The sequence below is a fragment of the Niastella vici genome (assembly GCF_002077945.1).
Classification (GTDB): domain Bacteria; phylum Bacteroidota; class Bacteroidia; order Chitinophagales; family Chitinophagaceae; genus Niastella; species Niastella vici.
Window position 1 is genome coordinate 1 of record NZ_LVYD01000048.1, and the last position, 115,343, is coordinate 115,343.

Annotated in this window: 77 protein-coding genes (1 of these 77 running past the window's edge); 33 read left to right on the forward strand and 44 right to left on the reverse strand. The window is 45.4% G+C overall.

Annotated features, from left to right (window positions below; all coding sequences use genetic code 11):
* Positions 1 to 281 precede the first annotated feature (281 nt).
* The 3 genes from A3860_RS17960 to A3860_RS17970 are packed head-to-tail and all read right to left on the reverse strand — an operon-like array spanning position 282 to position 2,607.
* Positions 282 to 1,028 (reverse strand): HNH endonuclease family protein, encoded by a 747-nt coding sequence (locus A3860_RS17960; RefSeq protein ID WP_081148125.1) that lies wholly within the window; start codon positions 1,026 to 1,028, stop codon positions 282 to 284.
* A complete protein-coding gene (locus A3860_RS17965; RefSeq protein ID WP_081148126.1) occupies positions 1,015 to 2,343 on the reverse strand; it encodes an AAA family ATPase in 1,329 nt (442 codons plus the stop codon). Before A3860_RS17965 ends, A3860_RS17960 begins: the two co-directional genes overlap by 14 nt.
* A gap of 21 nt (positions 2,344 to 2,364) precedes the next feature.
* Positions 2,365 to 2,607, reverse strand: a complete 243-nt coding sequence (locus tag A3860_RS17970) for a helix-turn-helix domain-containing protein (protein ID WP_081148127.1) — start codon at positions 2,605 to 2,607, stop codon at positions 2,365 to 2,367.
* Between the two features lie 272 nt (positions 2,608 to 2,879).
* Between A3860_RS17970 and A3860_RS17975 the strand changes: the two genes are divergently transcribed.
* Together A3860_RS17975 and A3860_RS17980 are read left to right on the forward strand one after the other, a co-directional pair.
* On the forward strand, positions 2,880 to 3,200 hold the full coding sequence (locus tag A3860_RS17975) for a hypothetical protein (RefSeq protein WP_081148128.1): 321 nt from the start codon (positions 2,880 to 2,882) through the stop codon (positions 3,198 to 3,200).
* An 18-nt stretch (positions 3,201 to 3,218) separates the two neighbouring features.
* Positions 3,219 to 3,959 carry a hypothetical protein gene (locus A3860_RS17980; protein ID WP_081148129.1) on the forward strand — a complete coding sequence of 247 codons (741 nt, stop codon included), beginning with the start codon at positions 3,219 to 3,221 and terminating at the stop codon, positions 3,957 to 3,959.
* A gap of 486 nt (positions 3,960 to 4,445) precedes the next feature.
* Here the strand turns inward: A3860_RS17980 and A3860_RS17985 are convergent, their stop codons facing one another.
* Both A3860_RS17985 and A3860_RS17990 read right to left on the reverse strand, forming a co-directional pair.
* Entirely contained in the window at positions 4,446 to 5,300 is an 855-nt protein-coding gene (locus A3860_RS17985) for a DUF488 domain-containing protein (protein WP_245843567.1), read from the reverse strand.
* 103 nt (positions 5,301 to 5,403) lie between these two features.
* Positions 5,404 to 6,918 carry a TolB family protein gene (locus A3860_RS17990; RefSeq protein WP_081148131.1) on the reverse strand — a complete coding sequence of 505 codons (1,515 nt, stop codon included), beginning with the start codon at positions 6,916 to 6,918 and terminating at the stop codon, positions 5,404 to 5,406.
* 627 nt (positions 6,919 to 7,545) lie between these two features.
* On the opposite strand from A3860_RS17990, the gene A3860_RS17995 reads away from it, so the two are divergent.
* From A3860_RS17995 to A3860_RS18020, 5 genes are all read left to right on the forward strand, one after another.
* A complete protein-coding gene (locus A3860_RS17995; RefSeq protein WP_081148132.1) occupies positions 7,546 to 9,528 on the forward strand; it encodes an AAA family ATPase in 1,983 nt (660 codons plus the stop codon).
* A gap of 138 nt (positions 9,529 to 9,666) precedes the next feature.
* A complete protein-coding gene (locus tag A3860_RS18000) occupies positions 9,667 to 10,224 on the forward strand; it encodes a hypothetical protein (protein ID WP_081148133.1) in 558 nt (185 codons plus the stop codon).
* A 1-nt stretch (position 10,225) separates the two neighbouring features.
* Complete coding sequence (locus tag A3860_RS18005) at positions 10,226 to 11,044, forward strand: hypothetical protein (RefSeq protein WP_081148134.1); 819 nt, start codon at positions 10,226 to 10,228, stop codon at positions 11,042 to 11,044.
* A 335-nt stretch (positions 11,045 to 11,379) separates the two neighbouring features.
* A complete protein-coding gene (locus A3860_RS18015; RefSeq protein WP_081148136.1) occupies positions 11,380 to 12,498 on the forward strand; it encodes a redoxin family protein in 1,119 nt (372 codons plus the stop codon).
* Between the two features lie 358 nt (positions 12,499 to 12,856).
* A complete protein-coding gene (locus tag A3860_RS18020; protein WP_081148137.1) occupies positions 12,857 to 14,404 on the forward strand; it encodes a HEPN domain-containing protein in 1,548 nt (515 codons plus the stop codon).
* A 103-nt stretch (positions 14,405 to 14,507) separates the two neighbouring features.
* Here the strand turns inward: A3860_RS18020 and A3860_RS18025 are convergent, their stop codons facing one another.
* A complete protein-coding gene (locus A3860_RS18025) occupies positions 14,508 to 15,188 on the reverse strand; it encodes a hypothetical protein (RefSeq protein WP_081148138.1) in 681 nt (226 codons plus the stop codon).
* Between the two features lie 346 nt (positions 15,189 to 15,534).
* Between A3860_RS18025 and A3860_RS18030 the strand changes: the two genes are divergently transcribed.
* The 4 genes from A3860_RS18030 (at position 15,535) to A3860_RS18050 (ending at position 18,821) form a co-directional block, all read left to right on the forward strand.
* On the forward strand, positions 15,535 to 16,608 hold the full coding sequence (locus A3860_RS18030) for a T9SS type A sorting domain-containing protein (protein WP_081148139.1): 1,074 nt from the start codon (positions 15,535 to 15,537) through the stop codon (positions 16,606 to 16,608).
* A gap of 510 nt (positions 16,609 to 17,118) precedes the next feature.
* Positions 17,119 to 17,553: a hypothetical protein gene (locus A3860_RS18040; protein WP_081148141.1), complete on the forward strand. Its 435-nt coding sequence runs from the start codon at positions 17,119 to 17,121 to the stop codon at positions 17,551 to 17,553.
* Between the two features lie 62 nt (positions 17,554 to 17,615).
* Positions 17,616 to 18,605 (forward strand): hypothetical protein, encoded by a 990-nt coding sequence (locus tag A3860_RS18045; RefSeq protein ID WP_081148142.1) that lies wholly within the window; start codon positions 17,616 to 17,618, stop codon positions 18,603 to 18,605.
* An 18-nt stretch (positions 18,606 to 18,623) separates the two neighbouring features.
* Positions 18,624 to 18,821: a T9SS type A sorting domain-containing protein gene (locus A3860_RS18050; protein WP_262497315.1), complete on the forward strand. Its 198-nt coding sequence runs from the start codon at positions 18,624 to 18,626 to the stop codon at positions 18,819 to 18,821.
* A gap of 129 nt (positions 18,822 to 18,950) precedes the next feature.
* Here A3860_RS18050 and A3860_RS18055 read toward each other — a convergent pair whose 3' ends face one another.
* The 8 genes from A3860_RS18055 to A3860_RS18090 form a co-directional block, all read right to left on the reverse strand.
* Positions 18,951 to 21,815, reverse strand: a complete 2,865-nt coding sequence (locus A3860_RS18055; protein ID WP_081148144.1) for a TonB-dependent receptor domain-containing protein — start codon at positions 21,813 to 21,815, stop codon at positions 18,951 to 18,953.
* 161 nt (positions 21,816 to 21,976) lie between these two features.
* Entirely contained in the window at positions 21,977 to 25,636 is a 3,660-nt protein-coding gene (locus tag A3860_RS18060) for a DUF4450 domain-containing protein (protein WP_081148145.1), read from the reverse strand.
* A 163-nt stretch (positions 25,637 to 25,799) separates the two neighbouring features.
* Positions 25,800 to 26,435: a hypothetical protein gene (locus A3860_RS41655; RefSeq protein ID WP_216823462.1), complete on the reverse strand. Its 636-nt coding sequence runs from the start codon at positions 26,433 to 26,435 to the stop codon at positions 25,800 to 25,802.
* An 11-nt stretch (positions 26,436 to 26,446) separates the two neighbouring features.
* The gene (locus A3860_RS18070; RefSeq protein WP_081148146.1) at positions 26,447 to 26,878 is read right to left on the reverse strand and encodes a nuclear transport factor 2 family protein; all 432 of its coding nucleotides are present in this window, start codon (positions 26,876 to 26,878) and stop codon (positions 26,447 to 26,449) included.
* 4 nt (positions 26,879 to 26,882) lie between these two features.
* Positions 26,883 to 29,783, reverse strand: a complete 2,901-nt coding sequence (locus A3860_RS18075; RefSeq protein WP_081148147.1) for a glycosyl hydrolase — start codon at positions 29,781 to 29,783, stop codon at positions 26,883 to 26,885.
* 117 nt (positions 29,784 to 29,900) lie between these two features.
* Positions 29,901 to 31,091: an oligogalacturonate lyase family protein gene (locus A3860_RS18080; protein WP_081148148.1), complete on the reverse strand. Its 1,191-nt coding sequence runs from the start codon at positions 31,089 to 31,091 to the stop codon at positions 29,901 to 29,903.
* A 101-nt stretch (positions 31,092 to 31,192) separates the two neighbouring features.
* Positions 31,193 to 32,698 carry a RagB/SusD family nutrient uptake outer membrane protein gene (locus A3860_RS18085; RefSeq protein ID WP_081148149.1) on the reverse strand — a complete coding sequence of 502 codons (1,506 nt, stop codon included), beginning with the start codon at positions 32,696 to 32,698 and terminating at the stop codon, positions 31,193 to 31,195.
* 19 nt (positions 32,699 to 32,717) lie between these two features.
* Positions 32,718 to 35,939 (reverse strand): SusC/RagA family TonB-linked outer membrane protein, encoded by a 3,222-nt coding sequence (locus A3860_RS18090; protein ID WP_081148150.1) that lies wholly within the window; start codon positions 35,937 to 35,939, stop codon positions 32,718 to 32,720.
* Between the two features lie 676 nt (positions 35,940 to 36,615).
* On the opposite strand from A3860_RS18090, the gene A3860_RS18095 reads away from it, so the two are divergent.
* The 7 genes from A3860_RS18095 (at position 36,616) to A3860_RS18125 (ending at position 51,952) form a co-directional block, all read left to right on the forward strand.
* Entirely contained in the window at positions 36,616 to 38,826 is a 2,211-nt protein-coding gene (locus A3860_RS18095) for a fasciclin domain-containing protein (protein ID WP_081148151.1), read from the forward strand.
* A 20-nt stretch (positions 38,827 to 38,846) separates the two neighbouring features.
* Positions 38,847 to 42,134 carry a SusC/RagA family TonB-linked outer membrane protein gene (locus A3860_RS18100; protein ID WP_081148152.1) on the forward strand — a complete coding sequence of 1,096 codons (3,288 nt, stop codon included), beginning with the start codon at positions 38,847 to 38,849 and terminating at the stop codon, positions 42,132 to 42,134.
* Positions 42,135 to 42,154: 20 nt separating this feature from the next.
* On the forward strand, positions 42,155 to 43,636 hold the full coding sequence (locus tag A3860_RS18105; protein ID WP_081148153.1) for a RagB/SusD family nutrient uptake outer membrane protein: 1,482 nt from the start codon (positions 42,155 to 42,157) through the stop codon (positions 43,634 to 43,636).
* Positions 43,637 to 43,658: 22 nt separating this feature from the next.
* Positions 43,659 to 45,335 (forward strand): fasciclin domain-containing protein, encoded by a 1,677-nt coding sequence (locus A3860_RS18110; RefSeq protein ID WP_081148154.1) that lies wholly within the window; start codon positions 43,659 to 43,661, stop codon positions 45,333 to 45,335.
* 97 nt (positions 45,336 to 45,432) lie between these two features.
* Entirely contained in the window at positions 45,433 to 46,890 is a 1,458-nt protein-coding gene (locus A3860_RS18115) for a fasciclin domain-containing protein (protein ID WP_158085299.1), read from the forward strand.
* Between the two features lie 9 nt (positions 46,891 to 46,899).
* Positions 46,900 to 50,145 (forward strand): SusC/RagA family TonB-linked outer membrane protein, encoded by a 3,246-nt coding sequence (locus A3860_RS18120; protein WP_081148156.1) that lies wholly within the window; start codon positions 46,900 to 46,902, stop codon positions 50,143 to 50,145.
* Between the two features lie 31 nt (positions 50,146 to 50,176).
* A complete protein-coding gene (locus tag A3860_RS18125) occupies positions 50,177 to 51,952 on the forward strand; it encodes a RagB/SusD family nutrient uptake outer membrane protein (protein WP_081148157.1) in 1,776 nt (591 codons plus the stop codon).
* A 180-nt stretch (positions 51,953 to 52,132) separates the two neighbouring features.
* Here the strand turns inward: A3860_RS18125 and A3860_RS18130 are convergent, their stop codons facing one another.
* The 11 genes from A3860_RS18130 to A3860_RS18180 all read right to left on the reverse strand — a co-directional run bounded on the left by A3860_RS18130 (position 52,133) and on the right by A3860_RS18180 (position 70,347).
* Positions 52,133 to 53,812, reverse strand: coding sequence for a family 43 glycosylhydrolase (locus A3860_RS18130; RefSeq protein WP_081148158.1), 1,680 nt, complete (start codon positions 53,810 to 53,812; stop codon positions 52,133 to 52,135).
* Between the two features lie 32 nt (positions 53,813 to 53,844).
* Positions 53,845 to 55,821 (reverse strand): alpha-L-arabinofuranosidase C-terminal domain-containing protein, encoded by a 1,977-nt coding sequence (locus A3860_RS18135; RefSeq protein ID WP_081148159.1) that lies wholly within the window; start codon positions 55,819 to 55,821, stop codon positions 53,845 to 53,847.
* A 23-nt stretch (positions 55,822 to 55,844) separates the two neighbouring features.
* Positions 55,845 to 57,332 (reverse strand): arabinan endo-1,5-alpha-L-arabinosidase, encoded by a 1,488-nt coding sequence (locus A3860_RS18140; RefSeq protein WP_081148365.1) that lies wholly within the window; start codon positions 57,330 to 57,332, stop codon positions 55,845 to 55,847.
* A gap of 112 nt (positions 57,333 to 57,444) precedes the next feature.
* Complete coding sequence (locus A3860_RS18145; RefSeq protein ID WP_081148160.1) at positions 57,445 to 58,977, reverse strand: RagB/SusD family nutrient uptake outer membrane protein; 1,533 nt, start codon at positions 58,975 to 58,977, stop codon at positions 57,445 to 57,447.
* 20 nt (positions 58,978 to 58,997) lie between these two features.
* Complete coding sequence (locus A3860_RS18150) at positions 58,998 to 62,435, reverse strand: SusC/RagA family TonB-linked outer membrane protein (RefSeq protein WP_081148161.1); 3,438 nt, start codon at positions 62,433 to 62,435, stop codon at positions 58,998 to 59,000.
* Positions 62,436 to 62,570: 135 nt separating this feature from the next.
* Positions 62,571 to 63,662, reverse strand: coding sequence for a FecR family protein (locus A3860_RS18155; RefSeq protein WP_081148162.1), 1,092 nt, complete (start codon positions 63,660 to 63,662; stop codon positions 62,571 to 62,573).
* Between the two features lie 64 nt (positions 63,663 to 63,726).
* The gene (locus A3860_RS18160) at positions 63,727 to 64,353 is read right to left on the reverse strand and encodes an RNA polymerase sigma factor (protein ID WP_081148163.1); all 627 of its coding nucleotides are present in this window, start codon (positions 64,351 to 64,353) and stop codon (positions 63,727 to 63,729) included.
* 316 nt (positions 64,354 to 64,669) lie between these two features.
* Complete coding sequence (gene kduI / locus A3860_RS18165; RefSeq protein ID WP_081148164.1) at positions 64,670 to 65,500, reverse strand: 5-dehydro-4-deoxy-D-glucuronate isomerase; 831 nt, start codon at positions 65,498 to 65,500, stop codon at positions 64,670 to 64,672.
* A 105-nt stretch (positions 65,501 to 65,605) separates the two neighbouring features.
* On the reverse strand, positions 65,606 to 66,376 hold the full coding sequence (locus A3860_RS18170) for an SDR family NAD(P)-dependent oxidoreductase (protein WP_081148165.1): 771 nt from the start codon (positions 66,374 to 66,376) through the stop codon (positions 65,606 to 65,608).
* 164 nt (positions 66,377 to 66,540) lie between these two features.
* Positions 66,541 to 68,082, reverse strand: coding sequence for a glycoside hydrolase family 28 protein (locus A3860_RS18175; RefSeq protein WP_081148166.1), 1,542 nt, complete (start codon positions 68,080 to 68,082; stop codon positions 66,541 to 66,543).
* A 21-nt stretch (positions 68,083 to 68,103) separates the two neighbouring features.
* Positions 68,104 to 70,347 carry a GH92 family glycosyl hydrolase gene (locus A3860_RS18180; protein WP_081148167.1) on the reverse strand — a complete coding sequence of 748 codons (2,244 nt, stop codon included), beginning with the start codon at positions 70,345 to 70,347 and terminating at the stop codon, positions 68,104 to 68,106.
* A 458-nt stretch (positions 70,348 to 70,805) separates the two neighbouring features.
* Between A3860_RS18180 and A3860_RS18185 the strand changes: the two genes are divergently transcribed.
* Entirely contained in the window at positions 70,806 to 71,915 is a 1,110-nt protein-coding gene (locus A3860_RS18185; protein ID WP_216823463.1) for an SDH family Clp fold serine proteinase, read from the forward strand.
* 7 nt (positions 71,916 to 71,922) lie between these two features.
* The gene (locus A3860_RS18190; protein ID WP_081148169.1) at positions 71,923 to 72,135 is read left to right on the forward strand and encodes a hypothetical protein; all 213 of its coding nucleotides are present in this window, start codon (positions 71,923 to 71,925) and stop codon (positions 72,133 to 72,135) included.
* Between the two features lie 87 nt (positions 72,136 to 72,222).
* Here A3860_RS18190 and A3860_RS18195 read toward each other — a convergent pair whose 3' ends face one another.
* From A3860_RS18195 to A3860_RS18220, 6 genes are all read right to left on the reverse strand, one after another.
* Positions 72,223 to 73,137, reverse strand: a complete 915-nt coding sequence (locus A3860_RS18195) for a glycerophosphodiester phosphodiesterase family protein (RefSeq protein ID WP_081148170.1) — start codon at positions 73,135 to 73,137, stop codon at positions 72,223 to 72,225.
* 9 nt (positions 73,138 to 73,146) lie between these two features.
* Positions 73,147 to 73,884, reverse strand: coding sequence for an MIP/aquaporin family protein (locus A3860_RS18200; RefSeq protein WP_081148171.1), 738 nt, complete (start codon positions 73,882 to 73,884; stop codon positions 73,147 to 73,149).
* 215 nt (positions 73,885 to 74,099) lie between these two features.
* Entirely contained in the window at positions 74,100 to 75,584 is a 1,485-nt protein-coding gene (gene glpK / locus A3860_RS18205) for a glycerol kinase GlpK (protein ID WP_081148172.1), read from the reverse strand.
* A gap of 30 nt (positions 75,585 to 75,614) precedes the next feature.
* On the reverse strand, positions 75,615 to 76,289 hold the full coding sequence (locus A3860_RS18210; RefSeq protein ID WP_081148174.1) for a GDSL-type esterase/lipase family protein: 675 nt from the start codon (positions 76,287 to 76,289) through the stop codon (positions 75,615 to 75,617).
* Between the two features lie 181 nt (positions 76,290 to 76,470).
* The gene (locus A3860_RS18215; RefSeq protein WP_081148176.1) at positions 76,471 to 77,889 is read right to left on the reverse strand and encodes a calcineurin-like phosphoesterase C-terminal domain-containing protein; all 1,419 of its coding nucleotides are present in this window, start codon (positions 77,887 to 77,889) and stop codon (positions 76,471 to 76,473) included.
* A 133-nt stretch (positions 77,890 to 78,022) separates the two neighbouring features.
* Positions 78,023 to 79,597: a glycerol-3-phosphate dehydrogenase/oxidase gene (locus A3860_RS18220; protein ID WP_081148178.1), complete on the reverse strand. Its 1,575-nt coding sequence runs from the start codon at positions 79,595 to 79,597 to the stop codon at positions 78,023 to 78,025.
* Between the two features lie 707 nt (positions 79,598 to 80,304).
* Between A3860_RS18220 and A3860_RS18225 the strand changes: the two genes are divergently transcribed.
* On the forward strand, positions 80,305 to 81,072 hold the full coding sequence (locus A3860_RS18225) for a DeoR/GlpR family DNA-binding transcription regulator (protein ID WP_081148180.1): 768 nt from the start codon (positions 80,305 to 80,307) through the stop codon (positions 81,070 to 81,072).
* A 109-nt stretch (positions 81,073 to 81,181) separates the two neighbouring features.
* On the opposite strand, the gene A3860_RS18230 is transcribed toward A3860_RS18225, so the two are convergent.
* On the reverse strand, positions 81,182 to 81,721 hold the full coding sequence (locus A3860_RS18230) for an RNA polymerase sigma-70 factor (protein WP_081148182.1): 540 nt from the start codon (positions 81,719 to 81,721) through the stop codon (positions 81,182 to 81,184).
* A 137-nt stretch (positions 81,722 to 81,858) separates the two neighbouring features.
* On the opposite strand from A3860_RS18230, the gene A3860_RS18235 reads away from it, so the two are divergent.
* From A3860_RS18235 to A3860_RS18245, 3 genes are all read left to right on the forward strand, one after another.
* Positions 81,859 to 82,740: an AraC family transcriptional regulator gene (locus A3860_RS18235; protein ID WP_081148184.1), complete on the forward strand. Its 882-nt coding sequence runs from the start codon at positions 81,859 to 81,861 to the stop codon at positions 82,738 to 82,740.
* Positions 82,741 to 83,088: 348 nt separating this feature from the next.
* On the forward strand, positions 83,089 to 84,156 hold the full coding sequence (locus A3860_RS18240; protein WP_245843568.1) for a glycosyltransferase family 4 protein: 1,068 nt from the start codon (positions 83,089 to 83,091) through the stop codon (positions 84,154 to 84,156).
* Between the two features lie 25 nt (positions 84,157 to 84,181).
* Entirely contained in the window at positions 84,182 to 86,362 is a 2,181-nt protein-coding gene (locus A3860_RS18245) for an amylo-alpha-1,6-glucosidase (protein ID WP_081148186.1), read from the forward strand.
* A gap of 117 nt (positions 86,363 to 86,479) precedes the next feature.
* Here A3860_RS18245 and A3860_RS18250 read toward each other — a convergent pair whose 3' ends face one another.
* Positions 86,480 to 87,910 carry an arabinose isomerase gene (locus A3860_RS18250; protein ID WP_081148188.1) on the reverse strand — a complete coding sequence of 477 codons (1,431 nt, stop codon included), beginning with the start codon at positions 87,908 to 87,910 and terminating at the stop codon, positions 86,480 to 86,482.
* 311 nt (positions 87,911 to 88,221) lie between these two features.
* Between A3860_RS18250 and A3860_RS18255 the strand changes: the two genes are divergently transcribed.
* From A3860_RS18255 to A3860_RS18265, 3 genes are all read left to right on the forward strand, one after another.
* Complete coding sequence (locus A3860_RS18255) at positions 88,222 to 91,359, forward strand: SusC/RagA family TonB-linked outer membrane protein (protein ID WP_081148190.1); 3,138 nt, start codon at positions 88,222 to 88,224, stop codon at positions 91,357 to 91,359.
* Between the two features lie 87 nt (positions 91,360 to 91,446).
* Positions 91,447 to 92,991, forward strand: a complete 1,545-nt coding sequence (locus A3860_RS18260) for a SusD/RagB family nutrient-binding outer membrane lipoprotein (protein WP_081148192.1) — start codon at positions 91,447 to 91,449, stop codon at positions 92,989 to 92,991.
* Between the two features lie 24 nt (positions 92,992 to 93,015).
* Positions 93,016 to 93,969 (forward strand): DUF1735 domain-containing protein, encoded by a 954-nt coding sequence (locus A3860_RS18265; RefSeq protein WP_081148194.1) that lies wholly within the window; start codon positions 93,016 to 93,018, stop codon positions 93,967 to 93,969.
* A 67-nt stretch (positions 93,970 to 94,036) separates the two neighbouring features.
* On the opposite strand, the gene A3860_RS18270 is transcribed toward A3860_RS18265, so the two are convergent.
* A complete protein-coding gene (locus A3860_RS18270; RefSeq protein WP_081148196.1) occupies positions 94,037 to 95,191 on the reverse strand; it encodes an aldose epimerase family protein in 1,155 nt (384 codons plus the stop codon).
* 78 nt (positions 95,192 to 95,269) lie between these two features.
* Positions 95,270 to 96,808, reverse strand: coding sequence for an alpha-N-arabinofuranosidase (locus A3860_RS18275; RefSeq protein WP_081148198.1), 1,539 nt, complete (start codon positions 96,806 to 96,808; stop codon positions 95,270 to 95,272).
* A gap of 387 nt (positions 96,809 to 97,195) precedes the next feature.
* Here A3860_RS18275 and fdhD point away from each other — a divergent pair, with 387 nt between their 5' ends.
* Together fdhD and A3860_RS18290 are read left to right on the forward strand one after the other, a co-directional pair.
* Positions 97,196 to 98,017 (forward strand): formate dehydrogenase accessory sulfurtransferase FdhD, encoded by an 822-nt coding sequence (fdhD, locus tag A3860_RS18285; protein WP_081148202.1) that lies wholly within the window; start codon positions 97,196 to 97,198, stop codon positions 98,015 to 98,017.
* 228 nt (positions 98,018 to 98,245) lie between these two features.
* Entirely contained in the window at positions 98,246 to 100,558 is a 2,313-nt protein-coding gene (locus tag A3860_RS18290) for an FdhF/YdeP family oxidoreductase (RefSeq protein ID WP_081148204.1), read from the forward strand.
* Positions 100,559 to 100,586: 28 nt separating this feature from the next.
* On the opposite strand, the gene A3860_RS18295 is transcribed toward A3860_RS18290, so the two are convergent.
* A complete protein-coding gene (locus A3860_RS18295; protein WP_081148206.1) occupies positions 100,587 to 101,075 on the reverse strand; it encodes a YbhB/YbcL family Raf kinase inhibitor-like protein in 489 nt (162 codons plus the stop codon).
* Between the two features lie 412 nt (positions 101,076 to 101,487).
* Between A3860_RS18295 and A3860_RS18300 the strand changes: the two genes are divergently transcribed.
* A complete protein-coding gene (locus tag A3860_RS18300) occupies positions 101,488 to 102,213 on the forward strand; it encodes a hypothetical protein (protein ID WP_081148208.1) in 726 nt (241 codons plus the stop codon).
* 43 nt (positions 102,214 to 102,256) lie between these two features.
* Here the strand turns inward: A3860_RS18300 and A3860_RS18305 are convergent, their stop codons facing one another.
* Entirely contained in the window at positions 102,257 to 102,667 is a 411-nt protein-coding gene (locus tag A3860_RS18305) for a hypothetical protein (RefSeq protein ID WP_081148210.1), read from the reverse strand.
* A 291-nt stretch (positions 102,668 to 102,958) separates the two neighbouring features.
* On the opposite strand from A3860_RS18305, the gene treS reads away from it, so the two are divergent.
* Positions 102,959 to 106,276: a maltose alpha-D-glucosyltransferase gene (gene treS, locus A3860_RS18310; RefSeq protein ID WP_081148213.1), complete on the forward strand. Its 3,318-nt coding sequence runs from the start codon at positions 102,959 to 102,961 to the stop codon at positions 106,274 to 106,276.
* A gap of 602 nt (positions 106,277 to 106,878) precedes the next feature.
* Positions 106,879 to 107,505 carry a hypothetical protein gene (locus A3860_RS18315; protein WP_081148216.1) on the forward strand — a complete coding sequence of 209 codons (627 nt, stop codon included), beginning with the start codon at positions 106,879 to 106,881 and terminating at the stop codon, positions 107,503 to 107,505.
* On the opposite strand, the gene A3860_RS18320 is transcribed toward A3860_RS18315, so the two are convergent.
* The 3 genes from A3860_RS18320 to A3860_RS18330 form a co-directional block, all read right to left on the reverse strand.
* Complete coding sequence (locus A3860_RS18320; RefSeq protein ID WP_081148218.1) at positions 107,491 to 108,999, reverse strand: glycoside hydrolase family 10 protein; 1,509 nt, start codon at positions 108,997 to 108,999, stop codon at positions 107,491 to 107,493. The two genes, A3860_RS18315 and A3860_RS18320, sit on opposite strands and share 15 nt — an antisense overlap.
* Before the next feature lie 120 nt (positions 109,000 to 109,119).
* Positions 109,120 to 109,767: a 3-keto-disaccharide hydrolase gene (locus tag A3860_RS18325; protein ID WP_081148220.1), complete on the reverse strand. Its 648-nt coding sequence runs from the start codon at positions 109,765 to 109,767 to the stop codon at positions 109,120 to 109,122.
* Positions 109,768 to 109,965: 198 nt separating this feature from the next.
* Positions 109,966 to 110,316, reverse strand: coding sequence for a hypothetical protein (locus A3860_RS18330; protein WP_081148222.1), 351 nt, complete (start codon positions 110,314 to 110,316; stop codon positions 109,966 to 109,968).
* A gap of 165 nt (positions 110,317 to 110,481) precedes the next feature.
* Between A3860_RS18330 and A3860_RS18335 the strand changes: the two genes are divergently transcribed.
* Positions 110,482 to 111,657: a DUF2252 domain-containing protein gene (locus tag A3860_RS18335; protein WP_081148224.1), complete on the forward strand. Its 1,176-nt coding sequence runs from the start codon at positions 110,482 to 110,484 to the stop codon at positions 111,655 to 111,657.
* Here the strand turns inward: A3860_RS18335 and A3860_RS18340 are convergent.
* From A3860_RS18340 to A3860_RS18355, 4 genes are all read right to left on the reverse strand, one after another.
* Positions 111,654 to 112,652 carry an aldo/keto reductase gene (locus A3860_RS18340; RefSeq protein ID WP_081148226.1) on the reverse strand — a complete coding sequence of 333 codons (999 nt, stop codon included), beginning with the start codon at positions 112,650 to 112,652 and terminating at the stop codon, positions 111,654 to 111,656. The two genes, A3860_RS18335 and A3860_RS18340, sit on opposite strands and share 4 nt — an antisense overlap.
* Before the next feature lie 111 nt (positions 112,653 to 112,763).
* A complete protein-coding gene (locus tag A3860_RS18345) occupies positions 112,764 to 113,333 on the reverse strand; it encodes a Crp/Fnr family transcriptional regulator (protein WP_081148228.1) in 570 nt (189 codons plus the stop codon).
* Positions 113,334 to 113,357: 24 nt separating this feature from the next.
* Complete coding sequence (locus A3860_RS18350) at positions 113,358 to 114,608, reverse strand: tetratricopeptide repeat protein (RefSeq protein ID WP_081148230.1); 1,251 nt, start codon at positions 114,606 to 114,608, stop codon at positions 113,358 to 113,360.
* Between the two features lies 1 nt (position 114,609).
* Positions 114,610 to 115,343: the 3' portion of an ATP-binding protein gene (locus A3860_RS18355; RefSeq protein ID WP_081148232.1), read on the reverse strand. Its footprint extends 577 nt past the window's final position; the window shows 734 of its 1,311 coding nt (coding positions 578-1,311); the start codon falls outside the window, past its right edge — the gene reads right to left on this strand; the stop codon is at positions 114,610 to 114,612.

Below are 115,343 nucleotides of genomic sequence, written 5' to 3' on the forward strand. Positions count from 1 at the left end.
AAACTCTGCATTGTTGCTTACCGACTACAGGCTGAAGTATGTACTTACCGTTATGCCTACCTTCCCGGCCAGCAGAATACAAGAACTGCTTCCTCAAAACTGGAAAGCCTCCATCATTGAACCATAATTACCGATTTTAAAAAAATATCAGATCCAGGGATGCCTATAGCCGGGTGACGCCTGGTTGGCTAACGCCTGTAGTTCCCCGTGCGTTTACCAAGGAAATCAAGAATATTACTTGCTCTAGTTTAGAACAAATAATAATGTTGTTGTGGGTACAATCAGTCTATTAAACTACAATATTCCAACTCATGATAAAATGCTTCTAATTCATCGTCTAATAGATCATTTTCGGCAAGTATGTTAAGTAATATATTATTATTATCATCACTTAAGATAATAGTAGAAATTGTTGCAGAATATTCTTCCTCACGTTTTGCCTCAGCTAACAAATTTTTATAGCTATTCAGCAACCGTTTTATTTGTAATTCATTTGAAAAAACATCTATACATAACGGTTCAAGGTTTAGACGTATTTCTTCAATAATTTCGATAACCTTCATACCAATTTTAAACCGTTTACCAACAAAATGCTTCCTGTCATTTAATGCAGTATAATCAATGGTTCTTCTTCCTATAATGCTTTTATGATAGAATCTAAAATTTTTTATATACAGATGATCTTTGGGACTGTCAACTAGTGGATTGACTATGGGATATAATTTAGTGTTTAATTCTCCTTTTGTTGTATTTGATTTTTTGCATGACGGGAGGAGGTTGCCCCATCGTACAACGTCTTTAGGGAAATGTATTTTGGGATGAAAATGATCCACCTCCATATATTTGCTTTCTGAATTGAGGCGACATTCTGTGTAGCAACATTTATTGTGCGAAAATGCCAATACAGCGTCTCTAATGAACTTTCTATTCCAAACGTCTGAATTATCACGTATGTATTGATTGGTTAGTTCTAAAGTTAGTTCGTCTGTCAATTCGATAGGTCTTGCTGGCAAATTAAGCTTTATCATTATCCTTTAATTGTGATAGCTGGAGTTTAAGAATTTTTCTATCAGAACTATTAGGATGTAAAATTTCATCCAATTTAATATATGCGTATAAGGCCTTTTTATAGTCATTTTCATCTAGGGCTTGGTCAAACAATTTTATCAGTGAGGTATGGGTCTCAGAATACGTACCTTCATCTAAATCCATAACATCTTCTAATATCTCCTCGACTGACCATCCTTTAAATGTTGTCTTTTTTGATTTATGTATTTCAATAGAATTTTCTTTTCTTACAAGAACAAATAGATTAATTTTCTCAATAGATTGTATTATTAATGGGCTGTGTGTAGTCACAATAAATTGTGTCGACGGGAACATATCCGAAAGAAATTTAACTATATTTTTTTGCCAGCTAGGGTGTAAGTGTAAATCAATTTCATCAATAAGTACAATTGCTGGTTCAGCTAATGGGTTTGCCGAATGTGGGTATCTTTCAAACATTTTCTTACAAAAATCGATTAACCAAGAAATGGTAGTTTGATATCCATATCCTAATTCATGTAATTTAAACCAACCTTCATTTACCTTAAAAAGAATATGATTTTTAAGCGTATCAGTCGAATTAAATTTAAAATCCGATATTTCAGGAAATAATCCAGATCTTATTAAGGATTTAATTTTTTTCAGACTAATTGTAGCATTTTTTTGATCATTTTTGCTTGCATAGTCAAGTTGTAGTAGCCAATCTTCTATATTTATTAGGCTTTTTTCGGGATAAAAAATTGTTTGAGCATTTAGGTTTTCTTCATTTTCAGATAACCCTTTTTGCGAAGATCTTCTTGTTACGCCATAACCGTATATTTGCATATTACTGAGAATATCAAAATCTCCACCCGTCCACATTGAGCGAGGAACAAATCCCCAGTTAGGCTGATGAGCGTTTTTGCTTTTCCTTGGCTCTTCATAAAGAGTAAAGTCGCCTTTCAAATAAGATTTTGATGGGGCTTTCTTCTTATAAATTATGTCGCAGCCAACAAAGATTTTGTCTTCATCCTTATCAAATATTTCTAACCCCATTTTATGACGTCTAAACAAATTCAAGGGTACGCATTTCTTCTCATTATTGTCCCTTCTTTTCCTAGTCAGTTCTAAAGGGCTGGGCTCGAGGTCGGCAAGAGCTTTTAAAATACTTGTTTTGCCAGTATTGTTGTTTCCTAAAATCACGGTCCATTGAACTAAATTGTTTTCTTTGTCTAATAGACTAAAGTCATTCTTGCCCTTGAAGCAATTATAGTTCTCTAAGTATATTCTGCTAACGTAAGTAACAAAACTATCCATAAGTCATATTTAATTAAATGTCTATATCGGCTTCTCCGGCCAAAAATCCCGTGGCGAACATCCAAACAGCTTTGCCAGTTCGTTTAAATGTAGGGTCTTATATTTTGCCCTAAAGTTCGGGCTTTCTACCTGGCCAATATATGCGGCAGATATGTTCAGATGTGCAGCCAAGTCTTCCTGGGACAATCCTTTCTTTGTTCGGATCTCCTTTACCTTATTTACAATGTACCAGTCGACGTGATTTTTCTCAATCTTATTTGCCATGGATACATGCAAATAAGGAAAAATATATTCCTGCCACACTAATACATGTATTAGGAAATTTCCTTAACTTTAATATCTCTTACGAGCCCAGCCAAACGAACCAGACAATTCGCGAAACCCAAGTGGTAAATAAGGTGTTCAGGCCATATAATTATTATAGGGCAAGGCTTACTTTGTCCCTTGTGTTTCGGTTACCTGTTTGGGCCCATTTTTAATCCGGCTTCCCTGCCCTACCAGGCTAATTTACCTTCTGTAACCTAAAACTTTTACCTATGGTACAACCATTAAACGATTCTGCTTCCAAAGTCAACTTCACTGGCAAAACTGTCAACAATCATCCCGAATTGCGTAACACGCCACTCCGATTAAACGAACAGGAAAGAAATAACCCGAATCTGGTTCTGCTGGAGTTTTTCCTGTGCTATCATTTGAACGATGTGCGGGAAATTATATATGGGTGGATGGTAACCGTTGTATCCAGCCCTGCCAGCATTTCGGCAGACCCGCACGAACGGAATAATCATATCTTCTTTTATGAGAAAATAGAACAGTTGGTTGAAGCCTGCTGGTTGCTTCAAACTAAAGATCAATGAACTATAAAACTACGTGTCATGAGCCATGAATTTGAAAGGGTAATTTGTAATAAATCGCCCCTTAATATTGAACTGGTAAAAACTGATCCCTTACAGGCAATTGCCAACGTTTTTGAAAGCATCGATTTCGATTGTCTGCGCACAAACCTTTGCCGGTGGTTTCATGCAGCCATTGTTAATGGCAATCATGTTTATGAGGAGGATTCCCACCGAACAGGTCTCCAGGTCTTTTTTGCTGAACTGGAATTGTTGCTTGAAGCGTTTTATGTAATAAATAGAACCCCCGTTTTATATACACGTGATCCTTACACTGACAATGAGACCGTAAAAAACCGGCAGCTATACCTGGATAAGGTATACCTGCTTTCGAGCGATCAGGCGGAAAATCCACATACTGTAATCAATGCGTTTTTCAGCAGATTTTCGATTGTTTATATCAGGCGGGAATTGAGAGATTGGCTGCAGGCTGGAATCGACCAGGAAGGTTGTGAGCAAATAAAATTAAATCCCATAAAAGTGCTGCTGGCTTATAACGATGTCGAATGTATTTTAGAGGCAGCTTATCATTATAATAAGAGAATATTAAAACAGGCCAAAGAACAAGGTGTAGCAGTCACACTTCGAAGGAATAATACCTCTAAAAGACGCAGCTATGTAGATAAACATTCAGATGTGATAGGGTATCTTTACGATACTGAACAATTGGAGATCAATGACATGATCGAAGCAGTAAAACGTTTAGGATGCAAAGAGAATTAACTCATAATAACTCCGACTTCTCTCATTTCAAACACTCCCAGGTTAAAGGCATAATGCCATAGTTTTATTGGAATGCAATCCTAAAATATTATGTTTTTTAAGGAATGCAATCCTAAAATATTATACTCCTGGCTCCCGGCAAGCGTCGCATTTTAAGGTATTAATTTTAATGTAGAGAGTATTAGGTTACACAGTTTTAAAAATTCGACACAAACGCAAGATACTACCATCAGGCGACCACGAAGGCACATTGATAGTTCCCTGTCCGCCATAGAGGTAAGCAATAATGCGTGGTGACCCGGGGCTGGTTAAAGGCATTAATCGCAACAGCACCCGTTTATAAAACGGGTGAATGGAACCGGATAAATGCGTATCATTTCACCAGTTTCCAGTATTCCAGCAGTACATACCAATTCGTCATGGCTTCGGGATGGAAGGGGTAGGTTGTAACAATGATAAAAACTTTTTTTCGTGGCATGAGCAAGGTTATATATGTATTATCTCAAATTGAAAACCTGGCAACGTACTTATAGAGTCAGCCAAATGGCTTCTATGGCATTGACAATGGTTTGCTTCAAAGCAAGTTAAAGCAATTCGTTTATTTTCGCGTAAAATTTCTAATATAGTATTTTGTGTCGCAACGGTATTGGGCAAGTTATTTATGCGATAGTCAGCAAATAATTTATCGTAATCAGCCTGAGTATTTAATGCCTGCCTTTTATCTGAGATGATTCCAACCTCAGGAAAGTGTATATATTGTATTCCTAAGCTTTCACAATAGCGTTTAAGCTGGCTTTTGCTAAAGCCAAATTTCATGCTGAGTGGATTGTTTCGAACGTCAACCAGTACTTTAACATTATTTTTCAGCAACCGGTTTAGATAGTTCTCTAAACTTCCACCTTCGTACCCGATTGTAAATAAAACTGTGCTGTCATTAACTGCGCGTTTTTTTTGAACGTTCTCTAATTCTTCTTTGTTCAAAATGGATTCGGCTTTGATACTATTGATTGCCCAATAAGGAAAATTCCGATAAGTATGTTTCATCAACGCATTACTATCCATACCGCCATAAAGAGCTTTAATGCTGCTCAATTTTACTAAATCGTCAGCTTTCAATGTCTTCGTATAACCCGCGTTATCAATCTTTTGAAAACACTTACTCGTTTCCTCTAAAAATCCTTTTGCAACCATCGTTGTGAGGTCCGCATTTGCGGAGTAAGAGTAGCAACCCAATTTATAAGGGATGAAATCGTAATCTGCTTTTTCCTGCTTTTGGCAAAAAAGAAATAAAAGCTTTTGCAGGCGATTTTTTTCCAGTTCACCATCGAAAAGCTCTAACAAAGCCAATATGATCTTGCGTCTATAATATATGGGATAAAGGTAGCTTATAGTTGTGACATTGTCTTGTGGCTCACACCTGGGTATATTAATCGGTTACCCAGTCCTAAAAATTCGACACAAACGCAAGATACCTCCCATCAGGCGACCACGAAGGCACATTAATGGTTCCCTGTCCGCCATAGCCGTAAGCAATAACCCGTGGTGATCCGGGGCTGGTTAAAGGCATCAATCGCAACAGCACCCGTTTATAAAACGGATGATCAGCCGGATCTATCTCCGGTGGAAAAGAAATAAAAACCATCCATTTGCCATCGGGTGAAATATGCGGAAACCAGTTATGGTACCCATCAAATGTTATTTGTTCCTTACCAGATCCATCTGGCTTCATTCGCCAGATCTGCATGGTTCCGGTTACATTGGCATTGTAATAAATATACTTACCATCGGGCGCATATTCAGGTCCGTCTACATGCCCCGTTCTATTATTCGTCAATGGTATTTCAGCGCCGCCATTGATATTCATTTTGTAAATATTATATACCCCGCTATCGCGTTGGGCCACATATAATACTTCTTTATTGTTGGGCGCCCAGCCATGCCAGTAGGAAGGTGTTTTAGGGGTTAGTAATGTTGGCGTTCCACCGGCCAGTGGCATTACATATACAGTAGATCCGCCACCTGGCAAACCTCTTCGGTGATGACTAACGGCCAGCATTTTTCCATCGAACGAAATTCCATGATCATTGTTCAATTCAGTGAGATCGCCCACCACAAACTTTTCGGGCGTTCCGCCTTCAACCGGAATGGTATACAAGGATCCTTCTGCATTGAACAACAGCTTTTTTCCGCCCGGCATAAAATTAGGCGCCTCAAAACGCCCCGGTGATTCATGAATGATCTTTCGTTGACCGCTCCATACATCCATAACCTCTAACCGGCTGCCAATAAATCCTCCGCGATAAGCATTGTAATTATCCCGCACAGGTTTAACGATGCGCACATTCCAGGCACGCATTTCTTCCACTACATTCGAATCATGTGAGCATATAAAGATGCCGGCCAGTGCCGAATCGGGCAGCTCGGGCAATTCTTTCTCGCCAACTGTTTGCAACGGTTCGCCGGGATTAGCCACCCGCATAATGAATTTCTTCCCGCTGCGTTCGAGTTGAATGATCTGCGGCCCGCGCTTGCTAAAAAATAACTCATCCTGCGGATCCCTCATAAACGCTCCGCGCAATGGCCGCCATTGCAATACGGTTAACCCATCGCCATGAACTACCGCACTCATATGACTGGCCTGCGCATCTGTAGATTCACGCACCATCCAACCGATCTTGCGATGCCCATTTGTTCCGGCACCGGTAAATTGAAAATTGGCGGTAAGAATAAAATCACCCTTTACCACATTATAGGCGTACCGGAACTCATCGCGGTTGAACCAGATGTTATAACCGCCCCCTTGTAACGTGTAGGTTTGTGTGGCTGCATCATAATGAGTTGAACCCGCTCTTTGGGGATTACCTATAGCTGTTTGATACCTGAAAATACCCGTTGGGTTGTCCTGCGCCAAAACCGCTGTTTGAAAAAAGAGGAGTAAAAGAAATGATAATACCTTCATATGATTGCAGTTAAAGTTTAGATCCTTTTACATTGCAAGAAGGTTTCCGGTTAAGAAAGTAGTACCACCGGTTAAAAAAGTGTACTATAAATGTAAGCGTCTCTTTTTATAAAATTGTAACTTTTCATAAATAATCTTTATGAAAGGCTTGTATTTCGTTTACCTGTTGTTGCCGGTATGAACCGGCGCACAAAGAGCTCGTGAAGAACCCTTCTGGTAAACCGGCTCATCAATATCTGGGCAACCTGGTGCGGTCCCTGTGTTACGGAATTTCCCGAATTCATTTCCATTAACAGGATGTATGGGTGTAGGATCCACACAGAAAAATTTTCAACCCATTTAAAGGAAGATTAACACAATTGCATAAGTTAAATTCACTGATTTTAAACAAGTTAGACAATAATACAAATCCCAGATCCCAATAAACAGACCGCTTTGGAGGTTTTTCTCCCGACAAGATTTCGTCGAATCACGGCGGTTTTCATTTGTTTAATTTTTATAGGCTGCAGCCGGAAACACCTCAGGCAATAAAATATTTCAGTACATGCAATTTGAAATTTTGTTATATTAGGAATTTATCATTCTGATTGAAAGTATAATAGATCACTTCCCTAAATCACTAATTTCATGATTAAACTTATAGAAGTTACAATTAATAAATACAAAAGTTTTCAGTCGTATCAAACCATTAAGATTGAGGATGACATAACAGTACTCGTAGGCATGAATGAAGCCGGCAAAACAGTATTACTGGAAGCGATGGCAAAACTTCAATACTTTAATCCCAAAGATATTAAGTTTAAGTTCGAACTAACACAAGACTATCCACGTAAAGAGTTAATACAATTCCAGAAAAGCAAAGATGATGCGGATATTATTCGAGCTAAATATTCCATAGGGCAAGAACACATTGATAATATCAATCAAGAATTGGGCGTTAACTGCTTTACACAAAATACTTTTGAAATTTACAGAAGATGGAAAAATAAACAACCGTATGTAAATGCTTTTACGCATAATTTTAAACCGTTCTTAGACCATTTAGTAGAAAAATATAAACATGAGATTGGTGAAGATGCATTACAATCCATTCAATCAACAAAAAATTTTGTTGAACTGACTGCAGTTCAACTGCCAGAAGGTGAGGGCCCTGAATTGACGAAATTTCTTACAGCCATAAAGAATGCATCCAAATGGACAGACCAGCTTAGTGGTTATATTTATAATACATACATCGAGCCACAGGTACCTAAGTTCTGGTACTTTGATGATTATTACCAGCTTGATGGTCGTATAAATTTTAATGATTACAAGGCTGGTAAATATGGCCCTGAGCGAGCAAAAATGGTTGAAGCATTGCTGGACATTGCCGGGATTAACATTGACGACCTATTGGGGGCCAACGATTTTGAAAATTTCACCGCTCAGTTAGAGGCAGCGTCCAACGAAATATCGGAACAAATGTTTAAATATTGGAAGGGGAATGAAAATTTAGAAATTGAATTAAAGATTGATAAAATTATTATAGAAACAAAAAAGGAGAATAAAGTATATCATCCGAATTATCCTGGTCAAGAAAATCATGCTCATAAAGAAACTTATATTGAAACTAAATCGGAAATTATTCTCGATATACGGATAAAGAATACAACTCACAAGATCACATTACCACTGGAAAGGCGCAGTAAGGGGTTTAACTGGTTTTTTTCATTTGTGGTTTGGTTCAATAAAGTAAAAAACGATCCAGATAATAATTACATTTTACTTTTTGATGAGCCAGGTCTAAATCTTCATGCGTTGGCTCAGAATAATTTACTGGTTTTTCTGGATGATCTAAGCCAAGAATACCAGGTAATATATAGCACACATTCACCTTTTATGATTGATAGCGGCCATCTGAACAGGGTACGTACCGTACTGGAGACTTCTGGTGGATCGGTTGCTTCTGAAACTATCCAAGAAAAAGATCCCAACACTTTGTTTCCTTTGCAGGCCGCACTTGGATATGATATAGCGCAGAATCTTTTTATTTCGAAAAATAATTTGCTGGTCGAGGGACCAGCGGATTTGTTGTATCTAACGTATTTTTCCACCTTACTTCAGTCAATGGGTAGAACTGGACTCAAGGAAGGCATAACGATTGTTCCGGTAGGTGGACTGGATAAAGTCGCTTCTTTTATCTCACTAATGCGAGGTAATAAATTGCATTTGGTTTGTCTGTTAGACACATTCACGGATTCAAAAGGAAAGTCAAGGCTGGATGATCTGATCAAAAGCAAGATCATCAAATCCCAGCATATTCTATTTTTCCATGAATTTGTTTCCGGTAGTACACAATCAGATATAGAAGACCTTTTTGAGAAGGAAGATTACCTGAAAATTTTCAATGAAGCATTAAATGGTAAATTTAAAAAACTCAACATGCTTGATCTGAATCCTTCGATTGGGCCAATTGTTATTCAAATTAACCAAGCTTTGTCCATTGATCGTTATAACCATTATAGCCCTGCTATTAAGCTCACTCAGATGGGGGTGACTGATAGCTATTTCAATTCACAAACACTGGCAAATTTTCAAAATCTGTTTGAAGAAATAAATAACCTTTTTTGACACCATTCCGCCGCTGCATGTAGTAATCACATGCAATTAAGCGCAGGGTAAAGGATAATCGAATCAGGAAGTGTGTTGCCGGAGATAACTTCGGCAACTGTGTTAAAAAATAATTCTTCAAGTGGCAATTATATTAACATGATAAATTTTATTTTCAGACTATTCTTAACTTTCAATGCCACTTCCCTGATTTTAGTGGTTTTTTTGGTTAAAGAGAAAAAGGTAATCAATAATATTTCACCCTATTTGTCAAATTTTCCACATTGGGTATCATATATTCTTTACTTTATCTTACCTGTTTTACTAACACTTCTAAGCCTCATAGTTTCGAAATTTTTGGCAGACGACAATATTGAAGCCGAGGAAGGCAAGTCTGTCATTAAAGAAGTAGAACAGGCAAATAATGCTTATTTACCGAGCTATTTAGGATATTTCTTTGTAGCGTTGAGTGTTCCCCAATATGAAACATTGATTTTTGTTTTTGCAATTTTATTCTTATTCACTTTTCTTTCTCAGACATTATATTTTAATCCCTTATTCCTGGTGTTTGGATATCATTTCTATTATTTGACAACAGAAACAAACATCAAAATATTTCTGATTACCAAAAAGAATTTGAAGGACCCAAGCAAACTAAATTTTCCAAAACTGAAAAGGGTAAACGATTTCACATTCATTGACAAAGAAAACAATTGACATGGACCATCTCTTAGCAAAAACAAAAGGTAGGAATGGAGATTTCTTCAAAGTAATTTCTAACAGGCTGATATTTGATATTCCCAATCTTGAAAATACAGTTAAGTATGACTCGGATTATAAGTTGGAAGATGATGAATGGTTTGCCATTACGGAATTTTCCGATAAAGAATACTGCATAGATATTTTAATAAGACGGTTCATTTCTACCGATTACAACCAAATGCCGAGAGACCATTTCGAAACCATTGATTACTTAGTCTCTTATCAAACGGGAAATTTTTGTTTTCAAAAACTTTCAGCAAGCCAAGTAATTAGAAAAAAATACTTCTCCATTTCTGATCAACCCGCCTTAGTCGAGAATGCTCCAATCATTGTATTAAATCAAACTCCAGACGCAATTTATGTTCGTAATGAAGACACGCTTTACTTTAAAAAATTAACGTCTATAACGACAATTTTTAAGGGCATCTATGAGCTTTACAAAGAGGCGACACAGGAAGAAACAGAACAGTTTTTGGAAAATAAGTTCATCAGTCTGATTGATGGCTTTTCAGCAGAAAAAGTAAAAAAAGCAAATAGAAAAAGAATTGCTATGGCAATGGAAACTTTGCAGTCCTTTAACCGAAGAGAGAAAAATCAAATCTTTAGTTATGTACGGGAATATTGCGATGGCCTAGAGTTTGATGAAAATGCTGAGAATTTCGCCATTTCAAATGAAGATGACTTGAAAAAGCTACTATACGGTATTGAACAACGTTATTACACGACGAGAATAGGCAATGAAAAAAGATTAGCTAATTCGGTAATAAAAATGTGAAATATTACGGACGAATGCCAAAACGCCTTATTAAGCACCTATGATTCTTTGAATGATTACGAAAACATAAAAAGGAAGCGGCTTTACCTGGATAAAGTTTATTCACTTTCAAGCGTTCAGATGGAAGATCCACATACTGTAATTAATGCGTTTTTCAGCAGGTTTTCGATAGTTTATATCAGGTGCGAATTGAGAGATTGGCTGCAGCCTGAAATAGACCTTGAAGGTTGTGATCAAATAAAATTAAATCCCATAACACTGTATCCTCTTAAATAAAGGCTGCTTGCAGCTGGATGGAATACCCAAAAAATCGTACCTTTTAAGAAACATCCTATATGAAAGGGATTTTCTTTATCCTGCTGTTGGCCGTAACTGCTTCCTATTCACAAAGCACCCCCAACAACCACAAAACCCTCTCCATAGGCTCCAAAGCGCCCGACTTCAAACTGCCGGGCGTTGATGGCAAAACCTATACCCTGGCTTCCTTTAAAAATGCCGCCGTGCTGGTTATCATCTTCACCTGTAACCACTGCCCTACCGCCCAGGCGTATGAAGACCGCATTATTCAACTCGCTAAATACTATAGCGCCAAAAACGTCGCCGTGGTGGCCATTAACCCCAATGATCCCAAATCGGTGCGGCTCGATGAACTGGGCTATACCGATATGAGTGATTCCTATGCCGAAATGAAACGCCGCGCCAAACAAAAACATTTCAACTTTCCTTATTTATACGATGGTGCTACGCAAGTTACCGCACGCGCGTATGGCCCTGTAGCCACCCCACATGTATTCATCTTCGATAAAGCCCGCATACTGCGTTACCAGGGCCGTATTGATAATGTTGAAAAACCCACCAAAACACCCACCGAATTAAACACCCGCGATGCCATTGAAGCCCTGCTACAAAACAAACCGGTGCCGGTTGAAACTACCAAGGTCTTTGGCTGCTCGGTTAAATGGGCCGAAAAAACCTCGCTGGTAAAACAGGGATTTGAGGAATGGGCGAAAGAACCGGTAACCGTAAATACCATCGATGAACCGGCGCTTAAAGAATTGGTGAAAAACCCGAGTGACAAACTGCGGCTCATCAACATTTGGGCTACCTGGTGCGGTCCCTGCGTTACAGAATTCCCCGAATTCATTTCCATTAACCGCATGTACCGCCGGCGCGATTTTGAATTTATCAGCGTAAGCGCCGACGACCCCACGAAAAAAGGCAAGGTGCTGAAATTCCTGCAGCAACAACAGGCGAGCAACACCAACTACCTGTTTGCCATAGATGATAAATACAAACTCATTGAAGCCATTGATGCCAACTGGCAGGGCGCCCTGCCCTATACCCTGCTGGTTGAACCGGGCGGCAAAATTGTGTACAGCAAACAGGGACCAATAAACCCGGATGAGATCAAACGATTGATTGTAGATAATCGATTAATAGGCAGGTTCTATTAGTAATAAGATTCTTTTGTGATTATAGGTTTAATAAGTAAGAAGTTTCCCTCTTTAGGTGCAATATTGTCCATCCATTTTTGTGGTTATCTGCAAAGTTTAGAAAGTTACAGCGCACACCGACTGCGCAGTACAATATTTATTAAATGTTTTATTTTTCATATGACCTATCGAGTAGAAAACCAATTAAAAAAGATATCGAAAATGGGTTAAGTTCGTTGTTATAAAAATATTAAAAAATTGTATAACTACGCAGATACCTTGCGCAGTATACGCTCAAATTTGCTTTCAATAACCCATACAACAAAACTATAACTGCATAACATTGAATTTGTGTTATGTCGGAGAAAAGCTAAAAAATATGGACCTCAATACATTTTTTAATATTCGTCGCCGGGTGGGTACTCTTTTCTTACAATATGTACTAAACTGCGATCGACAGATTACAGACGAATCCTCTTTAGAAGAGCTGGATTTTAGTAACCAGCAAATAGGGATTTTAAGTGAATTAAGGGGGCTTATTAAAAAAAGTGAAAGAACCTCGGCTTCAAGCCCCTTGTACGATGTTAGTACACTTTTTATCATCAACGGCTTGACAAAAGAAAGCAGATTCAATGAGTTAAGAAAAATGTGCGGAGGCGAAATATTAACAATTCATTCTACTGATGCCATCGAAAATTTCATTTTCGAATACGCGATAAAAATTTATCCAGTGCTATTGTTTATGCCAAACGAAGAGTACCATTTTCATCAATGGGTTCATACAAATCAGGTCATGCAAGAATCAATATCCTTTATTAAATTACTCAAAAAAGATCCTACGCTTTCAAAGTTGGTCGTAAGTGATGAGTCGTACAGCCGATTTATATATTTATTAGATAACGGAGCGCTGGTGTCTTCTACAGAACCTACAATAATAGTTGATTTTATTTACCGATGTTTTATCAATTGTTGCTATAGGATGGATTTCGCACCAGCACGCCTTATCCAGGAGATACGTTCGAATCTTGAAATACTGAAAAAAATTGCGCTTGGTGAGGAATTTGAATATTCATGTTTCCGCGGTTTATATGGTATGGGAATTAGAAAAATGGAATCATTCGAATGTTATCATAATGTAGTTATAAGGCCGATCTCTTCATTAGAAAACCCATTATTTTGTATCAGAAAAACAGCCAGTATTCTTGGGAATGATGGAGGCGTAATAGGCGCTATTCTTGAATTAAAACAAAAAACCAAGGGAATTTCAACTCCAAAAGGAAACATATCATCAACATTTACCAGCCCTGCATTAACTGAGATTATTTCCCTTTTAAAGTTTTCTATAGTGTTCTCAACTGGTATTGTGTCCGCTCCTTTCAATGAAACGTTTTATGATATTAGCTTGCCCTTACATTCTAGTTTGCTTAATTCCCGTGAAATGACACAGGGGACAACTACCATCATTGATTCAGAAAACTGCACAGAAATCATTTCATGGCTTGAACTCTTAAAGAAAAATGATTTAGGGCATTTAAAAGTGCCTTTAAAGCGATTACAGTATGCTATATTTGAACGGCTAGATCCGGAAGATTCATTATTAGATGCGTTTATTGCCTGGGAAGGAATTTTTAGTAGTAAATTCGAGACTACTTTTCAGGTAACGGGAGCAATTGCCAAGTTTTTAGAAGAAAATCCAGCAAAAAGACAAGCGTTTTTTAAAAGGTTACAGCATTTATATTCTCTCAGAAGCTTCATAGCACATGGAGAACCAAGAGAACATAAAGAAACAAAAGGCGAAAACATACATGATATACGAAATGAGGTCATAGCGATTGCTGTAAATTGTCTAAAAAAATTACTGCAAACACCTGAGTTATTAAAACTTAGGCCCAAGGAAAGGGTAAAAACCTTGCTTGTTTTTTCTTAATAAGTAGAAAGCATAAAAAAGCGGTCTAATTATTATATTAGAGAGTTTGGCTTGTTAAGAGTTTCCTACTCATTCGCCGAATACGGCAATAATGGTCACCCTATTATTCGTATGTTAACAGCGGAAATCCGGGGTCTATATCCGGATTATGAAAGTACCGGATGGTTGAACGGATAAAATTCTCCACAGTAACCAGGTAAGGCCAGGCGTTTTTTTCCGCAAATACCTCGATTGCCAGTCCGACATTGGGTGTATGATGCAGATTGAATTCTCTTTCCTCAATTGGTTCGCCCGGCATTTTAATCGTGGAAATTTTATAGGTGAGCCCTTTCAAAATCAGAGCTGGATCATAATGAGCGAAGCCATTCCTGAAAATATCTCTGTACTTATCTAATATTTTCCAGGTCTCTTTTGAAAGGAGTCCCTTGGACTTGCAGGCAGCCAGGGTTTGGGATAGATCTTTACTAAGGTAAACTGACAAATCGGGCGGCGGTGTTCCGTCTAGTTGAAAGTCGATTCGCATAAATGGTGGACCAAAATCGACCTGGATCAACAGCTCTTTGCAATAGCGTTCCAACAAATGGCTGGTCAGGGTGACACAAGCGGTGGTGGCACCGATTACATAACAGTTGCAGGCCTCCCTCCGAGGAATATCGATCTCAGGAACCATGAAAATTTCAGAGATGATTGGCCGCACCTGCTTCAACCGAGCTGCTGCCAAGGCAAATTTGTCCGTGAGTATCGCCGAGAGCAGTTTCTCTGGCGTAATTTCTGCTTCATTCATACTTGAAATTTACAAATACTTCCTGGCTTTGGAGAATCTGTCCCCGAACAAGTAAATATTGAGATTACAACCGGAATTTATTTTTCTTCGTATCTTATTTCCTCTAATCTGCTAAACTTTCAGCTACTTTTACCGCTCTTATTTCTTAATTCCTACGGCTTACTTCCCGCTATTTTTCCACCTTACACTTTTTCCTAACCTGTAAAACCGTTCACGGCACCCCCATTACAATATAACGGTTATTTACAACTGTTTTTAATCCCCAATGTGCCTTTTGCTATTGTCCAACTAATTGGAGAGATTTAATTTCGTTTGCATCTGTTACCTTTTTAAATACTCCGTTCCTATGAAATATATTCATGGCCTGTTACTGCTTGTAGCCGTTATTGCCTGCCGTACAACATCGGCACAATGCACCGGCGGTTGCCCTTCAGGCGCTATAGCAATGCCTGCCGGTAGCGCCACCCTTACAGCCGGTTCTACCTATTGTATTTCAACCTCCACCAACTTAAGCGGCAACGCCTATACCGTGAGCGGTACCCTCGTCATTCAGACCGGTACGGTTACCCTGGGCAATGTGACGCTCAATAAAACCGGGCTGATCCTGGTAAAGTTTGGCGCCAAACTGGTGATCACCGGCATATTGACCGGTGAAAATACAGTACCTGTTAGTACCATTGATAACCTCATCATTTGCAATGGCGGTTTCCTTGATATCACGGGTTCCTTTTCGCAGGGACAAACCAATATCGCGGTCAATGATTTTGGCGTTATGAAGGTTACCGGCGCCTGGACGGCCGGCTCCACCGCCTCCTATGTTAAAATAGGCAATGGGTCGCTGATCGAGTTGTGCTCTTCTTTTAACATGATTAAAGACGGGTTCTTTACCGAAACAGGCACGGCCGATAGTTACCTGGTGGTACATGCGCCTATGATCCAGAGCGCCACCAATGGCTGGTTAAGTAACCTCAAAAGCGCTTCGCATCTTAAATGGACCGCCGATGCCGGGGCCGCCTTTGTTAGTCACCCGGCTGCCTATACCTGTAGTGCCTGCGGCAATTATAACCTGGCCCCTACCGGAACAACTTCCAGTTGCGGCTCTGCTGCCAATGCGGCCATTTCAACGGTATTATCTGTACCCGATAAACAACCGGTAAAACACCCAACAGACGTTATTACGCGCGCTATCGCTTACCCCAACCCGGCTGCCAGCTATATTTACCTGCAATTACCTAAAGGCAGCTCGTATACCACGCTGTCGATCTTTAATGAGGCCGGGCAACTGGTGCATCGCACGCCGGTGAAAGCGGGTACCACGCCAACAAAGTATAACCTGCCGGCACAGTTAAAACCGGGATTGTATTTCATCCAGCTGGTAGGAAAAGAAGGATCGTTAATACTAAAATTGGCGAAGGAATAAACTAACAAACTCAATAACTTCTTCCAGTACGTTGTCTTTGCGTCTGCCCCGGGAACATGCCTTTTCCGAAGTTCTTGAAATTATACATAAAGCTAACGAGGAAGAACCGCGGGCAGCCCATTCATGTATGCATTACATAATTGTGTCGGTCGGAACAATAGATTCGGATTATTCAGTAAATAATGGATATACATGATGAAGCCTGAACCGAAAAAATTATATGTCATTTTTTAATAAAGGTTAAATCAGTATGCAAATAATCCAGAATTGAAATTGTTGTTTAAATACAGATAGATACTGAACTTAATTGAACCCTTTTTATTTTACCACATGCGTAAATTCCCTGACACAATTGGTAGCATATCCAGCTAACGGTATCCAGGTGGGCTATACAATATTATTTTCAACTTTTGTATCTTTAATCAGCTTTTGGTCCGGCAGTGTACATTTTCCCAATACCAGCCGAACATATAGCCCTAACGTCATAGGTAACCATAATAAGCAGTATTCATGATAGAAACAAATAATATACCTGGATTTACTGACAAGTTTGAAAACATGACAATCCAAGTAACAGAAATAATTGTAGAGCAATTTGTTGCGTTATTGAATAGTGATCTTCCAAAAGATACCGCCTACTCAAATATCTGGCAGGACATCAATTCGTCATTTTTAGGCGATGAATTAGATTTAAGAGGTAAAATACATTTGTTCTTAAAAAACCAAAGAGACAATGACATGGCAAGTTTGCTTTTTACTATTTCCTTTCGTGTAAAAGCAGAGCATGAGAAAGACACAGTAAACGTTTTTACCAAAACTGTTCAATATTTTTTTGGATGGATAAAAGAATACGTGAAAGAGCATAATATTTTGGGAAAAGACGGCAATACATTTATTGTTCCTGAATTTCCCTATTCAAAGTCTCATTTTGAAACAATATTTTAGGTGAGGTAACCTCTTACAACGGCTCGGTTAACTATTTTTACCTAAATCTAATTTATATCATAATGGATTTTTGTCCCATCACAGGTGTTCCAATAACTTTGTTTAACCTTACAGAAGGAGGAATACGGTACGTATACAAAACAGAAGTTCTTGGTTTAGTGGAATGGACAGACGTTGCTTACATGGAAGCCCCTTCCGTATTATCCTTAGAAGATACATATATTTTAGCGGGAGTATGTAGAAATAACCGGTTGAATGATGTACAACCCACTCGAATAAATTCTGCTTTTTTACGTACGTTAAAAAACCTTGATATACCTTACGATTTTGAATCCCGGGCCAAACTACTACTTCAACATCTCTATAATTCAGGAGGAAAAGAATATAAAAGTCTTTCGATTAGAACTGCAGGCGATGCATCGCTTACTTACTCATCGCCAGAAGAGTTTGAAAGGATAATGGCTTATATAAAGGATGAAGGTTGGATAAGATGGGAAAAAAGAAATCCTACAAAAATCACGATTATTTATCAAGCTGTTCGTATAACTAAGGAGGGAATAGCCATTTTGAATAATACAAGCAAACAGGCCAGTTCCGCCAGCATTGATATAGAAAATCGTAACCTGCTTATTGATAATCTGGAAACCAGGTTACGTAATACTATTGTAGAAACTCTTACGAAAGAGACTGGTAAAAATAATTGGGAAGATCTAATTACTGGAGATGCAAGGTCGGCACTTAAAGCTAGAATAAGACAGCATACTAACAATCATCCTGGCACTAATTCCCAAGACTTTGCTATGCTGAATAAGGCAATTCAGTTTTTTGATGTCGATCACCTTAAAAAAGTAATAATCAATGCTCACTGGGCGCACTTTGAATCCATATTTCAAGATAAAATGAGTGTGGAGCGATTCTTTGATGATTTCGCTAATCTACGTCATACAATAAAGCATAATAGGGAATTGACGGCGTTAGTATCTGCGTCAGGTAACGCAGCCATCATTTGGATAACTATGGCATTAGATAATTATGCTAAAAATAGTAATTGAAAGGGAAAATATATTTACCTGCAATTACCTAAAGGCAGTACATATACCACGCTGTCGATTGTGAACCAGGCCGGGCAACTGGTGCATCGCACGGCGGTGAAAGCCGGTACCACGCCAACAAAGTATAACCTACCGGCACAATTAGCACCGGGATTGTATTTCATTCAGCTGCTAGGAAAAGAAGGAGCGGTAACATTAAAACTGGAGAAGGAATAACACCGGTTACAGGTTGCAGGTTTCAGGTTACAGGGACCATACATGGGGCTTTCCTTGAAACCTGTAACCTGAAACTTGTAACAGGCCCAAAATCTCAATATCCCGAAATCCAGAAATCTCTAAATAAAATTAATACTGTCTCCCGGTACCCGACCTCCCCTCCCGCCCCGGAAACATGCCCTTGCCGAAGTTTTTGAAATTATACATAAAGCTAACGAGGAAGAACCGTTGCAGCACCCGGGTGTAGGTATCTTCAATATAGTTGTCGCCAACGCTGCGGTTGATGCTTTTATTCTGGTTCAACAGGTCGACCCCGCTGATGCGCAACTCGCCATTCTGCTTTTTAAACAGCAGGCAACTGATATATGCATTCCATAAAGGTATGGGCTGGTTAAAACCCTGGGCCCGGCCTGTATTGATATAATAATCAAAATCGTTGTTGATCATTATCCGTTTGACGAGGGTATAAGTTACATCCACCGAATAGTGATGATCGAAGTATTTATAGTTCAGGCTTTCCTGCACACTGTATTTGGCATCGTTGTAATTGAAGCTGGCATTCGCCTGCAGATCGAGCTTATCCTGAATAAAATAGTTGAACGAAATGCGTTGCCCCGCGCTGCGGGTATAGTTGAAATTGATGGCATCATACAGCTTGCTTACATCGCGGTTATAACGCAACGAAGATGTAAGGTTCAAATTTACCGGACTGCGGCGGCCGGTTGTCACTTTCTTCAACGGTATGCCAATAGTTCCTGAAAAGGTAAAGTTCTCTGCCCCATTCAGGTTCTCGGGCCTGGTTAACTGCACGCCTTCACTGAGCTTACTGATGCTGTTCACGATCTTGTTGCTCACAAAATTGGCGCCGGCATTCACATTGAAGAATAAGAAATTACTCAGGTTAAAACTGTTGTACGAAACATTTATGTTATGGGTAAATTCCTGTTTCAGATCAGGATTACCGGTACGAATATTCAATGGGTTACTTACATCGTACACATCCTGCAACTGGCTGATGCTGGGGGCACGGGTGCTGCCGCGATAATTAAAGCGCAGGTTCTTGCGGGGTTTTGGATTAAAGTTAAAAGAGGCGTTCGGGAAAATGTTGGTATAGGTTTGCCGCATGGTGCTGTCCTTCCCGGTAGAAGTGCGGTTGGTCAGGTTTTGCAGCGAAGCAAAATTCACGGCGCCGCCAAACTGGTAATCGTACTTCAGTTTCTTTACCCTGAAATTGGTACCCAGCCTGTTGGCGGTGAACAGGTTCTCAAAATAATTCGTAAGCGGTTTATTGATACTGTCATAGTCCTGCGTAACCGGGTTAAAATCGAACGTATGCCGGTCGCTGTTGCTGCGGTTAATGGTATAGGCATAGTTCATTTCCCACACCATAAACGAATCGATCATTTCGGTGACCGACGAACTAATGGTATTATTAAACGAACGGGTGCGTTGGTCGTTGCGCTGCTGGCGGTTATCGATGCGGCTGGGGTTCGTACTATCGGCGCTATAAAAAGAATAAGGCGAGGTGTTTAATCCATTGCCATCACTGCTGTTTGTGCCGGTTGTCCAACCAAGGGTGAAGGTACGGCCGGGTTTGCGGAACCGGTGGCGGTACAGGAAGTCATTGTTAAAAGTTGATCCATCGCGTGTATTGGTACGATGGCTTTCGCCTTCTATCGCTTTGTAATTTACTTTGGGGTTTGTGGCCTGTGTAACCAGCTGGTCGTCGCTCGATGATTTGCCTTGTTGGTAATTAAATGTGGGCGTTACCAGCAACGAGTTCATGCTGTCGATCAAATATTCCAACCTGAAACCAAACCGGTGATTGGTATTGGTATTACTGCTGTTTGAGGTGGAGTTGGTATAAGCCGCCGAGTCGTTGGCGAAAAAGTTTTGCCGGTAGCTGGTACTGTAGTTACTGGTAGTTGTTTGCGATACAAAATAACTGCCGGTGAAATCGATCTTTCGCCCCCATTCATCGTGGTAATTAATACCGGTGCTCCACGATTTGGTATTGCCATTGTTGCCGGCAGGCGCACTGCCACCGCTTCGGCCACCGCGGCCACCACCGCCGCGGCCGCCGCCTACACCACCCATACCACCCATTGAACTGATGAGGTCATTGCTGGTAAAACCCATGCGGTTAATATTATTGGCGCCACCCAGTATGGAGATCTGCCGTTGATTACTGAATGTATTGAACGAGGCGCTGCCTTCGTACCGGTCGCTGGTGCCAATGGAGGCATTGCTGCGCCCGAACATCCCTTTCTTGCGGTCTTTTTTCAGCTTGATATTGATCGTTTTCTTTCGGCTGCCATCATCGATCTTCGTGAACTTGGCCTGCTCGCTCATATCATCAAATACCTGCACCGCTTCTACCATATCTGAAGGCAGGTTCTTGGTGGCCAGCTTGGGATCGTTCAGAAAAAATGCTTTTCCATCAACATAGACCTTGGTGATCTCTTCGCCCTGTGCAGTAATATTGCCATCCTTATCTACTTCAACCCCCGGTAATTTCTTCAACAGTTCTTCAACTGTTGCATTGGGTTTTGTTTTGAACGAACTGGCCCTGAACTCAATAGTATCTTTCTTAATCGTGATCGGCGGCGCCTGCACCACTACGGTATTCATCATGGACGTATCGAGCGACAAAAAAACCGTATCGAGGTCCATCACAAATTGTGATTGCGTAATGTTCAACTCCTTTCTGTAAGCGCCGTAACCGGTATATGTTATACCAAGAATAAAATTGCCTTTACCCAGGTTCTTTATTTCGAACAAACCTGTTTTATCAACAACGGCAAAGCCTACGGCAGCAGAATCAATGGGGTTAATGATAGTAACGGTTGCATCGGGTAATGGCAGGCGGTTCATGGCATCAACCACCTTACCGCTTATTTTATTTTGAGCAGCAGCGGTGCTGGTTATACAAAGGAGCAGAACAATCAATGTAGCATTACGCATGCAATCTTTTTCTTTAGGGTTAACGCTCAATTTCTGATTTTGAGATTTATAGATTTTTAGATTTGCCTTAATTTGAGCTTTTCGACAAATCTCTAAATCCCGAAATCGCGAAATCTCAAAATCTCTTGCTGTGGGTTCAAGACGCTGGAAATTTAGAAAAAGTGGCACCTCATTAAAAAAATCTCAGCAACTTACCGTGTGAGGGTAACACTCATGAGCCCTATTACCACATCATTGGCGAAAGTATACAACCTTACCGACTCCAGTTCTTTATTTGGGTCAAGTGGCATATCGAGTATGGTAGCGGCGCCGCCATCGATGGCCATATTGGTAAAGCCTTTAATAGAAGTATAATCGATTGCAGTGGAATACACTTTTCCTGTTTTAAGCTGTACCCGCAACGGACGGGGTGCACCGGTGGTAAAGCCAACACCATCAATGAAATAGTCCTGCTCAATGGGCCACCAGTTCTGCGGGTTCACCAGGTTTAATGTGTCAATGGTACCATCTTTATAATGCACCTGCAGCGCGCCGTTCACCAGCCGGGTTTGCATGGGATTGGTAGAACCGGCCAGTAAATAATACACATGTTTGGCATGTCCATACAATGGTACAACAACAGAATCGGGGTAATTATCCCATTGTGACGTGAAAGCAATATTTTTTGCCAGCGAATCGGCCGGCGTGGCAAATGCTATCTTTTGTGGTAACACAAATGAATTTTGGACAGCCGCCTTACGTAAACCTGCATCATCAATAACCGGTTGCACCAACGGATAACACCAGTTGCCAATACCCTGCACCGGCAATTGTAAGGTAGTGGTTTGCGGCCGGGGCGACAAATACGACTGATTGAAAATATCCGGAAGCTTCGCATTAAAGTATTTCGACAGATCAATTTTTTCATACTGGCCCGCACCGGCGTTTATGGCCCAGTTCTGCAGCACCGTATCAATAGCCTGCCCCTGCCCCCATTCAACGCGGATGCGGTTACTGCCGGGCGCCAGGTAAATAGCCGGAATGCTGATGTCACCACTACTTGCGTTTGCAGGTAATTGTACGTCTTGCTGCCATATAGCTTCACCGGTATTCACTATTACTTTACCGGCTGTTGCTGCGCCCCTGTTCTTTATAATGAAACGTATAGCAGGCTCGCTGGCATCATTGGTTGCCATTATTTCAACCGGTTGTTTTACTTCAAAATACAACGGGAACCACCACACCATTTCGCCCTGCCGTAACTGAATAAACGCTGTTTTATTACCCGTACCGCCCTGTATGGTTGCCTGCACCTGGTTGCTGGTAAGCATAATGTTCTGCAGCACCTGCTGCGGATCGTAAATAGATTGAATAAACCCCGCAGGCGTTGCTGCTGTTATTTGTGCGCCTGTTGACAATACGCTGTCGTAATGCATGGGTTGAACCGGCGCACCCGCCCATTTAATAACGATGGTATATTGTTTGGCCTTACCGGTTGCGATCTCGATCACCGGTTCACCCACCGATTCAGTAATGCCATGCCAGGGCACAGGTTGCCCGTTCACCAGCACCGATTCAATCATATCTTTAAAGGCCCGCAATTGTAACCGCAGGTTCATGGCATGCGGATAAGCCGGCTTTAGCACATATTGATCGGCGGCAGGGGTTCGTTTAAAATCGATGCTGATATCCGGTGTTTGCAGCGCCGCCATATTCCAGGCAGCAGGCCAGCCGGGTTTTATTGTAAGCGTATCTTTCAACGCATCGGGCACAATACCAAACAATCCTTCTGTTAATGAGCGGGCGGCCATGCCAATGGGATCGGCAAAATCGCGGTACAGTTCACCGCGCATGGCATCGTAAAACGACAACTGCTCAAAACCACCCGGACTGGCCGACAGGTACATGCTTTCGACCAACGCGCTTTTCCATAACCGGTAGGCGGTTTCATTGCGGTTGCCCTGCCAGTAAGCCAGGGCCGTATGCAGGTTCTCGGCCAGCACCACGTTGTTCAATGACCAGGTATACGGCTGCCAGTTGGTAGTGCTGAGCAAATACAAACTGGTATCGCGCAATCCTTTTGCCTGAACCGGAATATGTGGAATAGATCTGTCGACATACCGCAATGCCTGGAACGATTTAAACCCATCGGGCAGCTTTTCATCGATGGCATGATACACCGTCCATAAACCTGCTGCGGGATGTAATAATTTTTCACCCAATGCATCTTTGTATTCGGCATACCAACCCAGCTCGGGGATCCACAGCTGGTTGTTCACCGCTTCAAATATTTTGTTCGCTTCGTTTTGATAAGGCGTGGGATCTTCCCCAACAATGGCAGCCAGTTGTGCGGCAACGGCATTGGCGCGGTAATTATAGGCCGAAGAATGGGTAACCCCGCCGCCACTGTATTGCAGGGCATCGCTGGCCCAAATGCAACAATACGCATCGTACAGGCCATCGTTATCGGCATCGAAATTCCTTTTCTCCCAGGCCAGGTGCCGTTGTATGGTGGGCCATTGTTGTTTTATATAGGCCGAATCGCCGGTATAATAAAAATGCGTCAACAACTGATCAATGAACACGAGGTTCATATCGTAATGGTGTGGCCGCAGATCGCCATTGGGGTTGCGGCAGATATACCCGCTGCTGAACATCGCCGTTCCCATTTTTTCCAGCTGCCGCGCCAGGTGCAGCGCCGTATCAAATACCACGGGCCCGGTTGCGGGTGTGGTAACCTGTGACAGCGCGTAGCTGCTGAAATGTGATTTGGCCCTGTCGTGCCAGCCCAGGGCATCGGCCACATAAGCGCCCCGCCAGGCGGGTAAGCGCATGCGCCAGGCCACGGCGCCATGTAAATACGTGGGCGATTCCCAAATGCCATCGGCAGCCACACTTAATGCGCCGCCCAGGGTATTGATGTAGCTATCGGGTGTTACCACCTTTATTCTACCCGCCAGCTTTTTACGCGCGGCCTCCGCATCATTGAATAGTTGCGGCAGCTTTGCGTAACTGGTTTGTATGGTATCAGCCGGTTGAATTAAAAAATACTGCACGCCATTTACCACCGGCATTTTACCGGCAATAGCGGGTGTGGCCGATGCATCGCTTTGATACAATGCAAGCAGATCATTCTGCTGGGCGGCATCGGTTATCTTTATCACTGATGCAGGTGGCATTACTGCGGCCAGCCGTTTTATATTGTTATTTGTTCCATACAGCAACTGGAAGCTGTTTTTGCTGACGGTGTACACATTGTCTTTACAATAATCGGGTTGCAGGTAGAACGATGATTCGGGATCGGCGCCGATATCGCCATCGCGGGAGAATTTTTTGCCGGTAGCGCCACCAAATACCCAGCATAATGCCGGTTTTGTCGTAACATTTACGAACTGTGTTTTGATGACCATACCTTCGGTATCGGCCAGCGCCAGTACGGTTATTTGCAGGGAACCGTTCCCCAACAGCGGATCCTTTACTTCATACAGCATGGAACCGGGCCGGTAGGTTGCTTTAACCGACTTCGCTTCTGTTACCCATTTACTGTTATTGCCCGAGATCAAGCCGAATCTAAAATTACCGCCCATGCCCGGCAGGTATAAGGCAAATTCAGGCAGGTCGCCGGCCTCTATCCTGAAGCCGGTATTGGTGCCATACAAGGCGCGGTTGAAACGCATTTTACCATTTACCGTAACAAAGTCGGTTCCCTGGGGGAGATAATGAACTTCGCGTTGTTTTAGCGCCCCGTGCGCACGCGGGATTGGGTCATTGACAACCGGCGCCTGCTTTTTGGCAAGCGCTAATTGCCCATTGACTATGGCAGGAATAATGAATGTAAGAAAAGCTACAAAGTATAAAGACTTATTAAACATTGACTGTGTACTGGTGCATCAGTATGTTTATATAGACAATCTTTGTTATTTATGTGCTGCGTAAGTGGGAATGGTGAATATAAAGTCGCTGTTACCGGTTACTGGGTTCCGGTTTCGGGGTAAAAAATTCGAAGACCCCGATTATAGGCGGAGTGACCGAAATTCAAGCCCTGCAACTGGTAACTGGTAACTGGTAACTGGTAACTGGTAACTGGTAACTGGTAACTGGTAACTGGTAACTGGTAACTGGTAACTGGTAACTGGTAACTGGTAACTGGTAACTGGTAACTGGTAACTGGTAACTGGTAACTGGTAACTGGTAACTGGTAACTGGTAACTGGTAACTGGTAACTGGTAACTGGTAACTGGTAACTGGTAACTGGTAACTGGTAACTGGTAACTGGTAACTGGTAACTGGTAACTGGTAACTGGTAACTGGTAACTGGTAACTGGTAACTGGTAACTGGTAACTGGTAACTGGTAACTGGTAACTGGTAACTGGTAACTGGTAACTGGTAACTGGTAACTGGTAACTGGTAACTGGTAACTGGTAACTGGTAACTGGTAACTGGTAACTGGTAACTGGTAACTGGTAACTGGTAACTGGTAACTGGTAACTGGTAACTGGTAACTGGTAACTGGTAACTGGTAACTGGTAACTGGTAACTGGTAACTGGTAACTGGTAACTGGTAACTGGTAACTGGTAACTGGTAACTGGTAACTGGTAACTGGTAACTGGTAACTGGTAACTGGTAACTGGTAACTGGTAACTGGTAACTGGTAACTGGTAACTGGCAACTGGTAACTTCCTACGGCACCTTAACCGCCTGCCTCGCCAGCAATTTCCATTGTCCTTTTTGTTTTTGAAAAACCAGTAAGATATTCAGCTTCACACTACCGGGATTGCCACTGTCGTTGGTGGTAGCCGATAACGTGTGCCTGACGATGGCCGCATCACCGGCTACTGTTATGGTTTGATTGGTAAGGTCAATAGTTACAAAATCTGATTTGCCGGTTACGATATTGTCAACAAACGTTGCCTTATCCTCTACGCGGCCGCTGCTGTGCCCATAGCTCAACTGATCGGCCGTAATATTTTGTAACCCTGCTTTGTCCCCATCTATCATGGCTTTGCGCAAATTCTCCACCGCTGCAGTTACAGCAGCTTCCTCTTTACTTTGCGCCATAGCCGTATTCATCATTATTGTTAATGCAATAAGGTAAATGAGTTTCCTGATCATATGATTATTTTAATGGTGTTATAGTTACTGGTCCTAACAGGCCCGATGTTTCGGGTTGCCATTTGGCAGCGGTAAATAAGCCATTGGCATCGCGGTTCTCGGGCAATCGCGCCGGGAAATTAACATTATAGAATTTCTTCCAGGAAACCCCTTCCTGCTCCAGCGCAATGATGCGGTTCGTCATGCCATTGGTCACGTTCACTTCCAGTACATTATCTGCTTTCAGTTGGCTGGCAGGTATGGTTACCCGGTATATGGGCCCTAATACGGTGGCGAGTGATTTTCCATTGAGCACCACTTCTGCGCTGTGGGCCACTTTGCCCAAATCGAGTGCATAAGCAGGGGCAGTGCCGGCCGGTTTGGCAAAATGAATGCTGTATTGTGCGGTGCCCGAAAATACTTTTCCTAATGGATCGGGTACCTCTGTCCAGGAAGCTAATTTGGTCATGGTGGCTGTTTTTGGCAGGTCGGGCCCACCCATCATGAACCGCAGGGTCCAGGTACCTTTTATTTCACTGGCGCTGCCGCCAATATTATAATATTTGTACGCATTACCTTTTAAGGTAGTGCCGGAAGTTTGCAGCACACAGCTTTCACCGGGCTGCAGCTGTACATACACTTCGGTAACCCCTTTCACAATGCGGGTACGGGCTATGCCGCTTTCCTGTTGCATGGGTTCAAATACAATGGCGCTGGTGGCTTTACGGCCCAGCGGCACCCATTTATTGACTGCTTCATTCGATGTATTGCTAATAAAATAATAATTACCGTCGATCAATTTGCGGCGTATACATTGCAGGCCCAGTTCATACATGGGCTCCGGCTTAACCTCGCCGGCTGTTAACAGCTGACCGATGTCGTCGCCTTTAATGAACATGCCTTTGCCTGTTATGGCTTTTTGCAGGGCGCCTTCGGCTGAAAACTTAAGGGCGGCAGTTATATCGGCAAATTGTTTTTGGCGGGTTTCCAACTGGCTATAACCGGGTACACCGCCGGGCAGGTTTTTGTAAACGATGATGCGGGCGCCATCTTTTGCCAGCGCCGCCAGCTTTTGCCAGGTAGTTAAGGGCAGGTATTTTGTATTGGCCAGCACAATGGTGCGGTAATTGCCGCCGGGTGCTTTCAATAACGCACCATTCATGGTTACCTGCTCCAGTTGTTTATCGGAAATAAAATCAAATGCATATCCTTTCTGCAATAGTTCTTCGGCCACTTTATTGAAGTCGGTATTCTCAAATCCTTTCATGCCATCGTAATGATGCAGCAGGTCGCGGCCCGGTTCCGAATTATGATCGCTGAATGGAAAATACAACAGTACATCATTATCGGGTTTGCCGCTTTGCAGGAACGACTGGCAACGGGTTACATAATTGTTCAGGGTGCCGAAGTGTTGCCAGAAAGGATGAATGGGTTGAAAATGCACTGCCGCATAGAATAACCAGCCCGGCCATTGATCATTCATGGGCGAATACGCCGTACCATGGTATACAATGTGATTTACCCCGCCTATAAAATATTTGTCGATCGCCGTTTTTACATCGCCGAGGCTTGTTTTGAAATGTTCGTTCAACCAGGTGGCCGCTTCGGCCGAAGCCAGCGGTTTACCGAGGATGTGCGCTGCCGATACGGCAAATTTGAACCGCAGCAATTCGGTGCCTTCGGTTTCGGGAATATCAACCACGCCATAACAGTCAAGGATATTGGCTGGTGAGCCGTGCGACTGGTTGCGCACTATTTTTCCTTTCGACTGTGCCCATTGGCGCCAGGGAATGGTGAATTTATCCAACAACAGGTCGGCAATGGTTTGCCGGTAATCGTATAAGATGCGTAAGCTAAGCTCATCGCGTTGCTTTGCCAGTAATTGTGGTAAAAACAATTTAAGGTCGTACCCGCGGCGGGCTTTGAACTCGGTAAAAAAACCGGGCGTGTAATTACTTTGTCCGCGGGCATCATCCACTTCATACGAGTCATTAAAAAAACCTCTTAACTGACTGAGGTCATTGCCCGCAAAAGCCGTATCAAAGCGGCTGAGGTATTTTTTAAGCGCGGCTTCCGAAAAATGGTCAATGGCATTGCCTTCGGCGCCGGGTGCGGCGCGTTCTACCATTTTACCATGCCAGCCCATGAACAGCGCGTATACCGTCCAGTTACCAGCCGGGGCTTTCCAGTTTAAATTGCCATTGGTACCTACGTTAGCAGTGATGTCAATGGCCTGGCCTTTATCGCCATAGGCCATAACCACCTGTACAGGCAGGTTCTTTTTATATTTCAGCTGGTCAATGGCCAGGGCCTGCAGGTTCTTATTGGCATACACCGGTTCGGCCAGCGTGCTTACATCCTTTACTTTTTCCGATGCCTTCAGCACTTTTACCACGGCTTCACCTTCTGCGTTCTTTGGGTAAACATTATTTACCTCGGTGAGGGTATTGCCAATAGCTTCTATGTATGGTTGTTGTTCAAATGTGATGGGCTCTTTTACTGTTTCGCCGGCTTTCAGCGTCCAGGTCTTGTATACAAAATTTTTACATGCTTCGGCATCACCGATCAGCGGACCGCCACCGAAGGGCCAGCCGCTACCGGTGGCCATATCTATCTGCATATTCAGCCGTTTGGCCTCGCTTAAAGTATGTGAGAATACCTGCATCCAATGCGGCGATAAATAATCAATGAACTTGCTTTCGTACCCCCCTACTCCATAAATGGGTGTTATTTCCAGTCCACCCAAACCAACAGCGGCATATTGCTCCATATTGGCGGTAAGGTCTTTTGGGTTCACCGCGCTTCCCATCCACCACCAGCGGGTCCAGGGTTTGGTTACGGCGTTTACCTCCGGCCATTTTATTTGCGCCTGTCCATGGATCAATACGGATAATAAGCTGGTAGTAAAGATTAATCTTTTTATCATCTGATTCAATTGGTTATTTTGGGGTCGGTACCTGATGGTTTACCCCGGCTTATGGGGCAGATGGTGAAAGATACATTCTGCCCGTGAAAACAGCAACATGTATTTTATTGTTGCTCATCAGATCTTCACCGCATAAGCTTGTTCCTGACCTTCAAAATTGGCCCTGAAAATGATCCATTTGCCATCGGGTGAGAAGTGTACATTGGGTTCCAGCTTATAATTATGGTGTTTCATATTCACCAGCTTCTCTGCTTTAAAGTGGTCGCCCTCCGGTGTGAATAAATAGATCCATTGTCCATCGGGCGCCTTGGCCACTTGTGAGGGATCGCCACCATCACCTGCAAACAATTTTTGATCGGGCGAAATGGTGAAGTGGATGCTCCATTCATTGCGTTGCAGGTTGTATTTTTTTTCTTCCAATGTTTTAACGTTCACACCCCCTACGTAAAAATTGCTGCCGCGGGGCAGTTGCCAATCGAACCAGATGGTTTTGCCATCGGGCGAGAACCACTCATGACCTGCAATTTCCATCTCCATGGTTCGCGTATGCATCAACCGCGCGTTGCTTTTATCGGCATGGCGTACATCGATGGTCCAAATACGGTCGACCTTGTGCCAGGGGCCTTCGTGGCAGAACATTAACAGGTTAGCATCGGTAGTTGAAAACTGTACATGGTTGAGCCAGGCGCTGTCGGTAAATAAACGGCGTAGTTGTTTGCTATTGATGTCAATAACAAACAGGGTACGGGGTAAACGGGCTTCGTAGATCTTCTCAAAAAAATCATGCTTCTCCGGATTATTTTTAAGGATCTCCTTTTCTGCATCGGTGCTGTAGGCGCCGGCCAGCAGGGTTTCATCGGCATTCACCGTGGTGATACCCGCTTTGAAACCGGCCGGGAAGACAAACACCCCTTTTGTTTGTTTCGTATCTATATTGGTTACAAAAACACTGTCTTTAATTTGGTAATAAACGTTGTGACCTTTGGCGCTTACTATTTCACCGGTCATGGGAGCGCTTTGGTGTGTAAGCTGTTCCATTTTGCGGGTAGTAAGATCAACTGTATACAGCTGTTTGCCATTGATGCTGTCGGTGCTGTAAAAAACCATTTTATTACCAACAAAGGGATTGTTGTGAAAATAGAAACTGGCATTGGCGCCTGGTTTGTTGGTAAGCCGTACAACGGTATGTTTGGTTGAAGCGTCGATCCAGGTTTCAGGCATTGGTTTTTGTGCGCCTGTTTCAAGCACCGGTTGTGCTGATGCGGTAAGGGAGATGATACTTAGAAAAGCAAACAATTGTTTTTTCATATCGTGCATTTAAAAAAATGTCCGGAAGACAAATACAACTGGTGTAAGGCGCTTCCGGACTTTTTATCACATGCTGCTGAAAAGAAATTATTTCAGTGGCATCAATAACCTAAATTCTGTTCATACAAGCCCGGCTTTACATCCAGTTCTGATTGCGGTATTGGATATAAGATGTAATTCTTTTGAAAAGGTTGCATTACTTTTTGTACATCTTCTGCGGCGATCCAGGAGGTCATGATAGATTCTATATTACCACTGCGCACCAGATCGTGCCAGCGGCTGCCTTCTGCTGCAAATTCCTTTCTTCTTTCTTCCATCAAACGCGCCAATGTTACGTTGGTGATGGCAGCCAGGCCGGCCCTTGCTCTTACCTGGTTCACAATTGCATCTACATCGGCGGGTGTTCCGGGAGCGCCGTGCAGTATACATTCAGCTTTCAATAGTAAGATATCAGTGTAGCGAAGCACGATGAAGTTGATCGGCCAGTCGAGCCGGTTAGTAGGCACCTTGGTAAGGTCTACATACTTTTTAAAGAATGAACGGGTTTCGGTAACCCCATTACTACTGGTAAAACCCGGCTGTATGGAAAAAGCCTTACGCGTATCAGCGGCTTCATACGAATTCAGCAGGTTGTTTGAAATTGGTCTTATGGTTAAACCACCCTGTACTGCTTTACCTACCGCCTGGAACCAGGCATCGGGCGCCAGCAACCAGGGGAAGGTGCCGCCAACTATCGGGTTTGAGCCGGTGCTGTATTGAACATCAAAGATCACTTCGGCATTATTCTCATTGGTATAGGAGAAAATATTCGGATAGCTTGCCAGGAATGAATATTTATTACTGGCAATAATTTCGTTAAGCAGCGTAAGCGCCTGCCCCCACTCGTTGAGGCCAAGGCCCGGCCCATTAATATCATAGGTTGGGCCCGAACGGGTCATGTATACCAATGCCAGTATGCCTTTGGCGGCATATTTGGTGGCCCTGCCTTTATCGGCGGCCGTTGAATAGGCATCAGGTAAATTGGCAGCGGCAAACTGCAGGTCGGAAATTATAAGACTGTACACATCACTTACCGCACTTCGGCCAATATTGAGTGCTTCAGTGGCAGTAACAGTTTGGTCAAGAACCGGCACCCTGCCAAACCAGCGCACCAGATCGAAATAATAGAAAGCGCGCAGGAATTTTGCTTCCGCTTCCAACCGCGTTCTTAAGGTGCCATCAGCAATAATGCTTTCTCCTTTCTCGCTTAATTTCTGCAGCAGCACATTGGCCCGGTTAATACCTGTGTAATTGCCCGACCAGGCTTCTGTTACATAGGGATTGCCGGCGATGGTGCGGTGAAAACTGTTAATACCTTCCCAGTCACGTACACCCCCATCCGATACGGCATATAAATTATCGGACCGGGTTTCAGATAAATTCAGCTGCCGGTCGGGGTAGGTCAACAACGAATTATACGTTGCATTCACTGCCTGAATAAAATCGCCCGGTTGTGTATAGAAATTCGCGGTTGTTTGATCAGAAATAGGAGTCTGATCCAGCTTCTTGTCACAGGCGCTCAGCATCCCCAGGATCACGATCGATGAAAAACCAATTATTTTTTTCATATAGACTCAATTATCAGTATTAAAAAGTAATGTTTACACCCAGGATCAATGATTTTGGTAATGGCAATCCGCCATAATCGCCCGGTTCAAGGTATTGCGTGCTGCCACTGAGGTCGGTGTTGTTGGCATCGGGGTTTAAACCGCCTTTATATTTGTCGTGGCCAAAGAAATTTTCAGCAGTAATATATATACGGGCTGCCTGCATCACTTTCTTCGCTTTTATTACCCGGTTCAAATCATATCCTAACGTGATCATGCGAACGCGGATGTAATCGGAAGAATACAACCAGTCGGTATTGGCGATCTGTCCGAAGGTAGAATAAGCCTTCCCTACCTTTCCGGCGCCGGGAACATCGGGTGAACGCCAGCGGTCACGGAAGAAGCCCAGCGCATTGTCAACCGTTCCCTGTCCGGTTCTTCCCAGGGCGCGGCCTAATAAAGAATAAATAGAACCACCGCGTTGTCCCTGTACCAGCACAGCAAGATCAAATCCTTTGTAGCGTACGGTATTGGTGATGCCATAAATATAATCGGGATTGGGATGGGCTACTATTTGCCGGTCATTCAGGTCAATGACGCCATCGCCACTGTAATCTTCATATTTGGGATCGCCTACCGTTTCCGAACCATATAAGGCAACGCCCTTATTAATGTCATCCTGTGTAAGGATGCCAATTTGTTTTACAACAAACACACTGTACATGGGCTCACCCACCCGCAAAATGGAGTGCTGCACATTGGTTCCATAGGCTGAAGGAATGATGGTTTGGTTTTGTCCCCCACTCAATGCCAGTACTTTATTGGTATTGTGGCTCAGGTTCAGGGAAGTTGTCCATTGTACCGGGCCTTTTACGAGGTTACGGCTGGTTATTTCCAGTTCCCAGCCTTTATTGCGGGTTTCCCCGGCATTAGCCAATAAGTTTGAGTAACCGGTTACCCACAGAATAGGCACATTTAATAACAGGCCAGTGTTGTGCTTGGTATAAATATCAAAAGAAGCACTGAGCCGGTTCTTTAAAACAGTGATATCAATGCCCGCATCAAACGTTTCTGATTTTTCCCAGGTAAGATCGGGATTCACGGGGCCGGCAGGGGCCTGCCCGATCACCGATACCGTATTTAAGGAATAGTTATAGTTTTTGAGTAATGGTATAGTGGCATAATCGCCTATTGCATAATTACCAGCTTTACCCCAACTGCCCCGTACTTTCAGGTCATTGATAAAGGGTACTGCCTTCAGGAATTCTTCTTCAGATACCCGCCAGCCAACCGAGGCGCTGGGGAAATATCCCCATTTGCTATTTTCACCAAACCGGCTCGATCCATCGCGGCGAATACTGGCACTCAACATGTATTTGCCATTATAGGAATACTGCACGCGGCCCAAATAAGAAAGCAGGAAATTTTTGGTTTCCCTGGTTTCGCCTGTGACTCCATTTGCTCCACTTAGTGTAATAACGCCATCCGTTTTAAAGCCCCCATTGGAAGACAGCGTTTGGTTATCGATCTTCTCCGAATTGTAAGTAAACCCAACTACAGCGGCAATGTCGTGCACCTCATTGATGGTCTTGTTATAAGAAAGCGTATTCTCATTTACAAAATTCATCTTCTTAAAGCTGCTGAACGAGCCGCTGGTTTGCAAAGTGGTTTGTGCCAGGCGGGTGCTCTTGCTACTGGCGATCCTGTACGGCCGGTAACTTTTACTATCGTTATCGGTATTATCGAGGTTGATCGTTGATTTAAACGATAATCCCGGAATGATCTGGTATTCACCAAACAGGGTAGTCAGTGTGCGGAACCGTTTTGTTTCGCCAATGACGTATTGCAATTTTGCAAACGGGCTGTTTGTCGAGGTGCTCCATGCATACTGATCGTTATTACCCACATTGGGATACAGGCCCATGGTATCTTCCTGAACCGGGCTCATACTTAAGATCTGGTGAAAGATGTTATCCTTTCCTTCAACACCGGGATCATTCGTTATAGAATAGGTAGGCGAGATATTTAAACCGAACCGGAGCTTTTTATTGGCATTCACTTCCACATTGGCGCGGGCCGAATAGCTGGTATAATCAGTATATTTCACCATGCCTTCCTGCCGGGCCATGTTGCCTGAAATATAGTAACGCACCACATCGGTACCGCCACTGGCCGAAACCTGGTGGTTTTGCATTAACCCTTTGCGGAAGGTTTCATCCTGCCAGTCAATAAAGCGTAATCCGGGATGGCCGGGTTGCGTCCAGCGTTCATCCGTCATATAGGCCGTATTGTAAGCACCGGGAGCAACGCCCAGTACCTGGCGGCGGCGGTCGTTATTGTCGTTGGCCGTTGCGCCCTTGTTGCCATATTCAGCCACATACCGGGCGTTCACCATCTCGGTAAACCGGTCGATCCATTCGTCCCCTTTCAGCATGTCGAGTTTTTTGCTGCGCTCAACAAACCCCACATAGCTATTGAAGCCAATTTTTGTTTTGCCGCTTTTACCCCGTTTGGTGGTAATGAGCACCACGCCATTGGCGGCCCGGGAACCATAGATGGCAGCAGCTGCTGCATCTTTTAATACCTGTACGTCCTCAATGTCGTTTGGGTTCAGGTTATCGAGCGGGTTGCCATTGGCGTAATTACCGGCAGCATTGGTACCGGTGGGGGTTAAAGGAAAACCATCCACTACATACAAAGGTTCATTGCTGGCGCTGATAGAACCGGTACCCCGCACCTGTATGCTGAACCCTTTACCCAATGCACCGCTGGTTTGTTTTACCGTTACGCCCGCCATTTGCCCCACCAGCGCCTGGTCAACCCGGGTTACCGGGCGCTCATCGAGCCGGCTGGCATCAAAAGATGCCTGGGCTGCCGTTACATTGCGTTTCTTTTGCGTACCATACCCGATGACCACCACATCTTCGAGCGTATTTTTTTCACCGGCGAGGCTTATATTAATAATGGTTAACCCATTAAGCGGTACTTCCTTGCGGGTAAATCCAACCGAAGTAATGACAAGGGTTTCCCTGCCGGTAGTTACGGGAATGGTAAATGTACCATCCTCTTTGGCGATGGTTCGCTTATCTGTTCCCTTTACCTGAATGGTAGCGCCGGGAATGCCCGTACCTGTTTCGTCGGTAATTTTTCCGGTAACAGTGCCGTTGCCGGTTGTGTTCTGTGAGTTGGCATGAAATGCTGTAAACAGTAGAAAGACCGGTAATAGCCAAACACCTTTTGGTAGAAGTTGTTGAACGCTCATATGCGCACTATTTTAATAGTTTACAATCGTCTGATGCTGCTAAAATTAGGATCACGCTATTCAACGTTCATCCTGTTCCATCCTGTCTAAATGGAATTAGCAACAGTAAATAACATAGCAGTACGCAATATTTAATCTGTCTTTAATTTTCAAAGAGAATAAGAAAGGACAGTAACAGCTCATTCATTTGTTACTGGTGCTTATGGTGGCAGAGATGTGGTATGCTACAAATTTTCAGTTCCGTGGAAGAATGTACCGGCAGGGTAAAAAGTTAGACAGGAAAATACAATCAACTGCTGCTCACCGCTTTTAAGAAATATTTTCACTAATTTAAACGTCAGAAAGACATTTCCGGGAACGATTGCGTAAATCCCGTATACCATACCGGGATGCTTCAGGACAGTTAAACACCCTGAAATTTTAATTTTATATCAAGTATCCTCTAAAGCTAAACAACCAAAACGAAACTGACTTGCCATGCTGCACTTTACTATTGCAGCTATTACGCTCCCCGTAATAGCTCCCTTATACAATTTTCCTTCATTTTCCATACTATTTCATTTTACAGCATTCCACCAGAAATTAAAACAATCGCTCTTTAACCCCTAGCGGGCATACTACGCTATTCGTTTGCATCTGGCTCCCTAATAAGAATAAGACTAAACAATCACTTGCCATGCGTACATCGTTACAAGCATTTTTTTTATTGGCTACTTCCTGTTTATTATTGGTCAATTGCCGTAAAAAGCAATGGGATGACTATTATGGCCGGCCTGCCGGGCTGGAGTCGCCCATTTACCAGGTATTACAAAGCAAAGGTGGTTTTACCTCCCTGCTCGCCTGTATTGACAAGGCTGGTTATAAAGATATCCTCAGCTCTGCAGGTTACTGGACCCTGTTTGCGCCTACTGATGAAGCTTTCAACCAGTATTTTAAAGACCACAACATCAGCAGTGTTGAATCGATAGACGTGGAAACAGCTACGAAGATCGTTCGTTATTGTCTGGTATACAATTCATTCAATACCGACCGCCTCGATGACTACCAGAGTACCACCGGCTGGCAGGCAGATCAGGCCTTCAAACGCAGGACCACGTATTATGATCTGTTCGACACAGCCATGATAAATGGGCAGGTGCTTCATACCATAGCCTCGAACCGGAATGGAAGCATTTATTCTACTTCGGATAATAACAATAAATATATTCCATACTTTACCAATCCCTTTTTTACTACAGCAAAGCTCACGGCCGCTGATTACAATTATTTTTATCCCGGCTCTTCTTTCACGGGCCTCAATATTCTCGATGCAAAGATCACGGAGTCGAACGTTGCTGCCGAAAACGGGAACATCCATATTATAGATAAAGTATTATCTCCCTTACAGAATATTGAGAAATACCTGGCCTCCAAACCTGAATACAGCCTGTTCAACAGTTTGTTCCAGCGTTTTATGGTGGCTTATATTGAGAACGTGGATGCCACCCACAAGTACCAGGTATTGAATAACAGCAGCGACAAGGTGTACGTGAAATTTTATAAAGACGGGCTTGCCTTTTCCCTGAACAATGAAAATTATCTGAAACTCCAGGACAATGACGGGCAAATGAATGGCTACACCCTGTTTGCGCCTACCAACGACGTACTGGAGCCTTATTTGAAAAACGTGGTGCTTGAACATTACAATAACGACCTCAACAACCTGAGCAAGCTGCCCCTTCAAACACTGTTCGACTTCCTGAACGCGCACATGTGGCAGTCGCCGGTATGGCCAACCAAATTTGCCACCACCGGTAATTACCTGGGCGAAGAGGCCCGCTTTAATGCGGCCACCGATATCGTAGATAAAAAGATCCTGAGCAATGGCTTTTTTTATGGGGCAAAAAAAGTGCAGGAATCGAACCTGTTCTTCACCGTATATGCCCGCCCCTACCTCGATCCGCAATATACCCTTATGACGCGGTTGCTGAACGCAGATCTAAAATCGGTGATCACCAACCCCAACTTTAACTACACCATCCTGATGATGAGTGATGACCAGATCCATGCATTGGGTTTCGATTGGGACGGCAACAGAAGCGCCTGGATAAATACCGATCCCAACGCCCTTGGCGCCGGCGATCCCAAGGGTACCACAGCCCGGTTGATCAATTTGAGCGTTATTTCAACGCCCAAAAACCAATTGAACAACCTGACGGGTGATGGCATCATTGAAACCATGGGTGGTGAAATGATCAAATGGTCGAATGGCAAATTTTATGCAGCCGGTAATATCGACAAAGGCAATGTAGTAAATGTAGTGGCTTCAAAAGCCATGAAAAACGGCATGGTGTATTATACAGATGGACTGTTGTTGTTTTCCCCCACTACCATTGGCAAACGGCTCGAAGCCCTGGCGCCTTCTTCTTCTTCCCCCTACTATAATTTCGTGCAGTACCTGATAAAATCAAAATTATATACCGCCGCTACCGGCGCCATCAGTGGTGTTCCGCTGGGCTTTTTTGGAACCATCCTGATCCCTGATAATGCGGCGATCGTGCAGGCGGTTAATGATGGTCTTTTGCCGGGTACAGGTACGGCGCCAAACAAAGTGCCCAATTTTGCGCCCACCGCCACGCAGGAAATTGAACAGGTAAGCAGCTTCATTCAGTTCCACATTATGAAGAAATCGGTTATCAACGACGAAAAAACAAAAGACGGTATTGAAACTAATTACAGGAACCTGAACGATCAGGTGGGCCTTATAACAGTGACCAACGACCCCGGTGTGCTAACCTTTACAGACCCATGGGGCCGTACAGCGGGCATTAATGCCGCCAGCAGTAATGTACTGGCCGACCGCATCGTCATTCATTCGATCAACAAATACCTGAAACCCAACTATTGATCATTTCGCAAAACTGACATATGAAAAAACTGTTTTCCCCTGGTTCACTGCTTATCCTGCTACTGGCGGCACTGGTGCCCTTCAGCAACCTGCAGGCCCAAACCCAGCCTACGATCGTTCGCGGTAAGATCATCAGCAGCCGCGACAAAAAGCCCATTCATGGCGCGTCAGTAACCGAAATCGATAACGACGAGCGTATTATCCGTGGGGTGAGTACCGATATAGATGGCAATTTCGCGTTGAAGATGTCGAACCCGAAGAACAAGATCTCGATCTCTTATATAGGCTTTAAATCCATTGTACAAAGCCCTGATGGTAAAACCAGCATCACTGTATCACTGGTTCCCGCCAATTCAGACATGGATGAGATCATTGTGGTGGCCGATAAAAAAAGCGACAATGGTATGATGCCCGTCTCTGAACGGGACCGCACATTCGCCGCTGCTACTATCAGTGCCAAAGAAATGGAAGAAATGCAGGCCACCTCTATTGACCAGGCCCTGCAGGGCCGGTTGCCAGGTCTTGATATCACCGCCAGCTCGGGCGACCCGGGTGCAGCCATGAGCATCAAGATCCGCGGTACCTCCTCTATCAACTCTTCAGACAACCCGCTGATCGTTGTAGACGGAATGCCTTATGAAACCGAGATCCCTTCCGATTTTAACTTTGGTACGGCCGATGAACAGGGCTATGCCGCCTTATTGAACATTTCCCCTTCCGATATAAAAGACATCACCGTGCTGAAAGACGCCGCTGCCACCGCAGTATGGGGCGCCCGCGCAGCCGGTGGCGTACTGATCATTACTACCAAACGGGGAAAGATGGGTAAGCCCGCATTAACCTATACGTTCAAGTCTTCCATTACCAAAGCCCCCGATGCCATCCCCATGCTCAACGGCGATCAGTATTCAATGCTGATCCCCGAGTTGGTGATGAACAAGAACGGACAGCCACTCAATACCCAGCTGTATAAAGAATTCCAGTACGATCCCAATGATCCTTACTATTATTACAACTATAGCAACAATACCGACTGGGTACGCGCCATCAGGCAAACAGGGTATATTCAGGACCACAACTTATCGATGAGCGGCGGTGGCAGGAAAGCCCGCTATTTCACCTCGCTCGATTACACAAAACAAATTGGTACTACCCTCGGCAACGATCTCAGCCGTATCAATACCCGTATCAACCTCGATTACACCGTATCGGCCCGCATCCGTTTCAGGACCGATCTCTCGTATTCGCACTCGCTCAACAACCGCAACTATGCCGATAACCTGCTGGAGGTAGCTTATAAAAAAATGCCTAACATGAGCATTTACGAATACGATGAGTACGGAAACAAAACACCCAACTTCTTTTCGCCGGCCCAAAACGTACAGGGACAATACGGCGGTATAAACAGCAGCAATAAACTCACCGGCACCGTTAACCCCGTTGCCATGGCAACAGCGGCCTACCGCCGGATACTCAGCGAACGGGTGATACCGCATTTTCAGTTGCAATATGATCTTAAACCCAGTGTGCTGCAAGCCATCTTCGATATTCAGTTCGATATCAACAATACCAAGAATAAATCCTTCCTGCCACAGATCGCTACCGGCCGGCCCTGGACCGAAACCGTCGTGAACCGCGTGTATGATGGCGATGCAGACGCCTTCAGCGTACAATCGAAAACCAGTTTGACCTATACGCCGCACCTGAAAGAAAATCATAAGCTGATCTTCTTCTCTACATTTCTCACCAGCGATTACAAATATGTATCGCACCAGGCGCAAACGTCGAATACGGCATCAACCGATCTGCAGGACCCCTCGGTTCCTTCCCGTACCGCCAATACCGACCTGAACCTGACCGCCACCCAGATACAGAGCCGCTCCATTGGTGCGCTGGTGAACGGCCAGTATGCATTTAAAGACAGGTACATTTTCAACGCCGCCTTGCGCATGGATGGCAACTCAAAATTCGGTCCCGCCCACCGGTATGGGTTCTTCCCGTCAGTATCGGCCCGCTGGCGCCTGTCGGATGAATGGTTTATGCGCCCCTTACAGAAATGGGTGAACGACCTCAGCATACGCGGTAGTTATGGCCACTCAGGACGGGAACCTAAAAATGACTACACCTTTTACAACACCTATAATACATTTGCTTATACCTACCTTGGTCAATCGGCTATTTACCCGGCCACCATGCAGTTGAACAACCTTACCTGGGAAGTAAATAAAGGAGCGAACCTGGGTTTCAACCTCATTATGCTGAACCGGCGCATCAACCTCGATGTTGACCTGTACCGCAACCGCATTGACAAAATGTTCTTCAGCGGTTTACAGATCTCTTCGTTTAGCGGTTTCGATAAAGTGGATATGAACGTGGGCACCATGGACAACCAGGGCTGGGAGGTGAATTTAAATACCGTGCTGGTAAGAAAGAAGGATTACTCAATTGAATTCAACTTCAATATTGCCCATAATGATAACATCATTCGCCAGATCTCGGAATATTATCCCCGTGAAAAAGGGAATATAGAAGCCAACGGCCAGTACAAATCCCTGTTACAGGTGAACAACCCCTTTGGTTCTTTCTATGGTTTCAGGTATAAAGGCGTATATGCCGACAAAAACGCCACCATGGCCCGGGATGCCAAAGGACAACCGATAGTAGGACCTAACGGACAGCAAATTTACATGCGCTTTAATTATCCCAATGTTGATTATATGTTCCAGCCGGGTGATGCCATTTATGAAGACATCAACCATGATGGCAACATCAACTATATGGATGTGGTTTACCTGGGAAATGGCAACCCCAAATTAACCGGTGGCTTTGGACCAACCCTCTCCTGGAAAAACCAGCTGCGGGTAACCGTCTTCTTTAACTACCGCCTGGGCCAGGACATTATCAACGGCACAAAAATGAGCACCACTGCCATGTACAACTTCGATAACCAAAGTACAGCGGTATTAAGAAGATGGCGGAAAGAAGGCGATATCACAGATATGCCAAGAGCCGTATATGGAACCGGTTATAACTGGCTGGGTAGCGACCGGTATGTGGAAGACGGATCGTTCATGCGGTTACGTTCGGCCACCATCAGGTACAACTTCACGCAGAAGGCGCTGAGCAGGTTCAAGCTGGGAACATTAAGCGCTTATATCACTGCCGAAAACCTATTGACCCTTACCCGATATACCGGCCAGGACCCCGAAGTGTCGGCAAGAGGCAGCGATCCTTTCCGGGTAGCCATGGACTATTCCATGACACCGCCTTCAAAAACATTTACCATCGGCTTAAGCACAACATTCTAAAATCAACGAACGCTACTATCATGTATAGGAAATTTTATATCGCCCTATTTTTAATGTTGCTGGCTACAGGCGCCGGCTCCTGTAAGAAATGGCTCAACCTGAAACCGGCAGACGGTATTGTAAGCGATGAATTCTGGAAAACGAAGGAGCAACTGGCTGCAGCGGTAAATGGCATTTATGCTTCCCTGCTAGGCAACCCCGCCGGCGTTAGCGACCGCACCATTGGCGAATACCTGTTCATGTGGGGCGAACTGCGGGCCGATATGGTAATACCCTCCAGTGGCGCAAGTAACAACGACATCGACATCTATAACGTCAATTTGCTGTCGACCAATACTATCGTGAACTGGCGCGCTGTATACCGTACAATTAACTATTGTAATACTGTGATCACGCTGGGGCCCGGTGTAATGAAACAGGATAACACCCTGAGTGAACAGCAGCTGAATGCCTATTTGGCCGAAGCCCGTACCATTCGCGCCCTGATGTATTTTTACCTGGTGCGCAGTTTTGGCGATGTGCCGCTCAAGCTTAGCGCCACCACCAGCGATGACCAGCTGGAACAATTACCCAAAAGCAAACAGGCAGAGGTGCTTGACCAGATCGTCAGCGACCTTAAAGAAGCGGAACCGGTAGCCGTTACCACCTATGGCAATAAAGATTTTGATAAAGGCCGCGTAACCAAATACACCGTTTATGCCCTCATGGCCGATGTGTATTTGTGGATGGACAAATACAATGACTGTATTACAGCCTGCGACAAAGTGATCAATTCAGGAAAATTCGGTTTGATCACCAGTAGAAGCTTTTTCTATCAGATATTCGGTGCAGGCAATTCAAATGAATCCATCTTCGAGTTCCAGTATAGCAAAGAAGCCCTGAACCCCTTCTACCCCCTATTCTTAACCAATAAAAGAAGGTACCAGGCAGCTGATGCGGTAATGGAAGACATTTATACGGTTGATTATTCGAATGCAGACAGCATCGATTACCGGGCAGATAATGCTTCGGTGCAAAGCAGCAATAACGCCATTATAAAATTTATCTGGGACGCATCGGCCGATAATTCCTATAACCACTGGATCGTTTACCGCTATGCCGATATCCTGCTGATGAAAGCAGAAGCGTTGAATCAAATTGGCCAGGGGCCCGAAGCAGTAAAGATCGTATACGCCATCAGGCAACGCGGTCATGCCCTGGCAGCAACAGACCACCAGCCCGACGCTAATAGCGTAGACCAGGTTACCGATTTTATTCTGGAAGAACGGGCGCGGGAATTTGCGTTTGAAGGTAAACGCTGGTACGACCTGTTGCGCAATGCCAAAAGGAATAATTATGAACGGCTCGATATTTTACTGCAGATGGTGACCACTGCCGCCCCGCCCGAACGGCAACAAAGTGCCCTGAACAAATACAAAGACTTTAACAGCCATTATTTCCCGATATATTACTATGAGCTGAATACCGACAAGAATCTTGAACAAAACCCATTTTATCAGTAAGCTCTTTTTAAATCTTGCTTATATGAAGAAATTTATTAAACCTGCTGCACTGCTTATCGTAATCACCCTGATAGTGGTTGGGTTATCGCAATGTAAAAAAATAAAGATTGCGACCCTCACCACCGACGATGCAAACCTGGTAGGTTACATGGAAAAATATCCTGAGACCTACTCAGATTTTTTAAAAGTGCTGGATAAATCGGGCACTTACGCCTACATGAATGCCTATGGCACTTATACCCTGTTTGCGCCTAATAACGATGCCATGAAAAGCTACCTGCAGGAAATAGGCAAATCATCTGTTGATGATTTAACGGCAGATGACTGTAAAACAATGGTACGTTATCATGTGCTGATAGATACTATTTCCACCCCTTCCTTTACAGATGGAAAACTGCCGGTGCCCACCATGTATGGCGAATACCTGGTTACCGGCATCAATAATGAGAACGGCGTATCGCGCTATATTGTTAACCGCCGCGCGATCATTGTTCAGCCAAACATTCATACCGGTAACGGCATCTTACATACAATAGATCACGTACTGGTGCCCAGCAAAAAAACATTGTACCAGGTAATATCTGAGAACAGCAATTACAGCATTTTTACCAAAGCACTGATAGAAACCGGATACGATGGCATACTCAAAACCCTGGCTTATAAAAACGATACCACGCCCATCTGGTACACCGTACTGGCGCAATCAGATGCCGTATATGCCAATAGCAAGATCTACAGCTATGACGACCTGAAAGCAAAATATAAAGGCGTAAATGTAAAAGACCCGAAAGACAGCCTGAACATGTATGTTGGTTATCATATTTTAACCAACCTGAAATTCCTCGCCGACCTTGTAGTGACACCAGCCCATGAGACCCTGGTTCCGCAGGAAGTAATTACCGTTGCATTAAAGGAACAGAATGTACTGCTGAATTATGAAACCGATAATGGGGTTACCGACAGCGCCCTGGTAAACCGGGTATACAGCGATATTGCCTGCACCAATGGCGTATTACACGACATAAATAATAACCTGTATATAAAAGTGCGCAACCCAACGCCTGTTTATTGGGATGTGGCTGAACAACCCGAGATCATGAAGCTGACCTCCATCTTCCGCAAAGGCGGTAAAGGACAAACATTCCAGGTAGGAGATCTTAAAGATATTACCTGGAACGCGGGCACCGTAGAGTATTACTGTAATACCCCCGGCGCCAAAGATCTGTTTTACTGGAATGACCGGTTAAACTTTCAATACCTGAAAACAACCAGCGGCAACATGAACTGGGTTGAATTAACCACCCCGCTCATCATTAAAGGCAGGTACAAAGTATGGGTTTGCTGGCGTGCGAATGGCGGCATTACCGGCCTTGGCATGCAAACCTGGATAGACGGCGTACTGATGCCGCGCCTGTGGTCGTTCGGCGATTATAACTATGGCAAATACTTAACAGAAGCAGAAGTGCAGGCAGCAGGATGGAAACGGTATTATGTAGGCGCCAGCACAGCCGATCACATGGCCTCAAAACTGGTAGGCACTGTAGAGATCACTACCACCGGCCGCCATAAAATAAAATTCGTTACTACAGAAGTTTCGCCCAAAACCCAGGGATGCTGGCTCGATATGATCCATTTCATTCCTGAGAACATGGACCAATACAAACCCAAGTTCGCTACAGATGGCTCTGTAGTTTATTAAAGTACTGTTGATTCATTTTACCTGACAAAGGCGGTCCCGGCTCAGACGGGGGCCGGACCGCCCGGGTAAATCAAATTCTATACGTGTTATGTTATCAATGAAAAAGAAATCAGTTGTATTAGCCCTGTGTTTATGGTGTACTGCACAGCTATCCTGTACCCGTAAATGGGACGACCATAATAAAGCAAACGATAATGATCTTACGCAGAACCTGTATGAAAAGATCGCCAATGACGCCTCCTTAAGTAAGTTTGCCGGCTACCTCGAAAAAACAGGTTATGCCGATACCATACAGTTGAACAAGACCTTTACGGTATGGGCCCCCACCAACGACGCCCTGCAATCGATAGACGCCACCATTGGCAATGATGCCACCAAACTGAAAGCCTTTGTCGCCCATCATATTGCCCGCCTCTCCTATTATACCACCCTGGTGCAGTCGCCGTATTCACGCCTGCCGCTGTTAGATGGGAAGTATGCTATTTTTAAACAGGCCGCATTTGAAGATGCAACCATCAACACCAGCGACCGGTTAGCCGCCAACGGGGTATTGCATACCATTACAGGCGCCGCCGCACCAGTTGGTAACTGCTGGAATTATATTGATTCGCTGAAAGGGCTCAATAACAATATGGCCACCTATATTAATGTTACGCTTACAAAAGCAAGGAGAGATACAACCAATGCCGTACAGATCGGTATTAATCCGCAAACCGGCGAACCTATTTATCAGAAAGGAACCGATACTGTTATCCACAACGATTTTATTGATGGGGTATATGACATTAGCAACGAAAGTAAAGAATATACAGTTTTCATACTCGACAACCCCACCTGGCTTAAAGAAAGGGGCAAACTGGATACCTTTTATAAAACAGGCGGCATAGACACAACACTCTCGCTTTCGCTCTGGAACGCTGCCAGGGATATGGTGGTACCCGGCTCCTATGCGCCTGATCAGTTACCCGATTCGGTTCAATCGAAATTCGGCACCTGGTTCCAGATCAACAGATCGGCCATTCAAACAGTATACCATACCAGCAATGGCTATGTATATGTAATGGGCGATATGGATGTAAAGCTGCGGCAGCGTATAAGACCCTACGTGGTGCAGGGTGAATCTTACTCCGGCACCAGCAACGGCTCTACCTCACCGATATACCTGCGCACGCTCATTAACCCCAATAACAACCAACCCTTTAGCGACCTGTTTGCCTACAGCCATGGCGTAAATAAATGGTATGTGCGCTACCGGATCTATAATGTGTTCACCACAAAATATAAGGTATACTGGACAACCTATAATAACCGGTTCAACAATACCCTGAACCAGCGGCTGGCCATTGGCACATCAACCAATACCACTTTCCCCTATCGCAATGTGGCTTACAATGTATATAACGAGGAATACCTGGGCGATTACACCGTTTCCACTTACGGGAACGGCTATCTTGATCTGTATCTCGTGAGCGCAGATATAGCGCCCAGCTCGAGCAATATGAACCAAAATGCCCTGTTCCTCGATTACATCAGACTGGAACCGGTTATTCAATAAAACTAACTTATGCGTTCTCCTATTCAACTCATGAAACTCTCTACAGCACTTACCAAAACGGCTTCCATTACAGCGCTGGCGACCCTGCTATGCAGTCAACTGGCAGCCCAGGACGTTAAAAGCGATACCACGCAACCGGCATCCAGTCAGGACACGATCATCATTATCAAAAAACCAGCCGTGGCCGATTCGCTGGCGTTGAAAGCTACCGGTACCATACTCGATGCTTCCACGCGCAAGCCATTACCGGGTATCAATATTTCCGTACCCAATTTTTCCGCCGCCATCTCTGATGAGAACGGCCAGTTTACGATAAAAGTTCCTTCCTATAGTACCACCCTGCAGGTATCGAGCCCGGGTTTTCAATCGAAAGATGTTCCTTTAAGAGGAAAAAGATCGGTATCGGTACAGCTGTTTGATGAGAACTTTGATTCCTACTACGACCCGGCAGTAACCCCTACAGGCGTTTTACCAAAGAACGAGATCACTTCGGCCATTGTTAGCACCAATACGCAGGGCGCGTGGAACCGCAACCTGGAAACACCCGATAATTATATGCAGGGCATTGCCAGCGGCGTAACCGTTGTTCGCCGCTCAGGTACACCAAATATGGGGAGCTCCCTGTTCATGCGCGGTATGTCATCGATGTATGCCACCAACCGGCCATTGATCGTGGTGGATGGCATGATCTATGAGAATTCCGATTTTGGCGGTTCCATCATCAACCATTTTTATTCAAATCCCCTGTCACTGATAGATATAAAAGACATAGATAATATTACGGTCATCAAAGACGGTTCTTCCTTATACGGCACCAAGGGCGCCAATGGCGTCATCATGATCACCACTGCCAAGGCAAAGGATGAGGCCACCCGCATTGACCTCGGTGTTTTCACCGGTGTGAACTTCACACCCAAAAAGATCCCGGTCATGACTGCGTCGCAGTACAGACCCTACCTTTCGGACATATTACAATCACAGGGCATGACAGATGAGCAAATAAAAGCGAAACCCTACATGACCGACGACCCCTCGAACCCTAATTATTACGCAACCCATTACAATACCGACTGGCAGGATGCTATTTTCAAGAACGGACTGTCACAAAATATTTATCTGCGGGTGACCGGTGGTGATAATATTGCCAAATATGCGTTATCGATGGGTTATTTAAAGAACCAGGGCGTTATTAAAAATACCGATCTCGCCCGCTATAATACCCGGTTGAATGCCGATCTGAATTTAAGCAAGCGGCTAACGGCCAACAGCAACCTGTCGTTTTCCTATGGAGAACAAAATACGCAGCACCTGGGTTTGAACAACAACCTCAATCCCATTTTTGTTGCACTGGCAAAAGCACCCTTTTTCCCCATTCAGGATGTTGATAAAGACGGGGTAGAGTCGCCCAACCTGGCCGATGTTGACACGCTGGGAAGAAGTAACCCGGTTACCCTGGTGAATAATGTGCTGGCCAAAAATAAAAGCTACCGGTTTTTTGGTTCGTTGAACTTCAACTATACCATCAACCGCTTTTTAACCGTAAGTTCTTTGTTCGGAATAACGCATGATAAAGTGCGCGAAAACTTCTTTATTCCGCGTAAGGGCATTACCAACGATACCCTGCAAACGGCAGTTGCCGACAGCCGCTCGGGCAGTCAGACCAAACGCCTGTTCGGGGTGTTCAATGATACCCGCATTCGCTATAAGAATACATTTAAGCTGATCCATGATGTAGAAGTGCTGGCCGGTGTACGCTACCAGCAACAAAGCCAGGAACAGGATGTGGGCTATGGATATAACTCAGCCACCGACGAACTGGTGAATGTTGGTTATAGTGTTCCCAGCCTGCGCAAAGTAGGCGGTGATATTGGCAAGAACCGCTGGATGAACACCTATCTCAATGTTAATTACGGGTACAACAATAAATTCTTCCTTACTGCAGCCGTTTCGGCTGATGGTTCATCGCGCTTTGGCAGAAGCATTCCAAACGCATTGACCGTTAACGGCAATAAATTTTCCCTGTTACCTTCCTTACACGCAGCCTGGCTGGTAACATCAGAAGCATTCATGAACAAAGTTCCGTTCATCAGTATGCTGAAACTGCGCGCCGGTTATGGCTTTACCGGTAACGACGATATTGGCAACTATACAGCCCGTCAGTATTATGTATCGCAGAACCTGCTGGGTATGGAAGGACTGGTTCGCGGCAGTATCGCCAATCCGCAGTTACAATGGGAAGTGAACAAAAAAGCCAGCCTGGGATTTGATCTCGGCCTCATGCACGACCGCTTACGCCTCAGTGCAGATGTTTATCAGAACCGCACCGACAAGATGGTGGTGATCGAAAAAGCGCCTACGGCCACCGGCTTTGACTACATCACTTCTAACAGCGGCGGCATGAAGACCGAAGGTATTGAACTGAATATAAGCGGCCGCATCATCAACCGTCCCCTGTTGAAATGGGATGTGAGCGCCGGTATTGCCGCTTATAAGAACAGGATCACCAAACTGCCCGATGACCGCATCATTACGCAATTTGCCGATGGTTATATCCTCAGCGAAACAGGCAAGGCAGCCAATCTGTTCTATGGTTACAAAACACACGGCGTGTATAGCATTGATGCAGCCGCTGCCGCCGACGGTTTTCAAACCCAAACACCTGCCGGCCCCATGGCTTCCTTTAAAGGCGGCGATATGATCTTTGAAGATGTGGACGGCAATAAGCGCATCGACAAAGGGGATATGCAGGTGATCGGCAATCCCAATCCCGATTTTACCGGTATGTTCAGCAGCAGCCTTACCTGGCGGCGTTTTTCATTTGATGCGCTGTTCACTTTCAGCGTGGGCAATGATGTATACAATTACATGCGCGCGCAACTGGAAGCTGGTTCCAGCTACGATAACCAGTTACCTGTTATGGCCAACCGCTGGCGTACACAGGGACAGGTCACCAACATCCCTAAAGCCGTTTATGGCGATCCCATGGGCAACAGCCGCTTCAGTGACCGCTGGATCGAAGATGGTTCTTACCTGCGTTTGAGAACAATATCGATCAGCTACAATGTGCCAATAAGACCTGCATTCCTGAAGTATATTACAGTATATGCATCGGGCAACAACCTGGTGACCTTTACAAAATACCTGGGTTATGATCCTGAGTTCAGTGCCACCGAAGGCGTGCTGGGCCAGGGCGTTGATATTGGCCTGGAACCGCAATTCAGATCGGTACAAACAGGCGTGCGGATTGGTTTATAAAATTTAATTGTAACGGAGTAATAATATGATTATGTCAGCCATAAAAAAAATAGTTTCCCTTTTAACCCTCCTGTTCTTTACAACCCTGTTCAGTGGTTGTAAAAAACTCTTTGATGTGCAGCCCGAACAAGCGCTCGATAAAGAGGAGGTATACCAGAACGTATATGATGCCGATGCGGCCGTGCTTGGTTTATATGGCAAGTTCCTGCAACTGGCTAAACAATACGTTGTATTGAATGAATTGCGGGCCGACCTTATGGACGCCACGCTGAATGCCGATGAAGACCTGAAACAGGTTAATGAACATACCGTAACGGAAGATAATCCGTATGCCGATCCCCGGCCATTTTATGAGGTCATTTTGAATTGCAATGATATCCTGAAGAATTTTGATATCATGCGAGATGGCAAAAAGTTCAAGGAAGATGAATACCGCCAGCGTTATTCAGATGTGGCTGCCCTGCGCGCCTGGGTGTATTTGCAGGCCGGCATCCAGTTTGGTAAAATTCCCTATATAACCGAGCCGTTTGAAACGGTGAACGATGTAAAAAATGAAGCCAAATATCCGCGGCTCGATCTTAAAACACTCATTGACTCACTGGTTAATTCAACCGAAAGGATCCCTTATAAAGAATTATACCCCACAGGCGCCAGTCTTATCACCAACGTGGATGGCTATAACACGGCAAAATTCTTTATCAACAAGAAATGCCTGCTCGGCGATCTGTACCTGTGGCGTTCGGCTTTTACCGGTTCAACTGCTGATTCAAGAAAGGCTGCCGAAAATTATAAGGATGTAATGGAAACCTACGGCACCAATGTCGACAACTACCGGGTACGTTTTTCTGATGTAACAAAGAATGTTGATATCGCCATTAACTATTGGGGCGATGCGCGTATCAATCAATATGATGAAAGAAGACTGGTTGATGTAAACACCAGTGGCTGGCGTTCAATTTTTGCCCGCGGCCAGGATGATCTGTATAACCAGGAATGGATCTGGATGTTGTATTTCGACAAAGGCTTTAAACCCGAGAATCCATTTATCGACCTGTTCTCGAACCGGGGTGGCCGTTACCAGTTAAAACCCAGTCAGGCAGCCATAGACTTCTGGAACAGCCAGGTGCAATCGGAAAATAATTTCCCTTACGATGCCCGGGGCAGGCTCACTTACAAAACGCTGGGTTCGCAACCGGTGATCACGAAATACCTGTATAACTATCTTACAGAAGATACCTATGTACCCGTTAGCGTACTGGAGAAACCAGGCAAATGGTTCTTATACCGGGCAGCGCAATTGCACCTGCGTTATTCAGAAGCAGCCAACCGCGATGGCCGCAGCCGCATTGCGTATGCTTTAGTGCACAATGGTATTGCCTACAATTTCGACAGTAACCCCGGCGCCGGCACCAGCCGTGATGTTACCAATACCCAGCAAACCTTTGATATATACCCGTATAATTTTGATGCCCGTATGGGCGATTATCCCAGCTACCGGGCGCCCTGGCACCGCAATGTGGGTGTGCGCGGAAGAGCGCATCTTACATCTGCCCCCATTCCGTCAGGCGCCGACAGTGTGTTGACCATTGAAGACAGGATCATCACCGAAAGCGCGCTGGAGCTGGCCTATGAAGGCACCCGCTGGCAAGACCTGATGCGGGTGGCCATCAGAAGAAATGATGCCGGTTTTCTGGCAACCCGCGTAGCGGCTAAATTTGAAAAAGCAGGCAACGCCGGTTTGGCGAGCAGCATCAAAGCCAAATTAATGAACCAGAACAACTGGTACCTGCCGTTTAAATGGAAATAACAGGGAGCAATAAGTTATAACTTATGGCTTTTCTTTATAAACGCTGTTTCAGTCAGTTTCTTTAATCCGTACCCGTCTTTTATTTGAAGTAGGAAGTAGGAGGTAAGAAGTAAGAAGTTCGCGAATTTCGTACTTCCTACTTCTTACTTCATAACCTATGACCACTTTAGCTACAATTAATTACTCAACTATCAACTTTTTAGAAATCACGCCCTCCTCGCTCATCACCCGCAAATGATACACGCCCGCCCCTTTCGGCGCCGGCACCTGTATAACGGTTGAAGACAATTGCCGGTTAGTATACACCAGTTTACCATCGTTCGAGAAAATATTGGTCGTAATATATTTTCCGGGTGGACCAATGCTAACGGTCAGCAACGCTCCTTTATACACCGGGTTGGGATAAATACCCTGCAATTGCCCGGTCAATACCGCCTCGGGCGGATTCACTGCCTCCCGGGCTGTTGGCGTAGCGATCAGCCATTTCTGACAATTGCAATCTGAATAATCCTGTAACGACAATCGCGTGCCGGCCGTAGTGGAAGACCCCGCCACACTTACGATGCGGGAACCGGATAATGGCGTAACAATATGCGAGCCATCGCCCAGCCTTTCCACTTTGTATTTCTGACAGTTGTTATTCAACCAGGCATACAATTGCAGCAACGTACCTGCCGCGGTTCCGCAATTGATTACATCGGCCGAAAGCCCGCCCAGGGCATTGGTGAGCTGGTAGCAACCATCACCAACAGGTGTAAAATTCCATTTCTGACAGGTTAAGCTGGCCCAGGTGCCTTGTGCTATCCCCTGCCCCGAAGCGCCGGTACAACCCCAGGCGTCCCATACCAGGCCGCTGTTCTTGTTGGTGATACGGTATTGTCCCGAAGCGATCCAGTCGCGGGTAATAAATGGCCAGCCCCCACTGAAACCCATATTCGCAATATCGAGCTTTGCATTTCCATTATCGTTGCCATCATAGTAATGCATCGAAACAAAGTTGGATCCATTCTCGCGCAGCAGGCCTACATGACCGGGCCCAATGTATTTTCCCGAAGTGCTTAAGGCCACCGTTCCGCCTCCACTCTTCATATCGGTACCGTTCTTGTCAACATATGGTCCTGTAATGCTGGTTGAGCGGCCCATTACAATGTAATAGGTGCTGCTGGTGCCATTACAACAGTTTCCCCGGTTGGCAAACAGGTAATAATAACTACCGTCCTTTACAATATACGGCGCTTCCCAGTCGGCCCCATTGCCGCCTGCAATGCGGGTAACAGTAGCGCCGCTTTTTACCTTGCCGGTTGAAGCATCCAGTTCTATAATGCCAATACCGCCATGCCACGAACCATAGGTGAGGTATAATTTACCATCTGAGTTTTTGAACACCGCCGGGTCAATGGCATTGATATCACCCGAAGCAGAAGAGGAAACCACCTTGCCCTGATCGGTCCATACATAGGAGCTTGAACTCTGGTCAAGCGTAGGCGAGGTGGCCACGCCAATGGCTGATACGGAAGAACCGAATGTTGAACAGGAATAATACAGGTAATATTTCCCGTTCATGTAAATACAATCCGGCGCCCAGAACGTACCACTGAACCCCGGCACCGCAGTATTGATCCACGATGGCCAGGTTCCAATGGGAAATACGGTTTTGGGGCCGGATGTCCAGTAATATAAATTGGTTGAATACGCTGCATAAATGCCGTTGCCGGTGGTGAACATCCAGTATTTGCTTCCATCTTTTATCAGCGTCGACGGATCATGCGACTGGTACGAACCACCCAATGCAAATGCATGCCGGGGTTGTGTGAATAGTAATATTCCCAGCAAAAAGAGATAAGGTATTTCCTTTTTCATAAATGGCAAGTTTTAGAATGATTAATAGCTCGTCATTCCAACTTTACCCGCAGTACACTGAATGAATAGGGAGTTGTATTGAGTTCTATCTTTTTTCCTTTTACGGCAATTGTTGATTCAACAGGTACTACGTTGGTTGGACTGTCGAATGAATTCACATCAGTAAGCGCTGCCTGCATTACAGTCAGTTTGCCTTTGGCGGCGAGCTTTTTTACACCGTCGAATAGCAACGTATTGTTCTGCGGTTTGTCAGACGCGTTTACCAATTTAATGATCAGTTCATTGGTAGCAGCATCGATACAGGCCGAAGCATAGAGGCTGTCCTGCCCGGCTACTACATCATTGTTCAATGTAATGGGTACTACTTTGGAACCTTTGTTGAGGGAGAATAATTTTTGTACATAGTAATCGGGTGTTCCGTACGATTGCAGGTTGTTCACCCAAATGAGGTCGGGCGCCCATTGCCAACCCTCGGCATGCGCAAACAGCGGTGCATACGAAGCCATTTGCACTACATCGGCATTGCGTTCGAGGCTGGTCATAAACGCAGCTTCTGACAAAGCCGCCAGCCAGGTGTTGCGGGTAATGCCAACCGTTTTATCAACATGCGAGGCATATTCGCCACCGAACACTTTTGAACCGGTGCGCGGATAATTGTCGTACCGGCGGGCATTCTGCAGGAACCACTGCGGGCTGCGGTAATAATGCTCATCTATAAAATCTGCATTCAGCTTGCGGAGTTCGCCATTCAGGTAATCGAACCGGTCGCCATTGGGATCAGTGCCGGAACTGCAGATGAGTTTGAAGTTGGGATATTTTGCCTTGATGGCTGCCTGAAAAACTTTCAACCGCTCAATGTATTGCGGGCCCCAGTTCTCATTGCCTACACCCATCATCTTCAGGTTAAATGGAGCGGGATGGCCCATATTGGCCCGCACCTTGCCCCATTTGGTGCTTACGTCGCCATTGGCAAATTCAATGAGATCGAGCGCATCCTGTACATATGGATCAATCGCCTGCATAGGCACCACTTCGGCTGAATTGAACTGGCAGGCCATGCCGCAGTTCAGGATAGGCAGCGCTTCGGCCCCAATATCTTCAGCGAGTTGGAAGTATTCAAAAAAACCAAGACCAAAGGTTTGGAAATAATCGGGCGCATTGCGGTAAGGAAATTCAATATTCCACCGGTTTATCATCAATTGTCTTTCTTCAATGGGACCAACGGTATTCTTCCAGCGATAGCGGTTCGTAAGGTCGAATCCTTCTACAATACAACCACCGGGAAAACGAATGAACCCGGGTTTCATCTCGGCCAGCCATTGTACCATATCGGCGCGCATACCCCCGGGGCGGTTCTTCCAGGTATCGCCGGGAAACAGGGAGATCATATCCACATCAACCGTTCCATTTCCTTCGAACCAGATATTCAATTTACCTTTCAATACGGTTTCCCTTGCGTGAAAGCTAACGGCCGCCTTGTGCCAGCTGTCGCCAGCTTCGGTGAGCGACAGCACGGTATCGCCAACAACCTGTTTTGTTGTATCTATTAATTCAAGATGCAATTTCGTATGTGCGTCGGGTTGGCGGTACATGATGGAGAAATCATACCGTAACCCTTTTTTGATGCCCATGCCACGGAACCCTTCATTGGTAAGGCCCAGATCGCCTTTTGCTGCATTGTTCATGGTAACGCGCAGGAACCGGGGATTGCGGGTATCTTCATTTCCCCGGTTGATCACCAGCATTTCGCCTTCTACAAACTTTTTCCGGTTCACAGCCCAGCCCATCATGGGTTTGAAGAATTCAAACGAGCGGTTCTTCACCAGCTCGGCATAAATACCGCCATCTGCCCCCAGGTTGATATCTTCAAAGAAAATACCCCACATGGTAGGCTGAATGGCCACTGTTGGTTGTGCGGCTTTCACCAGCAGCGTGTGGTTTTGCTGCGAAAATGCTGGCATGTTCAACATCGCCATCACAAATAACAAAAGCGCAAATCGTTGTTTCATTCTATTTGATTCTTAGTTTTAAGTTACTTCTTCTTGCCCCAAACCGCGGTGCCCGCATTATTCAAACCTGTAAACACCAATGTAGTACTTTTCTTATTCTCCCAGTCACGTTCGCGGGAAACATACACTTTGTCGGTGAATGCCCCGTTGTTCCATTTTAACTCCAGCCAGGGTGCGGCGTATGTCCAGCTATTGGCGGCGCTGCCGTTGATTGTTCCATCTGCATTCAAAGTAATGGTGGTGGCCACCTGCAAATTGGCATCGGTTTGTTCGGCAGCGTAACCCGGCACCACTTTATAGCCCAGCACGATCTGTTCCCAGTCGCCGCTTAGCTCGCTTTGCGCAACAGTGGTTTGAGTTGTTTTGGCATACCGCTCGGGCGATACCACTGGCCAGCCATCGGCTGTCCAGAAGATCTTACGCACATGAAGGTCCATAAAATATTTATCAACCGAAGGCCTGCCCTGGTGCGCCATATAATACTGCCCGCTGCCATCGTCAAAGACGGCGCAATGCGCAGTGCCCTGCCAGCCGCCATGTCCCTGGAACTGGTAGGGCGCTATGATCATAGGGATATTGTCTTCTTCGAGGTTCAGGTCCTTTCCATTGAAATCGAGGAAGGGGCCCTGCGGTGAGGCAGACCGCCCTACCCGTACGTTGTATTTTGTTTCGAGCCAGTCATAGGCCATAAACAGGTAATACCGGCTCTGTGCGCTGTTGTAAATGATCTCGGGCCCTTCAATATTTCCATTGACGGTGCCATTGGTAAATCCGCGCTGGGCAATGCGTTTTCCTTTATCGCCGCTGGTGGCGGCCAAACCGGTGGTGGCATTCAGCTTCAATACATAAATGCCGTCAAATGCCGATCCGTAATACAACCAGTGCTCGCCATTTGGGGTAACCACTACCGTTGGGTCAATGGCATTGGTTTGCACAACCGGAAAATCATTGCGCGAGGTTACCACCAGTCCCTGCTCGGTCCACGGGCCTTCCGGCGCCGATGCAGTTGCCAGCCCAATGGCACTCAGGCGAAGGGTGGAACAGGACAGCGAATAATACAACCGGTACTGGTTATTCACTTTCATGATGTAGGGCGCCCATAACGACTGAAAGGGAGTGCCGCCGGCTTGTGTAATATAATTGGCGCCCATGGCCGGCAGGCCATTGAATGCCCAGCCTACGAATTGCCATTGCACCAGGTCCTTTGATTTTCTTATCTGAATACCGGGCCTAACCGACGTGCCATAGGCGGCATCGGTACTGTAACAGAAATAATAATCACCGGCTTTTACAATAGAAGGGTCGTGCACATTGTACGAACCCCATTGGGCATAGTAAGTAAAGGGTGCTATGGAGGCGTAGGTATCTGCAATGGTATTTACATCGAAGGTATCGGTAGCCGGTGGCGTAACCGGGTCAACCGGGCCGGTAGCTGACTTTTTTGAGCAGCCGGCAGCCACCATGAGCAGCACGGCCATCAGCAATCGTATGTTGGGTGTGAAAATATGCATGGAACCAATCGGATTAATGACAATCAGGTTGTGCCACGTAAATGTCATTGGCACAATTATAATTATTTATTGGGGAATGAACAAATCCCGCCGAAGCGGGATTTTGTGACACTCAATACCCTGAATTCTGTTTCAGGTTCTTGTTCACATCTATTTCAGCCTGGGGAATGGAGAAAAACTCCCGGCCGGCTACATAACTGTTGAACTCGGGGTCATGGGTTTTGAGTTCGGCCAGTTTAGTGGGGTTCTGTAACCAGCCCCAGCGTCGAATGTCATCGAACCGGTGCCCTTCGAGGGCAAATTCCAATGCGCGCTCATGGGAGATGCGCTCGCGCATATTCTCTTTTGATAAAGCGGCAAACTCCGCTTCGCGGTCGGGCAGGTTTGCCCGGTTGCGCACGCGTTGAATATATTTGGCGCATTCGGCCCTGTTATCGAGCTCATTCTGGCATTCGGCGTACATCAGCAATACATCTGAATAGCGCATCAACCGTTCATTGATGCCGGAACGCCAGTCTTTTTCATCAGGAACGGAACCATCGCCATTGCCGTATTTTTTTACCCCGATCTTATTCAGATCGGCGGCGTATACGGTTTGAAAGGATTGTCCGTATAATTTACAACCGGGATAATTGTAATAGATACTGGCGCGCAGGCGGGGATCATCTTCCCCTGTTTTTGTTTTTTCTTTTTTATACTCATCAACGATCCATTGGGTAGGCGCCGCATCGCCCCAGCCAAATGGCGCCGGCGCAAAGGTGATGGCGCGGGCAGTTGTTTTGCTCCAGTCGGCGGCAGGCGAGCTTACCCAACCCAGGGTAATGCCACCTACCTCACGGCTGAACTGGATCTCAAAGATGGATTCCTTGTTGTTTTCCTGGGCTTCGGTGAAGTTATCGCCATAATTTGCCATAAGATCGTAACCGCCCAGGTTCATCACTTCTTTGAACTTAGCCGAAGCCAGGTCATATTTCTGGTTGAACAGATAGCTTTTTCCAAGGAACGCCAGGGCTGCGCCTTTGGTGGCCCTTCCCAGATCGGCACCGCTGTAAGAAACCGGTAACAGTTTTGAGGCTTCATCAAAATCCTGGTATATCTGGTTCCACACATCCTGGGTGGCAGCCTGTGATGGGAAATACTCCGAGGAATTATCATAGAACTTTGTCACCAGCGGAATATTATTGAAGAAGGTAACGAGGTAATAATAATTCAACCCGCGCAGGAACAGCGCCTCGCCTTTCAGGCGGTTGGCCAGGTTCTGATCTTTGAACGGCACCTTGTGTAAATTATCCAGCACAAAATTCGACCGGGTAACACCGCCATAAAAAGCGATCCATAACCATTGCTGCATGATCATATTGTTGAACAGCTTAAAGGAGCCGGTGTTCGACAACACATCCCAGGGGCTGGGGCTCATCATATCGTCGCCCCTGAAATCGAGCGCACATTGGGCAAAGCGTAAAAAAGTGCCATCGTAGTATAACGACTGATAAATGGCGTTCACCGCCATCAACGCATCGTTGTCGTTCTTCCAGAACGTGGCGGTTGTCTGCTGGTTGGGATTGGCCAGCTCCAGGTATTTTTTACCACACGACATGCTTGATACAGCTACTGCGGTGGTCAATAATATTTTCTTAATGTTCATTGCAATTCAGTTTTGTTGTTCTATAATCCAAGCTGCACACCAAACAGGAACGAGCGGGGATTGGGCAATCCGCCTGCTTCATTGGCTGTAAATGCCCGGTTGGGGTACGACCCATTATCAATGGCCCGGTCGAACAGGCCATTGTTGTTGGCAAAATCAGGATCGAAACCCGTGTATTTTGTAAAGGTCACCAGGTTTTGTGCGGTGATGTACAGCCTTGCATTGGCAAGGTGCGCCCTTTGCAACAGCTGTTGCGGTAAGGTATACCCCACCTGCAGTGTGGTGATGCGTAAGAAGCTGCCATTCTCGATCCAGCGGGCCGAAGCGCGGCCGTTCTTATTGGGATCGAACATCACTACCCGGGGCACATCGGTATTGGTATGGGTGGGCGTCCAGCGGTCGAGCAATTTGGTGGCATAATTATCCCAACCGGCGCCGTTCTCAATACCGGCACGAATGGCGTTGTATATTTTATTGCCCGATACGCCTGAGGCAACCACCGACAGGTCGAATTGTTTATACGATACCGCCGCATTGAAACCATAATATAATTTGGGAATAGCGCTGCCAAGGTACGTGCGGTCATCATCATCGATCTTACCATCAGGCGCACCTGTTAATTTGCCATCTTTATCACGTCCATTGATGTCTTTAAACCGGTAATCGCCGGGACGGGTCAGTACTTCCTGGTACCTGTTGATCGGTGATTTGGCGTTCAGGGCATCAATTTCGGCCTGTGACTGAAAAATACCGTCGATCTGCCAGCCATACAACTCCCCTACTTCGCGGCCCACTTCTGTTTTGGTTAAATTACCATAACCATAAATGGGGTTGTTGCCATAACCCAGCGATAACACTTTATTTTTAAGCGTTGAAACGTTGGCATTGATGTTATAGGTGAAGCTGCCTTTTTTATCGTTATATCCCAGTTGAAATTCAAAACCGGAGTTCTGGATAGAAGCGCCGTTCATGAGGGGCGATTCCCAGGGATATACACCGGTTGAACCAGGTATTTGCACCACAAGCAGAATGTCTTTTCCGGTGTTGTGGAAGTATTCGGCAGAGAGGTTGAGCTTTTTGAACAACTGCAGATCGAGGCCGATGTTGCGGCTGATGTTGGTTTCCCATCTTATATCAGGCGTCGCAAATTGCGTTTGCGTGGCGCCCAATGCCAGTTGATTGCCAAACACCGCGTGGGCATACGAGTTAATATATGCCTGGTAGCCATAATTGGTTATTTCCTGGTTACCCAGTTCGCCATAGGAAGCGCGCAGTTTTATCTGGTTCACAAAAGAGGGAAGAACTGTTTGCAGGAATTGTTCATTATGCAATTTCCAGGCTACTGCTACAGAAGGGAAATTACCCCAGCGGTATTGGGGAGCAAACCGCGAGGAACCATCGCGGCGGATGGTGGCCGTAAATAAATATTTGTCGTTGTAGATATAATTCACCCGGCCGAAATAAGAAGAAAGCCGGTTCCTGTTCTCATCACCGGTTGCAGTAATACCCGATGTACCATTGCTTAAAATGGGGAAATAAGGTTGGGTGAACCCTTCTGCATGCGCAAAGGTGCGCGACATATTGCCTTCGAGTACCGACTGCCCCACCAACACATTCAGGCTATGCCGGCCAATTACTTTATCGAATGTGAGGGTATTTTCAATGGTGCTCGTATTGCCCGAACCACGCCAGTCGTTCATTTTGGCAATGTTGTTCACATAAAACCAGCCCAGGTCATGGATGGGTTCAAAATAGAAATCGCGCCAGTCGGTTCTTTCATAACCGAGGCTTAATTTATATTTCAACCATTTGGCAATTTCCAGTTCACCATAGGCATTCCCGATAAACCGGAAGCGTTCTGTTCTGCTATCAAGTACGTTATTGAAGCCAATGGCATTGGCGGTATATGAACCATGGATGGTTTGGCTGGCGCTGCTGTACCCGTCTCTGGTGCTTGAATCAAACACCGGCAAGGTGGGAATGGCGTTCACTATGTATCCCAGAATATTACCGGTATGCAGGAAGGTCATAAACCGCTGATCAATTTTGGCATAGCTGAATGATTCGCCAAATTTGAAACGGCCCTGTTTGAAATCGGTATTTACACGGAATGAATAGCGTTTGTAGGAAGGGCCCTTCCCCGCTACCGTTCCCAGATGATCGAAATAGTTCATCGATACATAGTATTTGGCGTTTTCGCTTCCGCCCGAAATACCAACAGTATGCTCCTGTATTTTACCGGTCTTGAAAGCTTCGGCCTGCCAATCGGTATTTACATTCTTTACATATAATGCCGAGGTAGGATCGTTGGCCGGTTTTACCAGTTGGGCCGGTTCGGCATTGGCGCTGGCTTCATTCACCAGTAGCTGATACTGCTGGGCATTGGCCACGTCGTATCTTTTTACAATATTCTGAACACCGTAATAGCCATTATAATCCAGTTTGAATTTGCCCGTTTTGCCACGTTTGGTGGTAATGATGATGACCCCGTTGGCAGCGCGTGATCCATAAATTGCGGCGGCCGATCCATCTTTCAACACCTGTATCGATTCTACATCGGCGATCACCAGGTCATTCACCGGCGCCTGCACCCCGTCAATAATGAATAGCGGAGCGTTATTGGAGAAATTATTTACCCCGCGGATCCTGATCGCCGGCGCGGCGCCTGGTTGTCCGCCACTGGTAACACTTACCCCGGCCACCTGCCCCTGCAGGGCTTTCACCACATCGTTGGTTGCTACCTTATTCAGCACCTTGGGGTCAACGCTGCTGATAGAACCGGTAAGATCTTTCTTCTTTTGTGTGCCGTAACCAATGATCACCACTTCTTCCTGTTCGATAATATTTTTTTTCATCACTACGTTGATCTCTGCCCGGCCGGCAATGCCCACTTCGGTGGTTTGCATGTCAACCGAGGAGAACACCAGCGTGTTTGCATCCTGCGGCACTTCCAGTTTAAAAAACCCTTTTTCATTGGTGACGGTGCCTACCTGGCTCGATCCTTTCACATAGACCGATACGCCCGCCAGTGGCGCGCCTCCTTCATTGGTGACGAGGCCGCTTACGACGGCATTGAGCTTTCCATTGATGTCTTTTGAGATAATGATCACCTCATTATCGACCAGGTTAAAGTTCAAACCTGTTTCAGACAGGGCCGTCTTCAATACCGAAGAAACAGGTGTTTCCTTTACGGTAATGGTTACAAAGAAGTCGTGCGGCAAAATATCGTTGCTGTAAGCAAACCGGTAATCGGTGAGCTTTTCAATACTTTTAAACAATTGCGGGATGGATGCGTTTTTCAACGACAGGGTAACTTTCTCTTCCTGTGAAAGTCCTTTCGCTGATACATGCAGGCAACCAATGATTAGTAAAGCAGTCGTTAGTTTCATAATCCTTACAGCTTTGGCATATGCCGTGTAAAGAAATGGCTCCGCCTCTGGCGGAATGAATTTTTTCATACCTTTAGAAAGTTTAAAGATGAATAATGGAAACAGGGCAAACCAATCACGTTAACCTGTTTCGGCTTTAAGCAGGGGAATGTTGCCGCATTCCCCTATTTATTTATTTTACATACGGTCCTTGCTTGCGGGTGGTTACTTATATATGACGATGTGCTGTGCTCCTTCAAACCGGTAATTGAACTTTTTTGAGGCTTTCAGGATCTCCAGCACCTGTTCAATTTTTTCCTTTTTAAAGGTGGCGGTAAAATGATATTGTTTTACGTCGCTTGTTTCAAATTGAATATCTACATTATACCAACGGTTAAGCTGATACGCTATTTCTTCAAACGCTTCGTCTTCAAAGGCCAGGTTATTCTGTACCCAGGCCAGTTCCTTTACGTTGCCATTATCTAGTTTTTTGACAGGTTTTATAACGCCCTGTTCGGGGTTGGTCTTTATGGTTGATGCGGGTGTTGCTTCGTTGGCCCGGGCTTCGGTCCATAATACTTTTTCATCGGGATGCAGGTACAATTTGCGGTTATTGTCTTTTTTCAGCGTTACTTCAACCAGGCCGCGTATGAGTACGGCTTCGGTCCTGTTTTCGTTATTATATGATTTTACATTAAAGGCCGTGCCCACCGCTTTTACATCCATGCTGGAAGTATGTACAATAAATGGAACCGCTGCATTGTGCTGCACTTCAAAAAAAGCTTCGCCTTTCAGGTATACTTCACGGGTGTTTTTGGCATAATGCTCATTCAGGGATATTTCACTGCCGGCATTGAGGATCACCTGCGTGCCATCGGGCATTTGAAAACTTTTGCGCTCACCGGGTTTGCATGCATACTGAATGACACTGATTTGGGATGGTATACGTTGTACCATGCGATACAGGTACCCTCCTATGATCATCACTGCCAGTGCGGCTACGGCAACGTAGCTGAAACGCCGGTAAAAGGATGTATGCGACGGGGCAGCCCGCTTTAATTCAACGACCGGTGCATCTTCGCCGTTCGCCATCTTCTTCTTAAGGTTATTCAGCTGGTCTTCCAGATCAGCATGGGCCAGGGCAGAAAACAACAACCGGTACTCCTGCACCGCTTCTTCTACCAGCCCTTTCCTGTCGGGATGTTCCACCACATACTGCTCCCAGAAATGAACGTCCTGTTCATTTTTCCGGAGACAATAATTAATGAAAGATTCATCCTTTAACAGGTCTTCAACTGTCCGGTACTTATGTTGCATGTCCGCGCTTTTATAAGCAGAGTACCCGGACCATCGTTTTTACCCTTCTTTTTAAAAATATTTTTCAGAAAAGAAATGAGGAGGCTATAATGAGGAGAATAAGTGATTGAATGCCAGATACGACAGCCGGCTGTACCAGCCCCTGTTTTATTTTATAGAGCGCTTCATGAATTTTGTTATACACCGTACGATGCGTGAGCCCTGTTCTTTGCGTGATATCGTCATAGCTTAAACCTTCGTAATATTTAAGCAGAATGAGTTCGCGCTGGCGCGCAGGCAGTGCATTGATGACGGTCATCAGGTTTTTGCTGATCGCTTCGTTATCGTCCCTCCCGATCAGGGTTTCTTCCCAGGAGGTTTCAAACCCCTCTTCTTCTTTTTTACTATACGCCACTTCGAGGTTAACCGTGCGGCGGGCTTTCAACCAATCGCTTGTTAAGCGGCGTAAAAAAGATATAATGATATAACTGCGTACATTTTTGGCTTCCATCAACGTGTGGCGCTTTTCCCACAAATACAGGAATTGCTGTTGAATTACATCCTTCACGAGATCGCTGTCGTGAATTTGCCTGAGACCAATAAATAGTAAGGTATGATAGTATCGGGTATAGAGCTCGTACAGGGCTTCCTTGTCGCCTTGCAGCAGACGCTCCCAACATATGTTGTCGGTATTACAAGCAGTTTTGATCATTATTGGCAGTCAATCGTTCCTCATAAATTTAAAATGTATTCGCCACATTTAAAAAATATTTTTCTAAATGGTTCACTACGAGCAGGTAAAATAATTTTAAGTGCAGAGTTTTTCAGTTTTAAGTGCAGGGCAGCATATTGGGTTGCAGGTTGGCAAAAAAAAACGACTTCCCTGTTTACAGAAAAGCCGTGGTTCATTTTAGGAGGTATGAGGTAAGAAGTAGGATGTAAGAAGTTCCCGATATTTGAGATTCAAAACAAATAGCGAGGCTGGGCACTCAAACTCTTCTTACTTCTTACCTCTTACTTCCTGCATCTTATCTCAGTGCATTGATGGTACAATGGTCCATATCACCATAATCGAGGTTTTCACCAGCCATACCCCAAATGAAGGTATAGTTAGAGGTGCCGGCGCCGGAGTGAATGCTCCAGTTGGGTGATATCACCGCCTGTTCATTCTGCATCCAGATATGGCGGGTTTCCTGCGGCTCACCCATGAAATGACAAACGCTTTGATTTTCCGGTACCTCAAAGTAAAAATATACTTCCATGCGGCGGTCATGGGTGTGCGCAGGCATGGTGTTCCATACGCTGCCGCTTTTCAGTTCCGTCATACCCATTTGCAACTGGCAAACTTCCAGCACGCTGGCAACGATCAGTTTGTTGATGACGCGGTGATTGGCTGTGGCCGGGCTGCCCAGCTCTACCACTTCGGCATTGGCGCGGGCGATCTTTTTTGTTGGGTAGGTATGATGCGCGGGCGCTGCATTGATGTAGAATTTGGCGGGCTTGCTGCTATCGGCCGAAGCAAATTGCACCTGCTGTGTTCCCTTGCCAATATATAATGCTTCTTTATAATCCAGCTCATAGGTTTGTCCGTCGGCAGTGATGGTGCCCTTACCACCCACGTTGATGATGCCCATTTCCCTTCTTTCGAGGAAGTATTGCGCTTTCAGCTTTTCGGGGTTGGGCAGCGCCACTGCTTTTGTTACCGGCATAATGCCGCCGGCAATATAGCGGTCGTAATGCGACAGGGTAAAAAGCGCCTGGTCTGCTTCAAATATTTTATCTATTAAAAAAGCCTTCCGCAAAGCAGCCGTATCCATTTGCTTTGCTTCATTGGGGCTTATAGCTAATCGGTTATCCATTTTTTTAGTTTCTTAGTTTTTTAGTTCTTAGTTCTAAGTTAACTCCTAACGACATTGCCTACTGCCTTCCATTATCACATTATTACATTCAATTAGCACATTCTGCTATCTTCCCATCCAGCCGCCATCAACAGTGATAATAGTTCCGGTAACATAATCAGAGGCAGGAGAAGCGAGGTATACGGCAGCGCCTTTCATGTCTTCGCCTTCGCCCCAGCGGCCGGCTGGGATACGCGACAGGATCGATTTGGCACGATCGGGATCATTGCGCAATGCTTCAGTATTGTCGGTAGAAATATAACCGGGTGCAATGGCATTCACCTGCACGCCTTTGGATGCCCATTCGTTCGACAGGGCCATCGTTAAACGGGCAATAGCGCCTTTGCTGGCTGCATAACCCGGAACGGTAATACCACCCTGGAAGCTCAATAAGGAGGCGGTGAAAATGATCTTACCGCTTTCCCGCTGTATCATATCCTTCCCGAATTCGCGGGCTAATATGAACTGGGCGTTCAGGTTCACATTGATCACTTCGTCCCAGTATTCATCAGGATGTTCGGCGGCGGGTTTACGCATGATGGTTCCCGCGTTACAGAATAAAATATCAACCGGCGCGCATTCACCTTTTACTTTGTCGATAAAGGAGTAAATAGCTTTGCGATCGTTAAAATCGGCCTGGTAGGCTTTAAAAGAACGGCCGGTAGCTTCCACTTCCTGCTGTACTTTGCTGCCTGTTAATTCCAGCGTGGCCGATACGCCAATGATGTTGGCGCCTGCTTCGGCCAGTGCAACAGCAATTGATTGACCAATGCCTCTTTTGCAACCAGTAACCAGTGCGGTTTTGCCTGCCAATGAAAATTTTGAAAGAATGCTCATAATGATTTTAGTTAACTAGATACAATGGTAGTAAAGGTGAGTTCCCCCTTCCGGAACAGCTGCGCTGCCCGATAAACAGGGCTGCAATTTCCTGCATGAGGGGTAGACTACCAAATTTAATGGATGAGCAAGTCTATCTATTTGCTGTTCATTGGTTTACAGGGTCATTTCAACACTTTTACGGCTTTACTGTTATCGAACGGGAGTTTCATGGAAGAGAGTGCGGGCGATGGTACATCTTTCAATACGATCACCGGGGCCGACTGGGCTGAAGGGACCAGCAGGGACTGCACCTGTAATTGTTGTACGTCATCAAAAACAGCGGCAGGCCTGAAATCGGCTTTCTTATAGGCCAGCTTTATATTTTTCAATGTTATACCGCTGGCATGCCGTACATACAATCCCCAGCAGGGCAGCTCGCCAAACATGGAGAATTCAGGGTAATCAGGCGCTTGTTCGGGTATATTTTGCAGGGAGTCGAGCCCCACATATGCTACTTTTTTATCGGCGCCGCCACCATAGGTAATTGAGATATTTTCGAGCGTAACATTTTCAACAGGATGGCCGGGTAAACCGGTAATGGAAGCGGGAAACAAATTATGCGGAACCCTCACTACCGGCCCTTCCATTTCGTAGCCCCTGTCGGGTTTGCCGGAAGGAACTTCTACTGTTACATTTGAAATTTTGATATTCCGCACCTTGCCAATAGGCGCCTGGGTTTTACGATGCCCGAGGCGAATAAAAATGGCGTTGCCGGTATTTGTTGCTTTTACGTTTTCGATGGTCACATCTTCGAGCGTTCCGCCATCAACCGATTCAAGCGCAATGGCCGAACGAAAAGTATTGAAGATGTTTAAATTTTTAACTTTAATATGTTTGAACCCGCCGTGCGAAGCCGTACCAAATTTCAGGGCGCTGGCGCTGGAACGGATGGTGCAATCGCTGATCTCGATGCTATCGCAAAATGCATTGGGGTTGTGTGATTTCAAACAAATGCCATCATCGTCGGCATCGACATTGCAGCCGGTAACTTTTACGTTGCGGCAATCAGCGATATCGATGCCATCATTGTTATAGTAAGCTGTGCTTTTTACCCTTATATTTTTGATGGTGAGGTTGGTGCATTCGCTGTAGGTTTGCACCCAGCAGGCCGCATCCTTAAATAACACCCCTTCAATAGTTACATGGTCGCAATTCATGAAGGTGAGCAGGTGGGGCCGGTTAGATTCATCAGATCTTTTCTGCCCCCAGGGATTAACGGTTTGCCAGGAGGGATCTTGTAAGGTTCCTTCTTTTAACATGCGGTCAACATCGGCCACCACTTCACGGCCACGGCCATCGATGGTGCCGCCGCCACGAATAGCAATATGATGCTGGTTGTTGGCAATGATGAGGGCCGATGCACGACGCGACTGGCCATAATCGCTTCTTTTGGTGCTGCCCAATAACATCGCAGTTGGCGATACAAATAACTCAACACCCGAACGCAGGGTTATTACACCGGTTACAAATTTCCCTTTCGGAACCAATATCTTCCCGCCACCGGCTGCTGATGCGTCGTCGATCGCTTTTTGAATAACCGCCGTATTATCGGTTACACCATCGCCTTTGGCGCCCAGGGTGGTGATATCATAGGTCTTTGCAGTTTGTGCAACTACGCTTGTGGAAACAATTACGAGCAGAAGAAATAGTCCGGTTCCTTTCATATGGTTTTTGTTTTGCGAAGGTCAATTCCCTGGCCTGTTCTCCTGAAGTTTGCCGAATGCAACATTCGGTTTGCTTCCCATCACAATCGTCATATTGCCGCCCTGCATGATCTGCTGGTGCGTAATATAGGTATTGGGCCAGGGTTTACCATTCATGATTACGCGTTGAATATAGATATTCTTTGGACTGTTCTGTTGTACTATTAACGAAAACGTTTTCTTGTTTGGCAGTTGTAGGGTAGCTTTATCGAACAAAGGACTGCCCAATACGTAGGTACCGCTGGCGGGGTAAACGGGATAAAATCCCAATGAAGAGAAGATATACCAGGCCGACATTTGCCCGCAATCTTCATTACCACTGATGCCATCGGTGCTGTCGAGGTACTGTTCTTTCAATATATACCGCACTTTTTCCGCCGTTTTCCATTGCTGGCCGGCATAAGTATATAAGTACGTGGTGTGATGCCCCGGTTCATTGCCATGCGCATACTGACCTATCATACCTGAAATATCGGGCGGCGATTGCGGATCGAATTCAATTTTCAATTTAAAGAACGAATCGAGGCGGTTTACAAACGCCGCATCGCCACCAAGCAGTTGAATGAGCCCTTTTACATCCTGCGGTACCAGCCAGGTATATTGCCAGGCATTGCCTTCGCAATAATCGTCGATGTAGGGATGGCTGGTGCGGCCCGGACCAAAGGTCTGGTTCCAGTTGCCCTGTGCATTTTTACCGCGGAAGAAACGGGTGGTGCTGTCGAAATAATGCCGGTAATAAAGAGAACGCTTTACAAAAAGTGCTGCGTCTTCTTTCCGGCCCATTTTGGTTGCCATTAATGCAATGCTGCCATCGCTGATGCAATATTCCATGGCCTTTGCCACCGATTCCTGCATTTTATCATTGGGAATGTATTCAAGCGATTTTACATAATCGAGACCGAACTCATTGCGCAGCGAAGTATTTTTCACTGCTTCATAGGCGAGCACCGTATCGAAACCGCGATAGCCTTTCAGGTATGCCTCAGCCACAATTTGCACGCCGCTCATGCCCGGCATCAGGTTGGTTTCATTACCGGCCAGGTGCCAGATGGGTAATTTTCCCTGCTGCTGATAAATAGCCAGCATGGTATTGATGAAATCATTTACCCGTTCGGGCTGCGTGATGGTATATAAAGGATTCAGGGCACGATAGGTATCCCACAGGGAAAAGATGGTATAGTTTTGAAAAGAGGCTTTGTGCACGTTCTTATCGGGCCCACGGTATTCACCATTCACATCGTTGAACAAAGCGGGATCGATCATGGTGTGAAACAAAGCGGTGTAGAATATTTTTTTGGCTGTAGCATTGGAAGTTTCAATGCGTACCTTGCCCAATTCTTTGTTCCATTTGGCATCAGCATCCTGCACAACTTTATTAAAATTCCAGTGCGGGATCTCCGCATTTATATTGGCGAGGGCATTTTCTGCACTTACCGGTGAAATGCCTACTTTAAATTGTAAGGTGTTCGCCTTATTAAAGTGGCAAACAGCTTTTACCGCATTGCCTTTTACAGCCGTTCCTTCCCCTTTTGTGCTATTATCAAAAACTTCGAATTGCGCTATAGGTTGAGATAGCCTGATCGCAAAATACAGGCGCTGATCGGAGGCCCAGCCTTTTGAATAGCGGTAACCATAAATGGTGGAATCATTTATTTTTTCGATATAGGCATCGGTGGTTTTATCGCCAATGCCTTCCTGCAGATCGATCAGGATGCGGGCGGGGTTACCGGCCGGGAACTGATATTGATGGAACCCTACACGCGCTGTAGCGGTTAATTGCACGTTGATGTTATAATCGTCTAATGTGACCGCATAATAACCCGGCCGTACTTTTTCATTTTTGTGTGAGAAGTGGGAAGAAGGGCCCGCAGTGGGTGCTTCCGCAGTTACCTTTCCGGTTTTTATGGTACCGGTAAAAGGCATGATGAGCACATCGCCGAGGTCGGGCATGCCGGTACCGCTTAAATGGGTGTGAGAAAAACCCTTTATGATGCTGTCGGTATAATTATAACCCGAGCACCAGTCCCACCCTCTGAATACATTATCGGGCCCCAGTTGTACGGCGCCGAAGGGCACACTGGCACCGAGGAACACATGCGCATGCCCCGCCGTGCCAATATAGGGGTTTACATAATCAGTAAAGCGCTGTGAAAACGCCCCCTCATGGAACAATACAAAACCAGCAACGAGAACGAAACTTTTTACCCTGCTCAAACTACCTTTCATGCCAATGAATTTACATTATTTTACAAAATCCGGTCGCAATATAGCACGCTTAATGCAATCAGCATAAAGCGAGCAGTCGTCATATAGTGCGCCCTGCAGCATAAATGTAATAGGTGGAAAAGGAAAAAATGACGTTAAAAATGAGGGCTGATTGTTTGAAACGCCTATTGATAATAAACAGGTGGCTACAATTTTTTACTTACTAAAGTACAGTTTTGTACTCCACCACTTGACGATAATCAATTTATAAAATCATTTCGAATGCCCACTAACATACAGGAATATATATCCGTATATTTACTTACATGTTTATGAAATAAGACACTAACTGTATTACACATCTCATAATTATGGGCAGTATACTACACGAATATATCTCAAGGCGGCCAGGACTGTTAGACCTACAAAATGAGCTGCAAGGATTGATTAAGTTATATAACAATCATACAGGCCGGTACATGTTTGTTTACGCAGCAGATATAAACAAAGGGAGAAACAGAGGTATCGATATCAGTCTTGTACAGGATGATTTTTATAATATTCAGGATATTCTTCGTGAATCCCCTCAAACCAAAATTGATTTCTATATAGAAACACCTGGCGGTAGCGGTGAGGCTGCTGAAGAAATTGCAAAATTCTTAAGAAAGAAATTTGATGAAGTAAATTTTGTCATAGCAGGTGAAGCCAAAAGCGCCGGAACAATTCTTGTTTTATCGGGAGACAATATTTATATGACCGATACTGGAAGTTTAGGTCCAATTGATGCACAGGTGAGAATTGGCAGATCTGTAGTTTCGGCCCATGATTATAAAGAATGGGTAGAATTGAGAAGAGATGAAGCCGCTCAAACCGGGAAATTGAATGCTTTTGATGCTGAAATGATTGCCCAAATTTCCCCAGGCGAACTGTATGGGGTTATTAATTCCTTGGAATTTGCAAAAGATCTGGTTAAGTGTTGGCTGGAACAATATAAGTTTAAGAACTGGACTGAAACTAACACCAATAAACAACCAGTTACACCTGAATTAAGGAAACAACGGGCACATGAGGTAGCAGAAATGTTATGCGACCATACTACCTGGCGAACACATGGCCGGTCCTTGAAAATTGAAGACCTAATAGAAGATTTATTCATAGAACGAATAGATGACGATAAAGATCTTGCAGATATTGTATATAGAATTAAAACAGTTATTCGCTTACTTTTTGACTCATCAAATATTTACAAGATGTTCTTTATTGATGATCTTAAATTATCAAAAACATTTACAGTTAATCCGGGTAATAATTTGCCTGTATCTATACCCCTTGAAAAAGGTAATGGTCAACATAAAAAAATTGATGACATTGAATTAGATATAACCTGTCCAAAATGCGGAAAAGAACACCAGGTAAATGGCTATATAGACATTGATAATGAGTTAATTAAGCGCCAAAACTTAAAACCTAACCCCAATATAAAAGACCAAGACAAACTTGTTTGCGATAATTGTAATTTTGCTATGGATCTAAAACCAATAATTAATCAACTTGAATTACAAACAAGAAAAAAAGTAACCATTAAATAAACATTATATGGCAGAACCATTAAAAATAAAAGTTGATTTTAGCAGTGAAGGGAAAGCCCTATTGCATTTTATTACCGAAACCCAGGAAGGGAAATATACCGCAATAAAACCTGATCTAACCCAGATCAAATACAAGCGGCTCAAAATTCAGGAGCGGGAAAATAGCGATTCTTTTGACAATGAAAATGAGGGGAATCTGCTTTTGGGACTTTCTTTTTAATTTGTAATCAAAATGTCTTTAAATATACCTATTAAATTAAATAGGCCCGGGGATATACCCGGGCTTGTTTAATTTAAAAAAGATTATCTACTTCCCTATCTCCGCAAAATAATTAGGATAATCAGTGATGATGCCATCAACACCATCGGCTATGAGGTTTTTCATTTTCTCTTTGTCGTTCACCGTCCACGGAACCAGCTTCATATTTCTGCTGTGGCAATAATCGGCCATGGCTTTATTCACCAGGCTGTACTCCGGACTGTAAATATGTGGCATAAAACCCAGCTGTTTGAGATTACTGTCGAGGTTTTTACCTGCTGTTAAAAAACCAACAACAATTTCCGGATGTTCCCTGTGCACCACCTGCAATGGGCGCACATCAAATGACTGAATGTAAAAACGGTTCCCGATGTTGCGGGGCGTTACATCGGCCAGCACGGCTTTTACCACTTCGGCCGGCCCAGAATTATATTGCAGGCTATCGTATTTGGCAGAGGTCTTTAATTCGATATTATAAATGGGTTTGGGCAGGTTGTTGGCGCTTACATATGCTTCCACCGAATCGATGAGCTCGCCCAGCAATGGCATGCTGACCTTTTTCTTTTGTTGTTGCGGAAAAGCCGCATATGGTTTTGAACCTACATCAAACTTCCGGATGTCTTCATAGTTCATCTGATGCCAGCTATATTTTTTGGCGTCGCCTTTCGCAATTTCACTGCCATCTTGGTACAACGAATGGTTCACGTTCACAAACGGATCATGCGCAATGAGCACTTTGCCATCCTTGGTAAGATATACATCCACTTCAATGCAGTTGGCGCCTACTTCAACGCCTTTCTTCATGGCTGGGATGGTATTCTCGGGCATTAACCCACGCGTACCCCGGTGGCCTTCTTTATAAAACGACGGATAGTTTTGCGGAACCGTTATTTGCTTCGATGCCGTGCAGGCGGCCACACTGCCTGCGATCGCAGCCAGTACCCAAATGCATTTTGAGTTCATGCTATATATTTATTTTATTTGTTCTAACCCTAAAAATAACAGGGCGGCAATGGCCGCGCCAATGATGGGACCAATAATGGGTATCCACGCATATTTCCAGTTGCTGCCGCCTTTTTGCTTTATGGGCAACAGTGCATGTACTATACGCGGCCCCAGATCGCGGGCGGGGTTAATGGCATAACCGGTTGTTCCACCCAATGACAAACCAATGGCCCATACCAGGAAGGCCACCGGAAGCGCGCCCAATGAGCCAAGCCCGATCTTTGTTTTGGGCGTTTCCATCTCTGCTCCGGTGAAATAGAACACCACAAACAGGAGCACGAAAGTACCAATGATCTCACTCAACAGGTTAAACGTAGTATTTTTTATGGCAGGTCCGGTACTGAACACGGCTAACTGCGTACCGGGATCGTTGGTTGCATCAAAATGGTCTCTGTATATCACCCAGGTCAGAAAAGCGCCCAACATGGCGCCCAGCAGCTGCGCCAGAATGTACATAGGAACGTTGGCCCACTCGAATTTTCCGGCAATGGCCAACCCTATTGATACGGCAGGGTTCAGGTGCGCGCCGCTGTACGGACCGGCAACGGTAACACCTACAAATACGGCCAGCGCCCAACCGGTGGTGATCACCATCCAGCCGCCACTATAGCCCTTTGTTCCTTTTAAAATTACATTCGCCACAACACCTGCTCCCAATAAGATCAAAAACATAGTGCCGATGAGTTCGGCGATAAATGGAGACATACAATCGTAGTTTACCCCCCGCCCTCCTAAAGGGAAAGGGTTTGTTATTGAAGTTTGTGGTTTATAGTTTATGGCTGGTGGTAATTTCCAGTTAAAGCCCTGATTTTATTCGAACTTCACGATTTTTCACCATTAGCCAATGACCGTTGACGTTTCACATTTTCTTACATCCCTTTCTTATTTTTCTGTTTCTCATTTTTCATTCTTCATTTCCCCTACTCTTCCCCCCACGCTCTCGCAGCCCTGATGGCTTTCTGCCATCCTTTGGTAAGCTCTCCGGCATTGCTGCCATCGGGTGTAAAACTCTTATTAAGCTTCCATTGCTTTTTGATCTCATCAATATTCTTCCAGAAGCCAACTGCCAAACCAGCCAGGTAGGCTGCACCAATGGCTGTTGTTTCGGTAATGTCGGGGCGTATCACCGTTGCCTGTAATACATTCGCCTGAATTTGCAGCAGCAGATCATTGGCCGTAGCACCGCCATCAACGCGCAATTCTTTAATGGGCGATCCGGCATCGGCCTGCATGGCAGTCAATACATCCATGGTTTGCAGGGCAATGCTTTCAAGCGCCGCGCGGGCAATATGGGCCGATGTAGAACCTCGGGTCAACCCCACAATGGTACCGCGGGCGTGTTGATCCCAGTAAGGGGCGCCCAGGCCGGCAAAGGCAGGCACCAGGTATACGCCCCCGTTATCAGTTACTTCTTTTGCCAGCGCTTCTACTTCAGCCGAATGTTTTATGATGCCTAATCCATCACGTAACCATTGCACCACGGCGCCACCGATAAAGATGCTGCCTTCGAGGGCGTATTGCACTTTACCATCAATTTGCCAGGCAATGGTTGTAACCAGGTTATTTTTTGAAAGAATAGGTTTGTCGCCAATGTTCATCAACATAAAGCAACCGGTCCCATACGTATTTTTTACCATGCCGGGCTCGGTGCACATTTGTCCGAACAGGGCAGCCTGCTGATCACCGGCAATACCGGCAATGGGTATTTGCGCGGCAAGGATCTGCGCATCTGTTTGCCCGAACACTTCGCTCGATGAACGCACCTGCGGTAACATAGCGGCTGGCACTTCCAGTATTTTCAACAGTTCCTCATCCCAGCTGCAGGTATGAATATTGAACAGCATGGTGCGGGAAGCATTGGTGATATCGGTAGCATGTACTTTACCGCCGGTGAGCTTCCATACCAGCCAGGTATCAATGGTGCCAAAGGCCAGTTTTCCTTCTTCTGCTTTTTTACGCGCACCGGCTACATTATCGAGTATCCAGCGGATCTTGGTGGCAGAGAAATAAGCGTCTACAATAAGCCCGGTTTTTTCCTGGATCAGCTTGCCGCTCTTTACCTTCAGCTGGTCGCAAAAAGTAGCCGTGCGGCGGTCCTGCCAAACGATCGCATTATGTACCGGCAGGCCGGTTTCTTTATCCCAAACAACGGTAGTTTCGCGCTGGTTGGTAATGCCGATGGCGGCTATATCGGTTGCTTTCAACCCGGCCTTGCTCACGGCTTCTACCGCCACAGCCAGTTGGGTAGCCCAAATTTCACTGGCATCATGCTCAACCCAACCTGGTTGCGGATACAGTTGGGTAAATTCTTTTTGTGCTATGGAAATAATGCTGCCGGCATGATCGAATATAATGGCACGCGAACTGGTAGTACCCTGGTCGAAAGAGAGTATGTATTGTGGCATTCCTTTTTTATTAATCGTTAGATATTAAACTTACAGATACTGTTTCAAAATTCCCGCCCACACTTTATATCCTTCTGCATTCAAATGCAACCCATCCTGTGTGTACTTTTTATCCAGCTTATTAGCTGCATCCAGAAAATGCGGATGCAGATCGATCAATGTGATGTTTTCTTCTGCTGCAATCTTTTTTAACTCCGTATTGACAAATAAAATATGTTCGTCTTTGTTATAATGCTTTTTAAACTGCGTGAACTCGTTATTCACGGGTAACAGGGTATGAAAATAAATTTTCGTTCTGGGCGATTCTGCTTTTATCTGTCTGATGATACGGCGATAATTATTTACGATCAGGCTGTCGGGAATATTATGCTCAATATCGTTAATTCCGATCAATACAAAAACTTTTGCCGGTTGGCCTTCTGTTACTTCGCTCAGCCGTTCCAGTACGCCATAGGTAATATCGCCCGAGATGCCGCGGTTGCGTGCATGTTTATTCTGTAATAATTCAGCCCAGTCTACCCCCTGTGTAATACTGTTGCCAAGAAATATGATATCTTTTTTTGAATTGGGATAACTTTTAAACAACCCCAACCGCAAACTGTAACTGGCGGGGCGTACGGTACTGTCGACTGTTGGTTGTTGCGCGAGTACGTTTAAGGATATCGTTAGCAAACTGGCAACAATGCCAGGGACAATTTTTTTCATATGTAGCTGTAAGTATGTTATTAAGAATATATTTTATTTAAAATGGCTCCTCATAATGTTAAGTTACCGAAGTAAGAGGTAAGAAGTATGAAAACCCGTAATTCGAGCTTCCCGATTGGATAAATATGTTCAGCAACTCCAGAAATCGGACTCTTCTTTCTTCCTATTTCCTACTTCATAATCATGCATTATACTCTGAAGTATATTTCTTACCAAATCGATCAATGGCAACTATCTTAACGTTCTTTGCAGACGCCGGTATAACTGCATTGAACAAATGATCTGTTTTCTTTGGTTCTGCAAAACCACGCACTTTGGGCAGTTGCGGGCCTTCATATAATGATACCGCCAGCACATCGAACCCATGTTCCTGTTTTAAAGCCTCGTGTTTTGCGCCATCTACATAGCATTCTACCTTCCAGGCCGGATCATAATTCCAAACATTCACCTGCAGTTTTTTGCTGCCGGCATCCTGGTCCTCTACGTTCAAACTTACCTGGTGACTGGCTTCTTTGCCGGTGCTCTGATAATACCAGCTTAACTCCGTTCCTTTTACGGTATACACGCCGTAGCCCGAAGGCGTTCCATCGCCACAGATGGGGCCCGTCCACCACGCGCCGCAAACGGTGCCATGATTATGTTCAAATATATCGTTCTTTATTACATTTTTATGGTAATGTGTATGGCCCGACATGATATGCACATTACGGCCTTTCAGCACCGCATACAAGGCTTCATTATTCTTTACTTCATTGTGCACCGGAATGTGCAGGCATACAATAACCAGGTGATCGTTTGGTACAAACGACAGGTCTTTCTGCAACCAGCTCAGTTGTTCTTCTGAAACATAGCCATCGTATTCGCGGTCTTTGCCCAGGTAACGCACATCATCGAGCACCACATAGTGCACTTTACCGCGGTTGAATGAATACCAGGTTGGCCCGTAATGTTGTTGAAAGGTATCGTCACTTGTGTCATCGCCCCCCTTGTTATAATCCATATCGTGGTTGCCGATGCATTGAAAGAAAGGAATGCCCATTTTTTCCACGGCTTCGTTATAGTTCGGGAACAGGGCGTGGTTATCCCACACAATATCGCCTACAGTAATGCCATGCAGTAAAGCGCCATTGGCGGCCTGTACAAATTTTTGTACATCGGGTACCGATTCGGCCATCATTCTTTGCACATCTTTTTCGGTCTTCACCTGCGGATCGGCCCAAATAATGAACTGGTGATCGGTATCGTCGACAGTGAGGGGTTCCAGCTCAAAATCGTTGCCTTTGCGTTTGCTGATATCCTGTACCATGCGGTAATGGCGGGAAAGTCCTTTTTCATGATTGAACGCATAGCCGGCAGGGGTAGAAACAAAAACGGCCACGGCATTGGGATGTATCTCCAGTTCATATTTGCCCGAACCATCGGTGGTCACTACAGAAAAGCCATCACTTACCACTACATCTTTGAGCCCTTTTCCTTTTGCCAGCACGGCGCCTTTAATTTTTTTTCCTGTGCCTGCGAATGCTTTTGCAGGTGATAATGGAGCCAATGCCCAACCGGCAGTAAGTATACCAAGGGAGGCAATGAATTTGCGTCTTTTCATTTATACAGATTAGTTTGTTCGTGAATGGTCAATGGTAAATGGTCAATAGATCAACCTCAATATTTTTTGCCTCCTGAGACGTTCGTAGCAAGTCCTGCGTTGCAGGAATTGAAACTTTAATGAAACAATTGCCCTATTTCAACAAATACCCCTCAGCCAGTTTTGTATACGCCGCCACCTGTTCCTTCACCCAGTTGGCATCTTTTTTCAACAGGGTCGCCATAATGTTGGCAACCGCTTCTGCCATGCGAATGCTTTCCTTTGCATCGAGCAACAGCGCCCGCGTTCTGCGCGATAGTACATCTTCTACGGTTCTTGCCATCTCATGTTTAACAGCCCAAATTACCTGCGCTTCGTGTATCTGTAAACTTGTGCTCAACCATTGATTGGCATGGCCATTCATCAATGCTTTCACCTGCGGGGCATCGCTGCCATAGAAATATAAAGGATCACTCTGATTCACATTGGCAATGGCGCCATGAATGGCCAAATGCCGGGTCGCCGTTTTTTGATGCAGCCATTGCAATTCCTTTTCTACCCGGTCAACCATATCCTCACCCATTTTGCGGAAGGTGGTCCATTTACCACCCAAAATGGTGAAGAGTCTTGAAGGGGTGACCATGATCTTATGACTGCGCGAGATCTCTTTTGTTTTTGCATTCTCTTTTTGCGGCGCTGCGAGCGGACGTAACCCCGCAAACACACTCAGCACATCGCTGCGTTTTGGCTGCTGCACAAAATAGCGCGATGCATTTTCGAGTATGAAAGTTATTTCCCTTTCCAGGGCCTGCGGTTCCAGCGAAGCCTGGCTCACCGGTGTATCGGTGGTGCCCACTACAACTTTGCCATGCCAGGGCACAGCAAACAGCACCCGTCCATCACTGGTAGCCGGTATCATCAACGCATCTTCTGAGGGATAGAATTTTTTATCGAGCACCAGGTGCACGCCCTGGCTGGCAGTAATGCTTTTAGCGCCGGCCGGATTGTCCATATGCAGGATGGCATCAACAAACACGCCGGTGGCGTTGATCACTGCTTTGGCTTTGCAGGCAAATGACCGCCCGGTTTCCACATCGGTGAGGGTAACACCCGAAATGTGCTGCCCATCACCCTTGAGTAAACCGGTTACCTTCATATAGTTCAATGCCACCCCACCCTGCTCAATGATGGTTTGCACCAGGTTAATGGCCAGGCGCGAATCGTCGAACTGTCCATCGTGATATTGAACTCCGCCTACCAATCCATCGGCTTTAATGTTGGGTAGTTTCTGCAGGGCCTTTGCACGTGGAATAAAAACAGAAGAACCAAGGCTCAGGCGGCCCGCTATCCAGTCGTATAATTTAAGGCCGATGGTATATTTCAACCGGTCGAACCAGGTATAAACAGGAATAATAAAGGTTTGGTTCTTAACGAGGTGCGGTGCATTGCGCCACAACAGGCCCCGTTCTATGCTGGCTTCCCTAACCAGTTGAATATCACCTTGTGCCAGGTATCTTACGCCGCCATGCACCAGTTTGGTACTGCGGCTGGATGTGCCTTTGGCAAAATCGGCCTGTTCGGTCAACAGCACGGAATATCCCCTGCTAACTGCTTCTAAAGCAATGCCTAAACCGGTGGCGCCGCCGCCAATTACGATCAGGTCCCATTCGGTTTGGGTTGACAGTCTGCTTACCAGGGTATTACGATCCTGTACGGTTTCGACTTCCATTTTATATCAGAAACTTTCGTTTTATTTCACTTTGTTTCAGAAGCAATAATAATGAAACAATTTGAAACCATAAATAAAATATTTCGAAAGCGTTTTCGCCGCGCCTTTCTATATAACAAGCACTTTCTTAATCCGTATTATGGACGCTTTCAGGGATGGGGAGGTACTAGAGGCGGGCAAGATTTCAGGCAGTTCATGGTATGAAGCAGCGCATCAATCGATATTTTATTGGGTATTTCAGGGACCTCACAGGGGCATAACAGGGACCTCACAGGGACCTTAAAAGGATCTTTTCCCTTTGAGGTCCAGGTTAGCTCCTTATCATTTCCTTATTTTTTGATATTGAATTCCCCCAAATACCATACATAAGGCCAGCAAACGCCCAACCCATACTCATTATTAATTAAGGTAAAGGCCCAGGCTAACTCCCCTAAAAGGGTTGAATAAGGGATCTTCCCTGCACTAACCCTACCATCGTAGTTGCACTGAATTCAAGGGCTGCAGTGCAACCCCAGTGCAACTCCAGTGCAACCCATACCGCTTACCAGGCATTCTATTACCGCACCGGATAGTAGCAGAAGACCATTAGAGCCGTGGATTTTCGCTTCCACCGCATTTTTAACCCATGATAATCAACAAATTTCTTCAGCCGGCAAACGCCCCCCATGCCGCCAATTTGCCAATTTTGCTTTAATTTGTTGAACCATATGATCACACAAACCGAACGCCATCAATTCATTCTGACCAAACTAAGCAAGGAAAGCTTTGTAAATGTGCTGGACCTTTGCAAGGAACTGGATGTTTCTTCTGTTACCATTCGTAAGGACCTGAAACTGCTGGAAGATAAAAACCTGCTTTTCCGCACACATGGCGGCGCCACGCTCAACAATCCGTATACGATTGACCGGCCAGTGAATGAAAAGGAGAAATTGCAATCGGGCGAGAAAATGAAGATCGGCGCAATGGCTGCGCAATTGATTGCTGAGAACGATTCTATCATTATTGCCTCGGGCACCACTGTGCTGGCGCTGGCTAAAAATATTCCCCCCAAATTAAATGCAACGGTGATCACTGCTTCGCTGCAGGTAGCGCAGGAATTAAATAAACATCCCGATATAGAGGTAATGATGCTGGGTGGTATACTGCGTAAGAGCTCTTCTTCGGTAACCGGCCCATACGCGCAAAAGATACTCACCGATTTTTTCTGCAGTAAACTATTTCTTGGCGTTGATGGTATTGATCTCGAATTCGGCCTTACCACTACCAGTGTAATGGAAGCGCATTTGAACCGCCAAATGATAGATGTATCGCAAAAAGTGATCGTGCTTTCCGACTCAACCAAATTTGGCAAACGGGGCTTTGGCCGCATTTGCGGACTGGAAGAGATTGACCAGGTGATCACCGACAGCGGTATCTCGGACCATTATGTGAATCAGTTGGAGAGCAGAGGTATTGAGGTTACGATAGTCAATTAGCTAATTAGCTAATATGATAATGAAATACACGTGAACTCCGGTTTAATAGCAACTGCCGACCTTGAAGCATTATCAAATTATCGAATTATCACATTATCACATTGATCTTTCACGCTTGCATATGACTCTTCAGCAACCGCAACGCAGCCACCATATGATTCTCCACGGTGTTTTTTGATAATTGTAATCTATTGGCAATTTCTTTATAGGAGCTGCCCTCATCACGGCTCATGGTAAAGATGCGTTTCTTTTGCGGCGGCAGCCGGTTAAGCGAAGACCTGTATAAATGTTCCAGCTCTTTATGCAGTAAACGGCTATCGGTAATAAATGAAGAAGGTGGTTCTACAGTGGTTTGATCGAGCGAAACCGTGGGTATATTTTGTTTCCGCAAATGATCGATCAACCGGTTCCTGACCGACCGGTATAAATACGCAGATAACGACAGGCTGGTATTCAGCCTATCACGCTTTTGCCAAACGGCCAGCATAACGTCCATCACTATCTCCTCAGAGATCCTTTTATCGGGCACCAGTTTCGACGTATAATTATACAGCTTGTAAAAATACCGGTCGAATAATGCACGATACGCTTTTTCATTGCCCGTACGCCAAAGCTCTATCAAATGGCTATCAGTTAAGTTGCCGTTCATATCAAATGGTTTACAATCGTTTTATTGCTTGTGCGTGTTGACCTGTACCAGGGAATTGTGCTCAGTAAAATTATCGTTATAATTGTGGTAGCTAATTATCTGATTTGATATTTGCGTTGTACTTTTTGATATAAATAATGATCAATTACTATAAATACCTGCCAGTTAGTGAAACAGATGAAAACTGGGGACTGAGCGTGTTAAATACCGGCTGCACGCATATTGTGGCCGGTTCGCCGTACCCGTATGCAACGCACCCGGCCCATCATTATTTCGATTGGGAAAAAGGAAGGGTATTACATGAATTCCAGGTTATTTACATCACCAATGGCGGCGGCATTTTTGATTCAAAAAGCAGCGGTAAACAAACTATTGAAGCAGGTTCCATCATTATACTATTTCCCGGTGAACGCCACCGGTATAAACCCGATAAGAAAACAGGCTGGGATGAATACTGGGTAGGTTTTGATGGCCGCATTATAAAAAATTTGCTCAGTAATAAATTCTTTACACCGGCCAACCCGGTAATACCGGTTGGCTATCATGAACCATTGCTGCATTTATTTGAGGAGATCATTGACCGAACAAAAGAGGAGAAAGCAGGTTATCAGCCGCTGATCGCCGGTACGGTGTTGCATATGCTGGGTTATATTTATTCATTGTCGCAACAGGAGAAATTCAGCGGACAGAACATCGATGATATCGTAAATAAAGCGCGCCTGCTTTTCAGATCGAATATCGACAAACATTTTTCACCCGAGGATGTTGCACAGGAATTGCAGATCAGTTATTCGCGGTTCAGAAAAATATTTAAAGAATATACCGGCCTGGCGCCCGGCCAGTTTCAGATACAGTTAAAAATACACAAAGCAAAGGAACTGCTCACGAACACTTCAAAATCGGTAAAAGAAATTGCCTTCGAGCTCAACTTCGAATCGAATTTTTATTTCTCCAAATTGTTCAAAGAAAAAACCGGGGTAACACCGAAAGAGTTTAGAAGTAAGCATTTGAAATCATAAGATGCCTTGTTTTAAAGGTATCAACTTCTACCTATGCAACAGAAGTAAGAGGTAAGAAGTTCCCGATATCTGAGACTCAAAACAAATAGCGGGGCTGGGCATCCAAACTCTTCTTACTTCTTACCTCCTGCTTCCTACTTCAAATTCCCCTGGCACTTTTATTGCGTAATCTGTGTAGATATATTACATAAGCTGTTCATTCAGATACTAAACCCGGATCGTAATTATGACCAGTTTCATACGCTATAAACCACCTGACGCAAATTTTCCCCAACCCGAACAGCCTGCCCTTGTACCAACCAACAACATTAAATTTTAAAATGAATCAATAAACAGAAAAGTTTGATTATGTTGAGAATTGCACAGATAGCCCCGTTGATAGAATCGGTTCCGCCCAAATTTTATGGCGGTACAGAGCGGGTGGTAGCCTATCTCACCAACGCATTAGTGAAATTAGGACATGAGGTAACGTTATTTGCATCGGGCGACTCTATAACAAAAGCACGCCTGATATCAGTAACCCCCACCGCCTTGCGATTAAGTAATTGCATTGATCATATGGCCGGTAATGTACTGCAATTGCAGGAAGTAATGGACCGGGCCCATGAATTTGATCTTCTGCATTTTCATACCGATTATTTGCACTTCCCGGTCACGCGCTTAAGTCATAAAAAAACGCTGACCACCCTGCACGGCCGGTTAGATATTCCGGAGTTGAAACCATTGTATAAAAAATTCACCGATATACCGGTAATTTCTATTTCGAACTCGCAACGGCGGCCATTGCCTATGGCCAATTGGGTTGGAACCGTTTATCATGGCCTGCCCGAAGACCTTTACCAGCCGGGAAATGGGGAGGGCGATTATGTGGTTTTCCTGGGGCGGTTCTCGCCTGAAAAACGGGCCGACCGCGCCATTGAGATCGCGCGCCAGGCTGGCATTAAAATAAAGATCGCCGCAAAAGTTGATAAGGCCGATGAACGGTATTTTGAAACGGAGATCCGTCATCTGCTCGATCTGCCGCATGTTGAATACCTGCACGAAATTGGCGAGGCAGAAAAAGGGCCCCTGCTGGCGAATGCAAAAGCTTTATTATTTCCTATCGACTGGCCCGAACCATTTGGTATGGTGCTTATAGAAGCCCTGGCCTGTGGCACACCGGTGATTGCGTATAACCACGGTTCGGTACCTGAGCTCATTGAACCCGGAAAAACCGGGTTTATAGTAGACAGTATCGACAAGGCCGCAGCCGCCCTGCAAAATATACATTTAATAAGCCGCAAAGCATGCCGTGAAACTTTCGAAAGAAAGTATAGTGATATCGTGATGGCTAAAAATTATGTTCAACTATACGAAAAGTCTGTACGAAAACAGCCAGAAAGAAAATTTTACTTAACACAAGCGTATAGAAAATAAGCATCCGGTACATAAAATCAATGTTATGAAAAAACATGACACCCTGGTCAAGCTGCATGATGACAAGTATTACATCCTGGCTTCTTCCTCGTATGCTGATGATCGTGTGCTCACTTTAAATTACGGTGATACGTTTGGTATTTTCGACCGGTGGGGCGATATCAAGCAATTCGGCACCTGTGTACAGGGCATTTATCACCAGGGCACCCGCTTTCTCAGCGATATGGAACTGGAGATAAACCATTACCGCCCCATGCTGCTCAGTTCCAATATCAAGAACGAAAATGAAATGCTGTCGGTAGATCTTACCAATCCCGATATCAGCAATGAACGCGACGTAGTGATACCCAAGGGCACTTTACATATTTCACGCAGTAAATTCCTGCAGGATGGGGCCTGCCATGAACTGATCATGCTGTTCAATTATGGCTCCATGTCGTATGAAATGGAACTGGAGATCACCTTCGACGCCGACTTCAGGGATATTTTTGAAGTGCGGGGTATGGATAGAAAACAACGCGGCAAACAGCAGATCCCGGTAGTATCTTCCAGCAATCATGTGCTGCTATCTTATAAGGGCCTTGATGGCATAGAACGGCATACCAACCTGCATTTTGATCCGGCACCGGCTACCATAAAAGAAAACCGGGTTTTCTATAAGATCAGAATTGCGCCCAAGGAAGCCTTCAGCCTCAACTGCACTACCATTTGTTCGGTTCATGCCACGCCGGTACAATTTGAGTCTTATACTGAAGCGTTCACCAAGATCAGAAGCGGTATGGAAAAGACCCGGGGAACCATTGCCGAGATCTTTACCGATAATGAGCAATTCAATAACTGGATCAACCGCTCGAAAAACGATCTGCTGTCGTTACTGGTGCAAACCCCTTATGGCAGCTATCCATATGCCGGCGTGCCCTGGTACAATACGGTATTTGGCCGCGATGGCACCTTCACCGCGCTGGAAACTTTGTGGGTGGCGCCCAGTATTGCCAAAGGCGTTTTACTGTACCAGGCCAACAGGCAGGCTACCGAGCTCAAACCGTTGCAGGATGCTGAACCGGGAAAGATATTGCATGAGATCCGTTCGGGAGAAATGGCCGAGACCGGTGAAATTCCCTTTAAACTGTATTATGGCAGCATTGATACCACGCCCCTGTTCATTGTGCTGGCGGGGCATTACCTCAAACGCACCGATGACCTGGCCACCATTAAAGACATTTGGGAAAATATTTTACAGGCGCTGAACTGGATCAAAAAGTATGGCGATATGGATGCGGATGGTTTTGTTGAATACCAGCGCAAAGCCGAAAGCGGACTGGCCAACCAGGGTTGGAAAGATTCGCATGATTCCATTTCGCATCAGAACGGCGAGCTGGCCAGCTTTCCCATTGCACTGTGCGAAGTGCAGGGGTATGTGTATGATGCCAAAAAACAGGCTGCCTATATGGCCCAGCGCCTGGGATTTACCGATATGGCCGAACAATTGAAACAAGAAGCGGAAGACCTGAAGCAACGCTTTAACGAAGTATTCTGGGACGATGAGCTGGGCACGTATATACTGGCGCTGGATGGCGATAAAAAGCCCTGCCGCGTAGTTTCATCGAATGTAGGGCATTTGTTATTCTCTGGCATTGCCACCCCTGAAAGAGCGGCTAAAACGGCTACCATGCTTATGGATGACGATATGTTCAGCGGCTGGGGTGTTCGTACGCTTTCGACCCGGGCGGCGCGGTATAACCCGATGTCGTACCATAACGGTTCGGTATGGCCGCATGATACGGCTATTATCGCCTACGGTTTTGCCCGGTACGGGCTCATGCCACAGGCGTTGCGGTTGATGCAGGGATTGTTCGATGCCTCCCTGTTCATTGAGCTGCAGCGCTTACCTGAATTATTTTGCGGGTTCCCGTTCCGCCGGGGCGAATCGCCCACAGCTTACCCGGTTGCCTGTTCGCCACAAGCCTGGTCGGTGGCTGCGGTATTCCTGCTGATACAGAGCTGCCTGCGTATTACCTTCGACGCCTACAACAAGAAACTGACATTATACAAACCCATGTTGCCTGATTATATAAAACAGATCAGGATCTCGAACCTGCGGTTCGGCAATGAAAATTTTGAAATTGACCTGGTAAAGTATGAACATGACCTGGGGATACATCTGATAACGAAGCCTGTTGGATGGGAGATTGTGACGATAAAATAATTACCGAAGTAAGAAGTATGAGGTAGGAAGTAAGAAGAGTCTTAATTTATTAGCTCATACTTTTTTCTTCGTCCTACTTCTTACGTCTTACTTCCTACTTCGTTCACCAATAACCTGCTAACACACTTGCACCACCTCCATATTCAACAGGGCACCCAATTTTTTAACCTTCGACACAATATTCCCTACCCCAACGGCACAATGATGCGCGGGGCCATGGCTGTTCCAGTCGTTTACAAAACGGCGGGCGCCTATAGAGAATTTATAGCGGCTATTGGTATTGCCTATTTCCAGTATGGGGCCAGGGACCGATTCGGCGGCTGCCGTCAGTAACATCAGTTTACCATTTCCCTGTTGCACAACCGATAATAAAGTTACCGGTCCGTTCTTTACCGACATTTCAACCGACAAACCGCGGCCTACTTTTCCATGATACACATACAGCGGCCTTACTTTGGTTTTTCCTTCTGCAATGGCAATATGGCCCGGCCCATCGTGCCCCATCAATACCACATCTTCTTTAAAATCCATGGCATAATATTCCGTGAACGACCCGCCGGCGCCAAAGCTGTCCATGATCTTCATGGCCTGTGCATTCTTGATCTCGTATTCACCGGCAACGGGAATACCGCGGGCGGTCAATAGGGAATTACCAAGTATGATGGAGCTGATGGTGTCTTCATTATCATCATTACCGGTGCCTTTGTAATAATAGGCCATGGAACCCAACTGGTATTGATCGGTAAGGCGGTCGAGCGCTACCGAGGTACGGGCGGCACGTTGCAGCTCGGCCATTTCGCAATCGGCCTGAATATCAAAAGTGGTTTTGAATAATTGTACACGGTCTTCGATCTCCTTTTCCGTTACGGTGCGGCGCAAGGCGGCGAGCTCATCCACTTCTATCAGTTCAATATGTCCGCCAAAGAAGCGGTATTGTTGGGTGAGGTCTGAATAAATATCGAGCATGCCGCTGTAGTAATGGCCCATACAACCCAGGCGGTTAAATGCCATGGTATGCGCTACTTTGGCTGCTTCCACCCATTCCAGTATTTCTTTCCAGCATTCGGGGTCATTATACAGCATGCCGGTAACCTGGTAAAACTGCACGCCGGTGCGAAGGAATACATTGGCAATTTCAGGCACCGGACAGGCCGGGCAATAAGCCAGCCATTCTCCTGTCATACGGGTACGGTCGTTCATTTTATTAAATGCAGCATAGTCAATAGCCGCTTCGGGCGACAGGTTCAACACGATCACCGGTACTTTTGCCTGTTGCACCATCGGCAATACGGTCGATGATAATGCATAAGTAGTAACATACAGGAAAATAATGTTTACGCCTTCGGTCCTGAACCGGTGTCCCGCGGCAAAAGCTTTATCGGCTGTATCAACAAGGCCGGCATTTACAATATCAGGATGCAGGGCAGCGATGCGTTTATGTACTTCGCCCAGGTAACCTTCGAGGCGCGCTTTCAACCCGTCAAATTGGGGCCAGTAGGTATTGAGTCCAATGCCAAAAAGACCAATTTTAAATGATGGCGTATTCATGATTAACAATACGCAAAACAGCCATGCTACCACCAGTTGGGCTTAAAAACAAAACCTGCGGCGAGTGGCAGAAAGCATTTTCAATTGATCATACTCCGCTTTCGGGAAGGCATACGCACAGATGATCATATTATACTTTTAACACATGGGTTAAAATATGTATCTAAAAGGATAATTAATGTTTATAATTTTTTTGATGATATTTAAGCTTATCTTGATAATTTGCTATCATAATTGGTTGCTGCCAGAACATGTTTTAATCAGGGATCTTTTACCTGTTTAAATATATCACAAACCAAAATATCAGTCACATGAGAAAATTCCTACCACTGCTCGCAGTGCTGTTGGGCTGTACGCTATTGGCAGCTGCCCAAACAAAAGAAATATCCGGCAGGATCGTTGACAAAGCCGGCGCCCCCATTCCCAATGCTTCAGTTATTATCAAAGGCACAAATAAAGCCACTGTAGCCGATTTTGATGGTAACTTTTCAATCAAAACAAGCCCGGGAACGTCTCTTACCATTACAGCCGTTGGCTACAAAACAGTTTCCATCAAAACCCAGAATCAAACAGCTTTGACCATCGCACTTGAAAGTGCCGACAAACTGATGGATGAAGTAATTGTTACAGCCGGCGGTATTAAAGCAAAAAGAAAAGAGCTGGGATCTGTTAACACAGTAATAAAATCCGATGCGCTTACTGCCGGAAAGGCCGTTGATATCGCAAACGGTTTACAGGGTAAAGTAGCCGGATTTATGATCAGCGGAACCGGTGGCGGCGTAAACCCTTCGTACAGGTTAATATTACGCGGACAACGGTCTTTAACAGGTAATAACCAGGCGCTGGTTGTATTGGACAACGTAGTAGTGCCCAATACTTTTTTAAGTGGCCTGAATCCTGAAGATATTGATGAAGTTACGGTATTGAATGGAGCAGGTGCAGCCGCGTTGTATGGTTCAATGGCTTCAAACGGCGCCCTCATCATCACCACTAAAAAGGGTAAAAAAGGAACAACCAGTGTAGCAGTTTCCAATACGCTGACTGTTGAATCGGTTGGCTTCTATCCTAAAATTCAAAAGAAATTCGGCGCCGGTGGTAGCGCATATGGTTTGGATGCTAATGGTAAACCTCTTTTTAATTACCTGGAAAACCAATCGTACGGGCCTGCCTTTGATGGTGTAAAAAGACCTTTAGGTGCACCATTGGAAGGTGGTGGACAGGACTCTGCTGTTTATGCATACAACGCGGGGCATTTTAAATTCTGGGAAAAAGGCATAACCAACCAAACCGATCTTTCATTACAAACCGGTGATGACAGATCGACCTTTTATCTTTCGGGGCAGTATGTAAAAGCCACTGGAACTACACCGGGCGATAAAATGAACCGTACAACAGTTAGAATAAACGGTACCCGTAAAGTGGGTGAAAAAGTAAATGTTACCTATTCTTCCTCCTATTCACAAAAACGGTTAGACATAACTACCCAAACCGGAAGCATGTATGCCAATATGCTGAACATGCCTTCCAATGTGGATATTACAAAATATAAGAACTGGAGAACAGATTCATTTGCCAATCCTAATGGATATTATAACCCCTGGTATGCAAATCCGTACTTTACTGCAGATAATAACAGGGCTAATTATCGCGACGATTATCTTACTGCAAGCGTTGAATTAAAGTTCACTCCTGTAAAGGGGCTCGACCTTATTGCCCGCCAGGGTATTTCAACGCATAACTATTCCGGCAAGAATACAGTAGGCGCTTTTACCTATACAGATTATGCCAAACATACCGATCAAAGTTCGAAATCTGATATCTCAGCTTCGGTTAATGACTATGGCAGCTATAATACCAATCTTATAACCGACCTGTTCTTACAATATAATAAAACAGTAAGCGATTTTTCTTTTAATTTAACATCCGGGGCTCAGTTTACACAGAACCAGGCCAAGTATGTGGCCGTTTCGGCAAACGGATTGGTTATTCCCAACCTGTTCAATGTTAGCAATGGCGTTGGTACACCCGGCGCCAGTGAAGGTAACTTTAAAGCCCGCCAGGTGGGTGTATACGGAGACCTGAGAATAGGTTATAAAAACTACCTGTTCCTGCATGCTACCAGCCGTAACGACTGGGTTTCTATTTTGAATCCCGAAAACCGTTCTTTCTTTTACCCATCGGCAGAAGTTTCGTTCATAGCCAGTGAGGTTATTGACGCGCTTAAACAAACCCCCATCAGCTATCTTAAATTAAGGGCTAACTGGTCGAAAGTAGGGCAGGTAAACCTTGGTACAAGCAGCGATTTCGGCGCCTACTATCTGAATCCTATTTATAGCCCAACCAACGGTTTCCCCTATGGCAGCCTTGCCGGTTATTCTGTTGGTAATGGCCTGGTTTCCAAAAACCTCACCCCTGAATTTACAAAAGGCTATGAGTTTGGTTTTGACTTAAATGCCTGGCAAGACAGGATCACTACCAACTTCACCTACTTTGATACAAAAACAACTAATCAAACCGTAACAACTAATATTTCCAATGCAACTGGTTTTACCGGCCTGTTAACCAATGCCGGTCAAACCGAAACAAAAGGGGTAGAAGCTACAGCCAGTGTTGTTGCTTTTCAAAATAAAGACTGGCTGGTAAACGTTGGCGGTAACTATACCTACGAAGACAACTCAGTAATTTATATAACAACCGACTTACCAAAATTGAGTTTGGCGAGCAGTGGCTCAGGTTCTTCTTACGCAGTAGCCGGAAGGACTTTCCCTGTGATTATGGGGTATGATTATGTGAGAGACCCCCAGGGTCATGTAATTGTAGACCGTACTACCGGGTTACCTACCAAAACTGCAGACATTGTTGTATTGGGTAATGCCACTCCCCGCCATCGTTTGGGTTTAAATGGTTCTGTTGAATACAAAGGCATTCGTTTATCATTTGTGTTAGAGCATCGCGGTGATTATAAAATATTCAACTCAATGGGTCCTGAAATGGATTGGTCGGGTACCGGTTACCGTACTGCCGTGTATAACCGCGAAAGCTTTGTTTATCCCAACTCGGTGTACGAAGATCCCAGCAAACCAGGCACCTATATTAAAAATACCAGCGTAGCTATTGCCAATGGCAATGGTAATAATGGTTTTTGGACAGACGGTATAAACAGGGATGTTACTTCGAACTATGTTACTTCTGCTGCCTTCTGGAAATTGAGAGAAGTTACCCTTTCGTATACTTTACCTGCAAGTGTTTTAGGTAAAGTTTCATTTATTAAACAGGCCACGTTCAGTATTCAGGGACGTAACCTGCTTATGTGGATGGCGAAAGATAACTTATATACCGACCCAGAATACAGCACTTCGGGTAACGAGAACAATGGAGTAGGTCTTACAGGTTTGAACTCAGCTCCGCCGTCACGCTTTTACGGCGCCAGCATTTCCCTGAAATTTTAACCGGTAAAATCCAGAACAGAAAACATTCAAAGCAGATAAACACAGAACAAGTTCTTTGCGCTTATCGCTTTACTAAAATAATTAAATATGAGACATGTAATCACTGGTATTGTTATAGGAATGGTGGTTGTAAGCACTTCCTGTAAAAAATACCTCGACATAAATACCAATCCCAATTCGGCTACTACAGCCACACCCGAATTAATATTGCCGCAGGCCCTTGTAAATACAGCCAGTGCCATTAATGCCTATAATACATATGGTTCACAAACAGGATTGTACGCGGCAAATGCCGGCGGCTATGGCGGTTTTGGCGAGTCCATTACTTATAATTATACCACTTCATTTACCGGCCTTTGGGGAACCACTTATGACAACCTGGAAGATTATCAGGCGATCCTTGATAAAACAGATGGAACGGTGAAATATAACTACTTCAATGCTGTTGCCAGGATCATGAAAGCATATGACTTTCAGTTGCTGACAGATGCATTTAACGATATTCCTTTTGAAGATGCGTTAAAAGGGGCCTCAAAATTAGCGCCAGCCTATACCGATGGAAAAACAATTTATAAAAGCCTGGCCGATGAACTGGATAAAGCCATTGCAACGATCAATCAAACATCAACGGGGGTAACTCCATTAGGAAGTTCAGATGTGCTCTTTGCCGGCGATGTAAAAAAATGGAAGCAATTTGCCAACACTATAAAATTAAGGTTACTGATCCGTGGAAAAGGTAAAGTTACTTTTTCAAATTCCACTTTCAGCAGCGATGGCTTTCTTACCAGTGATGCGCTTATAAATCCGGGTTATGTACGCGATAACGGAAAACAAAATCCAGCCTGGAATACCTGGGCTTACGGCTATACCGGATCTGATGGAAATAAAGCATGGATGCCTGCCACCTTTATTTTTAGCTTTTACGATGGTCATATACTGAATGATGCAGGCCGTGGAGCGGCTATTTATTATAAATTTCCGGGCACAGGAACTAACCGCCTTGGCATTGAAAATTATAATGTGGTGGCAAGTCCATCGGGCAGCTTCTGGTTTTCGGGTACCAACCGGGATGGAAAATCAAATGGCAGCCAGGTTGGGGTTTTAAAAGGGCCTAATGCCGGTTTACCCGCTATGCTGGCAGCTGAAAGTTATTTTCTGCAGGCCGAAGCCGTGTTGAGAGGTATAATAACCGGGTCGGACGAAACATTATTTTATAATGGAATAACAGCTTCGTTTAAATACCTGTACACCCTGCCCGATGGTTCTACAACCGCAAGTGCTGCTGATAGTGTTGCGGCTTACAAGGCGAACAATCTATCAAGCGCCCTGGTGACTTATAGTCTTAATACAAGTACTGAGCAAAAAGTTCAGGCAATTATTACGCAGAAATTTATTGCATTGAATTTTATTCATGGGCATGAGGCCTGGAATGAATATCGCCGCACCCATTATCCTGCCATTGTATCTGGAGGAAATGCTTATCAAACGTTTGCTTCCAGTGTATCGGAAAGCCCGCGTACCGATAAACTGCCCACCAGGATCTTATATCCTACTTCTGAAGGGTCGTATAATTCTGAAAATGTGCCTAAAAGCATCAGTCCATTTACCTCATTAATATTCTGGGCCCAATAATCAACAATTAAACTCATTCAATATATGAATCATTTAAGAGTAAGCATATACATTACGTTTATAGCCCTGCTGGGCTTAACATCCTGCTTAAAGAAGGATGGCATGAACATTGATCCCGATAATACCACCAGTAATATCGTTGAACTGCAATTTATTGAAGGCGGTAGCGGAACTACCATCAATTCGGGTATGCAATATTTTACTGGCGGGGCGCTTGTATATCCGCCGAGCGATTTAATGGATACAGCTAATTACAATATAAGTTTTGCCGGCAAAGGCACTTTAAGTAAAGACCTGACTGTATCAATAGCTGTGGACCCTACCAAGGTGCTTGATAACCTGGCAAACGATTCCATTAAATATGTTTTAATGCCCGACTCGTTGTATAAAATAGTTTCTACTACTGCTACCATAAAAGCGGGAGGAAAGATCGCTCATATGCAAATAGTATTTTTCCCTTCAAAAGTTAATCCTGCTATTAGCTATATGTTACCTATTGTAATTAAAGATGCGCAGGACCAAACTATCAGCTCAAATTTTTCAACTATTTACTTCCATTTTATAGGAAATCCATTAGCCGGCAGTTATACGGCTACCGGATATTTTTATCATCCTTCCTCTCCAAGATCCCTTAGCAGGTCAAGGACCTTACCTGCGGCAAACGCCACCACTTTAATTACAGAATTAGGCGACCTGGGCGGAAGCGGGTACTTTGTTGAAATATCTGTTCCCAATCCTTTTAACACTACCACCGTTCAAAATGTCACTATTGCGGTGCATTCAGGCAGCAGCCCCGACCCTGTTCTTATATGGTCAGGCGGTTTGCCTGCCGACAATCCGGGGTATACGGCGGCATGGAGTGGTTCTGCCATGTGTAATAATACATACGATCCCGCCACCCAAACCTTCTACTTAAGATATGGCTATCTTGGTGGAACCGGGTATCGTGTTGCGGAAGAATGGATCAAAAAGAATTAAACGGTTAATAAACGTACAACCCCTCCCGATGCATCGGGAGGGGTTGCTTATTTTAGTAAAGACCTGATTACTGTAACGAAACTTTATACTTTGTTACACTATGGTATTTTTGATTGGGTTGCAGAATGGTAGTAGGGAAATTCGGCTTGTTGGGTGAATCGGGAAAGTGTTGTGTTTCGAGACACAACGCTGTACGGAAGTTCACCGGTTTGCCGCCGCTTACAAAGGTTCCATTGAGGAAGTTACCACTGTAGAACTGGATACCAGGTTCGGTAGTGAATACTTCCAGTTTGCGGCCGCTTGTTGTATCAGTCAGGGTGGCTACCAGTTGCAGGCTGCTGTCTTTACGGTTGATCACATAGTTATGATCGTAACCACCAGGCGCTGCACCAGGCACTGCATCGATGCGTGAACCGATGACCTCAGGTTTGGTAAAATCGAACGGTGTGCCGGCAACGGCTTTGATCTCACCGGTAGGGATCAGCGTAGTGTCAACCGGGGTAAAATGATCAGCCACTAATTGCAGGCTGTGGTTCAGAATAGTGTTCTCAGTACTGCCAGTGAGGTTAAAATAACTGTGGTTGGTTAAGTTAACCGGTGTGGCTTTATCGGTTTCTGCGGTATATTCGATATTCAGCTCATCTGCATCGGTAAGGGTATACACTACCGTTACTTTCAGATTGCCGGGGAAGCCTTCTTCGCCATCTTTGCTGAGGTACGACAGGGTAAGCGCGGGTGTGCTGTCTGCTGCGGGAGTAGCATCCCAAACTACTTTATCAAAACCTTTGTTACCACCGTGCAAATTGTTTTTACCGTTGTTGGCAGCCAGGGTATAGGTTTTGCCATCGAGCTTGAATTTGGCATCGCCAATGCGGTTGCCATAACGGCCAATAAGGGCGCCGAAATAGGGTGGCTTTTTCAGGTAGTCCTGCAGGCTATCCAAACCTACCACCACACTTGATCTATTGCCATGTTTATCGGGGGTAACCCAGGAGGTAACAATACCACCATAGTTGGTGATGCTAACGGTAACCCCGTTTTTATTGGTAAGGGTGAACAACTGCACTTTCTTTCCATCTGTTTCACCCCAATCTTTTGTTGTAACGCCTTGTTTGATCATTGTTGCTGAATTTTCTGTTGAAGGTTGTTTATTTTCGCCTCCGCATGATGCTATGCTGGTGATCAGCGATAACATGGCGACATGGCAAATCAATCTGTTCATATGGTAATCCTTATTTGAGTTTACAAATGGGTTATTAGAAAATTTGTCAAATATCTGATATTTTCCCTATCAGCCAACCTATTTTAACTCCAGCACCACCACTGAGAAAGGCGGCATTTTTACACTCAGCGTTTTGCCTTTGAGGGTAGCGCCCTGGAATGGGGCCGGTTTAATTTTCTCAGGTTCTTCAAAACTGTTATGGTCCTGCAGCTTGCCCGAACTCAGGATGCGGCCGCCTACAGTCTTCAGGTTACCGCCTTCGAGGTTGATGGTCACATCCTGGGTATTTTTTGCATCTATATTCACGAGGGAGATATGTACCAGGTTGTTCGAATCTTTTGAAGCCGAAGCTGAAATGGCCGGCAACGTCTCCTTACCAAACGTATAATTATTGCATTTGATGGTCAAAGGTATAAGTTTAGCATCCTGGTGCACATTATACATTTCCATTACATGGTAAGTAGGCGTCAGGATCATCTTTTCTTCCTTGGTAAGAATAACAGCCTGCAGCACATTCACGGTTTGCGCCAGGTTGGCCATACGAACGCGGTCGCAATGGTTATGGAAAATATTGAGCGTGGCGCCGGCGATCATGGCATCGCGCATGGTGTTCTGCTGATACAGGAAACCGGGATTGGTGCCTGCTTCCACATCGTACCAGCCGCCCCATTCATCCACGACCAGGGCTACGCGTTTTTGCGGATCGTACTTATCCATGATGGCTGAATGCTTTATCACCAGCGAATCCATGAACAGGGCCTGTTTCATGATCTCGAAATATTGTTCTTCGGTGAAATCAACAGCGGGGCCTTTTTTATTCCAGTTTATCACGGAGTAATGATGCAGCGCCAAACCGCCCAGCATGTTGAGCGGAATATTTTTCATCAGCACTTCGGTCCAGTTATAATCCTTTGAATTGGCGCCGGAAGCAATGCGGAAGATCTTTGTTTCGTTCGACCAGCCGGTCATGAAGGTGGCATACTTGCGGTACACGTCGGCATAATATTCGGGTTTCATATTGCCACCGCAACCCCAGGCTTCGTTACCAACACCCCAGAACGATACACGCCAGGGTTTTTCGCGGCCATTTTGCCGGCGCAGATCGGCCATGGGGCTTTTGCCCGCGAAGCTTACATATTGTACCCAGTCGATCAATTCCTGCACGGTGCCACTGCCTACATTACCGGCGAGGTATGGTTCGGTGCCAATGAGCTCACACATATTTAAAAAATCGTGGGTACCAAAGCTGTTGTCTTCGGTAACACCACCCCACCAGGCGTTCACCATAGTAGGCCGTTTGTCTTTTGGCCCAATACCATCTTTCCAGTGATAGGTATCGGCAAAACAGCCGCCGGGCCAGCGCAGGTTGGCGATCTTTAATTTTTTGAGGGCGGCTATAACATCATTGCGTACCCCATTTGTGTTGGGGATGGTTGAATTTTTCTCCCCAACATAAAAACCACCATAGATACAATGGCCCAAATGCTCGGCAAAATGACCATAGATCTGCCGGCTGATGGTAGTTTTTGCAGCGTCTACATTAAATGAAAGGTTATTTTGGGCAAGCACTCCCAAAGCGATCAAACTGTTAGCAAATAGCAATGCAAAGCGTTTCATGTAAAAGCTTTATGATGAATAATTAATGAATGTAAAGAATTGGTAGCTTATAGCAAGGTTGGGAACTGGCAGCATACTGATCGTTAATTTTAGTAAAAAGTTATCATGGAAACCGGGTTATTGGCTTGCCCGGGACGCGAAATCCTTTTTTTCCATTGGGACGTGAAACTAAGATAAAACCATATATATGTCAATTTTACGCTTAATTATTTTTGGTTACCGGTTTCCAGGTTCCGGTTACCGGGCAAAAAATTCGGAGACTCCAACTGCAGGGGAGTGGCCGCCACTCAAGGCCCGGCAACTGGTAACAGGTAACCGGCACCTATTGCCTAATATCCCATTTGACCACTCCCCACTCACTAAAGCCATTTAGTGTAACTTTACACCATGCAACTTCCCGTGGCCCATATTAAAATTAAAAAGATCAATGCCGGTGAACAAACGGAAGTAGATGATGAACTGGCCGTTGAAGAACCGCTGGAGATACAATTGTCGTGGCAGCAGGCAGGCGGTTACGTGCAAAAAAACATTTCTGTGACCATGCGCACGCCCGGTCATGATGCCGAACTGGCCGCCGGTTTTTTATTTACCGAAGGCATTGTTCAGCACATTGATCAAATACAACATATACAGCCGCATCAAAACAGCGTACTGGTTACGCTGGCGCCGGGGTTTGTTCCGCAACTGCAACAGGCCGAACGTAATTTCTATACAACATCCAGCTGCGGTGTTTGCGGTAAAACGGGTATCGACGCCATTAAAACGGTTCCGGCCCATACCCCGCCACCCGATGCGCTGGTGGTGCCGGCCGGTTTATTTTACGGATTGCAGCAGGCCCTTCAGCAAAATCAGGTGGTATTTACCAGCACCGGCGGATTGCATGCGGCCGCCCTGTTCGATGTGAGCGGACAATGCTCCCTGTTGCGTGAGGATGTGGGGCGCCATAATGCGGTTGACAAAGTGATTGGCGCCGCGCTGCAGAACCGGCAATTGCCATTGCCCCAACATATTTTGTTATTGAGCGGAAGGGCCGGTTTTGAATTGATCCAGAAAGCCGTTATGGCGGGCATAAGGGTGATTGCAGCGGTAGGCGCCCCATCGAGCCTGGCCGTAGAGCTGGCGACGGAGCATGGTGTTACTTTGATAGGGTTTCTTCGAAAGGATAGATTCAATGTGTATAGTGGAGCGGAGCGGGTGAAAGTGGGTTGAGTTTGTAAAGGTTAGTTTTGTAAACGTAGGTATAAGAAATAGGAAGTAAGAAGTACGAGGTAAGAAGATAACTAATTTTGAAATTTATTATAAATGACCAGCAGATGGCCGAATGCTATGCATCAGTTACCAATTTTGGGTTCTTCTTATTTCCTACCTCTTACCTCCTACTTCATAAACTTAGTACCCCAATGAATCATTTTAAAAAACAGCTTCATTAGAACAATCATGAGTGACACTCAACATATTCCCGGTGCTGAAAATCCAGAAAAATTCACAGGATTACAGCTCGGTTCCATCAAAAAAACCGCGGCCGGCCTGCCGGCAGTGGTGGAAGCCTTTAAACAGGTGGCCGGTGAAGCCGGTTTGGTACGCGGACTGAAGGCCCTGGCGCATATGAATAAAAAAGACGGGTTCGATTGTCCCAGCTGCGCCTGGCCCGACCCCGATGATGACCGCTCGCCCTTCGGCGAATATTGCGAGAACGGCGCCAAGGCCATTGCCGAAGAAGCCACCCTCAAAAAATTAACCGCCGATTTTTTTGCCGAAAACGCGGTGCAGGACCTGGCCGCCCTTACCGATTATGAAATTGGCCGCAAAGGCCGTATTGCCCAACCCGTATTTTTGCCGGCAGGCGGCACCCATTACCAGCCCATTACCTGGGACGAGGCCTTCAACAAAATTGGCCGGGCCCTCAACAGCCTGTCGTCGCCCGATGAAGCCATTTTTTATACCTCGGGCCGCACCAGCAACGAAGCGGCCTTTCTATACCAGCTTTTTGTGCGCGCCTATGGCACCAACAACCTGCCCGATTGCAGCAACATGTGCCATGAAAGCAGTGGCGTAGCGCTTGGTGAGTCGCTGGGCATTGGCAAAGGATCGGTAAAGCTGGAAGATTTTTATGAAGCGGAAGTGATCATCATCCTCGGGCAAAACCCGGGCACCAATCACCCCCGCATGCTCACCGCCTTACAAAAGGCCAAGGCCAAAGGCGCCCGCATTATTGCGGTGAACCCGTTGCCCGAAACCGGCCTCATGGGTTTCAACAACCCGCAACAGGTAAAGGGACTGCTGGGTATGGATTCCCACCTCACCGATATTTTTCTACCGGTGAAGATCAATGGCGATATGGCCCTGCTGAAAGCCATTGAATACCTGTTATGGCAACACGAACAGGCACAGCCCGGCCAGGTGTTCGACCGCCCGTTCATTGAAAACAACACCCTTGACTTTGATGCCTTCATCAACGACCTGCAACAACAAAACATTGAACAATTAGCACAGGCATGCGGCATTTCTATTGCCCAGCTTACCGAAGTGGCCACCCTGTTAAAAGATAAAACCAGGATCATCGCCTGCTGGGCCATGGGGCTTACGCAGCATGTAAATGCAGTAGATACCATTAAAGAGGTGGTGAACCTGCTACTGCTGAAAGGCAGTATTGGCAAACCCGGGGCAGGCACCTGCCCTGTGAGGGGCCACAGCAATGTACAGGGCGACCGCACCATGGGTATTTATGAAAAACCGGGCAAACTCTTTCTGGATACCATTGCGGCGAATTTCAGCTTTCAGCCGCCCCAGCACCCCGGTTATGATGTAGTAGAAGCCATCAAAGCTATGCATGGCGGAAGGGCTTCAGTATTTATTGCCATGGGTGGTAATTTTCTATCGGCCACGCCCGATACCAATTACACCGCCAATGCCCTGCGTAAATGCACGCTCACCGTTCATGTATCAACCAAGCTCAACCGAAGCCACCTGGTACATGGACAGGAAGCACTGATACTTCCCTGCCTTGGCCGCAGTGATAAAGACCTGCTGAACGGCGAGGAACAATTTGTTTCGTGTGAGAATAGCATGGGCGTAATTCAGTGGTCGAAGGGTGTTTTGCCACCGGTATCGGAGCAGTTGCTGAGCGAACCGGTGATCGTTTGCCGCCTGGCCAAAGCCACCCTGGGCAGCCGCAGCCCCATTGACTGGGATAAATACCTGCAACATTATGACCATATCAGGGACGATATCGAGCGTACCATTCCCGGTTTTGGCGAATACAATAAACGGGTGCGCCAGCCGGGCGGGTTTTATTTACCTAATTGCAACCGAGAAGGGTCATTCAATACCGCATCGAAAAAAGCGCATTTCAATATTGGGCACCATACCCCCATTCATATGTCGGCCGACGAGCTGCTGATGATGACCATTCGCAGCCACGATCAGTTCAATACCACTATTTACGGGCTTAACGACCGGTACCGGGGCATTTATAAAGAAAGGCGGGTGATATTGATGAACCAGCAGGATATGAACAGTCGTGATCTGAAATCAGGCGATGTGGTTGATATTTACAACCACCATGGCGGGGTTGAACGGGTGGCCCATAAATTCATTGTGGTGCCCTATCCTATTCCGGAACAATGCATGGCCACTTATTTTCCCGAGACCAATGTGCTGGTGCCGGTGAACAGCGTGGCGAAGAAAAGTAACACGCCGGTTTCGAAGGCGGTCGTTGTAAGGGTGAAGAAAGTGAGTATTAGTTCGTGAGTTTGTTAGTTTGGGAAAACTTAAAAACTTATCTCCTCTTATATTTACCAACCAATTCTCCATAAGCCACCACATGCCCCTGCATGGCTTTTTCCAGTTCGTTCTTACCGGTATTGGCCGGCAGGGCCAGCTGCGAATCGAGGGCATACACTTTGAAATAATAGCGGTGTACTCCATACGGCGGACAGGGCCCGCCATATCTGTTCTGTCTAAAATCATTGATGCCCTGTTCCCTGAGCGGCGAATCTTCGTGTAAGTGCTTAACCACCGGAATATTCCATGCCAGCCAGTGCACCCAGGCCCTGATGGGCGCATCGGGGTCATCAACGATCAGCGCCAGGCATTTCGCCGAAGAGGGAACGTCGGCAATATCGAGCGGGGGGTTAATATTGGCCCCATCACAGGTAAAGCGCGAAGGAATAAAACCATTGGCATCAAATTCGGGACTGCTTATTTCCAACGCATGCATTTCACGGAACGTTTGCCTGGTTGATGGATCTGAAGAGGTAAATTTCATGGCTACACTTTTGATGTTGTTTGCGGATATTTTTCAAACTGCCGGCCCCCGTATTACCTGTTTTAATGACCTTTTATCAAATATATTATCCGAAATAAACTTTAACAATGACGATGATCACACATTGTTGTGATTGCGGGAATAAGGAGAGTGGGTATCTTTTATTCCAAACCAGTTATGAAGCACAATTTTGGTGAATTTACCCAATAAGTTGTCGCACTTTACCGTTATATATACGCAAATACACTCCATTAAACTTTCCCAAAGCCCCTACGTCATACATAATAATGATTAGTGGCCGGTATATTAACCAGTAATCACATGGATTACAGACTAATATACTTGCAATCCGCCCTGTAGCAGTTGTATTATTGTGATGTGGTTTTCATTCCTTCACTAAAAAATCACTGTTATGTCCAGCTATCCTTTCAACCCAAGCTTCACCAAGCAATTCAGGCAGGAACAAGCCGTTAGTTTTTGCGCTGAAGAAAAACCGTACGAGAACATCGTTTTAAGCACTTATGGCCGCATCACTGAATCTGAAATAAATTTCCTGGGTAGTTCGCTGAACGAACAAATGTGCGATAATGCCATCATTCATCGCCTGCTTAACAAATTGACCCAGAAAGATAGCCAGGATGAAGCCCGCCTGTTGGCCTTTATTCAGGAAACCCACCAGGAATTAAGCGCTCATGCCAATGCCGAACCTTTTACTGCCCAATATTATAAGCACCTCATTGAGTTATTAGCCTCCTTCCTTGACCTGGTAAATGAATATGATACAAACGGACAGGAATTATTACTGGGCAACCTGAATACCTGCTATTTTAATGAAACCAGCTTTGCCGTTAATCAGTCGGTCGACAGTGAAGAAGTTGCTACCATGCACCGCATCATTGAAGATTTCCTGTACCAGATAGGCGAATATTACCAGTATTTTCACATTCTTTTACAGAAAGAAACAGAAAAGGAAAACGATAAGAGCCGGGTACTGGTTATGTCGCATGTAGCTTATTACCTCGATACCCTGATCACCTGCACCGAAAAGATGATCATTAATATTGAAAGCACGCTCGATATGCTGCTGGAATGGGAAACATCCCTGCAAAGCCGCGAGTCGCAGGAATTGTTCAATTAAGTTAAAAATTAACAGTTCAAAGTTACCAGTTCACAGTTTTCAGTTACCAGTTCAAAGTTTTAAGTTCAGAGTTCCCGCTTTTGCCGGCAACGGCACTATTCAGCATTTCCACAGTATATTGCCGTTTAATTTCATGCTCAATCTGGCGCGCTGCCAGGTGCATGCGCACCCTGTTTTTTCTTATACCGGTAAACGCGCAAAATTCTTCAACCGTTATTACATCACGTTTTGATTTCCCGAAGAAATTACGCAGTTCCTGCATAAGCTGCCGGGCTTCTGCCCTGCTTACACTTAGTATTTTGGTAATATCGATCGCATGAATATGCCATTGCCTGAAATAAGGCGTACTGGTTGTAACAGGAATTTTACTGAAGCAGGCCAGCATAGCCGACCTTATACGCGTTTTGCGAAAGCTGGTTTGTGTAGCAGTAACGGATTTAGGTACAAAGGTCATACTGATGATTTCGTTTAAATGGCGCCCCACTGAACAACGCGTTCAGGAGAGTTTTGCCACCATGGCTTTTAGCTACCAATCAGAATGCCTGTTAAAAGTATTATAAACCTTAGGGTAGGCTAATTTACAACTTTTATGCATAAACGGAAATGAGCCCAACGACAATTGATAATAATCAATTCATTACCTCATTTACTCTAAAATTTCGTTAACAATCTCCGGGAAAAAGCCGGCTTTCTACCCTTCTGGCATAAAAATTATGTGTGAAGTAGTAGTCATAACCCGGGGCATATGGAACCTACAAAACACATTCTCGACGATAAATTGCATTGGTATAAGGATGCTATTATATACGAACTGCACATTAAAGCCTTTTGCGACAGCAATGGCGATGGCATTGGCGATTTTGGCGGACTACTGCAAAAGCTTGATTATTTGCAGGAACTGGGTGTAAACGTCATCTGGTTACTGCCTTTTTATCCTTCACCGCTGCGCGACGACGGATACGATATTGCCGATTATTATAGCATCAATACCTCTTATGGCAACATTTCGCAGTTAAAGACCCTGCTCGATGAGGCCCACCAGCGCAACCTGAAAATAATCACCGAGCTGGTAATAAACCACACGAGCGACCAGCACCCCTGGTTTCAGCGGGCGCGCAATGCCGAAAAAGGTTCGCCGGGGAGAGATTATTATGTGTGGACCGACGATCCCAGCCAGTACAAGGATGTGCGCATCATTTTCCAGGATTTTGAAACCTCCAACTGGACCTGGGACCCCGTTGCCCAGCAATATTACTGGCACCGCTTCTTTCATCACCAGCCCGATCTCAATTATGACAACCCGCTGGTGCAACAGGAAGTGTTCAACCTCATCGATTTCTGGTGCAATATGGGCGTTGATGGTTTCCGCCTCGATGCCGTGCCTTACTTATATGAACGCGAAGGCACCAATGGGGAGAACCTGCCCGAAACCCATGCCTTCCTCAAGAAATTACGGGCTCATGTAGACGCGAAATTTCCGGGCACGGTATTACTGGCCGAAGCCAATATGTGGCCCGAAGATTCAGCCAGCTATTTTGGCGAAGGCGATGAATGCCATATGAACTATCATTTCCCGGTAATGCCGCGCATGTTCATGGCCCTGCAAATGGAAGACCGCTACCCTATCACTGATATTTTCGATCAAACCCCGGCCATACCCCCCACCTGTCAGTGGGCTATCTTTTTGCGCAACCACGATGAGCTCACGTTGGAAATGGTGACCGATGAAGAGCGCGATTACATGTATAAAGTGTACGCAAAGGACCCCAAGGCGCGCATCAACCTGGGCATACGCCACCGGCTGGCGCCCCTGATGGAAAATAACCGCGAAAAAATTGAATTGCTTAACTCGCTGCTGTTCTCATTGCCCGGCACGCCGGTGATCTATTACGGCGATGAGATTGGCATGGGTGATAATTTCTATTTAGGCGACCGCGACGGCGTACGCACGCCCATGCAATGGTCGCCCGACCGCAATGCGGGGTTCTCGCATAGCAACCCGCATCAATTATACCTGCCGCTGATACTTGACCCCGAATACCATTACGAATCGGTGAACGTGGAAATGCAGCGTCGCAATACCTCGTCGTTGTTCTGGTTCATGAAACGCATGATCAACATGCGTAAAAAACACAAAGCCTTCGGGCGCGGCGATCTCACCTTTCTTAATGTCGACAACCCCAAGGTGCTGGCCTTTTTGCGCCGGTACGAAGAGGAAACGTTGCTGATAGTGGTGAACCTGTCGAAGTTTGCGCAGGTGGCAGAAGTGCCATTAGAAGGATACAAGGGGTTTGCATTGATAGAATTGATGAGCAGGAACAAATTTCCCGCAGTGGGTAAGGGCGAAACTTACTTTTTTACATTGGGCCCGCACACCTGGTTGTGGTTATCGTTAGAAAAAGCGCATCCTGAAATTGATGCCCAAAAAGCGATACCGCTGTTGCAGCTGAATAAATGGGAAGATGTGGTGAGTAAAACCACCCGGGCCGAACTGGAGAACGCCATTCTGCCGGTTTACCTCAAACAAAGCAAATGGTTTACCGGCCGGGCCCGAACCGTACATAATGTGGAGATCATCAATTATGTGAACCTTCCTGCAACACCGCACGAGGCCATGCTGTTGTTGTTTGAAGTTACGTACGAAAGCGGCCTGCCCGAAATGTACCAGTTGATCGTAATGTTTGCCACGAATGCAGTGGCCCAAAAACTGGGGAACAGTTTTCCTCATTCCATTATAGCCTATATGCATATAGGTGAGCAGGACGGCATTTTATGCGATGCATTGTTTGTTACCAGTTTCCAGCAATGGCTGTTTCAGCAATTGACGCGCAATGAAACGCTGGCCGGCCGCGATAATAACCAGATCCGGTTCTACAACAACGGTACATTAAACACCTACGCTACCCAACACGATGATATCAAATCAAAAGTATACGAAGGCGACCGCTTTCATGGGGCTATAACCTACGATAATAATTTCTTCCTTACCTTTTACCGGCGGGTCGATTATTTTATTAATCCCGATGCAGAGATCTCCCATTTTCTGAGCGAAAAAGTCAGGTATGAACATATCCCTGCTTTTTTAGGCGCCATGGAATGGATGACAGAAAAAGGAATGATCACCATGGGCATGATGCAGGTGATGGTTGAGAACCATGGTAACGGCTACACGTATATGTTGGAGCGGGTGCATAACTATATTGAACGCATTTTGGCCATGAACCAGGACAACCTGCCTTCCTGGGAACACCAGGGCAACCTCACCGAGCCGGTGGCGTTTGAGCAAATACCCAATGGATTGAAAGAACTGTTGGGCGGCCGCGCGGCCGATCAGGCGCGCCTTATAGGTACGCGCACCGGCGAAATGCACCTGGCGCTGGCTGCGGGTTTTGAGTTGAAAGATTTTAAACCCGAAGAATTCTCGCTGCATTATCAGCGGTCATTATTCTCGGCCATGGTATCGCTGGTGCGGGAAGTTTTTCAGAACCTGAAAAGGAACCTTGCCCGCCTGCCTGAAGATATGCGCATTGAAGCGGAAGAGCTGCTCAAACACCGCGATGATGTGTTGAATGTGTTCAAAAAGATATACACCAAAAAACTGGATGTACTAAAGATCCGCATTCATGGGTATTACACCCTGAGCCAGGTACTGTTGACGGGGAAAGATATTGCCATTCAGGGTTATGGCGGCGATCCGCTTCGCCCTTACAGCGAAAGAAGGTTGAAAAGATCACCGCTGCACGATGTAGCCACCATGCTGCGCTCCATTCACAATACAGGTTATGATGGCTTTCACCGCAACCATCATATATTAAAAGATAATATACCGAAGTATGTTCCTTTTATTCGGCTGTGGGCGCATTATATGGGTGGATTTTTTATGAAAGCCTATCTCGATACCGTTAAAGGCAGCCGGTTTGTGCCTGCAGATAAAACTGATTTCAGGGTAATGATACAAACATTTTTACTCGAAAAATCGTTATTAGATCTGAACCATGCGTTGAATAACGGTTTTGGTTCAATGGTGGTGCCAATGAGAACTATAAAGACTATCATTAAGTAGTGGAAAAATTTGATATTGTTAAGATTTGATAATGAGATAATGAAAGGCAGAAGTAAGATGTAAGAAGTAGGAAGTAAGAAATTTCAATTGCGCCCCCTTTAGGGGGCTGGTGGGCATAAAAAAGGACGGACCTTTCGGTCCGCCCCCGTCTAACGTTGGTAGCTTGTAGTTACTATTAATAACCTTTATGCTATCAGCGTTTGCTTAACCAAATCAGGTTTTCGAGTTAAGATAACAGATATGCTCTGTTTTTTCAGTGGATAGTTTCCTGTTCCCGTTCTTGCCTCTTTTCAAACAATAGCTGAAACAGATACCTATCTTCCGCCTTAACCGATCGCCTTTTTGATTAATCCGACATAAAGATACTATTAGAGAGAAGTGGAAAACAATGACGGTGATCATATCAACTTTATTTTGATGATCCCCAATAATTTCGATGATCTTAATCAATATCCTGCTACTAATTTAATTTGTATCTGCTTAATCATCACACAATTGTATTTTGTGGTAAACAAGAATGGTTTTTAAATCGTTATTGATACAATTGAAGTAATAATAATTGGTAAATTACTGGCAAAATCGATCGGGTTCCGGTACAAATTATGACATCATTCTGGACTGAAAATAGCATCCTTACTAATCAAAGCGAAAATACGCCGCCGGCAGAAATCTTCGACGAATTCTGCCAGGCGATAGGATACTATTATCAACAGAAAGGATACAAGTACAACAAGAGCCGCCCCAAAGTGAAGATAGAATCGAAAGACCTTTTTGTGGAGATCAATTTCTGGAGCTCTAGAAGTAATATGGCCGGCAGCAGCGTTGGCCTCGAAATATTACCCTATGTAGGTTCCAAAAAATTGAAGAAATGGATCAAGACCAACAAAACCGGGCGCAACGAATACATCTACGGCCCCACCAAATATGATTTCCGCTTTCAGAATATTTATGGCGCATCCGTCGATTTCTATCTTGACCTTATTCTTAAAATAGATAAATACATAGCTGCCCAGCTTGATATAGAAGACAACAAGCAATTCATTGATAAATTACTGGCCGATAGCAACAGCGAGCTCATCATCGATAATTTTGCCTGCTACCTGGCCATGACCAATGACCCGCGCTTATCAGCATACATTGAAGAACATCCCGATGGTGTTGGTGAAGAGTTGGCGGGTAAATTAAGAGCGTTGAGTACCATTGACACCAACAACTCAATAACCCAATAACTCCATTTTACTTTCATTTCCGGTTCTATCAACTGCCGATACTGCAATTCGGTTCAATGTATCTTTTCCTGCAAGCAAACTCACCACAAAAGAACGGTCGCGCCGGTTGAGGATCGTGTAACTCCATTTGTTTCCATATTGATAATACACTACCCAATGAAAAACAGCCTGTTCATTGGTATGCGTCCAGCTTATTTGTAATGAATCGCCTGCCTTCTTTGTATTTACGCGTGGCAATTCGGGCGCCGTAGCATTGAGCCAGGGGCAGGCCGGCACCAGCGCCTGCTTTTTATACGGACCTTCAACCACTGCTTTTGCCAGGTTGCTATCCTTTGTTAAGGAACCTATGCTCCAATGCACATCACCACTATTATCGGGCAACATACCGCGGGTGACCATGATCTGGTTCAACACTTCGGTTGTATTGGCAGCAGTGGTATCGCGGCCAACACTGATGCCCGGCCATAAATGACGGTGCATTTTATTTTCATTTGCCCACCAGCCTAACAAAATGGGAAAGCTTACAGTTGGGCTGCTTATTTTCCAGTACAATTGCGGAGTAAAATAATCTATCCAGCCTTCATTCAGCCATAAGCGGGCATCGGCATACAACTGGTTATACTGATCAAACCCTTCCACAATAGAAGGATAACCGGGCCGCCAGGTTCCAAACGGACTAAGCCCAAACTTTACATACGGCTTTTCGGCTTTTATATTTTTATATAACTCCTGAATGAAGGTGTTCACACTATTCCGCCGCCAGTCGCCGCGGCTTAGTTTGCCACCATGCTGCACATATTGCTGCCAGCTGACCGAATCAGGGAAATCGGCATTACCGTTATAGGAAGGATAGGGATAAAAATAATCATCGAAGTGAATGCCATCAACATCATAGCGCTTTACAATATCCATCACCACGGCTGTTGCGTGTTCCTGCGTTCCGGGTTTTGAGGGGTCGAACCACCAGTGACCGTCTTTCAGGTTTACCACCAGGCCGGGTTTCTTTTTAACCAGCGAACTGTCGGTGACAGCGCCACCGGCCGGCGAATGCGCCCGGTATGGGTTTAACCAGGCATGTAGTTCAAGGCCGCGGTCATGCGCTGCTTCAATCCAGAACTGCAATGGATCATAATAAGGCTCGGGCGCTTTTCCCTGTGTACCCGTAAGAAAATACGACCAGGGCTCCAGATCGCTTTGGTACAAAGCATCGGCCTGCGGCCTTATTTGAAGGATCACCGCATTAAAATGATGCGCCTGTAAAAAGTCGAGTAACTGAATGGCCTCCCGTTGTTGCTCTTCGGTTGTTAAGCCACGTTTGCTGGGCCAGTTGATATTGGCTACCGACGCCACCCAGGCAGCACGAAATTCGGCAGCTGCTTTGGGCAATTGCAATTGTTGTTGAGCTGGCTCCTTAGTTGGTTTGGAAGCAGCGCAGGAATGCAGTAACACAAGAAAAAAGCAGGTGGCTGCAAACAAGGATAGCCTTCCTAACATAGCGTGTGATTTCTGATTTCGGGATTTAGAGATTTTGAGATTTCTTTTATCCGGTCAGGTTTACTGATCATTCTTAATGAAATCTCAAAATCCAGAAATCTCCAAATCTCAAAATCAAAATTAAGGGGTATCGGGCAAAATTTGAACCTGAATATTCTTAAAGTATACCTTACTGTTGGGGTCGTGGCCCTGTAAGGCGAAGGTGCCGCTTGAAAACACCCGGTCCTTCATATCGGCGGGCCGTTGTACATCGGCCGGTTCAGTATAATCAACTACTACTTTACCATTCACTTTAATGGTCACATGCTTATCCTTTACAATGAACTCTTCGGTAAACCATTCGTTATCCTTTGCGTAAACCTCTTTTACATCCTGTACGGCATACAGGCTGCCTGTACGGCGCCAGTCGGTATGCGAATTGTTCACCTGCACCTCATAACCTTTGGAAGGCCAGCTTTTTTCCTGGTAAGCAGTATGGAAATATATGCCTGAGTTAGAACCGGGCGTGGTTTTTACCTGAGCTTTAAAATGGAAGTTCTTGAAATTATGGTCCTGCACAGGGCCGTTATAAAACAAATGCGCAGTAGGTCCATGGGCAATGATCATTCCGCTGTCGACTGTAAAAGTAGCAGCGTTCTCCCCTACTTTCCAGTTAGTAAGTGTTTTACCGTCGAAGAGGGAGATCCATTTACCGGTTTGTTTTTGAGCAACTGCCATACCAGCCAGCAAACAACCGGCGATCGTTAACAGGCATGATAATTTTTTCATTTGTCTAATTTGCATGAAGGTACGCGTTTAGCAAACTAAAAAAAGTTACCGGTTACCTGTTTCCTGTCACCGGGCAAAAATCTGGAGATCACGACTAAATGCAGTGTGCTCGAAATTCAAGTCCTGGTAACTGGTAACTGGTAACCGGTACCCGTGGTAGGCATCAAGCGCCTCCGACTTCATCGGGGCAAGCGCTGCCTAGCTCTTCTTGTTCTCTTTATACCGCTTATCGGGCGTACCATTTTTCTTCATATGCTTTGTGGTATCAGCGGCTGCCTTGTTGGCTTTGTAACGCATATCGGGCGTGCCATCTTTTTTTGTTGGAGCAGCTTCTTTTTTTGTTGGAGCAGCTTCCTTTTTTGCCGGAGCTGCTTTTTTAGCGGGCGCAGCCTGTGCTTCTTTTTTAGCGGGCGCTGCCTGCGCATCTTTTTTAGCAGGGGCAGCTTGAGCTACTTTTTTAGGGGCCTCTTTTTTAGCCGGTGCGGTTTGAGCGAAGCCAAAACCTGCGCAAGCAAGCATCAGGCCTACAGCCATAATGAACTTTTTCATACGTGTCACTTTTTTTGTTTTTTTAATAAACCATTAAATGGGTATACATCAAATATAAATCCAAAGGACCAATTAAAAATTGCATTAACTTTCTATTAAAGAAATACTTTGGCATCAGTAGCCGAACGCATACTACAGTACCACAGCAACCGTATACCTACGTAAATGGCCCTGAAATACCGGGCAATGGCCAGGGACCCATTCTATTTTTTCAGGGGTACCGCCCATTTGTTTTATGAAGATCTGGCCAACGCCAGCGCCATGCCTCCTTCGCCCCTTACCTGGGTTTGCGGCGACCTGCATATTGAGAATTTTGGCAGCTTTAAAGCCGATAACCGGCTGGTATATTTCGATTTGAACGATTTTGACGAAGCCGCCCTGGCCCCCGCCAGCTGGGAACTGGTGCGTATGGTCACGAGCATTTTTGTGGCCCTGGTAACCATGGGCACCACCAACGCAGAGGCCAAAAACATGGCCTTATTATTCCTGGAAAGGTATGCCGCTGTAGCCGGCAAAGGCCGGGCGCGGTATATTGAACCACAAACCGCCAAAGGCATTGTTCGGTCGTTCCTGTTAAAGGTAAGTGAACGCAAACAGAAAGAACTGGTTAAAGAACGAACGGTAAAAAAGAACGGACAACTGGCATTACAGGCCGACAATAAACGCCTTTTTACAATTGACCCTTCCCTGGCTGCTTCCTTATCGGGTTTTATCAATGAGTGGTTAACGGCTAACCTGCTTCATAACCGTTTCAATGTTATAGACGCCGGTTTTCGTATAGCCGGAACAGGCAGCATTGGGGTTAATCGCTATGTGTTTTTACTGGAAAAAGTAAATGGCGACCGCAAATACCTGTTGCTTGATATGAAACAAACCCTTCCTTCCACGTTGCAATCACATTTAACCCCCTCCGAACGGCTCGGCCGGGCGGGCATTCAACAACCCGACTGGCATTCAGAAGCTGCCCGGGTGGTGGCCATTCAGGAACGCATGCAGAACATTTCCCCGGCACTGCTGGGTACGGGTATATTTAATAAAGAATCGTACGTAATTAAGGAAATGCAGCCAACGGCCGACAAGATCAATTTCGACCTGCTCGAAAACAGGTATAATGATATAGAAGAAGTGCTGGAGAATATGGCTTTGCTCACCGCATCTGCCCAATTGAGAAGTTCGGGCCGGCAGGGTGCGGCGGTAGCCGATGAGCTCATTGCCTTTGGCCGTGATTGTTCATGGATACCATCCATTATTAACTATGCCGGGCAGTATGCCCGCCAGGTAACAGCTGATTATAACAATTACCTGGGGGCTTATAATAGTGGTTATTTTGAGAATGTTTAACGTTTGCCTACCCAATGCGGATAAATAGGAATTTGTTCACTCACTGCATCCAGCTTTTGCAAATGGTGTTGCGATAAACGCCAACCGGTTGCTTCGAGGTTTTCAAGCAATTGCTTTTCGTTGCGGGCGCCAATAACAACATTTGAAACGGTGTTATTATTCAGCAGCCAGTTAATAGCCACCTGCGAAACTGTTTTTCCGGTTTCCGCAGCAACCCCGTCCAATACCTCTATCACATTATACAGGTGTTCGTCTGCCACCGGCGGTGCGCCTATTAATCCACCAGCTTTTACCCGGCCTTCGGGCAAAGGATTATTCCGCCTGATCTTACCGGTTAACCGTCCCCAGCCAAGCGGGCTCCAGACCATCAGTCCCAGTCCCTGATCTTGCAGCAATGGCATTAACTCCTGTTCATAATCCCTTCCTATGAGGGAATAATAGCCCTGGTAGATGATGTATTTTTCAAGGTTGTTCCTTTCTGAGATGACCAATGATTTCATAAGCTGCCAGGCAGTAAAATTCGAACAACCAATGTATCTTACTTTTCCACTGGTAACCAGATAGTCTAACGTTCTCAGGGTTTCCTCTACCGGAGTTTCATCATCGTACCCATGCATAAAATATACATCGATATAATCTGTACCCAAACGTTTCAGGCTGTCTTCAGCGGCTTTAATAAGGTGGAACCGGGAAGAACCTTTGTCATTCGGCTGTTCGCCCATACTGAAAGTGGCTTTGGTAGAAATGATGACTTTATCCCTTCTTCCCTTAATTGCTGCGCCCAGGATCTCTTCTGAAGCACCCTGCGAGTACACATTCGCGGTATCAAAAAAATTCAAGCCTCGTTCCAGACAGATATCAACAAGCCGGGTAGCGTCTTTTGCATCCGTTTCGCCCCAGCGTTGAAAAAACTCATTGGTTCCGCCAAATGTTCCGGTTCCCAGGCTTAATACCGGCACCTTCAACCCTGAATTACCTAATTTTCTGTATTCCATGTTTCCGATTTTCAATTGTGATAGATGATATGCTTTACTATCACAAAGTTGTATAACCGGTAACCGGGCAAAAAGGACATTTATCACGAAAATGATGTGATAATTATCACGCTAGTTATTATTGGCCAGGCGGCTAAGCGTTTCGCGGGTTACACCCAGGTAAGAAGCGATCAATGATTTGGGTACGCGTTGAAAAAGACCGGGATATTGTGTCAGCAGGTTTTCATACCGTTCTTTGGCGGTGCTGCTGATCAAACATAAGATCCTTCGCTGCAGGGCAATATAACCGGCCGTTGTTTTCTTTCTGAAGAAATATTCCATTTTCTGCATTTCCCGGCAAAGCTTCTCCCGGTTTTCCAGGGTAATGAACAGGGTTTCGCTGTCTTCGAGGCAATCGACCTGCAGCGTGGCCTTTGTTTCGTTATGATAAGCCTGCGGATCGGTTATCCACCAGTCCTGCATCGCGAATTGAATAATGTGTTCCCTGCCTTCAGGATTTATATGCGATGATTTCATGAGGCCGCTGAGCAGGAAATAGTCATTGTGAACGTATTCGCCTTCCCGGATGATGATCTGGTGCTTTTTGAATTTCTTTGAGGTGAAGTGAGACAGCACAAACGCATATTCTTCATCGGTCAATGACACAATGCGTTCGATCTGTTGCCGCAGGATGTTGCTCATGAGTTGTTGATTGAAAGTTGATGCCTACTTATTACTGCGTTTGATCACCAGGAAGTTGGCCAGCCACTGAAAGGCAACGAATGCTATAATAAATGCTTTTATAATGATTGTAGTAGCGCTATTGTTTGTAAATGCCATCCATATTGCAACCAGCCCGAATACAGCCATTGCAATAGTGTAGAGCATTATTGAATTGTACTTTGAAGGCCAAAACATCATGCCGCATAAAACCATCATGGCAAAGCCATAGATAGCCACCACCAGGTATTTATCCTGCATTGAGTATATAAACATAAACAGCCCACTCAACAAAACAACCAGGCTTATAGCAACAAAATTGGAACTCATTTTTTCCTTTTTGTTGAGCAGGAATTTGCCATAGGCATTAAACCGCAGGAACAAATTGCTGATTGGTTTTATGACCCAGGTTGAAAAAGCAAACAATGCCAGTACAATGACTACCGGAATAAGAAATGGCTGCAGGCTGGGGTTTGCATCTGCCAGCCTACTTAACGCCTGCGTACCAACAAAAAGCCCCACAATAAAAGCCCATTGATATTTGGCCGAAAGGTTACCCATCCAAAATGAGAACTTCAGGAACATTCTGTACACCGGATTGCTGGCTTTCAGCGCTTCAATCATTCCGCGTTGCGCATACTCAAAATTGGGATCGTTCTTCAACGCTTCCTTAAAATGCTTTAATGCCTTTTTATGATCGCCTTTCTCAAGCAGTCCCCAGCCATAGTTGGCATGCGTATAGGCATCATTGGGATTATATCGTAACGCACCTTCGATCGTTTGGAACGATTCGTTTTTTCTATTCAGCTTTATCAAAGCGGTACTTCGCACATTCAGGCCCAGCAGGTTTTCGGGGTCTACCGCCAATGCCTGATTGGCCAGGCGCAGGGATTCGTCAAACTGTTTGCGGCCTAATTTTATATGTGCCCACCAGGCAAAATAATCAGCTGTATAGGGATCCAGTTCAACGGCCTGTCTAATACTGTTTTCAGCATCATCATACTTATCTTTCTGAATATCGACCCGCGATTTAATGAAGTATAAATGCGGCGTATCAGGAGAAAGGCCAATGGCGTCTTCCACAATGCTTTCAGCCTGGCTTAACCGGTCCTGCTGCAAATTTATTTCTGCCAGCAGCGATAAATAATGAATATTGGTGGGCTCCTGGGCCAGTAACTGTCTTAATATTTTTTCTGCAGCGTCGTACTTCTTTTGTTGAATAAGAATACCAACTTTCGAGATGCTATGCTCCGTCATGTCACTTCTTTATTTTTAAATAGGATAGAATGTCGTCGTACAAACCGGCGTCATTGGCAAACATCGCAAAATTCTTTGCGGTCATAAACCATTCCTGGGTGCTTGCCTTATGCTTTTTAACGGCATTCAACAGGTCCTTTGTTTCAATGGGTTTGGGCACACCATCTTCGAAAGAGGATTCCAGTTTTAATTCAATAGCAATATCAATGATGGCATCAAGATCGGCGCCTGAGTAGTGTTCTGTCTTTTTTGCCAGCTGTGAATAATCGATGGAGCTAACCGGTTTGTTCTTCAATTTCAATTGTAAGATCGACTCGCGGGTTGTTTCGTCTGGCGGGGGAACAAACACGATGCGGTCGAACCGGCCCGGCCGTCTGAATGCAGGGTCCAGGTTCCAGGGCGTATTGGTGGCGCCAATGATCAAAACGCCTTCGTTGGTTTTATCTATTCCATCCAGCTCCTGTAGAAATTGATTGATGAGGTGGCGGCCGGCCGATTGTTTCATATCGCTTCTGCTGGCGCCCAACGCATCTATTTCATCAATAAACAAAATGCAGGGGGTATTAAAACGGGCCAGCTCGAATATTTCATGCAGGTTCTTCTCGCTGTTCCCGATCCACATGTCAAGGATATCGTTCAATCCTACGCTGATGAATTTTGCATTTACCTGTCCGGCAGTTGCTTTTGCCAGGAAGGTTTTTCCGCATCCCGGCGGGCCATACAACAAAATACCAC

What these genes read in the sequence shown, in the direction of transcription:
- A3860_RS18335 (WP_081148224.1), top strand. Translation starts at nt 110,482, where the DNA reads ATGGCCCTGAAATACCGGGCAATGGCCAGGGACCCATTCTATTTTTTC.
- A3860_RS18255 (WP_081148190.1), top strand. Translation starts at nt 88,222, where the DNA reads ATGAGAAAATTCCTACCACTGCTCGCAGTGCTGTTGGGCTGTACGCTA.
- A3860_RS18210 (WP_081148174.1), bottom strand. Translation starts at nt 76,289, where the DNA reads ATGAAAAAAATTGTCCCTGGCATTGTTGCCAGTTTGCTAACGATATCC.
- A3860_RS18180 (WP_081148167.1), bottom strand. Translation starts at nt 70,347, where the DNA reads ATGAAAGGTAGTTTGAGCAGGGTAAAAAGTTTCGTTCTCGTTGCTGGT.
- A3860_RS18260 (WP_081148192.1), top strand. Translation starts at nt 91,447, where the DNA reads ATGAGACATGTAATCACTGGTATTGTTATAGGAATGGTGGTTGTAAGC.
- A3860_RS18075 (WP_081148147.1), bottom strand. Translation starts at nt 29,783, where the DNA reads ATGATAAAAAGATTAATCTTTACTACCAGCTTATTATCCGTATTGATC.
- A3860_RS18100 (WP_081148152.1), top strand. Translation starts at nt 38,847, where the DNA reads ATGAAAAAACTGTTTTCCCCTGGTTCACTGCTTATCCTGCTACTGGCG.
- A3860_RS18245 (WP_081148186.1), top strand. Translation starts at nt 84,182, where the DNA reads ATGAAAAAACATGACACCCTGGTCAAGCTGCATGATGACAAGTATTAC.
- A3860_RS18130 (WP_081148158.1), bottom strand. Translation starts at nt 53,812, where the DNA reads ATGAAAAAGGAAATACCTTATCTCTTTTTGCTGGGAATATTACTATTC.
- treS (WP_081148213.1), top strand. Translation starts at nt 102,959, where the DNA reads ATGGAACCTACAAAACACATTCTCGACGATAAATTGCATTGGTATAAG.
- A3860_RS18080 (WP_081148148.1), bottom strand. Translation starts at nt 31,091, where the DNA reads ATGAAAAAACAATTGTTTGCTTTTCTAAGTATCATCTCCCTTACCGCA.
- A3860_RS18125 (WP_081148157.1), top strand. Translation starts at nt 50,177, where the DNA reads ATGTCAGCCATAAAAAAAATAGTTTCCCTTTTAACCCTCCTGTTCTTT.
- A3860_RS18090 (WP_081148150.1), bottom strand. Translation starts at nt 35,939, where the DNA reads ATGAGCGTTCAACAACTTCTACCAAAAGGTGTTTGGCTATTACCGGTC.
- glpK (WP_081148172.1), bottom strand. Translation starts at nt 75,584, where the DNA reads ATGCCACAATACATACTCTCTTTCGACCAGGGTACTACCAGTTCGCGT.
- A3860_RS18135 (WP_081148159.1), bottom strand. Translation starts at nt 55,821, where the DNA reads ATGAAACAACGATTTGCGCTTTTGTTATTTGTGATGGCGATGTTGAAC.
- A3860_RS18120 (WP_081148156.1), top strand. Translation starts at nt 46,900, where the DNA reads ATGCGTTCTCCTATTCAACTCATGAAACTCTCTACAGCACTTACCAAA.
- A3860_RS17990 (WP_081148131.1), bottom strand. Translation starts at nt 6,918, where the DNA reads ATGAAGGTATTATCATTTCTTTTACTCCTCTTTTTTCAAACAGCGGTT.
- A3860_RS17960 (WP_081148125.1), bottom strand. Translation starts at nt 1,028, where the DNA reads ATGATAAAGCTTAATTTGCCAGCAAGACCTATCGAATTGACAGACGAA.
- A3860_RS18030 (WP_081148139.1), top strand. Translation starts at nt 15,535, where the DNA reads ATGAAATATATTCATGGCCTGTTACTGCTTGTAGCCGTTATTGCCTGC.
- A3860_RS18265 (WP_081148194.1), top strand. Translation starts at nt 93,016, where the DNA reads ATGAATCATTTAAGAGTAAGCATATACATTACGTTTATAGCCCTGCTG.
- A3860_RS17975 (WP_081148128.1), top strand. Translation starts at nt 2,880, where the DNA reads ATGGTACAACCATTAAACGATTCTGCTTCCAAAGTCAACTTCACTGGC.
- A3860_RS18340 (WP_081148226.1), bottom strand. Translation starts at nt 112,652, where the DNA reads ATGGAATACAGAAAATTAGGTAATTCAGGGTTGAAGGTGCCGGTATTA.
- A3860_RS18230 (WP_081148182.1), bottom strand. Translation starts at nt 81,721, where the DNA reads ATGAACGGCAACTTAACTGATAGCCATTTGATAGAGCTTTGGCGTACG.
- A3860_RS17980 (WP_081148129.1), top strand. Translation starts at nt 3,219, where the DNA reads ATGAGCCATGAATTTGAAAGGGTAATTTGTAATAAATCGCCCCTTAAT.
- A3860_RS18240 (WP_245843568.1), top strand. Translation starts at nt 83,089, where the DNA reads ATGTTGAGAATTGCACAGATAGCCCCGTTGATAGAATCGGTTCCGCCC.
- A3860_RS18045 (WP_081148142.1), top strand. Translation starts at nt 17,616, where the DNA reads ATGGATTTTTGTCCCATCACAGGTGTTCCAATAACTTTGTTTAACCTT.
- A3860_RS17970 (WP_081148127.1), bottom strand. Translation starts at nt 2,607, where the DNA reads ATGGCAAATAAGATTGAGAAAAATCACGTCGACTGGTACATTGTAAAT.
- A3860_RS18315 (WP_081148216.1), top strand. Translation starts at nt 106,879, where the DNA reads ATGACATCATTCTGGACTGAAAATAGCATCCTTACTAATCAAAGCGAA.
- A3860_RS17965 (WP_081148126.1), bottom strand. Translation starts at nt 2,343, where the DNA reads ATGGATAGTTTTGTTACTTACGTTAGCAGAATATACTTAGAGAACTAT.
- A3860_RS18115 (WP_158085299.1), top strand. Translation starts at nt 45,433, where the DNA reads ATGAAAAAGAAATCAGTTGTATTAGCCCTGTGTTTATGGTGTACTGCA.
- A3860_RS18060 (WP_081148145.1), bottom strand. Translation starts at nt 25,636, where the DNA reads ATGTTTAATAAGTCTTTATACTTTGTAGCTTTTCTTACATTCATTATT.
- A3860_RS18300 (WP_081148208.1), top strand. Translation starts at nt 101,488, where the DNA reads ATGTCCAGCTATCCTTTCAACCCAAGCTTCACCAAGCAATTCAGGCAG.
- A3860_RS18095 (WP_081148151.1), top strand. Translation starts at nt 36,616, where the DNA reads ATGCGTACATCGTTACAAGCATTTTTTTTATTGGCTACTTCCTGTTTA.
- A3860_RS18235 (WP_081148184.1), top strand. Translation starts at nt 81,859, where the DNA reads ATGATCAATTACTATAAATACCTGCCAGTTAGTGAAACAGATGAAAAC.
- A3860_RS18325 (WP_081148220.1), bottom strand. Translation starts at nt 109,767, where the DNA reads ATGAAAAAATTATCATGCCTGTTAACGATCGCCGGTTGTTTGCTGGCT.
- A3860_RS18160 (WP_081148163.1), bottom strand. Translation starts at nt 64,353, where the DNA reads ATGATCAAAACTGCTTGTAATACCGACAACATATGTTGGGAGCGTCTG.
- A3860_RS18105 (WP_081148153.1), top strand. Translation starts at nt 42,155, where the DNA reads ATGTATAGGAAATTTTATATCGCCCTATTTTTAATGTTGCTGGCTACA.
- A3860_RS18195 (WP_081148170.1), bottom strand. Translation starts at nt 73,137, where the DNA reads ATGAACTCAAAATGCATTTGGGTACTGGCTGCGATCGCAGGCAGTGTG.
- A3860_RS18190 (WP_081148169.1), top strand. Translation starts at nt 71,923, where the DNA reads ATGGCAGAACCATTAAAAATAAAAGTTGATTTTAGCAGTGAAGGGAAA.
- A3860_RS18320 (WP_081148218.1), bottom strand. Translation starts at nt 108,999, where the DNA reads ATGTTAGGAAGGCTATCCTTGTTTGCAGCCACCTGCTTTTTTCTTGTG.
- A3860_RS18040 (WP_081148141.1), top strand. Translation starts at nt 17,119, where the DNA reads ATGATAGAAACAAATAATATACCTGGATTTACTGACAAGTTTGAAAAC.
- A3860_RS18295 (WP_081148206.1), bottom strand. Translation starts at nt 101,075, where the DNA reads ATGAAATTTACCTCTTCAGATCCATCAACCAGGCAAACGTTCCGTGAA.
- A3860_RS18155 (WP_081148162.1), bottom strand. Translation starts at nt 63,662, where the DNA reads ATGCAACATAAGTACCGGACAGTTGAAGACCTGTTAAAGGATGAATCT.
- A3860_RS18330 (WP_081148222.1), bottom strand. Translation starts at nt 110,316, where the DNA reads ATGAAAAAGTTCATTATGGCTGTAGGCCTGATGCTTGCTTGCGCAGGT.
- A3860_RS18175 (WP_081148166.1), bottom strand. Translation starts at nt 68,082, where the DNA reads ATGAAAGGAACCGGACTATTTCTTCTGCTCGTAATTGTTTCCACAAGC.
- A3860_RS18110 (WP_081148154.1), top strand. Translation starts at nt 43,659, where the DNA reads ATGAAGAAATTTATTAAACCTGCTGCACTGCTTATCGTAATCACCCTG.
- A3860_RS18290 (WP_081148204.1), top strand. Translation starts at nt 98,246, where the DNA reads ATGAGTGACACTCAACATATTCCCGGTGCTGAAAATCCAGAAAAATTC.
- A3860_RS18085 (WP_081148149.1), bottom strand. Translation starts at nt 32,698, where the DNA reads ATGAAAAAAATAATTGGTTTTTCATCGATCGTGATCCTGGGGATGCTG.
- A3860_RS18150 (WP_081148161.1), bottom strand. Translation starts at nt 62,435, where the DNA reads ATGAAAAAATTCATTCCGCCAGAGGCGGAGCCATTTCTTTACACGGCA.
- fdhD (WP_081148202.1), top strand. Translation starts at nt 97,196, where the DNA reads ATGCAACTTCCCGTGGCCCATATTAAAATTAAAAAGATCAATGCCGGT.
- A3860_RS18015 (WP_081148136.1), top strand. Translation starts at nt 11,380, where the DNA reads ATGAAAGGGATTTTCTTTATCCTGCTGTTGGCCGTAACTGCTTCCTAT.
- A3860_RS18185 (WP_216823463.1), top strand. Translation starts at nt 70,806, where the DNA reads ATGTTTGTTTACGCAGCAGATATAAACAAAGGGAGAAACAGAGGTATC.
- A3860_RS18250 (WP_081148188.1), bottom strand. Translation starts at nt 87,910, where the DNA reads ATGAATACGCCATCATTTAAAATTGGTCTTTTTGGCATTGGACTCAAT.
- A3860_RS18270 (WP_081148196.1), bottom strand. Translation starts at nt 95,191, where the DNA reads ATGAACAGATTGATTTGCCATGTCGCCATGTTATCGCTGATCACCAGC.
- A3860_RS18145 (WP_081148160.1), bottom strand. Translation starts at nt 58,977, where the DNA reads ATGAACATTAAGAAAATATTATTGACCACCGCAGTAGCTGTATCAAGC.
- A3860_RS18140 (WP_081148365.1), bottom strand. Translation starts at nt 57,332, where the DNA reads ATGCATATTTTCACACCCAACATACGATTGCTGATGGCCGTGCTGCTC.
- A3860_RS18000 (WP_081148133.1), top strand. Translation starts at nt 9,667, where the DNA reads ATGATAAATTTTATTTTCAGACTATTCTTAACTTTCAATGCCACTTCC.
- A3860_RS18170 (WP_081148165.1), bottom strand. Translation starts at nt 66,376, where the DNA reads ATGAGCATTCTTTCAAAATTTTCATTGGCAGGCAAAACCGCACTGGTT.
- A3860_RS18200 (WP_081148171.1), bottom strand. Translation starts at nt 73,884, where the DNA reads ATGTCTCCATTTATCGCCGAACTCATCGGCACTATGTTTTTGATCTTA.
- A3860_RS18350 (WP_081148230.1), bottom strand. Translation starts at nt 114,608, where the DNA reads ATGACGGAGCATAGCATCTCGAAAGTTGGTATTCTTATTCAACAAAAG.
- A3860_RS17995 (WP_081148132.1), top strand. Translation starts at nt 7,546, where the DNA reads ATGATTAAACTTATAGAAGTTACAATTAATAAATACAAAAGTTTTCAG.
- A3860_RS18225 (WP_081148180.1), top strand. Translation starts at nt 80,305, where the DNA reads ATGATCACACAAACCGAACGCCATCAATTCATTCTGACCAAACTAAGC.
- A3860_RS18275 (WP_081148198.1), bottom strand. Translation starts at nt 96,808, where the DNA reads ATGAAACGCTTTGCATTGCTATTTGCTAACAGTTTGATCGCTTTGGGA.
- A3860_RS18305 (WP_081148210.1), bottom strand. Translation starts at nt 102,667, where the DNA reads ATGACCTTTGTACCTAAATCCGTTACTGCTACACAAACCAGCTTTCGC.
- A3860_RS18070 (WP_081148146.1), bottom strand. Translation starts at nt 26,878, where the DNA reads ATGATCAGGAAACTCATTTACCTTATTGCATTAACAATAATGATGAAT.
- A3860_RS18025 (WP_081148138.1), bottom strand. Translation starts at nt 15,188, where the DNA reads ATGAATGAAGCAGAAATTACGCCAGAGAAACTGCTCTCGGCGATACTC.
- A3860_RS18220 (WP_081148178.1), bottom strand. Translation starts at nt 79,597, where the DNA reads ATGGAAGTCGAAACCGTACAGGATCGTAATACCCTGGTAAGCAGACTG.
- kduI (WP_081148164.1), bottom strand. Translation starts at nt 65,500, where the DNA reads ATGGATAACCGATTAGCTATAAGCCCCAATGAAGCAAAGCAAATGGAT.
- A3860_RS18005 (WP_081148134.1), top strand. Translation starts at nt 10,226, where the DNA reads ATGGACCATCTCTTAGCAAAAACAAAAGGTAGGAATGGAGATTTCTTC.
- A3860_RS18215 (WP_081148176.1), bottom strand. Translation starts at nt 77,889, where the DNA reads ATGAAAAGACGCAAATTCATTGCCTCCCTTGGTATACTTACTGCCGGT.
- A3860_RS18020 (WP_081148137.1), top strand. Translation starts at nt 12,857, where the DNA reads ATGGACCTCAATACATTTTTTAATATTCGTCGCCGGGTGGGTACTCTT.
- A3860_RS18345 (WP_081148228.1), bottom strand. Translation starts at nt 113,333, where the DNA reads ATGAGCAACATCCTGCGGCAACAGATCGAACGCATTGTGTCATTGACC.